A 113,932-nucleotide genomic window follows, 5' to 3' on the forward strand; every position below is an offset into this window, starting at 1 on the left:
CTTCGAGGGCGGCAAGCTCAAGGGGATGCTGCATCTGCGCGAGGCGCAGCAACAGGAAGCCGCGATCGTCTACAAACGCACCCTGCTCGAAGCCTGGCGCGAGGTTGACGACGCGCTGCTCGCCTACGATGCCGAGCAGCGGCGGCGCGACCGGCTGACCGAGGTCGTGAGCCTGAACCAGCGCGCGCTCTCGATCGCGCAGCAACGGTACAAGGCTGGCGCCATCGATTACCTCAACGTCCTGAACGTGCAGAAACAGTTGCTCGAAGGGCAGCGCAATCTTGAGCTGAGCAGGGCAACCGCCGCCGCCAACCTCATTACGCTATGCAAGGTACTCGGTGGCGGCTGGGAGTCGACCTACGCCAGACAATACGTCGATCGTTGACACGACGGCGCGGAGCTGGAAGACGCGCGCCTGATGCTTCGTCTTGTTCGGGCGCCAACGTCGGCTTCGGCTGGAAAGGCGCGGTCCGGTTCGCCAATGATCTGACTTTCGAGCGGCCTTAGGTGCCGCGTAGGACTATGTTGCACAAGAGACATGATGAGACCGCGGACTGGAGAGATTGGGAAAATTTCTGCAGGGTCGTGGAGGCCGGTAGCTTTACGGCCGCCGGCGATCGTGCCGGCATTCCAAAGCAATCGATCAGTATTTCGCTTACCCGCCTGGAAGCGCGGCTGGGCAATCGATTGCTTGACCGGACCACACGCAAGGTCCGGGTGACGGATCTGGGCGAAATGCTCTATGCCCGGATCGCGCCGCTGCTCAATGAACTGCGTGAAGCGGACAACGACGCGAAGTCAACCCAGCAACAGGTATCGGGCACCTTGCGGCTGGCGGCGCCATACGAGACTGGATGGCTTCACCTGGCGCCCGCGCTGATGAAACTGCTCAAGGCTTATCCGGACTTGAAGGTTGAGATCGACGATACCCGGGAGATTCCCGATCTCCTCGAACAACGATACGACATTGCATTCGTCAAAACCGACGCCGGATTGCCGGACAGTTCGCTGGTGAGCAAACGCCTGATGGCGATGGACCGCGCCTTTTATGCCGCACCAGCATTGATTGCCAAGCGTGGCCTCCCACGACAATTGCAGGATATCGAATCCTGGCCGATGATCGTGGACGGCGAGGACACGTTCTGGGATATCTTTGACGATGGGCGCGAGATCGGACGAATCCCGGTACGCCCGAGCGTAAGGACGCCAAACGTCGGGATTCGGGTGCGCGCCGCAACTGAAGGCCTCGGCGTTGTGAGATTGCTGTCAACGTACGTCGAAGACCATGTCAAGCGAGAGGAGCTTGTTCGCTTGTTCCCCACGTTTCTTTCGTCCCCGTTGAAGGTATACGCGCTAACGCCGTCGCGCAGGCTCGTACCGCCCAAGGTACGTGCATTGTTGAACGCGTTCGAGGCCCCGCAGATAGACATATGAACGGTGGCGAAACGCGGGTCGAGGTTGGCTGACGTCCATGCAGGCCTCCCGGGGCCGGATGCAGCAATATGATCGCCTCGCTTAGTGACTCCATTCTCGGCGACAAGATATCCGGGGCCGTCAAAAGCTCACGGCGCAGTGCTTGCTCCGATCCCGTACCGCAGTTCACCCCGGATTCAAGGCGCGAAGCGGATTGCCGATACTGCCGTGTGGCACGCCGTCGGCCCGGGATTTTCAAGAGGAAACGATAAATGAAGCTGGCGGAGCCAGGCAGGGACGACGTGCAGAGCTTTGTCGCGTGGATGGGGCGGCATCTCGACACCGATATGTTCCGGCACGAGTACACCGACCGACAATCCGGACGGCATTGGCAATGCGACAGCTTGTACGATGCGTTTGCCAAGTACAAATGGAGCCACCCGGCCATTGCGCGCCTCGGCGTGGATGCTGGTCGAACGTTTCAATCGAACCTCGCCGCGCGGGAAGCACTTCGACAAGATTTGACTGAGTCCCTCGGCACGCCCGCCGATGACGCCGGCGTTTGCCTCGCCGCGGCCGATGTCATGAAGTGGGGTGGCGTGACTGGCGGCAACGTCCAGTGGTTGAATATGAACGAAGCAGGCCTGGCACAATTGATTATCGATGTGCGTAATGCGTTGAACAGAGGCGACATGCGTCATCCGCTTCTCACGGCACGCGAACTGCGCTTCAATGCGGGCATGACGAAAGTCTATTCACTCGTCTGCGACGAGCTTGTCATCTACGACAGCCGGGTCGCTGCGGCACTAGGGTGGGCGGTGACGAAATTCTGCCAGGCCGAAGGAAAAAGCGCGGTGCCCGCCGGACTTGGTTTCCCCTGGGCGCCAGCCAAGGAGGCCGTCAAGGAAAGCAACCCGAAGCGTCGAAATCCCAGTGAAGGATCGCTTGCCTTTCCCCGGCTGAAATCCGGTCCGCTGCATGCCGAATGGAATCTGCGCGCAAGTCGCTTGCTCGCCGCCGTCCTCGACCATTCCGGTGCGAAGGTCAGCCAGTTCATGCGGCTCGGAGCCCGGCGCAACCAATTACAGGCGCTGGAAGCCGCGCTGTTCATGATTGGCTATGCATTACCCGGTGCTTCTGCCGGCGGCCTTTCATCAAGAACGCCGGCAGCGGGACAATGACCGCCGCCCCGCTCAGCCGGCAAACGCCGCGGCGTCCGGCGGCCATCGCCCTCACCCCAGCCAGCCCTTGATGGTGGTCGCCATCACGCCGGCGGAGATCCCGTAGCGGTCATGCAGTGTCGGCAGCGCGCCGGCAGCGAGGAACGCATCGGGCAGGCCGATCTGGCGGAATGGCGCATGCACGCCCGCCCGCATCATTGCCGCGGCCACGCCCTCGCCCAGGCCGCCGATCACGGTGTGATTCTCGGCCACCACCACCAGCCGTCCGGAGCGCCGGGCTTCGCGCAGGATCGTCGCCGTGTCCAGCGGCTTGATGGTGGGCACGTGCAGCACCGCCACGCCGACGCGGTCGGCCTCCAGCGCCTTGGCCACTTCGAGCGCGCGCATGGTCATGATGCCCGAGGAGATGACCAGCACGTCGGCGCCGTCGCGCAGCAGCTTGGCCTTGCCGAGTTCGAACTTGTAGTCGTACTCGTCAAGCACCGCCGGCACGTTGCCGCGCAGCAGGCGCGCGTAGACCGGGCCCTTGTGCGCGGCGATGGCCGGCACCATCTGCTCGATGTCGAGCGCATCGCACGGGTCGATGACGGTCATGTTCGGCATTGCCCGCATCAGCGCAAGGTCCTCGGCCGCCTGGTGGCTGGGCCCGTATCCCGTGGTGAGGCCGGGCAGAGCGCAGACGATCTTCACATCGAGATTGTCTTCGGCGATGGCCTGGTGGATGAAGTCGTAGGCGCGGCGCGTGGCGAATACCGCGTACGTGGTGACGAACGGCTGGGCGCCTTCGTGCGCGAAGCCGGCCGCCGCGCCCATCAGCAACTGCTCGGCCATGCCCATCTGGTAGTAGCGCTCGGGCAGGGCTTGCGCAAGGATATGCAGGTCCGTGTACTTGCCCAGGTCGGCGGTCATGCCGATCACGTTGGCTTTCCTGCGCGCCAGTTCCACCAGTGCATGCCCGAACGGGGCGGAGCGGGCGGCCTGTCCTGCGCCGGCGATGGAGGCGATCATGGCCGATGTCTTCAGCTTCGGCTTGTCGGTGGTAGTGGTGCTCATGCTTGTCTCCCGGCTTCCAGTGCTTGCAGTGCGAGTTGCCACTCGTGGGCATCCACGCGGATGAAATGGTTCTTCTCGCGCTGTTCGAGGAACGGCACGCCGCACCCCATGCGCGTATCGCAGATGATCATGCGCGGGCGGGCATCCTGATGGGCCCGCGCGGCGTCGAAGGCGGCTGCCACGGCGTCGATGTCGTTGCCGTCCACGCGCTGTGTGAACCAGCCAAAGGCCTCCATCTTCTCGACCAGCGGCTCGAAGGCCATGATCTGCGTCGACGGGCCGTCGGCTTGCTGGTTGTTGACGTCGACCATGGCGATCAGGTTATCAAGCTTCCAGTGGCTCGCCGACTGGATGCCTTCCCAGATGGCGCCTTCGTCCAGCTCGCCGTCGGAGAACAGCGTGTAGACGAACGCGTCGGAGGCCTTGCGCTTGAGGCCCAGGCAACGGCCGACCGCGATGGTCAGGCCCTGCCCCAGGGACCCGCCGGACATCTCCATCCCCGGGGTGTAACTGGCCATCCCGGACATTGGCAGGCGGCTGTCGTCGCTGCCGTAGGTTTCCAGTTCTTCGGGGGGCAGGATAGCGGCCTCGAGCAGCGCCGCGTACAGTGCGATCGCGTAGTGCCCGTTCGAGAGGAGGAAGCGGTCGCGGCCTTCCCACTCGGGGTCGTCCGCGCGGTACCGCATGGCACCGAAGTAGGCGACGGCGAGCACATCGGCGATGTCCAGGGCCTGCCCGATGTAGCCCTGGCCCTGCACTTCGCCCATCAGGAGGGCGTTGCGGCGGATCCGGTAGGCGCGTTCGGCAAGTGGCACTACGGTGTCGGATGTTGCGTGGTTCATGTTGTCTCCTGCAGTGAATCAGAGGATGAAATAAGGATGGCGGTGCGGCGCGCTCAGCGGTTGACGATCCTGGCCGGCACGAGGAGTACCAGCATCGCGCCCGCGACGACCGTCACCGAGATAAACACCAGCCCGGCAGTGGATTTGCCTGTCAGGTCGTTGAGCCAGCCGACGATGGCGGGCGAGAAGAAGCCGGCCAGGTTGGCCACGCAGTTGACCGCCGCGATGCCGGCCGCTGCCGACATGCCGCCCAGCAGCGCCGTGGGCAGCGACCAGAACTGCGAGGACGAGGCCAGGATGCCGGCCGCGGCGATGCACAGGCAGATCAGCGATGCGGCCACGCCGTTGAGCATCGGCAGCGTGGCGAAGCCGGCTGCGGCCACGATCATCGGGACGATCAGGTGGAAGCGGCGCTCGCGGTGGCGGTCGGCGCTCATGCCGACGAGCGGCAATGCCACGATGGCGCACAGGTACGGCAGCGCGGTGAAGATGCCCACCCACAGCGGGTCGGCCACGCCGGACTTGCGGATGATCGTCGGCAGCCAGAACGTCAGCCCGTACTGGCCGAGCACCACGCAGAAGTAGATGGCCGCCATCAGCCACAGCCTGCGGTCGGCCAGGAAGGAACGGATCGAGATATGGTCCACCTTGTGGGCGTTGTCGGCTTCGACGTTGCGTGCCAGCAGCGCCTTCTCGGCATCGGTGAGCCACTTCGCGGCCTGGATGCCGTTGTCGAGATAGAGCAGGATGGCAACGCCGAGGACCAGGGACGGCAGCGCTTCCATCATGAACAACCACTTCCAGCCGGCCAGCCCCGCGGTACCGTGGAACGCATGCATGATGTAGCCGGACAGCGGCCCCCCCACGATCCCCGCCAGCGGAATCGCCATGAAGAACATCGACAGGGCCTTGGCGCGCCGCGCCGACGGGAACCAGTACGTCATGTACAGGATCACGCCCGGTGCGAAGCCCGCTTCGGCCACGCCGAGCAAGAAGCGCAGCACGTAGAAGGAGGTGGGCGTGCTGACGAACGCGAAGCTCGCGGAGATCACCGCCCAGGTGAGCATGATCCGGGCAAGCCAGCGCTTGGCACCGACCCTGTGGAGGATGACGTTGCTGGGCACTTCGAAGAGGAAATAGCCAAGGAAGAAGATGCCGGCGCCCAGTCCGTAGATGGTTTCGCTGAAATGCAGGTCGCTGAGCATCTGCAGCTTGGCAAAACCCACATTGACCCGGTCCAGGTAGGCACCGAGGTAGCACAGCATCAGGAAGGGGATCAGCCGGCGGACCACCTTGGCGTAGGTCCGGGATTCGAAGGTGGCCGCATCGGTGCGCGGGGGCGCATCGCCCGCCAGGGGCGAAGCCGCATACTTGGTTTTCATGTGTGTCTCCTGCCATGTGCCCCGGTAGGTCCGGGTGCACGGGCTTGCGGTATGACCGCCTCTGCGGGCGGCTATGAGGGGAAAACTAGTGGATCAGCATGCCGCCGTTGACGTCGAGCGTGATGCCGGTCAGGTAGGTGGACAGGTCGCTCACCAGGAACAGGCACGCGTTTGCGACGTCGGCGGCATCGCCCAGGCGTCCCAGGGGGATGCCCTTGATGATGTCGGCGCGCAGGTCGGGGGTGAGCTTGTCGCCGGTGATGTCGGTCTGGATCAGTCCGGGCGTGATGGAGTTGACGCGGATGCTGTCGGGGCCGAACTCGCGCGCCATCGCGCGCGCCAGGCCCAGCACCCCGGCCTTCGCTGCGCTGTAGTGCGGGCCGCCGAAGATGCCGCCGCCGCGTTGCGCGGAAACGGAAGACATGCACACGATGCTGCCGCCCTTCTGCGTCTTCATCTGGGGCAGCACGGCCTGCGACATATAGAGCGTGCCGCGCAGGTTGACGTCCACCACCGCATCGAAATTGCCGCCCTGGATATCGAGCGTGCGCAGCGGCTGCGTGATGCCGGCATTATTGATCAGCGCATCGATCCGGCCATAGCGCGCGATGACCGCCTGTGCCGCGCGCTCGCAGGCGCCCTTGTCGGTCACGTCGCAGGCCAGCCCCAGGTGTTGGTCGCCCAGGTCCCCGGCCGCGGCCTGGGCGTCTTCAAGGCGAAGATCGAGGATCACGACCAGCGCACCCTGCGCGGCCAGCGCCTTCGCGGTGGCCTTGCCGATGCCGCGCGCGGAGGCGGCGCCTGTGACGATGACGACTTTTTTATCAACCAGCATTTCTGTCTCCTGACTGTTGAAATGATGGCTTCAGTGTGGTGCCTGGCCCGGCACCGATCAACGCGATACGCCTCAGCTATGGCTGAGAAATTTTCAGATGAATCAACGGACGGGCGGCGAGAAAGGCGGATCAATCAGCACTTGCGGCAAGCGGCTGGCCCCTGCCTGCATCTCCCGGTCCATCCATGCCAGGAACCGCGCCACGCGCGGGAGATCCGCATTCTGCGTCGGATAGACGACATGATGGCCGCCGACCTCCACGCCGTGCGACGCGTCGAAGACCGGCACGAGGCGCCCGTTGCGGATCAGCACCGATGCAAGCAGCGTGCTTTCCAGCGCGATGCCGTGCCCGAGCGCGGCGGCCTCCAGCGACATGTATGAGCGGTCGAACGAGAAGTCGAATGTCTTGTGGACGTGGGCCACGCCAAATCGGGCAAACCATTGCTGCCACTGGACCAGCGGCGTCTCGGAGCAGATCAGGCGCTCTCCCAGGAGGTCGGCCGGCGCATGGACCGGATGCGCGCGAAGATAGGCTTCGGACGCCAGCGGAGTGATGGACTCGTTGCGCAGCGTCTTGACCTGGAGGTCCCGCCAGTGAGCGTAGCCGTAGCGGATGTCCACGTCGTAGTATCCGCTGGTGAACGACACGTCCTCGTACGAACACGACAGGTTCAGCCGGATATCGCCATTGTCGGCATGAAACGATGTCAGCCGCGGCAACAGCCACATCAGCCCGAAGCTCGGGCTGGTGTGGACACGGAGGATTTCCACGTTCGCCTGGCTCGATGCGCGCTCGGTGGCACGGTTGAGGTCCGCCAGCGCGCCCGTCACCTCGCGCAGGTACTGCTCGCCAAGCGGCGTCATGACCAGGCCCCGGCCCTGGCGGAAGAACAGCGGCTGGCCAATGACTGCTTCGAGGTTGCTGATCTGGTGGCTCACCGCGGAGGCGGTGAGCCCCAGTTCCTCCGAGGCGCGGCTCACGCTCTTGGTTCTCGCGACGCTTTCGAAGGCGATGATCGCCTTCAATGGTGGGATGCGCATGGTGGTCGTTGTGGTGATGCCACGGCGTGATCGCGCGGTGCGATACCCATGGTGATCTGGATTGTAGTCCCCACCGGAGGGCGGCCTCGTGGGCGACGAGAATGACTCCAACACAATGCTTCCTGACCCAGGCTTCGGCACTCATCGCTCAAACGGCGGAAGCGCAGCCAGCGGCGGGCCCCACGCCCCCCCTTTAAAGAGCTAAACCATTTGGAGAAATTGCCGTTATGGTCGCAGGGGCCCACGCTGCGCCGGCTCGCGGGACAACGCACGGCCGCGCAGGGGCCGGGCATTGTACCTTCCATTGCATCACCTGACGCCATGCATCTCTCCCGTCCTTGCCGGATCATCTGCGCAGCTTGCGTGTTCTGGACTGCCCCTCTCGCCCTGGCGCAGACAACCATTCTGCTGTACTCCGAGGCCGGCCAACGGCCGCAATCCTACGAAGAGAACGGCATGCCCAAAGGGTCCTATGTCGAAAACCTGCAGCGCGTCCTCAAACGGATCCCGGAATACAAGGTGCAGATCCGGTTTGCGTCGTGGGCGCGCACCGTCGAGGAAGCAAAGAACGGCAACAGCGCGGGCGTGCTGGGCGTGTATTACCGCCCCCAGGAGCGGCCGTTCCTGAATCATTCCAAGCCTTTCTACACCGAAGATGTCGCGGTCCATTGCAACCGCGATTCGATTGAAGGCCGCACGTTCAATACCTTTCCGGACGATTTCGCCGGCCTGAAATTCGGCAACCAGCGTGGCTACCTGGCGCCCGGCAAGCGTTTTTTCCAGCTTGCCAGCGAAGGCAAGATCGGCATCGTCGAGGGACATGAATTCCAGGATCTGGTCAAGAAGATGCTGGTGCGGGAGATCGACTGCGTGGTCAACCCCAGTGTCGTCATCAACGAGGCCTTGGTCACACTGGAAGCCCAGGGCCTCCCGGAGCGCATGCGCTACAAGTCCAGGCGCGCCATGACCATCAAGAGCGAAACCGTCCACATCGGATTCAGCAAGAAGTACGAGGAATCGCATCCGGAACTCGCCAGGTTCCGGCAATTGTTCGACAAGGCGGCAGACGAATAGAATGTTTCCCTGATTACCCGAGATCGCGCATTTCATGCCACTGCCGCCACCGGTTCATTCGATCCGGAACAGGATGATCGTGCTGCTTATCGTTGCCACGACGACAACGCTGGGCGCCTTTGCCGTGCATCGGCAATGGCTGCTGCGGCAGGACCTCGAGCAGCGTTTCGAGCGGACACGCGCGGAAGTCCTGGAAGGACTCGGGCAGAGCCTGGCGGAGCCGACCTGGGCGCTGAACGTAGGGATCCTGCGTACCAGGCTCGAGTCAACCCTGATCCATCCGGAGGTCACCGAAGCCTGCATTTTCTCCCCCGACCGCCAGGAGGTCTATGCGGAAGTCCGCCGCGCGATGGCCGCGGGCCAGGTTCCCGCGCCAGGCGCGCTATCCTGCGCCGAGGCCAGTGGGCGCGACGCCCTGGGCGAGGTGACGCTCTACCCGCCGGACGACATCGATCCGGCGCGCAGGAACCAGGCGATCGGCAAGGCCGTCATCCATTTCACCCGCGACAATATGCACAAGGCCTTGCGCGCGGCGATGGTCCAGGGGGTAACCGAGGTGGCCGCCATCGACGTCGCGCTGGTGCTCTTGCTGACCTTCGGGCTGCGCATGGTCTTCCGGCCACTCGAGCATCTGCGGGCAGCCCTGTTCGAGCTTGCCTCCAGCCACGGCGACCATCTTGACGAGCTTGCCGGGCTGGGCCGCACCGAGTTCGACAGCGTCATCAACGGCTTCAACCAGGTACTGCGCAGGTTGAAGTTGATCATTGCGCAGCGCACGGAAGCGGAAATGGCCGCGCGCGAGGCCATTCAGATCAGCGCCGAAGCCTTCGCGCAAATCCAGGCTACCCAGGCGGAACTGCTCGAGAAGAACCGGCAGCTCGAAGCGCTTTCCAAGACCGACCAGCTCACTGGCGTATTCAACCGGCGGCACTTGAATGAAGTGCTGACCAGCGCGCTGGAACGCACCCGACGCGATGGCAGCCTGTTCTCGATCATCCTGATCGACGTAGACCGCTTCAAATCCGTCAACGACACCCACGGTCACCAGGTTGGCGACCGGGTGCTTGTCGAAATGGCGCGCTGCATCCTCGAAGTCAAGCGGGCGACGGATACCATCGGCCGCTGGGGCGGCGAAGAGTTCCTGCTGATCTGCTCCGATACCGGCCTGCGGGACGCCGTTCTGTTTGCCCAAAGGCTGCGCAATGCGGTCTCGGCGCGCGACTTCTCTGTGACGGGACGGATGACCGCAAGCCTCGGCGTGGCCTGCGTGCAGGATGGGGATACCATTCACGGCATGATCTCGCGTGCTGACGAGGCCCTGTACCGAAGCAAGGAGCTTGGCAGGAATCGCGTCGAGTACGCAGCCGACGGCGTTGCAACCACGCCCGCTCGCGAACCGCGCGCATATTGATCTGACCGGGCCCGGGCGTCTGCCAGGTCAGCCCATCGCACATCCCTGAGCGCTTCAATGCTGCGGCGGCTCGACGTCGAACGCAATCCGTCCCGCGGGCAGGAACGTAAGCGAGATGACAGCGCCGCCCTTGGCTTCCGGGTAGTGGTGGCTTCCCGGCGCCGGTGCCGTCCAGCCGCCATAACACCAGCCGTTCGGACCCGCGAGCGCGGCGCCTTCATTGAGCGGCACCACGAGATTGAACTCGCCATACGGGTGCGAGTGATAGTCGCCACGGAAGCTGCCTTCGGGGTTGTCCTGGGCATTATCGGTGCTGTCCATCAGCACCGCCGTGATGCTGAAGAAGAGCGTCTCCGCGCAGGGCAGGCCGAGTCGCGAGCGGCGGTAGCGCGGTCCCGCGATTTCGACATCGGCCGCCCACCCCTCCCGCACACCGAGGGTAATCAGTCGCGACAAGTCCTTGTACAACTCGCTTTCAACGCCATGCTTCGTATTCAGCCATTGCTCGACCTCAGTGCTCGTGGTCATGTCCTTGACCTCTTGCAAAAAGGGGATAAAGCGGGCGACAAGTTCGTCTTTGGCACTTGTGAATTGGGTCTGGGGCATTCCCGTTCGTCCTTGGATTAGGCGTGATGCGCATCCGTCATCGGGAGCGTGGCGCCCAGGTGCCGGGCGATGGCTCGATGAGGCCGGATGCGTTACTGCGTGTTGGCTTTGAATCCCTCGTTATCCTCCACGAGGGGCTCATGAAAATTGCCCGCGGTCTTGTCTGCCGGCGGCAACTGCAAAGGGGACCTTGGCGGCGCCTCTTAGTGACCAGCACTCTGGCCGCCGTCGACGTGCAGGATTTCTCCCGTGACGAACGGTGCCGAATCGAGGAACAGGATAGCGTCGACGATATCGCTCATCTCGCCCATGCGTCCCATCGGATGGAGCGCATCCAGCGCCTTGTGGGTTTCCGGCGCGTGCATCGGCGACCTGATGACCCCCGGCGCGACGGCATTCACGCGAATACCTTTCTTGGCGTACTCGATCGCCAGCGACTTCGTGGCGGCGTTCAGACCACCTTTCGTCAGGGCTGCCAGTACCGAATACAAGCCGCTGATCGCATGGTCAACGATGCTGGTGGTCACGCTGACCACATGGCCGCTCGAATGCTTCTCCATTTCGGCGATTGCGAGTTGCGTGACGTAGTAGAAGCCCGCGACATTCACATTCATCACGGCAGCGTAGTCTTCGGCGGTGTATTGGGTGAAAGGCTTCCCGATGTAGATGCCGGCGTTGTTCACCAGCGTGTCAATCCGGCCAAATCGCGCGACACCTTCCGAGATGACACGTCGGGCGGTCGCCGGATCACCGATATCACCGGCTACCGTCAGGATGTCCGGGTCGTCCGACGGCTTGATCGAACGTGCGGTCGCAACAATGCGGTAGTCGAGCTTTCGAAATGCCTTGACGACTTCGGCGCCGATACCTTGCGATGCGCCGGTAACGACGACAACCTTTTGTGATGTGCTCATGCTTTACCCCGAAAACGAGTGGTTTGGCTTCAACGCCGATCGGGCCGGTGGCTCCGGTCGACGCCGATGTACGCGGTGACTCAGGTTTCGAATACCCGCACTGGACACGCTTGGGACAGATCGTGGTAGCGCGGGTCTGATTCAGGCGCCGGCGCTGGCACGGTCCAGCGCAGCGGATCGAGACGAGGAAGGCGAATCAGTGACATCGTCTCCGACTCGCCCCTGCTGCCTTTACTCGTCAATCGCTGCGTGCAGGTACTTTTCCTGACGCGCAACGTGCATCGACCGGTAACCCGGTGCGGTCGATGCGGCTGCCTCGGGGCCGATATAGCGCAGCGCTGCAGGTGCCTTCACGATGTCCAGCAACTGTTCCATGACGAAATTCCACGAACCCTGGTTCTTTGACTCTTCCTGACACCAGACCACACTCTTCAGATTCGGATAGCGTTCCAGTTCTGCACTGATCTGCTTCGCGGGGAACGGATACAACTGTTCAACGCGAATCAGCGCGATATTGTCCTTTTCGGCCTTGCGCCGACGCTCCAGAAGTTCGAAGTAGACCTTGCCCGAACACAGGATGACCCGATCGACCTTGGACGCCGCTTCCTCCGTAGGCGATTCGGCAAGAATCTCGTTGAACCGGCCCGCGGCGAGATCATCGAGGCTGCTGACAGCCTCCGGGTGCCGCAGAAGCGATTTTGGCGTCATCACGATAAGCGGCACGCGATCGCGCTGCACGGCCTGCATGCGCAGCAGATGGAAAATCTGAGCCGGCGTCGTGGGCTGACAGACCCGCATGTTCTCCTGCGCACACAGTTGCAGGTAGCGCTCGAGGCGCGCGGACGCGTGTTCCGGGCCTTCCCCTTCCTGACCGTGCGGAAGCAGCATCGTGACACCGCTATGCTGCCCCCACTTCGCAGCGCCCGCAGACAGAAAATTGTCGATGACAACCTGCGCCCCGTTCGCGAAGTCGCCGAACTGCGCCTCCCACAATACGAGCGCGTTTTGCCGGACAATCGAGTATCCGTACTCGAAGCCTAGAACCGCCGCCTCCGACAGAACCGAGTTGGTGACCGAGAACCGCCCTTGGTCATCCGACACATGGTGCAGCGGGACATATGTGCCCACTCCCCGAATCGACCGTTTCTGATCGTGGAGTACCGCATGACGATGGCTGAACGTACCGCGCTCACTGTCCTGACCGCTCAGGCGCACGTCGATGCCAGCGGCGAGAAGCGAGGCAAAGGCCATGTGCTCGGCCATGCCCCAGTCCAGCGGACGCTTGCCTTGCGCCATCTCGCGACGAGCGGATATCACCCTGCCAACCAGCGGATGCAGCGCGTACTGCTCGGGAACGCTGGTGATCTTGAGTGCGAGCTTTTGAACGAGGTCCGGCAAGGGCGGCGCGTAATAGATGCGGTCGACGTTGCCATCGAGCAGCTGCGGCCAGCTCACCTCTTCGTCCTTCTGGCCGGCCGGCTTCCTCTCTTCCGCGGTTTGCGCAGCGTCAAGACGCTCGCGGTAGTCATGGACGTACCTCTCCACGTCTTCCTCCGTCAGAATCCGCTCGTCCACAAGCTTCGTTGCATAGAGGGTGCGGGCACCCGGGTGGCCCGCGATGGAGCGATACATCAACGGCTGCGTGATGCTCGGCGTGTCCTGTTCCTGGTGGCCATGGCGGCGGAAGCAGACCAGTTCGATCACGACGCTCTTCTTGAACGTCGCACGAAAATCGATTGCCAGGCGCGTTGCGGCAATGACCGCCTCGGGGTCGTCGCCGTTCACATGCAGGACCGGTGCCTCGATCATCTTGGCGATGTCGGTGCAATAGAACGACGAGCGGACATCTCTCGGGTCGGAAGTGGTGAAGCCAACCTGGTTATTCACAACCACATGGATCGTGCCGCCCGTGCCGTAGCCCCTGGTATTCGCCAGGTTCATCGTCTCCATGACAATGCCCTGCCCCGAGATCGCGGCGTCCCCGTGGATCTCCACCGGCAGGACAGCGCCCGCACCTTGCCCCAGTACTTCGGCGCGCGCGCGAGCGATACCTTGAACAACCGGGTTGACGATTTCAAGGTGCGACGGGTTAAACGCGAGCGTGACTTCCGCCGGCCCGGTTGCCGTCGGGAGCAAGCCGGTAAAGCCCTTGTGATATTTGACGTCGCCCGCCGGAAGAAGACTCGCGGTTTTCCCCTCGAACTCGTCGAACAACGCAGCCGGCGGCTTCCCGACGATATTGACGAGGACGTTCAGACGCCCCCGGTGTGCCATGCCGAGAATTGAGCTCTTGATTCCCTTGGTGGCACCGTATGCGACCAACTCATCCAGCAGGACGATGAGCGCTTCGCCACCTTCAAGCGAAAAGCGCTTCTGGCCGACATAGCGGGCATGCAGGTATTTTTCGAGACCCTCGGCGGCCGTCAGCCGTTCGAGGATATGCAGCTTGTCACCCCTGTCCAGGGTAGCTTTCGAGCGCGAAGACTCGAGACGCATCGACCACCAGTTACGCTGATCCGGATCGGCCAGATGCATGAACTCGGCGCCCAGCGTCCCGCAATACGTCTCTGTCAGCGCCTGCACCAGATCGCCAAGCGTTGCATCCTCGTCCGAGAAATGGGCGCCCGACATGCTGAACTTCGTGTTCATGTCCGCTTGCGACAGATCGTAGTAGCTCGGGTTCAATTCAGGCACCGGCACCGGCGCCGTCCAGCTCAGCGGATCCAGATGGGCATTGCGGGTACCGACCATGCGATAGGCCGAAATCAAGGCCTGTACGGCGACCTGCTTGCGGGCGAAACTCAGTACGTCGTTCTCCGAGCGCCCTCCGGTCCGCGGCTGCTTGACCAACGCGACGAAGCGAGACACCACCGGCGCGTGTGCGACGTCGCCTGCGTCCGAGCCATCAACCGCCGGCACCCCCTGCAACGCGTCAAAATACCCGCGCCACTCCTCCGACACCGTGTTCGGGTCGGCAAGGTACGCTTCGTATTGTTCCTCGACGTAGGGAGCATTGCCTCCAAATAGGAAGGAGGTATTCCGATTCCGCATCATCATGATGACTCTGTCCTCAGTCGGGCTCGCGCCCGGTATCTGTCACAAACCAAGGCAGCACCTGCCGCCGCCCCGGCCAAGCCTATGCTTCCACAGGTACACGAAGACAAAGATTCATCTGCGAAAAGAGGCAACACTCAGTGCCATCCAGTCCGCGTCAACTTGTGCAAAACCCCGTGACTTCTGCCACCAGGTCCCTGTGCCCGCCAGGATCAGCAATCTTCTGACCGCTGGTGAGACCAGTCTACGTTCTACGGGTTTTCACTGAGGCTCTAACTGTGACGGTTTGGGGACATATCCTGCTCATTTCTGGCCATCACCGTCGCCGGGCACCATCGCGATCGGGCCCCCTTGAGGCTTGCCCCGCGACCACATCGCCATCGGGTGAACGCCGGGATGGCAACCGATCCGAAACGGCACGGAAGTTCGGCCCCCGGGCGCCAGGCATCGGCTGCGGTACGCGGCCATTTGAGCACTTCGGGGAGAACGCACATGCCGCCGGCGAACATCCATCCAGCCGCGGCATGCACTTTCCGCCGCCTCCTTTGCGGGCAAGAACCTCCAGGGCTCTATCTCGCCAGGCGCGCCAACCGCTCCACGCCACTATTCAATTTGCCTATCGCGTCGATGGGATATGGGTCTTGGACGTGATCGCATTCCTGGACCATCCTTCATCCATCGGTCCTCAAGCATCTGGCCATCCGCATGTTTCCGGTACCGAGACCAGGCACGCACTTGCTTGCTGGTACGCCATCCCGCCAAAGGAATCATGATGACCAACGCTCGACTCCGCCAACAAACCCAGTCACTGCCACGGCTGGCCCTGCTCAAGATCGCGATGCTGGCTTCCGTCACCGCCGTGGCGTTTCTCACATCGATTTCGGCGCATGCGGGGCCAGACTGGTACGTCATCGAAAAGGCACGCGCGGCCGCCAGAGCGGACGTCCACGCCGCACAAGCCACCCAGAAGACCGTTGTTGTGGCTGCCGACGCAAAGAACGCCCAGCCGGCTGCGGCCACGCAACCGAACTAAGACGCACGTCTGGGCATTCGGCGCCAGCATTGCGTTCCGTCAGCGCCAGGCAATCAACGCGAGCGCCTGCGCAGCGGGATCGGGGACAGGCTCCGCAAACCAAGGATAAACAGCATGGGTATTCTGGAAACCAACCGCATTGCGAGCGAATTTCTCGCCAGGCTGAGCGCCGGCGCGGACCCCGAGGTGATCGCAGCACTCTTCAGCAAGGACTTGCGCTTCGAGATCGCGGGTGACGTCGGTGTCCTGCCCTGGATCGGAAGGCGCGTTGGCCGCCACGCTGCGACTGAATTCTTCCGCGATTCACGAAGGCTGCTGGAGCCGCTGCGGTTCGATATCCACGACATCCTGACAAACGATAGCCGCGCGGTCCTCATCGGCGAACTCGCTTCACGCGTGAGGCATACCGGCAAGGACATCGAAACCGCCTTCACGCTTATCCTGACCGTCTCCGAGAGAGAGATCGTCGACTTCCGGATGATCGAGGACAGCTTTGCGGTTTCCCGCGCCGCCCGTGCCTAGGCAGCCGCACTCGGCGATCCGGGTGGCACGGCAAGAAGGCGGCCCGGCCGACGTGCCCGGGTCAGATCACGGCAAGCACCGGCGATGCCTCCAGGCTGCGGGCCTCACGCGCGCGCGTCTTGCCCGAAGAAGCGCGACTCGGCCTCCGGCGGCAGCGACATGCCGGTGATCCGGGCCTTCTCCAGCACGCTCCAGAAATAGCGGTAGGTAGCGCGATCATGCAGTTCGCCCTTGTACTGGATCGGTCCCCAGTCCGCATCCTGCGCCGCGAGCAGGATCGCGCTCGCGTCGGCCACCTCGGTGAAATCCGGCCGCATGGCATTGACGATGGGCTGGATCTGGGCGGGGTAGATGCTCCACATGCGCAGGAAGCCGAATTGCGTGCGCGCCCGAGCGGCGTCGGCGGCGATCACTTCGGCATCTTTCAGGTTCAGGCACACGTTGTGCGCCGGCACCACGCCGTTGGCGAGCGCGGCGGCCACCATATCCGCCTTGGCGCGGACCAGCAAGGCGTGCTCGAACTGCCCCGGGCTGCGCATGGCCGCGGCCGGGATGGCGCCGTGATGGCCGCTGACGAAGTCCATCAGGCCGAAATCCAGCACTTCGATGTGCGGCAGCGCCGCGATATGGAAGATGTCCCGCAGCGCGCCGTGCGTCTCGATCAGGACGTGGACCGGTACCACCCGGTTCACGCCGGCCTCGCGCGTCTTGCGGCCGATGTAGTCGATGACCTCGCGCACCTGTTCGTGGCTGGTTGCCTTCGGAATGGTGATGTACGCCACCCGGCTCGCGGCCTGCCCGATCACGATGTCCACGTCCTGCCGCCAGGCCGGATGCGCAGGGTCATGGATGCGCACGCCCGCCTTGTCGTAGCGGTTGCGCTCGGAATTGATCATGCGCACGACCATGGCCGCGTGCTCCGTTTCCTGGCCGGCCGCGGCGCCGTCCTCGCAGTCGCAGGTGATGTCGAATACCGGGCCGTACTCGACCTGCAGGTCCATTGCCTTGCCGATCAGCTTCTCGCTGCCGGCGAAGTGTTCGCAGGCAGACAAGGCGGGGAATACTTTCTCGCCGGCAAACAGCGCGAGCCTGGGATGGGTTGCAGTCGTCATGAGAGTCTCCTGTAGCTGTGTTCTTTAGCGCGCCTTGCGCGGGATGGCGATGGTGTAGTCGAGGTCGAGCACCACGTTCGAGGGGTATTCGGTCTTGCCCCCGTCCGGGGCGGGGAAGCTGATGTCGGCGGCACTGCGGATGTTCTTTGCGCCGATCGTGCGCAGCCGCAGCCCGCCTACATGGGGGCTGCACAGGTCCAGCTTGTCCAGCACCACGGTGGCGCAGGCGATGGTGTCGCCGGCATGGCTGGGATTGACGTGGCTGCCGCCGTTGACGGCCAGGATGGACAAGGCGTTCTCAAGACCATCGTAAGACAACGCCTTGCAGATAGAGATGATGTGCCCGCCATAGACCAGGCGCTGCCCGCCCGGCCTGGCCGCCATGGAGAAGCCATCGAAATGGGCCTTGGCCGTATTCTGGTAGAGGCGCGTGGCAATGCTGTGGTCGCTGTCGTTGATCGTCATGGCACCGCCGTGGTCGATCCGTTCGCCGGCTTCATAGTCTTCCCACAGGTCCTGTACGCCGGTGGCCATGCAGATATCGCGGGCGCCCGCGCAGTAGCCGGGCCGCGCCAGGCGCGACGGCGCCACCACGGCATCCAGTTGCGGGATCACCGGTTCGCCGCACGGCGCGGCCGGGTCACGCTTGTGCACCATGACCCAGCGGATCCAGCTCAGGACTTCCTTGCCGGCCTGGTTCCTCGCCGAGGAACGCACATAGACCACCCCGCTCTTGCGGTTCGAGTTCTCTTTCAGGCCGATGACCTCGCTTTCCACGAACAGCGTGTCGCCCGCATAGACATGAGAGAGAAAGCGGACATCCGCGTAGCCGAGGTTCGCCACCGCATTCAGGGAGATATCCGGCACGGTCTTGCCGAATGCCGTATTGAAGACCAGCAGGTCTTCCAGCGGAAGGCGCTCCAGTCCCGCCAGCCTGGCATTGGTCTGCGCGGTGTATAGCGCGGCGCGGCTCCCGGTCAGCCCGACATAGAGGCTGCGCTCGCCGTCCGTCAGTGTGCGCGGCGTGGCGTGCCGCATCGTCATGCCCAGCCGGAAGTCCTCGAAGTAATTTCCCGCCCTGCCTTTTCCCATTGTTCTCTCCACGTCGCAATCCGTCGCTTCCGTTGCACACAAAAATCTTTGTACGTACATAGTCGCCCATAACAAACGTGTTGTCAACCTCGGGCGAGGCATGTCCGGCCGCGGGGGCGAGGCGAAATTATCGCCATACTTCCTCGAAATTAAGCCGCCGACCCACCCGGGATGGGTGGGTGGTGTTCTTTCGGCTTGCCAGCCGCCATGGTTTCTCAGCTACTATGTACGCACATAAACGCCATCGACCACGGCGAAACGAACTTACCGAAGGAGCGCAAGGTGCAACGACTGACTGAAGAGCGGCGCATGATCAAGGAAGCCGCACATCAATTCACGATGGAGCGCGTGCTGCCTGTCGCCAACAAGCTGGACCCCGACAAAGGGCAGATCCCGCGCGAACTGATCGACGAGATGGCCGAACTGGGCTACTTCGGCATCCTGATCCCGGAGGAATACGGCGGCCTGGGCCTCGGCGCCTACGAGTACTGCCTGGTGGCTGAGCAGCTCTCGCGGGGATGGATGAGCGTGGGCAGCCTGATCGCCCGCGGCAACGGCCTGATCGGTGCCCTGAAGGGCCTGCCGCCCGAGAAGAAGGCGGAGTATCTGCCGCGCATGGCGCGCGGCGAGTTCCTGGGCGCCTTCTCGCTGTCCGAGCCCAATGCCGGCTCCGACGTGGCCAACATTTCCTGCCGCGCCGTGCGTGATGGCGACGATTGGCTCATCACCGGCAGCAAGTACTGGTGCACCTTCGCCGACGAGGCCGATTTCATCCTCGTGGTCTGCCGCACCGACCCCGTGATCGACGCCAGGGCCCGCCACCGCGGACTGAGCGCCTTCATGGTGGAGAAGCCGCGCGGGCAACTGCCGGAGGGCGTCAAGGGCAGCGTGATCCCCAAGATCGGCTACCACGGCTGGACCACGTGGGAACTGGCCTTCGACGGCTGCCGCGTGCCCGCCTCGAAGATGGTGGGCGAGCAAGGCAAGGCCTTCTACCTCACCACCGCCGGGCTGGAAACCGCCCGCGCCCACACCGCCGCGCGCTCGATCGGCCTGGCCCAGGGCAGCCTGGACGATGCGCTGCAATACGCCCGCGACCGCGCGCAGTTCGGCTCGCCCATCGGGCATTTCCAGGCGATCCGCTTCAAGCTGGCCGATATGGCCACGCAGATCGAAGCCTCGCGCGCCCTGCTCTACTCGGTCTGCGAAAAGATCGATGAGGGCATGCGCTGCGACACCGAGGCCGCCATGGTGAAGCTCTTCGCCAGCGAGATGTCGGAGCGCGTCACCAGCGAAGGCCTGCAGATCCACGGAGGCGCCGGATACACCACGCATTTCGCCGCGGAACGCTACTGGCGCGATGCCCGCCTGACCAAGATCTTCGAGGGCACGTCCGAGATCCAGATGCGCATCATCTCCGATGCGCTGCTTGGAAAGATGGCGGCATAGCCCGCGCAGGCATCCCCGCACTGGTGGCCGGCGCGAGCGCCTGGCCATGCCTGCGACGCCGGCAGCCCGGCGCGCGGCCAAACAAGTTGGAAATCACCGGAACACAGCATGGAAAACCCCGCACAGCGGCCCGGCCACGGCCCGGGCGCCCTTTCGGGCCTTCGCGTGATCGACCTGACCCAGATGCTGGCAGGACCGTTCTGCACGCAGATCCTCGCCGACCATGGCGCGGAGGTGATCAAGGTCGAAGCCATGGGAGGCGACGGCACGCGCATCACCGGCCCGTTCCGGGACGACGACACGCTGCGCGATTTCGGCGGCTACTTCCAGAGCGTCAACCGCAACAAGAGCTCGATCGCGGTCGACCTGAAGACAGCCGGGGGCCGGGCGGTCGTCCACCGGCTGATCGACAGCGCGGACATCGTGGTGGAGAACTTCCGCTCCGGCGTGATGGAGCGGCTCGGCCTGTCCTACGAGATCCTGCGCGAGACCAACCCCCGCCTGGTCTACGGCACCGTGCGCGGCTTCGGCGACCCCCGCAGCGGGGCCAGCCCCTACGCCCACTGGCCCGCCTACGACGTGGTCTCGCAGGCCATGGGCGGCATGATGGGCATCACCGGGCCGGACCGCGACACGCCAACCAAGATCGGCCCCGGCGTGGGCGACACCGTGCCGGCGCTGATGCTCTGCATCGGCATCCTCGCCGCCGTGCACCGGGCGCGCGAGAGCGGCCAGGGCCAGTTCGTGGATGTGGCCATGACCGACTGCGTGCTGGCCCTGTGCGAGCGCATCGTCTACCAGACCTCCTACACCGGCGCCGTGCCCGCCCCCGAAGGCAACCGCCACCCGCTGCTTTGCCCGTTCGGCCTGTTCCGCGCCCGCGACGGCTGGGTATCGATCGCCTGCGCGCACGACGCCTTCTGGGAAAAGCTCGCGCTGGCGATCGGCCGGCCTGAACTGGTCACCGACGAAGCCTTCGCCACCAACGCGGCGCGCGTGAAGCACGCCGGGCTGGTCATCGAGGCCATCGAGGCCTTCACCTCGCTGCGCAGCAAGGAAGAACTGGCGCAGTGCCTGGGCGGGCGCGTGCCGTTCGGGCCGGTCTACACCTCGGCCGAGGTGTTCGAAGACCCGCACTACCGGGTCCGCGAAATGCTGGTCGAGGTCGAGCAGCCAGGCTCCGCCAGCCCGGTCAGCATCGCCGGCGTGCCGATCAAGCTGAGCGCCACGCCGGGCGCGGTGCGGCGCCGCGCCCCGCTGCTGGGGGAACACACGCAAGACATCCTGCTCGGGGCCGGCTATGCGCTGCCGGAGATCGAGCGGCTGCGCGATGCCGGCGCGATCGGCTAGCGCAGCCCTGCAGCAAACCCACGCAAACACGAAATCGAAAACGAAACAGAGATGGAGACAAGATGAAGTTCCGATACCTGATCGCCGGCGCGCTGCTGGCCGCCACCTCCGCCGCGTGCTGGGCCGAGCGCTACCCGTCGCGCCCGATCCGTCTGCTGGTCGGCTTTGCCGCCGGCGGCCCCACCGACGTCGCCGCCCGCGCCTACGCCAGCCGGCTCGGCCAGCTGCTGGGGCAGCCCGTGGTGGTGGACAACCGCGCCGGCGCCGCCGGCGCCATCGCGGCGAACATGACGGCGCGTGCCGAGCCCGACGGCTATACGCTCGACTTCGTCACCAGCCCGATGATGACGATGGTGCCGGTGGTGCAGAAGTCGGCCGGCTACGACCCCGTCAAGGGATTCACGCCGGTCGGGCTGGTCAGCGACTACGCCAACGTATTGCTGGTCAGCAAGGCATCTCCCGTCAGGAACCTGACGGACCTGACCCGCTACGCCGCCACGCACGCGGGCGGCGTCACCTATGGCTCCGCCGGCATCGGCGCCTCGAACCACCTGTGCGCCGAACTGCTGGCGCAGATGAGCGGCACGCCGATGCTCCACGTTCCCTACAAGGGCAACGCACAGGCGATGACCGACCTGATCGGCGGCAAGATCGACTACATGTTCGACGCCACCGGCACCGCCATCAGCCAGATCCGCGGCGGCAACGTGCGCCCGCTGGCCGTGACCTCGGCACAGCGCAGCCCGGCCCTCCCCGACGTCCCGACGATGGCTGAGGCGGGCATCAAGGACTACCGGATGAGCGGCTGGTTTGCCGTGATCGGGCCACCGAAGCTGCCCGCGGATGTCGTCGACGCGCTGGTCAAGGCGCACCTGGCGCTGGCCCGGGACGCGGCCTTCCAGACCAGCCTGCGGCAAGCCGGCTACGAGCCGCTGATCGCGGGACCTGCCGCGCTGAGCGAGCGCATCGTCAAGGACCTGGCGCTGTGGCGCGGCGTGGTGAAGACAGCCGGCATCCAGCCCCAGTAGGGCCGCAGGACGCAGGACAAGCTGCCCCGCCGCGACCGGCGCGGGTATTCGGACGATCAAATCAGAGGAGCGAAACAATGAGCGGATTGATGCAAGGCAAGGTGGCGCTGGTGACCGGCGCGGGCGGCGGGATCGGGCGCGGCGTCGCGCTGGCGATGGCCGCGGCGGGGGCCCGGGTGGTGGTGAACGACCTGGGCGTGACGATGTCCGGCGACGGCGGCGATGCCGGCCCCGCGCAGCGCGTTGCCGAAGAGATCCGCGCCGCCGGCGGCGAGGCCGTGGCCAACACCGACAGCGTATCCACCTGGCAAGGCGCCCATGCCGTGGTCCAGTGCGCGCTGGACCATTTCGGCCGCATCGATGCCGTCGTCAACAACGCCGGCAACCTGCGCGACCGCATGTTCTTCAAGATGAACGAGGAAGAATGGCGCTCGGTCATCGACGTGCACCTGCACGGCACGTTCTTTATCAGCCGTGCCGCCGCCAACCACTTCAAGGACCAGGAGAGCGGCGCCTACGTGCACATGACCTCCACCTCGGGGCTGATCGGCAACCTCGGCCAGGCCAACTACGCTGCGGCCAAGCTCGGCATCGTCGCGCTGTCCAAGTCGATCGCGCTGGACATGGCGCGCTTCAATGTGCGCTCCAACTGCATCGCGCCGTTCGCCTGGAGCCGCATGACCAACTCCATTCCGGCGGAAACGCCCGATGAGAAGGCCCGCGTGGCCAGGCTGCAGCGCATGGAGCCCGGCAAGATCGCGCCGATGGCGGTATTCCTCGCCAGCGATGCCGGGCGCGAGGTCAGCGGCCAAGTCTTTGCCGTGCGCGCCAACGAACTGATGCTGATGAGCCAGTCCCGTCCCACGCGCTCGGTGCACATGGGCGAAGGCTGGACACCCGAAGCCATCGGCGAGATCGCCATGCCGGCCATGCGCAACAGTTTCTTCAAGCTGGAGCGCTCGCCCGATGTCATCAACTGGGATCCGATCTGAGGCCGGATCTGACCCACCAATGCAACGGCACCGGCCACCCAGGCCTGACGCATCGAGACCAATAGCATGAGCATCAACGGCAAGGCATACATCGTCGGCGCGTACGAGCACCCGACCCGCAAGGCCCCGGACAAGACCGTGGCGCAACTCCACGCCGAATGCGCGCGCGGCGCGCTCGCCGACGCGGGGCTGTCGCTGCGCGACGTCGACGGCTACTTCTGCGCCGGCGACGCGCCCGGCCTAGGCATGGTCAACATGGCCGACTACCTTGGCCTCAAGGTACGGCACGTGGACTCCACCGATACCGGTGGCTCGGCCTACCTGGCTCACGTCTCCCACGCGGCCCAGGCCATCGCGGCCGGCAAGTGCAATGTCGCGCTGATCACCCTGGCCGGGCGCCCGCGCTCGGAAGGCTCGAGCGGCACGCAGGCGCGCAACTGGGGCAAGGATGCGCCCGACCTGCCCTTCGAGGCACACTTCAACCCGCTGACGGTGAACCTGTACGCGATGGTGGCCATGCGGCATATGCACCAGTACGGCACCACCAGCGAGCAACTGGCATGGATCAAGGTAGCCGCGTCACACCACGCGCAGCACAACCCGAACGCCATGCTGCGCGAACTGGTGAGCGTCGAGGACGTGCTGGCCTCGCCGCTGATCTCGGACCCGCTGCGCAAACTGGACTGCTGCGTGGTGAGTGACGGCGGCGGCGCGCTGATCGTGGCGCGCCCCGAGATCGCCGCCACCCTCAAGCGCCCGGCCGTGAAGATCCGTGGCGCCGGCGAGGCGCTCAAGGGGCAGCTCGGCGGCGAGGTGGACCTGAGCTGGTCGGCCGCAGCCGTCTCGGGACCGATCGCCTTTGCCGAAGCTGGCGTAACCCCGGCGGACATCCAGTACGCCTCGATCTACGACAGCTTCACCATCACCGTGCTGATGCAACTCGAAGACCTGGGCTTCTGCGAGAAGGGCGCAGGCGGCAGGTTCGTGGCCGACGGCAACCTGATCTCCGGCGTGGGCAAGCTGCCCTTCAATACCGACGGCGGCGGCCTGTGCAATAACCACCCGGCCAACCGCGGCGGCATCACCAAGGTAATCGAAGCGGTCAGGCAGCTGCGCGGCGAAGCGCATCCCGCCGTGCAGGTGAAGAACTGCAGCCTGGCGCTGGCCCAGGGCACCGGCGGCTACCTCGGCTCGCGCCACGGCAGCGCCACCCTGATCCTGGAACGAGAGCAATAAGATGACGACCCCCTACACCCACGCCCTGTTCAAGGCGCCGGCCGAACTGCCGGACAACGCAGAGTTTTGGCAGGCCGCGCGCGCGCACCGCCTGCTGGTGCGGCACTGCAAGTCCTGCGGCAAGCCGCACTGGTATCCGCGCACGCTGTGCCCGTTCTGCATGGGCGACACGCAATGGAAGCAGGCTTCGGGCCGCGGCACCATCTATGCGTTCAGCGTCACCCGCCGCGCCGGCCCCACGCCCTTCTGCATCGCCTACGTGACGCTGGAGGAAGGCGTCTCGATGATGACCAACATCATCGATTGCGACCTCGACACGGTGCACATCGGCCAGGCAGTCCAGGTCAGATTCGCACCGAGCGAAGACGGCGCGCCGGTGCCGGCCTTCGCGCCAGCCTGAGCAGCGGACCGGCCCGTCGGCCGGACCCCATGCTGCCTTCCCCGACAACGACGACCAGACACCACACCGATCCATGAACTCGACTGCTTCCCTGCTCCGCCTGCTCAATCCGCGCTCCGTCGCCATCATCGGCGCATCTGACGATCCCGCGCGCATCGGCGGCAGGCCGATCGCGGCCATGCGCAAGCTGGAATTCGCCGGGCGCATCCTGCCCGTCAACCCGAACCGGCGCGAAGTACAGGGCCTGCCGGCCTATGCCTCGATCGCCGAGCTGCCGGAAGTGCCGGATGTCGCCATCGTGGCGGTGCCCGCCAGCCAGGTGCTGGACACGGTCAGGGCGCTGGGCGAGCGCGGCGTCGGCGCGGCCATCCTCTTCAGCGCAGGCTTTGCCGAAACCGGCGGCCAGGGCATCGTCATGGAAGCGGAGCTGGTGGCCGCCGCGCGCCGCACCGGCATGCGTCTGCTCGGGCCCAACGCGCTGGGACTGATCAATGTCCACAGCGGCTTTGTCGGCAGCTTCGCCTCCAGCCTCACGCTGGGCACCATGCGGCGCGGCGGCGTGGGCATCGCCAGCCAGTCGGGCGCCTACGGCGGCCACCTGGTGTGCGCGGCGCAGGCCGCGGACATCGGCCTGTCCACCATCGTCATGACCGGCAACGAAGCCGACCTGACGCTGGGCGACGCGGTCCGGCTGCTGGTCGACGACCCGCACACCAGGGTGATCGCGCTCTACTCCGAGGGCATCCGGGACGGCGACGGCCTGGTCGCGGCGCTGCAGGCCGCGCGCGCTGCCCGCAAGCCGGTGGTGATGATGAAGGTCGGCCGCAGCGAGGTTGGCAGCGCGGCGGCGCGCTCGCATACCGCCTCCATCGCCGGCGACGATGCCATCGTCGACGCCGTGCTGGCGGAGCTGGGCGTGGTGCGCGCGCGCACCACCGAGGAAATGCTCGACATCGTGCGGCTGGCCACGCGCGGCATCTACCCGGAACACAACACACTGGGCGTGATCACGGTAAGCGGCGGCGCCGGCGTGATCATCTCCGATGCCGCCGAAGACCACGGGCTGCCCATGCCGGAGATGCCGCCCGAGGCGCAGGCCAGGCTGCTCAGCCTGCTGCCGATCTGCTCGCCGCGCAACCCGGTCGACACCACCGCCCAGTTCGTCAACGACCTGTCGCTGATCGAGCCGTTCACGGAGTCGATGGTGGGCGACGGCGGCTACCGGTCGGTACTGGGCTTCTTTACCTATGCCGGCAGCACGCCGGCAGTGGCGCCGCGGCTGATGGAGCAGCTCGCGCAGGTGCGCGCGCGCCATCCGGACCGGCTCTATGTGCTGGTGCTGCTGGGGCCGCACGAGGTCCTGCGCGGCTACGAGGAAGCCGGCTTCACCGTCTTCGAGGACCCGACCCGCGCGGTGGTGGCGATCGCCGCGATGGGCAGGTTCGGCCGTGCGTTCGCGGCGCCTGCACCGGCACCCGCGCCCGTCATCGCCCCGGTGGCACTGCCGGCGGCTACGCCCACCGAAGCGCAGGCCAAGGCCTTGCTTGCCACGGCCGGCATCGCCAGCGTGCCGGAGCGCGCCTGCGAGCTTGCCGAAGGCGCCGTCCTGGCTGCGCGCGAGATCGGCTTTCCCGTGGTGATGAAGATCCTGTCGCCGGACATCCTGCACAAGTCGGAGATCGGTGGCGTCCTGCTCAACGTGCGCGACGAAGACGCGGTGCGCGCCGGCCATGCCACCTTGCTGGCCCGTGCCCGCCAGGCGGCGCCGCACGCGCGCATCGAGGGCGTGCTGGTCGCCAGCCAGGTCAGTGGCGGCGTGGAGTGCATCATGGGGATCAAGCGCGACCCCGTCTTTGGCCCGATCGCCATGTTCGGCCTGGGCGGCGTGTTCGTCGAAGTCCTGAAAGACGTGGTATTCCACCGCTGCCCGTTCGGCGAAGACGTGGCGCAGGCGCTGATCCGCTCGATTCGCGGGGCGCCGCTGCTGACGGGTGCGCGCGGCACACCGCCCGCCGACATTGCCGCGCTGGCACGCACGCTGTCCAGGCTGTCCGCGTTCGCGGTGGCCGCCGGCCCGCGGCTGCAGGCGGTCGACCTCAACCCGGTGTTCGCCATGCCGCAAGGACAAGGCGCGTTCGCCGCCGACGCCGTGATCGATATTGAAACCTCCGCCTGATGTGCGCGCCAAGGCGCCAGGCGCCGCCCGCCCACCCGTCTCAGGCGGGTGTCGGTTGACGGCGAATTAATTAGCATGTCTGCATCGGTCAGTGATTGTGCCGGGCGGACACCGCATTGCACCAGGCCGCGCAGGCATTGCGCGGCAACCAAGACAACGACGCACGGAGACAACCAGATGAATTTCCACATACCCGGAGAATGGGTCGAGTTCGGCGACGCCCTGATCAAGTTCATCGACCGCGAGGTAGCGGCGCTCGAACATGAACATCGCGCGCTGCTTGCCAGCGAGCGCACCATCTACCAGCAAGACGGCCGCTATTGCCAGGAGATCCTCGCCCTGCGCCGCCAGGTGCGGATGCGTTCGGCGGAACTGGGCTTCTATACCGCGCTGAGCGCCGAATCGCTCGGCGGCGGCGGCCTGGGAGCGCAGGCGGCGGCGTATATCCAGGAGCGCCTCAACGCGCACTGCGGGCCGGGGCGCCACCTGGTGCAGACCGTGGTGCTGCCCTCGCCGTTCACCAACGGCCTGTCGCCGGTGCTCAGGCATCTCGACCCCGCCGTCCTGGACCAGTACCGCGAAGCGCTCGCCAGCGGCGACAAGACCATGTGCTTCGGCCTGAGCGAGCCGGACGCCGGCTCCGATGTGTTCGGCATGCGCACCCGCGCCGTGCGCGACGGCGACGGCTGGATCCTCAACGGCACCAAGCAGTGGATCACCAACGCGCCCTATGCCGACTACGCCATGGTCTTCGCCGTCACCGACGAGGAAAAGGCGCGCGCCCACCGCGGCGGCATCACCGGCTTCTTCCTGCCCACCGATACGCCCGGCTTCTCGGTGCCCAGCGTGATCCCGACCATGGGGCACCTCGGCGCGGACATCGGCATCGTCGCGCTGGACAACGTGCGCGTCCCGGACAGCCACCGGCTCGGCCCGGTCGACCGCGGCCTGTCCGTGGCGCTCGACGGCGTGAATGCCGGCCGCCTGAGCATGGCGGCGTCCTGCCTGGGCCTCGCCCAGTGGGCACTGGAGCAGGCGGTGGCCTATTCACAGGTGCGCAAGACCTTCGGCCAGCCGATCGCCGACTACCAGGCAGTCCAGTTCATGCTGGCCGAATGCGCCATGGACATCTACGCTTCAAAGTCAATGATCCGCCACTGCGCCTGGCTGGTGGACGAGGGCCTGCCCGCCACCAAGGAAGTCTCGATCATCAAGGCCTCGTCCACCGAGATGGTGGGCCGCGTGATGGACCGCGCGATCCAGGTCCATGGCGGCATGGGCCTGACCAACGAACTGCGCCTCGAAGAAGGCTACCGCTTCGCGCGCACCATGCGCATCCCGGACGGCACTTCCGAGATCCAGCGCCGCACCATCGCGCGCCGCCTGCTCGAAGGCGACATGGCCTTCTGAGGCCCGCCGCCACGGGCAAACGCCCGGAACACAAGGACACACAAGGAACACACAAGGAACAACGAGGGAAACCCCCTCCAGGAGACAAAGCGATGGCAACCGACCGCCCCGCAAGCCGCGACGTGACCGAACGCCCGTCCGACCCGCTCTGCATCGACAAGGCATTGGCGCGCGATGGCGTGCCCGATTGCCTGCACGTACCGCACACCAGCCTGTTCCAGAACCTGGAAATCGCGGCAAAGCGATTTCCGCACAAGGCGGCCATCCAGTTCTACGGCGCCAGCGTGAGCTACGCCGCCCTGCTGCGCGAGGCCGAGCACATGGCGGGCTACCTGCAGCACAACTGCCGCATCCAGCGCGGCGACCGCGTGCTGCTGTTCAGCCAGAACTGCCCGCAGCTCATCGCCGCCTATTTCGCCATCCTGCGCGCCGACGCGGTGGTGGTCCCGGTCAACGCCATGCTGCTGGAGGACGAACTGCGGCACATCGTCACCGACAGCGGCGCGGTGGCGGCGTTCGCCGCGCACGAACTGGCGGGGCAACTGGCGCCGCTGGCCGGCACCACCTCGCTCAGGCATGTGATTGTCCACGCCTACGGCGATGCGCTGTGCGGCGACGACGCGGGCCTGGCCATCCCCGACTGGCTACGCGCACGCAGCCCCGAGGCCCCGCCCTTCGGCGGCGCCGTGCGCTGGGCGGACGCGCTTGCCCCCGGCCACCTGCCCACGCCACACCTGAGCGGCCCGGACGACCTGTGCATGCTGCCCTACACGTCCGGCACCACCGGCGCGCCCAAGGCCTGCATGCACACCAACCGCACGGTGATGACCTCCGTGGCCGGTTCGCAGCTATGGCGCCGCACCCACGCGGAATCAAGCTTCCTGGCGGTGGCACCGATGTTCCACCTGCTCGGGCTGCAGAACGGCATCAACGGGCCGGTCTACGTCGGCGGCACCATCGTGCTGCTGGCGCGCTGGGACAGCAAGACGGCGGCCCGGCTGATCGAGCGCCATCGCGTGTCCTTCTGGGCGGCCCCGCCGCCGATGCTGGTCGAGTTCTTCGCCCAGCCCGATCTCGGCGCGTATGACCTGCGCAGCCTGGCGGTGGTGGTGGGCGGTGGCGCCGCGGTGCCGGAGGGCACGGCGCGGCTGATGAAGGAGCGCTATGGCCTGCAGTTCGTCGAGGGCTACGGCCTGACGGAGACCGCCTCGTTCCTGCTCGCCAACCCGCTGCACGCGCCGCGCTCCGGGCACCTTGGCGTGCGCACCTATGGCGTGGATGCCCGTATCGTCGACCCCGCGACGCTGGCCGAGCTGCCCATGGGGGAAACCGGCGAGATCGTGGTGCATGGCGCGCAGGTGATGCTGGGCTACTGGCACAAGCCCGAGGCCGACGCCCAGAGCTTCATCGCCATCGACGGCAAGCGATTCTTCCGCACCGGCGACCTCGGCAGCGTCGACGAAGCCGGCTATTTTGTCATGCGCGACCGGCTCAAGCGCATGGTCAACGCCTCCGGCTACAAGGTCTGGCCGGCCGAGGTGGAAGCCATGCTGCACACCCACCCGGCGATCCAGGAGGCCTGCGTGATCGCGGCGCGCGACGCGCATCGCGGCGAAACCGTGAAGGCGGTCATCGTGCTGAAGGCCGGGGTGCGGGACGTCGGCATGGAGGACATCCTCGCCTGGTGCCGGACAAACATGGCGACCTACAAGGCCCCGCGCATCGTCCAGTTCGTCGACCGCCTGCCGCGCTCCGCCACCGGCAAGATCGCCTGGCGCGAGCTGCAGGACCAGGAGATGCAGGGCGCGCCGCTGCCCAACCTGCGGGCCTAGCCGGCCAGCGCACGGCGCAAGCGCCAGGACACGAACGCAGGGACACAAGAAAACCGGAGACTTCCATGGATTCGATTCGCCGCGCGGCCTGGCTGCGCGCTGCCCTCCTCATTGCCGCCGCCTGCCTGCCGGCGGCGGGCGCCGCCCCGGCCCTTGCGCAGGCACAGGCCGGCTTCCCGGACAAGCCGCTTCGCATCGTGGTGCCCGGTCCGGCCGGTGGCGGCACCGACATGCTCGCGCGCGCGCTTGGCGCGGGCCTGGGCAGGAAGCTCGGGCAGCCTGTCGTGGTCGACAACCGGCCGGGGGCATCAGGGATCATCGCCGCCCAGTCGGTGCTGTCCGCCCCGCACGATGGCTACACCATGTATCTCGGCTTTACCTCGATGATCCAGCTGCCGGCGCTGATGCCGGCGATACAGGTCAACTTCGCCAGGGACTTCGCCCCGGTCTCGCTGCTGGCCATCGGCTCCGACCTGCTGGCGGTCTCGTCGAAGCTGCCGGTCAGCTCCGTCGGCGATCTCGTCAGGCTGGCCAAGGCGAGCCCGGGCAAGCTGACGATCGGCTCCTATGGCAACGGCACGTCCGCGCACCTGCACGCGGAGCTGCTCAACAAGCGTGCCGGCATCGACCTGATCCACGTGCCGTACAAGGGCGCGGCGCCGATGCTCTCCGACCTCCTGGCCGGCCAGATCGACGTTGCATTCGTCGACCAGTCGACCGCCAACGCGCAACTGGCCAGCCCAAAGCTGCGCTTCCTGGCGCTGACCGGCACCCAGCGGTTCAAGCCCCTGCCCAAGCTGCCCACCTTCGCCGAACTCGGCTACACGGGTTTCGAGCCGAACGGCTTCATGGCGATGTTCGTGCCGGCGAGCACGCCGGCCCCGGTCGTGCAGAAGCTGTCGCGGGAAATCGCCGCGCAGGTCCAGGGAGCGGACCTGGGCAAGCGCCTGGCGGATATCGGCATGCTGGGCGTGGGCAGCACGTCGGTCGAGCTTGCGGCCATGATGTCGCGCGACGCGCCGCAGTGGGCGCAGGTCGTCAAGGAGTGCCAGATCAAGCTCGAATGAGCCATGCGGCACCCGCCGCCGCGGCAATCGCTAGCGCCTGACCCTGGCCTTGTAGGCATAGCGGTCGCCGCGGAACAGCAATTCCGCGCAGCAAAGCGCATTGCCGCGGATGTCGTACGGCGTGCATCGCAGCCGCAGCAGCGGCGCCCCTTCGGGGACCCCGAGCCGGCGCGCCACATCGCCCGCCGCCGGGATCGCGGCGCTCTCGGTAGCCACCTCGGTGAGACGGTAACCCAGCCGGCTCTCGAAGATCGACATCACGTCGTTGGTTTCGAGATCCTCCTTCACCAACGCACGGATCAGCGTTTCGTCGCCCATGATCATGAACAGGGCGATGGCCTCGTCATCCCACATCCGCAGCGTGGTGGCGCAGAGCAGCGTGTCCGCGCTGTCCAGGCCCAGGGCCTGCGCCGCAAACGCCGGCGCCTTGATCTTGCGCACCGACACCAGCTTTCCGTAGGCAAGCCGCCCGCGCGCCCGCGCGGATTCGTAGAAGCCGGTCAGCGGCCCCAGGTCCGAGGTCTGCGCCGGACGGGTGACGAAACTGCCCTTGCCGTTGACTTTCTCGATCAGGCCGCTGGCATGCAGGCCGGCCAGCGACTGCCTGACCGTGATACGGCTGACGGCGAACTCCGCCATCAGCTCCGCCTCGGACGGTAGCTTGGCGCCCGGCCCCAGCTCGTTGTCGACGATGCGCTGGCGCAGCACGTCTTCGATTTGCCTGAATCTGGGCTGGCTCGGGCTCGGGGGTGGAGTCGAGGTCAAGGTGCGGAATCCTCCTGTTTCGTTCGCTTCGGCGCGGCCGGCGTTGCCGCCGTCTCCGGCCTTCTCCGCATTATACCTATCATGACAGGGCACCATTTTCCCTCTTGACCTGTTATAACAGGTCATGTCAGTATCGCTGCCAGCAAGTGTTCGGCCGAGCGCCCGGCGCGACTGACCCGCCTTCCGCCCGGAAGCGACTCGCCAAGGAATCCGGCTGACGCAAGATCGCGTCAGCCAGTTTGCAACTGCCGGAAAGCCTGTGCCTGTGGTGGCTGCTGGCAGCCCCAAGAAAGAGGAGACACGAGATGCACGCTGCTATTGCCGATACCGCACCCGAAGCACCCGCCATCCAGGCCGACGCCATCAGGGCGGCCGGTGCAGGGAACTGGCCCTTCACCGTCAAGCGCTCCACGCCGAGCATCGGCGCGGAGATCGGCGGGATCGACCTGCGCCAGCCGCTGGACGACGACACCTACCTCGCCCTGCGCCGCGCGCTGGTGCAGTTCAAGGTCCTGTTCTTCCGCGACCAGGACGTCACGCCGGCCCAGCATGTCGCCTTCGCCCGGCGCTTCGGCGAGCTGGAGATCCATCCGGTGTTCCGCCAGCACCCCGACCACCCCGAACTGGTGCTGTTCGACAAGTCCGGCGAGAACCGCGGGCGCGAGAACATCTATCACAGCGACGTGTCCTGGCGCGAGATCCCGGCGATGGGCTCTGTCCTGCGCTGCGTGGAGTGTCCCGAGGTCGGCGGCGACACCATCTGGGTCAATATGGCGCAGGCTTACGCCAACCTGCCCGAGGACGTGAAGGCGCGCATCGCAGAGCTGCAGGCCGTGCATGACATCCTGCCCACCTTCAGCACCGCCATCGCGCCCGAGAAGCGCGACGAAATCCGCAAGCAGTTCCCCCCGGTCACCCATCCGGTGGTGCGCACGCACCCGGAGAGCGGCGAGAAGATCCTCTACGTCAACGAAGCGTTCGTGACGCACCTGGCCAACTACAGCCAGCTGATCGGCTTTCGCATCGGCTCGGACTTCCGGCTCGGCGAGCTGGACCTGCTGCAGTACCTCTACCGCCAGGCCGCGGCGCCGGAGTACCAGGTGCGCCTGAAGTGGGAGCCGAACACCATCGCCTTCTGGGATAACCGCGCCACCCACCACTACGCCGTCCAGGACTATTTCCCGGCGGTGCGCCGGATGATGCGGGCCACCGTCGTCGGCGACCGCCCGTTCTGAACCGGTCCCCGGTCCCCGGTCCCCGGTCCCCGCGCCCCACCCGCACACCCGCACACCCGGAACACCCGGAACACCCGGAACACCCGGAACACCAGGAGAACACCTGTGAAGATGCTGAACACTTTCTATATCAATGGCCAGTGGGTCGCGCCGTCGGCCGGCAGCACGCTGGCGGACATCATCGACCCCGCCACCGAGGCGCCGCTCGGCAAGCTCGCGATGGGCACCGCGGCGGATGCCGACGCCGCTGTCGCGGCGGCGCGGGCCGCGTTCCCGGCCTGGTCGGAATCCAGCCGCGAAGACCGCATCACCCTGCTCGAACGCGTGATCGAGCGCTACCGCGCCCGCCTCGACGACATCGCCGAGGCCGTGCGCGCCGAAATCGGCGCCCCCGTCACGCTGTGCAAGAACCTGCAGGCCCCGATCGGGCTGGCGCAGCTCCAGGCCGCGGTGGAGACGCTGCGCCATTTCGAGTTCGAGACCAGCCATGCCAAGAGCTATGTGCGGCGCGAGGCCATCGGCGTCGCGGCGCTGATCACGCCCTGGAACTGGCCGCTGAACCAGATCGCCGCCAAGGTGGCGCCCGCGCTTGCCGCGGGCTGCACGGTCGTGCTCAAGCCGTCCGAGATCGCGCCGCTCGATGCGATGATCTTCGCCGAGATCATGCACGAGGCCGGCACGCCGCCCGGCGTCTTCAACATGATCTTCGGCGAAGGCCGCACCGTGGGCGCCACGCTCGCCTCCCATGCGGGCGTGGACATGGTATCGATCACCGGATCGACGCGCGCCGGCGTGGAAGTGGCGGTCAGCGCCGCGCCCACGGTCAAGCGCGTGGCCCAGGAACTGGGCGGCAAGTCCGCCCTGCTGATCCTGGACGACGCCGATCTGCAAGCGGCCGTGCGCAGCGGCGTGGCGCAGTGCATGGCCAACTCCGGCCAGACCTGCGTGGCGCCCACGCGCATGCTGGTGCCGCGCGAGCGCTATGAAGAGGCCGTCGCCATCGCCGCTGCCGCCGCCAGCGAGGTGACCGTGGGCGACCCGGCGGATCCGGCCACGAAGATGGGCCCGATCTCCAACCGCGGCCAGTACGAGAAGGTCCAGCGCATGATCGGCATCGGCATCGAGGAAGGCGCACGCCTGGTGGCCGGCGGCCCAGGCCGCCCGCCAGGACTGGAGCGCGGCTTCTTTGCCAGGCCGACCATCTTCGCCGACGTGCGCAACGATATGGCGATCGCGCGCGAGGAGATCTTCGGGCCCGTGCTGGCCATGATCCCGTACGACGGCGAGGAAGACGCCATCGCGATCGCCAACGACAGCGTGTTCGGCCTGGCTGGCTATATCGCCAGCGGCAATCCCGAGCGCGCGCGCCGCGTGGCCGCGCGCCTGCGGGTCGGCTCGGTGCGGATCAACGGCGCCATGCTGGACATCACGGTGCCCTTCGGCGGCTACAAGACCTCCGGCAACGGCCGCGAGTATGGTGCCGAAGGCCTGGCCGAGTTCCTCGAGTGCAAGTCGGTGACGGGCTGAACCGGCCCGCGCCGGATCGCCGCGCCAGCCTGCCGGACGCGCCCGGCGCCTCTGGCGGCTAGCCGCCCGCCTTGCCCCCGAGGCTTCGGTCGTGCGTCGCCGGGGCGACGCCCCCGGTCATGGTCCAGCCCGTGAACGGATCCGAGACGCTCCAGCGCCGGGTCCAGCGCGCGAGGCATGCACGGCACTGGTGCTCCCGGGTCTGGCAGACCACACCCGCGCCGAAACTGCGCCAGCGGACCTCGCCGAGCGGGCGCAGCGAAGCATGGCCATCCGCGCACATCACATCGTGCCGCAGGCTTTCGCAGCGCTGGCAGAGGTCCTGCAAGGACGGCGCCGCCGCGGTGTCTCCGGTCGTGTCCGCCGCCCTGTCCGCCGCCCTGTCCGCGACAGGACCGGCGGCGGAACTGGCAGGCGCCGGCACCGGCGCGCGCGCACCCATTTCAGGAACATAGCCGCGCCGCGCCTGGATCCGCCGCAGGGCCGCCCAGAACAGCGCGCGCAGCGCCTCGGAGCCTTCATCCTGCGCCGCGGCCCGGCACCGTTCAGCGTGATGCTGCATGGCCATGCCGAACTCCGTCGCGGAGGCAAAGCAGATCACCTTCGTGCGGGGATCGCCACGCTCGATCCAGCCATCGAACAAGTCGGCAAGGCGCCGGCCATGGTCTTCCGTACCGTCCCCTGCGCGCTTGAGCGTCAGCTTGCGCGCGAGCCGGCTGCGCTCGCGCACCTGCCGCCGGAGTTCGTCGAGCACCGGCAGCAGCCGCGCGGGGCTGCGCCGCATGTCATGGTCTTCGCGCTGGACGCTGCTCTTGGCATTCACCGGATGCTCCTCGTGGGTCGGATGGCGGCAGCAGGCGGGATCGCTGCCCTTGCGACAGCATTCTGGTTGCAGTGCGGCAAAAATGGAGCCACCCCGATGGAGTGGGGGCCGCGATGGCCCGGCGCATGGCCTGGAGCCGGATGGCGCCCGCCAGGCCGCCTACCCGACCCGGGTAGGTCCGCCCGCGCCCGTGATTTGTTCTACTTTGCTGCAGACGCCGGGCGCTTTCCTCGTCCGGCCCCGACCAATACCGGCAGGACGCCATGTAGCGCCCTGCGCACCGTTCGCAAGGATCAGCAATGGGTGTACTCAGCGGCATTCGCGTAGTGGAATTCGAGGCAATCGGGCCCGGCCCGTTCGGGGCCATGCTGCTGGCCGACATGGGCTCCGACGTGCTGCGCATCGACCGCCCGGTCGCGCCGTCCGATCTCGGTCCCAGGTCGGCCACCGGCAAGCGCGTGGACGTGACCGGGCGCGGCCGGCGCTCGGTCACGCTCGACCTCAAGCAGCCCGAGGCGCGCAATGCCGCGCTGGCGCTGATCGAGCGCGCCGACGTGGTGATCGAGGGCTTCCGCCCCGGCACCATGGAGCGCCTGGGCCTCGGGCCGGAGGTGGCGCTGGCGCGCAACCCGCGCCTGGTCTATGGCCGCATGACCGGCTGGGGCCAGACCGGGCCGCTCGCCGACCGCGCCGGGCACGACCTGAACTACATCGCCCTGTCGGGTGTGCTGTCGGGCATCGGCCGCGCGGGCGAGGCACCGGTGCCGCCGCTGAACCTGGTGGGCGACTACGGCGGCGGCGGCATGCTGCTCGCGCTGGGCGTGGTGGCGGCCCTGCTCAATGTGCAGCGCGGCGGCGCGGGCCAGGTGGTCGATGCCGCCATGATCGAAGGCGCGGCGCAGCTCGGCGCGGTGGTGTGGGGCCTGCTGGCCTCGGGCAACTGGCGCGAGCAACGCGCCAGCAACCTGCTCGACGGCGGCACCCCCTGGTACGACAGCTACCGCACCAGCGACGGCCACTACATGGCGGTGGGCGCGGTCGAGTCGCGCTTCTACGCCGAGTTGCTGGACAAGCTCGGGCTGGCCGACAAGGGCCTGCCCGGGCAACACGACCGCGGCGGCTGGCCGCTCCTGCGGCAGCATTTCGAGGCGGTCTTCCTGACCCGCACGCGCGACGCGTGGTGCGCGGTGTTCGAAGGCAGCGACGCCTGCGTGGCGCCGGTGCTGGCCTTCTCCGAAGCCCCCGACCATCCGCAACACCGCGCACGCGGCAGCTTCGTGGAAGTGGCTGGCGTGGTGCAGCCGGGGCCCGCGCCGCGATTCCTCGGCACGCCATCGGAAATCAACCGCCCCGCCCCCGCGCGTGGCGAGCACGGCGCCGCCGCGCTGCGCGACTGGGGCTTCGATGCACCGGCCGTGGCGCGCTTGCAGGAACTGGGGCTCGGCTTCCTGCCGGATGCCTGAACGCAGGCGCAAGCCGTCCTGACCGGAGAATCAAAACCATGCCTCAGACGCAATCTTCCGCCGCCATCGCGCAGTGCCCCTCAACGTTGGCGCAGCCACCCGCGCAGGACCACGACGTGCCAGCCGGCTTCGAGCCGGTCGGCGGCGCCAGGGGCTTCGCGCGGCTTTGCGGCGGCTTCTACCTGCACGCACAGCGGCCCGTGGTGGGCGTGCGCATCGCCGCAGAGCACCTCAACAACATGGACATCGCGCACGGCGGCTTCCTGGCCATGCTGGCCGACAGTGCCTTCGGCATCGTCATGGTGCGCCGGCTCGGCACGCCGCCGGCGCGCACGCTGCACCTGAGCGTGGACTATCTCGGCCCGGTCCATGCCGGCGACTGGGTCGAAGCGCACGTCGACCTGCTCAAGCAAGGCGCGCGCGTCGCCAATGTGAACTGCCGGGTCATGGTCGGGGAGCGCACCGCTCTGCACGCGGCGGGCGTGTTCTACCTAGGCAGAAGCGACAGCCGCCCCGAGCCGGCGGCAGGCATCCCGCCGCCGGTCCGCGCTCCGTCCTGACCCGGTGCGGCACAGCGGAATCGCCGTTGCGATCCGGCACCCCCTCCCTTCTGGCGGGGGCGTGCGTGCCTGATCTTCCGTAGGCTTGTGTTGCGCCCACCGGGATCGTGAAGCGCGCCGCGGCGCATCGCCCAGCGGCCTCTCAGCTTGTCTCCACTTTGCCGGTGCCTCGATGCCGGCGAGGTTTTCGATCTCCGGCCTGACGGGCGGAGATCCTTTTCCTTTCCCAAGCGCCGGCGTTTCCACGGCACCGCGCACCGTCGCGCACCATCGCGCACCGTCGCGCGCCATCGCGCACGGCCCGCCGGGTTGACCCGGATAGTGGAATCCCGCCCCGCCGACACGGGTGGGTTACAGCCCTCGCCGCATCCCCTAACGTCGCACTCGGGAAGCCCTCCTGACCGGGCCCGGCCAGCGCGCCCGCACTGGCCGGAACCCGGGCGGAATCCGGGCGGAATCCACTCAGCCCAACTCAATTGCGAGGTCATGCCAGATGCGTAAGAAAACCCTGCTTGCCGCTGCCCTTCTTGCCTGGAGCGCCGTCTGCGGCGCGCAAGCCTACCCCACGCGCACCATCACCTTCGTCGTGCCCGGGCCGCCCGGCGGCGCGACCGACGTCATTGCCCGCACGCTGGCCGAAGACATGGGCAAGCGGCTGGGACAGACCATCATCGTCGACAACAAGCCTGGCGCCGCCGGCATGCTGGCCGTGCAGACGCTGACGCGCGCGGCGCCGGACGGCTACACGCTGCTGGTCACGCACTCCACGCCGCTCATGAACACGCCGTACCTCTACTCGCACGTGCCCTACGACGTGCGCCGCGATCTCGCCTTCGTCTCCGAGATCTGCATCGGCCAGATCGTGCTGGTGGTCAACAACAAGGTCCCGGTGAAGAACATGCAGGAGTTCCTTGACTGGGCCGCGCAGAACAAGGGCAAGGTCAGCTACGGCTCGTACGGGGTCGGGAGCATGCCGCATCTGCTGGGCACCTACCTGAACCAGTCGCGCGGACTCGACATGACGCACATCGCCTACAAGGGCGAAGCGCCGATGGTGCAGGACATGCTCGGCGGCAACGTCGCCTGGGCCATCGGCTCGGTCAGCACGCTGGGCCCGCAGATCCAGAGCGGGCGGCTGCGCCCGCTGGCGATCGTCGGCAAGCACCGGGTCAAGGAACTGCCGAACGTGCCGACCCTGCTCGAGGCCGGCCTGAAGGACCAGGAGCTGACCACGCCGGGCTGGGTCGGCCTGGTGGCGCGCGCCGGCACCCCCGCGCCGGTGCTCGCCCGCCTGGAAGCCGAGGCACGCGCCTCGGTCAATTCCGCGCCGATGAAGGAACGCTTCGAGTCGCTCGCGCTGGAGCCGGTGGGCAGCACCGCGCAGGAATTCAAGCGCGACTTCGAGACCTTCGAACCGGTGATGGGGCGCCTCATCAGGTCGACCGGCGTCAAGGCCGACTGATCCGCCGCCCGTCTGCGGCCGCGCGTCAATAGGGACTGACCGCCTGGCCGATTTCCAGCGGGAATAAAACCACGATCACCGCGATTCACTCCTTTTTGGGTGGGTTCGGAAAAAGAGCCCCACGCTCTAATGCCATCACGGGCACGGCAGTGGAGGAAGGTGCCCGGTGCCCTGCATACAACGATAAGGAGAGGACTCAGCATGAAAAGAACACTCGTCGCCATGGCGGCATTGAGCGCAGTGAGCGGCGCGGCATCTGCACAGTCGGGCGTCACCCTCTACGGCGTGATCGACGCATCCGTGGAGTACGTCAACCGGGTGGCCGCCTCGCCCGCGACCCCGACGGTCGGCGGCAGCCGCTTCGCGCAGCCGAGCGTGGGCGGCCTGTCCGCATCGCGCTGGGGCCTGCGCGGCGTGGAAGACCTCGGCGGCGGCAACCAGGCGCTGTTCGTGCTCGAAAGCGGCTTCCAGCCCGATACCGGCGCGCTGCAATCGAACACGCTGTTCTCGCGCCAGTCCTTCGTCGGGCTGCAGAACAACACCTACGGCAAGATCACGCTGGGCCGCCAGTACACCAGCTTCTTCGACGGCCTCGCCAACTTCTCGCCGCTGCGCTTCGCGGCCACCTATGAGCCCGGTATCTGGTGGCTGGGCCTGAACTACCGCGAAAGCAATATGGTCAAGTACACGGGCCAGTTCGGCGGGCTCCAGGCCGTGGCGCATTACTCGTTCGGCACCGGCGTCTCGGTGCTCAATGCCAGCACGGCCCTGGCCAACGGCGGCGCCGGCGAGACGCCGGGACACTTCAGCGACAACACGGCCTTCGGCGGCTCGCTGATGTACCTGAGCAATGGCTTCGGCGCGTCGCTTGCCTACGACGAATGGCGGCCCGCGGTCAACGTCGGGCAGCCAGGCACGGTCCGCAAGGCCGCCGGCGCCCTCAGCTACACCACCGGCCCGCTCAAGTTCACGGGCGGCTACCGCTGGAACAAGGCCGACTTCGCCAGTGGCGGCACGCTCCTGCGTGACGACTACTACTGGGCCGGCGTCAACTACCAGGCCACGCCGGCGCTTGGCTTGTCGCTCGCCTACTTCTATGCGGACGTCAAGTCGCAGCGCGCCACGGCGACCTCGGCGTCGACCAATCCGCCCAATATGCAGCAGTACAGCTTTATCGCCGACTACAACTTCAGCAAGCGCACGGACGTCTACCTGTCGGCGGGCTATGCGCGCAATGGCGGCCTGAGCTTCGACAGCGCGACCACGGCCTACGCGTTCAACTATCCGCAGATGACGGGGCAGAAAGGCATGGTCGGCGTCACGATGGGCGTGCGCCATATCTTCTGAGCGCCTGACCTGAACGCCTGACCGGAGCGCTCGCCGTGAGCGCTTATCGTGAGCGCCTGACCTGAACCGGTACTCAAGCGCCGCGTCCGCGCCGGCTGGCCACAAGACAGCCGGCGCGGGCCTCTGCGGCCCGACATACCCGACACGCCGGGCACACGCCGGTGCCGTCAGCCGGCCCCCGTATGCTGGCCCTGCCGGCGCGCGGCAACGATGGCATCGTAGCGCCGCGACACGCCGAGCTTGGCGAAGATCTGCCTGAGATTCCACTTCACCGTCAGCTCGCTGATATTGAGCGCCAGCGCGATGCGCTTGTTCGACATCGACTGCTCCAGCAGCCCGAGGATCTCCTGCTCGCGGCGGGTCAGGCCCGGCAGCCCTGTCTTGCCCGGCGCGTGCGTCGCGGTGCCGACGCGCTCGCCGCCTGTTGCGGAGGTCGCGGATGTCCCTGATGTGGCGGACGTAGCGGACATGGCGGGCGGCAAGCCCTGCAATCTGGCGAGATAGGCTTGCTGCGTGGCATCGCCCCGCCGACCCAGGCGCCCCAGCAAGCCGCCCACACGCTCGCCTTCATCGAGCAGCGTGCGCACCAGGCCCAGGCGATACGCCGTGGCCACCGCCGACTCCAGGCAAGCGGTAGCCTCGACGTGGCACCCCAGCGCATCCAGCGCCAGGGCCTGCAGGACATCGGAGGTGACCATCATCGCCTCCCTGCCCAGCCCCGTGATCGCAGCGCGCGCCGGTTCGAGCGCCAGCAGCGCGCCCTGCGCCTCGCCCATGGCCAGCGCGAGCCGCGCGCGCGCCAGCGCGGCCATGATCATGGTCTCGCCCGCATGGCCCTGGGCCAGCAGGTCGAGCGCGGCCTGCAGCGACTGCGCGTGCCGCCAGTCGCCTCCCGCGAGCACGATGCGCTGCCGCTCGGACACCATGTGCGCGACCCCGCGCGCAATGCCGCGCCCGCGGAAATGCGCTTCCATGTCGATCAGGTAGGCCACGGCGTCGTGCGGCAGCCCGGCCAGCGCTTCCAGGCGGGCATGGCACCGCGCGGCCCGCAGCACGACATCGGGCGACGACAGCTTGAGCATGTCGAGCCGGTCGGCCAGGGCCAGCCGCGCCGCCTCGGTGTCGTCCCGCTCATACAGGACCACCGCCGCCGTCGCCGCGCAGAAGCAGGCCCCGACCGAACGGCGGCCATGACGGCGCTCCGCATCGGCCAGGGCCTCCGTACTCAGGCGTTCGGCCTGCACGGCATAGCCTTCGAGCAGCAGCGCGCCGGCCGTGGTCGCCCGGGCCATCAGCGCCAGTTCGCCGGTGCCGTTGCGCGCCGCGCTTGCCGCGGCCGAGGCAAGCAGATCGCGCACGTCCGCGTGGCGCCCGCGCGCGGCCAGGCAGCGCAGGGTCAGGCCGAGCCGGATGTGCTCCAGCGCCGCCAGGCCCAGCGGGACGTGATCCAGCGTGGCCAGGATCGCTTCCAGTTGCGCCATGTCATCGCGCTGCAGGGCGATCACGCCACGCAGCAGCCGGCCATGCCGCGAGACGCCAGCGCCGGGGCGGGCCGCCTCGAGTAACGTCATCCATGCCTCGGCCTCGGCGGGCCGCGCCGTCACGGCGCTGGCCCAGCCGGCAAGCAGCAGCAGGCGCGGATGCGGCGCCAGCCGTTCGCACGGCACGGCTTCGATCCATTGGCGGAAGGCCCGCAGCTGGCTCAGGCTGGGCAGGGCCGGCAGCGCGCGCTCCACCAGGCCGGCGACAGCATCGAAATCCTTGCCCAGCAGCGCGTGCGGCACCGCCTCGGCGAAGTCCCCTTGCCGCACGAACCATGCGGCGGCACGGCGATGCAGCGCGGCCACGTCCTCCTGGCCGGCTGCCAGGCGCTGCGCCAGGAATGCGGTAAACATCGGATGGAAGCGGTACCAGTCGCCCGCCTCATCCGTGGGCGAGCACGTGTGCGCGTGCGCGGGCAGCAGGAACGAGCCGTGCGCGTCGATCGCCTCGATCAGCGCCGCGGCGTGGCCGGCGCCCGTGACAAAGGCGGCCAGCGCCGCATTGAAGCGCGGCAGCACCGAGACCGACTGCATGAAGGCGAGCAACTCGCCCGGCAGGCCGGCAAGCACATCCTCCAGCAAGTAGGCATGCAGGCGATCGGCATGGGGCGCCAGTGCGCGCAGGCGAGCGGGATGGCGCTGCCCCTGCTTGAGCGAGGCCGACAGCAGTTGCAGCCCGGCAGGCCAGCCGTCGCTGAGCGAGTGCAGGCGCGTGGCGGCATCCAGGTCCACGCGTGCGTCGCGATGCAATTTCAGGAAGGCGAGTGTTTCCGGATACGAGAATGCCAGGTCGGCGCCGCCCAACTCGCCCAGTTCGCCCAGCGCGCGCAGCCGGCCCAGCAACAGCGCCGGCGCCTTGCGCGATGCGATGACGAGGTGCAGGTTGGGCAGCCGCGCTTCGAGGATGGCCTGCAGCAAGGCCCGGCTGGCGGGGTCGCCGACGCGGTCGAACTCGTCGATCATTACGTACAGTTCTTCGCGCGCGGTGGCCAGCGCCCGGACCAGGCCAGCAGCCAGGCGTTGCGGCGCGGCCTGCGCATCGTCCGGACATGCCGCCTGGGCGCCGGGGCCTGCCGCATGAAGCAAGGCGGCGCGCAGGCCTGCCCACAATGCCTGCGGCGCATCCTCGCCGGCGCATGGCGACAGCCACGCCACGCTGGCGCCTTCGCGGATCAGCTTCTGGCGCCACTGCGCCATCAGGGTTGTCTTGCCGAAGCCGGCACCGGCGGTGATCAGCACGAGCTTGCGCTGGCGCGCGTCGTGCAGGCTGGCGAGCAAGGCTTCGCGCACGATCAGGCGCTTGCCAAGGCGTGGCGGCGCCACTTCGGCAGGGGGAACAGGATGATACCGTTGCATCGGATTTCGGCTCTCGGCAAGACCGTCGGGCGGCACGCGAAGGTACGGCCGGCTTGCCCCGGTGAAGGTCGGGCGTCCCGAAGGTGCGCGTAACCGGGGAGAACGCGCACCTTCGCCGATTGCGCGAAATATATACTAGGGTGGCATTGCGCGAGCCCCTGTCCCGGCTCCCCCACCTGATCCGGGTGGCCCCCGTGGCCGCGCGCGCAGGCCACGCGCAAGCGCGGCGAATCCCGCGCAAAAAAGCGGTGCGCGCCGGCCCCGGCAAGGCCCGGGCCGCGGCAGGTGCGCTGTACAATGCACCATTTCATCTGCGCCTGGCGCTTGCCGGCATGGCCTGCGCCAGGCCAGCAAGAAGGCACCGGTTACCTATGCCGCAAAGTCCCTCCACCCCCGGCGCAAGCCCACTTCCCGGCGCGGCACCGGACGCCACCGGCCAGGCCAAGCTGCAGCCGCCGCGCGACACGGTCAGGGTGCTGGCGCGCGAACGCCTGCTGGCCCAGCTGACCGAGGCGCGGCGCCGGCGCGCGATCGTGCTGCAAGGCCCGGCCGGCTGCGGCAAGACCGCGACGCTGCTGGCGTGGCGCCAGGCCTTGCTGACGCTTGGCTTCGACGTGGCATGGCTGACCCTGTCCGCCGACGACAACGACCTGGCGCGCTTGCTCGATGCCCTGCTGGGCAGCCTGGCCCGGGTCGATCCCGCGATCGTGCGCGAAGCGGCGCTGCTGGGCGGGCGCGGCGTGGACCCCGAAGCGGTCGAGCGCACCGTGCTAGCGCTCGTGCAGGGCATCGCCGCGCATCCGCGCGAACTGGTCCTGGTACTCGACGAACTGCAGCATCTTGCCGACGCGCGGGTCCATGAGGCACTGCAGTGGCTGTTCGACTACGCGCCCGCCAACCTGCATATCGCGCTGGCATCGCGCGGCACCGTGCCGCTCTCGCTCGGCCGCCTGCGTGACCAGGGCCTGGTGCTGGAGCTGGACCAGCGCGACCTGCGCTTCACGCTGGCGGAGTCCGAGCGCTTCCTGAAGGCGCAGCTGAGCGACATCACCACGCGCGACGCGCGCCTGATGCACGAGCTGACCGATGGCTGGGTGGCCGGGCTGCAGTTGTTTGCCACGCGCTGGAAGCGGCGCAAGCAGCTCATCGATGGCGTATCGTCGGCCGACGCCTTCGTGCGCGCCAATGTGCAGGACGCCGGTGCCTTCGCCGACTATTTCGAGCGCGAAGTGCTGGCCCGCCTGGCGCCGGCCGAAGCCGAGCTGCTGGTGCGCGCGGCCGCGTGCCAGCGCTTCAGCGCCTCGCTGTGCGTGGCGCTGGGCGACCAGTCGCAAACCTCGGCCGATGCGGTCGCGCTACTGGCGCGGCTCGACAGCGACAACCTCTTTATCGCCCCGGTCGACGGGCCGGATCGCGAGACCTGGTACCGCCTGCACCCGCTGCTGCGCGAGACCTTGCTGGAGCGCTTCCGCGCGCGCAGCGAAGGCCAGCAGCGTGCCGTGCACGCGGCTGCCTGGCACTGGTTCCGCGCCCATCGCCTGCTGGAGGAGGCGGTGCGCCACGCCGTGCTGGCGGGCGAGACCGCCGCGGCCGCCGACCTGGTGCAGGAACATGCCGGCACGCTCGGCGCGAGGGGCGAACAGCGCAAGCTGATCAGGCTGATGCGCCTGTTGCCGCCCGAGGAAATCCAGGCCCGCATCAAGCTGCGCCTGCTGACCCTGCAGATGCAGACCTTCGCACGCGAGCTGGACGCAGCCGCGGCCAGCATCGAACGCCTGCTTGCCGACATTGCGCCAGACGACCTGCTCGCCCGCTACCGCCTCACCATGCTGCGCTTCGGGCTGGCGGTGCAGCGCGACGACACCGACAGCGCGATGTCCCTGCTGCCGGAGATGCTGCAGACGCCCGCCGGTGTCGAGCCGGCCACCGTGGGCGGGCGCAACAACCTGCTGTCGTGGCTGTACATGCACCTGGGCGAGTACGAGCGCGCGCGCCGCATCCAGGCCGAAGCGCCGCCGCTGCTGGTCGAAGGCACGCCGCTGCTGGGCACCGCCTCCGGCAGCCTGAACGGGCGCTGCGTGGTGGGCTTCAGCTTCGCCCTGGAAGGCAAGATGATCCAGGTCGAGCGCATCTGCCGTGACGTCCTGTACGAAGCGGACAGGGCCGGCAGCGCGGCGGCCGAGCCCGGCTGCTTCGCCGCCGCGCTGCTCGGCGAAGTGCTCTACGAACAAAACGACATCGCTGGCGCGCGCCGGCTGCTGGAAGACCGCGTGGATGTGCTCGAGCGGGTTTCGATTCCGGACTCGGTGCTGCGCGTGCTGATGGTGTTGTCGGCATGCCACTGGGCCGCCGGCCACCGGCTCGATGCATCGGCCTACCTGGAGCGGCTGGAGGAGTACGCCGCACAACTGGGCCTGGACCGCCTGCTGGCCCATAGCCTCGGCGAACAAGTCCGGCGACACCTGTCGAATGGCGACCCGGATGCCGCGCATGCCGCGCTGGCGCGGCTCGATGTCATCGACGCACGCCACCCCCACACGCAGCCAAGCGCACTCGATGAGATCCGCGTGGTGGCCGAGCGCGCGCGCATCCAGCTATGCCTGGCGCACGACGACCTGGCGGGCGCGGCGCAGCGCCTGGCGCCGCTGATCGCCTTGTGCGACGCGCGTGGCTGGCAGCGCCACGTGGCCCAGCTGCAATGGCAGGGCGCGGTGGTGGACTTCCGCCTGGGCATGCCCGAGCCCGCGCGCGACAAGCTGCTGGCGGCCTTGCGCCGGGGCCATCGTCTCGGCCTGGTACGCAGCCTGCTCGATGCGGAGCCGGCGGCACTCGACCTGCTCGGCGCGATCATGCAGGACCAGGCGCTCGATCCCTTGCTGGCCTTCTACGTCGAGCGCCTGTCCTCCGCGCAGGCAGCACAGGCGGCCGGCATGCCCGCCGCGCCTGCCGCACCCGCCGCACCTGCGGTAGCCGGCGCCGGCGGGCTGGCCGCTACCGGCGCGGAAGCGCTTAGCGAGCGCGAGGCCGATGTGGTGCGGCTGCTCGGGCAAGCGCTGCCCAACAAGAAGATCGCGCGCACGCTGGGCCTGTCGCCGGAAACCGTGAAATGGCACCTGCGGAACATTTTCCGCAAGCTCGGTGTCAGCAGCCGCGACGAGGCCGTGGCGCGCGTGCGCGACATGGCACTGGATGCGGACCCGGACGCCGACCTGCCTGGCCAGGGCGGCTGAGCCTGCCGCGCGCGGCGCCCCGGCCCCGCGCCGTTCCCTTCCCCTTTCCCCGCTCCTTTCCTTCTCTTTCCTTCTCCTCCTGGCCGCCGGGCGCCGCCGTCGGCCAGCCGGCGGCGCGTGCCCGCGCATGGCCCGCGCTGGCATGCCCTGACGCCCCGCGCGGCGGCCCGGCCCGTCGGCGATCGTCCCGTTGCCGTGCCCAGGGCCACCCGGGCCGCAGGCGGAACCACCTGACGCGGGTGGTTATGGCGCGCCCCCCCTTGGCGGTAACTTAGCGACATGCCAATACCCGCTGCAATCGCGCGAATCCGCATCGCGAATCCGCATCGATAGCTGGCCCCGGGAACACACAGAGCAAGAACAAACGGCTGGCGCGCACCCGCGCATCCAGCCCAGGAGACAGGTGCAATGAACACTCCAATGGCCGCGCACGCGCCGGCTGCCGCCGACCGTCCCGTCGTTCCCGTCTACCGGCCCGCCGGGCTTCCCGAGCGCCCCACGCTGGTCGAGCGCCGCGACGACGGCACGCTGCTGCTGCGCTGCGCGACCCCGCCCGCCGTCATCCCGCAGCAAGGCCTGGCCGACTTCCTGCCCCAATGGGCGGACCAGCGCGGCGCCAATGCCGCCTTCCGCGAGCGCGATGCGCAGGGGGCCTGGCGCTCGATCAGCTGGACCGAACTGTGGCACCAGGTCCAGGCCGTGGCAGCCGCCCTGCTCGAGCTCGGCCTCGGGCAAGACCGGCCGCTGATGCTGCTGTCAGGCAACTCCATCGAGCAGGCGGTCCTGCTGCTGGCCGCCGAATACGTGGGCGTGCCCGCCGCCGCGGTGTCGCCCGCCTATGCCACCATCAGCCGCGATTTCGCGCGCCTCAAAGGCATTGCCGGGCTGGTGCCGCCGGCGGCGTTCTTCGTCCAGGCAGCCGCGCCCTTCGAGCGCGCCATCGCAGCCCTCGAACGCCCCGAGGCGCAGGTCATCGCGGTGGAGGGCGCGGCGGCCGGCCAGCTTGCCTGGAGCACGTTGACCGCCACCGAGCTGACGCCCGCGCGGCTGGCCGCGCTGGCCAGCGCCCGCGCCGCCATTCGCCCCGCCGACACCGTGCGCGTGCTGTTCACCTCGGGCTCCACCGGCGTACCCAAGGGGGTTGCCATCGCCTACAGCAATCTCGCGGCCGTGACCGCCTACTACGCGAACAACCTCGCCGCCCTCGTCGAGCGGCAGCCGGTGTTCCTCGACTGGCTGCCCTGGCACCATGGCCTGGGCGGCGTGCTCAATTTCACGCGCGCCGTTGCCTTGGGCGCCACCCACCATATCGACGACGGGCGCCCCGTGCCCGGCTTGTTCCAGCGCACCGTGCGCAACCTGCGCGAGGTCTCGCCCACCGTGTTCACCAGCGTGCCGTCCGCCTGGGCCGTGCTGGTCGCCGAGATCGAACGCGACCCGGCGCTCGCGCGCAGCCTGTTCGCCAACGCGGTGATGTTCAGCTATGGCGGCGCCAGCCTGCCGCGCGACGTGTGGCAACGCATCCAGCGCGCGGCCGAACAGACCGTGGGCGAGCGCATTGTCTTTTGCTCCGGCCTGGGCTCCACCGAGACCACCGGCATGGGCGTGTATTGCAGCTGGGCCACCGACGGCGTCGGCAATGTCGGCGTGCCGATGCCGGGCGCCGAAGTCAAGCTGGTGCCGCTCGACGGCGGCGACGGACGTTACGAGATCCGCATGCGCGGCCCCTTCGTCTTTGCCGGCTATGTCAATCGTCCCGACCTCACTGCCGCGGCCTTCGACGAGGAAGGCTACTTCTGCCTGGGCGACGCCGTGCGCCTGGCCGATCCCGCCGATCCGGCCCGCGGCCTGACGTTCGCCGGCCGCGTGGTCGAGGATTTCAAGCTGACCAACGGCACCTGGGTGCGGACCGGCGCGGTGCGCCTGGCACTGGTCGACAAATGCGCGCCGCTGCTGAGCGATGCCGTCGTCTGCGGCCACGATCACGACTACCTGGCCGCGCTGGCCTGGCCCAACCTCGCGGCCTGCCGCGAGCTTGACCCGGCACTGGCCGACCTGGACGCCGAAGCGCTGGTGCGCCACCCGCTGGTGGTGAACACGCTCAGCGAGCGGCTGCGCGCCCAGGGCGGCGGCGCCAGCAGCCTGAGCGTGCAGCGCCTGATGCTGATGGCCGAGCCGCCTTCGATGGATGCCAACGAGATCGCCGACAAAGGCTATGTCAACCAGGCCGCCACCCGCGCGCGCCGCGCCCATCTCGTCGAACAACTGTTCCACCCCGAACCCGCGGCGCACATCGCCTGCGTGCGCTGACACCGTATCGAGCCCCTTACCCCATCTTCCCGGAGCTTTCCATGCAAGTCACCCGTACCGTCTTCCGCGACGACCACGAAATGTTCCGCACCACGGTGCGCCGCTTCCTCGAACGCGAGTGCGTTCCCCACCAGGCCAAATGGGACAAGGCCGGCGTGGTCGACCGCGAAACCTGGCTCAAGGCCGGCCGCGAAGGCCTGCTGTGCATCACGCTGCCGACCGAGTACGGCGGCGGCGGCGGCGACTTCGGCCATTGCGCGATCTACAACGAAGAACTGGCGCGCGCCGGCGTCAGCGGCCTGGGCTTCGGCGTGCATTCCGACATCATTGCCCCGTACATCAACCGCCTGGGCAGCGACGAGCAAAAGCAGCGCTGGCTGCCCAAGGTGTGCTCGGGCGAAGCCATCCTGGCCATCGGCATGACCGAGCCGGGTACCGGCAGCGACCTCAAGGCCGTGCGCACCACCGCCGTGCGCGAAGGCGACGAGTACGTGATCAACGGCAGCAAGACCTTTATCAGCAACGGCCTGAACGCCGACCTGATCATCATGGTGTGCAAGACCGATCCCGGCGCCGGCTCGCGCGGCGTCAGCCTGATCGTGGTGGAAGCGGAGCGCGACGGCTTCCGCCGCGGCCGCAAGCTCGACAAGGTGGGCCAGTACGCGCAGGACACCGCCGAGCTGTTCTTCGACAACGTACGCGTGCCGGTGGCCAACCGCCTCGGCGAAGAAGGCAAGGGCTTTGCCTACCTGATGGGCGAGCTGCCGCAGGAGCGCCTGAGCATCGCCGTGGGCGCCGCCGCCAAGCTGGAAGTGTGCCTCGAGCACACCATCAACTACGTGAAGGACCGCAAGGCCTTCAACCAGACCGTGTGGGACTTCCAGAACACCAAGTTCAAGCTGGCCGACATCAAGGCGCAGGCCGTGGCGGTACGCCTGCTGGTGGACCACTACCTGGCCGAGCACGTGCGCCGCCGCCTGACGCTGGAAGAAGCCGCGATCGCCAAGCTGTATGCCACCGAAGCCCTGGGCCGCGCGCTCGACGAGATGGTGCAGCTGCACGGCGGCTACGGCTACATGCTCGAGTACCCGGTGGCCCGCGCCTTCGTCGATGCGCGCGTGACGCGGATCTATGGCGGCACCAGCGAGGTCATGCGCGACCTGATCTCGCGCAAGCTCTGAACATGCCAGCGCAATCCCAAGCAAGCGAAGGAAGAATGACATGACTCGTAAAGTATTCGTCGCCGGCGTCGGCATGGTCCCGTTCAAGAAGCCCGGCACCAGCGAAACCTATGACACGATGGGCGCGATTGCCATCCGCCAGGCACTGGAGGATGCCGGCATCGACTACGCCGACGTGCAGCAGGCCTATGCCGGCTACGTCTATGGCGATTCCACCTGCGGCCAGAAGGCGCTCTACCAGGTCGGCATGACCGGCATCCCGGTCATCAACGTCAACAACAATTGCGCCACCGGCTCGTCCGCGCTGTTCCTGGCGCGGCAGGCCGTGCAAAGCGGCGTGGTCGACTGCGCACTGGCGGTGGGCTTCGAGTTCATGGTGCCGGGCGCGCTGAAATCCGCCTGGACCGACCGCGCCAGCGCGCTGGAGCGCGCCAACAACCTGGTCGACGAACTGGTCGGGCGCCCCGACGGCCTGAGCAACGCCATCCGCCAGTTCGCCGGCGCCGGCATGGCGCACATGAAGAAGTACGGCACCAGGCTGGAAACCTTCGCCAGGATCCGCGCCAAGGCCAGCCAGCACGCCGCGCGCAATCCGCTGGCGGTATTCCGCAACATCGTGAGCACCGAAGACGTGATGGCCGCGCCGATGCTGTGGGACGGCGTGCTGACGCGCCTGATGGCCTGCCCGCCGACCTGCGGCGGCGCCGCCGCGATCGTGGTCTCGGAAGAATTCGCCCGCAAGCATGGCCTGCGCACCGACGTGCTGATCGCCGCCCAGGCGCTCACCACCGATGTGCCCGCCACCTTCGACACCAGGGACATGATCCGCGTGGTGGGCGCGGAGATGACGCGCTCGGCCGCCAGGAGCGTCTATGAACAGGCCGGCATCGGCCCCGACGATATCGATGTGATCGAGCTGCACGACTGCTTCGCGCAGAACGAGCTGCTGACCTACGAAGGCCTTGGCCTGTGCAAGGAAGGCGAAGGCGAGAAGCTGGTCAACGACGGCGACAACACCTATGGCGGACGCTGGGTCGTCAACCCGTCGGGCGGCCTGCTGTCCAAGGGCCACCCGCTCGGCGCCACCGGCCTCGCCCAGTGCTACGAGATGACCCACCAGATCCGCGGCACCGCCGACCAGCGCCAGGTGGAAGGCGCCAAGGTGGCGCTGTCGCACAACCTGGGCCTGGGCGGCGCGTGCGTCGTCACGGTCTACAAGAAGCACGGATGACGATGCCCGGCGTCCGGCCGCAACTCCCGGACGCCGGACCCCGGACCCCGACCCTTCCCCTGCCCCGACGGAATCCCTGACATGATCGACAAGAAATTCATCGGCAAGGTGATTGCGGATTTCCGCACCACCGCCGCCCCCAGCCAGCTGCGCTTCTTCGCCAAGGCCACCGGCGAGACCAACCCGGTCTATACGGACGAGTCCGCCGCGCGCGACGCCGGCCACCCGGCCCTGCCGCTGCCTCCTACCTTCCTGTTCTCGCTGGAGCTGGCGCAGCCGCCGAGCGGCTGGCGCGACGAGCTTGGCATCAAGGTCGAACGCATCCTGCACGGCGAGCAGTCCTTCATCTACCACCGCATGGCCTATGCCGGCGATACGCTGCACCTGCAGACCCGCATCTCCGACATCTACGAGAAGAAAGGCGGCGCGCTGGACTTCGTGGTGCGCGAGACGCGCGTGACCAACCAGGCCGGCGAGCACGTGGCCGACCTGCGCAGCGTGCTGGTCCAACGCAACGGCTGAAACGGAGAATCCGAATGAACAATCTGAGCTTCGACCAGATCCAGGTCGGCGATACCCTGCCCCCGCTGACGCTGGGAGCGGTCAACCGCACCACGCTGGCGCTGTTTGCCGGCGCCTCGAACGACCACAACGCGATCCATATCGACACCGACTTCGCGCGCAAGGCCGGCATGCCAGACGTGTTCGCGCACGGCATGCTGTCGATGGCCTACCTGGGCCGCCTGCTGACCCTGTGGGTGGACCAGCGCCAGTTGCGCGAGTTCGGCGTGCGCTTCGTCGGCATCACGCACCTCGGCCACCGCATCACCTGCAGCGGCCGTGTGGTGGAAAAAATGGAAAAGAACGGCGAGCGCCGCATCAAGCTGGAAATCCAGACCGCCAACCAGTATGGCGAAACCAAGATCCTCGGCGACGCTGTCGTCGCGCTGTAACTACTTGATACTCAGGAGACAAGACATGGGAACACTTGACGGCAAGGTGGCACTGGTCACCGGTTCGGGCCGCGGCATCGGCAACGCCATCGCCAGGCGCCTGGCCAGCGAAGGCGCACGCCTGGTGATCAACGACCTGGACGCCGAGCCGGCGCACCAGACCGTGGAAGAACTCAAGGCCATGGGCGTCGAGGCCGTGGCCTGCGTGGGCAACGTGAGCGCGCCGGATTTCGCCGAGCGCTTCGTCAACACCGCGATGACGAACTTCAAGAGCATCGACATCCTCGTCAACAACGCCGGCTTCACCTGGGACGACGTGGTGCAGAAGATGAGCGACGAGCAGTGGTACGCCATCCTCGACTGCCACATGACCGCGCCCTTTCGCATCCTGCGCGCCGCCTATCCGCACATCAAGGCCTTGCACGCCGCCGACCAGGAAGCCGGGCGCGAGGTCTACCGCAAGATCGTGAATATCTCGTCGACCTCGGCCCTCAACGGCAACGCCGGCCAGATCAACTACTCCGGCGCCAAGGCCGGCGTGATCGGCATGACGCGCGCCATCGCCCGCGAATGGGGCCGCTTCAACGTCAACGTCAACGCCGTGGCGTTCGGCCTGATCCACACGCGCATGACCTCGGCCGATGCCAAGGCCGGCGCCACGGTGAACATCGACGGCCGCGACATCCGCGTCGGCCTGAATCCGGAAATGCTCAAGACCCACGCCCAGCGCAACCCGCTCGGCCGCGGGGGCACCCCGGAAGAAGCCGCCGGTGGCGTGTACCTGTTCTGCTCGCCGGACTCGAACTACATCACGGGCCAGACCATCGCCGTGGCCGGCAACCTGCAGTAAGCCGCCCTGCCGCCGGTGGCCGCGCCCCAGAGGCGCGACCACCGGCGCGTTCAGGGGACATCCGTCCCGCGCGTCGATTCTTGCGCCACCACCCTGTTTCTGCCGTCGTCCTTGGCCGCATATAGCCTCCGGTCTGCGACCGCGACCAGTTCGCCAAGATCGCGGCATGCGTCGGCAATCAGCTCCGCCACGCCAATCGACACCGTGAATCGAATCTCCCGGCCGGGTGCGGTCTCCGGCAAGGTCGCCTCCGGGAGCGTACACACAGCCTGGGCAATGGCAAGCCGCATCCGCTCCGCAATCCGCGCAGCTTCATCCAGCGAGGTATCCGGCAGCAGGACGCAGAATTCCTCCCCGCCGTAGCGAGCCACCAGATCCTGCGGCCGCGCCACTGCCCGCGTCACGGTTGCCAGTGTCTTGAGGGCCTCGTCGCCGGCCGCATGGCCCCAGCTATCGTTGACATGCTTGAAGTGGTCGATATCGATCATCAACAGCGAGATGGGCCGCTCGATGCGGCGCCCCCGCGTGAGGACATCGAAGTCCGCTTCCAGCCGCCGCCGGTTTGCCAGTCTGGTCAGCGCGTCCACGCGCGTGAGCTCCCGCAACTGGTCGCCCAGTATCATCTGCCGCTTCAGCAACTGGTCGACCACGGCAAGCGTCGCCCACAGCAGGAGGCCCAGCAGTAGCCAGATACCGGCGAACGGCACGCTGAACTGGCCGACCACGGCCAGGAACAACGTTCCCGCCGGCACATGGTCGAGCAGCACGAGGTCGGCGTTTTCCAGCTTTCTGTACAGGAGAAAGTCCTGGCGGACACTCAACATACCGCCGCCAGCCCGGAACAGCGTCGGGACCGCCAGGCCGCTCCAGTATGCCGGCAGCGTCTTCAGCCAGCTTTCGTCCGTGACGGTAAACGTGCTCTCGCTCGATGCGATGAGCGTTCCGCGCCGGTCCACGAGCGCGCGGGTATCGTCGTGGCTGGTCGCGGCATGCAGGTAGTCCTGGATGCGTCTCTGCGGGATCTCGAATACGATGGCACCGCGAATCGCGCCGTCGAGGATCACCGGGGTGGCAAACAGCAAAAGCGGTCCCGCAAGGCTTCTTCGCCCAAGGACCGGGTCGAAGATCACGTCGTGGTCCGGCAGGCGTTCTCGCGCGGGGCTGAACAGCCCCGATGAAGCGAACAGCTCGACAAAGGCGGCGACCTGCTCGTCCGCCACCGGCGGGCAGGCAACGACAACGCCAGTTGCCGAAACGAAGAAGGCATGCGCCAGATCCGCGCTCATCCGATACTGGACGGCCAGCAACTGGCTCATCACGCGGGACAGCTTCAGATCCTCGAGCAGGGTCGAGTCCCGGCGGCCCAGCCCGGGAATCCGCCTCAGTTGCTGCGAGCCGATGCCGCGGACCGGCGCATCGGCATCCGGCACCTGGAGGCTCCACAGCGGATTGTCCTGCGCGGCGAGCGCCTTGCGCAGCGGCTCGTCCGCTGCCGGATCGACCTGCGCCGATTGCTCGGCGAGATAATGCTGGGCGCTGTTGCGCAGAAAGCGCATCTGTCGCTTGGCGCCGCGAATATCGGCGTCCAGCGCCAGGCCCTGCAGTTCCAGCCGATGCGCGCGCAGATCCAGTTCTCGTGCACGGACAAGGAAATACTGGCGCCCGGCAAGAACCAGCGTAACGATGAACACCGCCGCGAAGCACAGGACGACCGCCTGGCGAGGACGCGACCTTGCGCGGCGCCAGACTGTGCGTGGAGTCGTACGCGGTGGCGCGCCAAGGTGCATGCCTGTTCTCCGATGCCGTAGTGCCCGACGCGGTGCCCGATCCTGCGACCGGACCGCATAGCTGCGAAGACAGTGTAACGCCGCAATCGCCGCAGAAGGCTGCGGCATGCCTTCACGCCCGACCGCGGGCTCAGGCTCGAGGGCGGATGAAGGCGATGAAGGCGATGAAAGCGGATGAAGGCACTCGCGAGTGCGGTGCCTTCGAAGCCCGTTGCGGGACTACGCTCAGGCGCGCGGGCCGAAGCCGCGGTAAGGCAGCAATGGAATGACATGCAGGATCTGCAGCATGCCGGCCTTCACCAGCGGCAGTGAATCCACCATCGCCTGTGCCTCGCCAAGGCTGCCAGCTTCGAGGATGGAGACGGCGCCGCGTTCGTCGCCGCGATACCAGATCTGGCGCAGGTGGCCTTCGGCATACAGCGTGCGGGCGCGCTGCGCCTCGTCTTCGAGATACGGTGCGAAATCGGCGTCGGCGTACAGGTCCGTGCGCATGCGGGAAAGAGCCAGGAATTGCATGTCGGGTCTCACTGGTTGGCAAATCGATCAGGGGAACCGCCGCCCGCTCATTCGGCGGCTGCGCCGGAGCTGCGGATCACGGCCGCCCATTTCGGGATTTCGCGCGACAGGTGCGTGCGCATGGCCTCGGACGAGCCGCCTTCCGGCACGGCGCCAAGCGTGGCGAGGCTTGCCCGCACCGACGGGTCGCGCAGCGCGGCATTCACCTGCCTGTTCAGCGCATCGACGATCGCCGGCGCGGTGCTCGCGGGGGCAAAGAGCCCATACCAGGACTTCACCTCGAAGCCCGGCAGGCCCGATGCAGCCACGGTCGGCACGCCGGGCGCGAACGCCTGCGGCTGGCTGCTGGTGACTGCCAGCGCGCGCAGCTTGCCGCTCTTGATGAAGGGCAGCACGGACGGTGCGTTGTCGAACATCACCTGGACCTGCCCGGCCATGAGGTCGGTCAGGGCCGGCGCGCTGCCCTTGTATTGCACGTGCTCCATGCGGATGCCGGCCATCGACTTGAACATCTCGCCGGACAGATGCGTCGACGAGCCGACCCCGGACGAGCCGAAGTTGACCGCGTCGGGGTGGGCCTTGGCATAGGCGATGAAATCGGCGACCGATTTCACGGGCAGTGCCGGATTGACCACCATCACATTGGGAAAGCTGGTCACCAGGGCCACGGGGATGAAGTCCTTCTGGATATCGAAGGACAGCTTCCTGTACAGCGTGGCGTTGATGGCGTTGGCATTGGAGCCAAGGAACAGGGTGTAGCCGTCGCTGGTGGAGCGGGCCACCGAGTTGGCCGCGATGCTGCTGGCCGCGCCGGGACGATTCTCCACGACGAAGGGCTGGCCCATCTGCACGGAGAGGCGGCTTGCCAGCAGCCGCGCCACCGAGTCAGCGGAGCCGCCAGGGGCATAACCCACCACGATCCTGACCGGTTTGGAAGGATAGGCCGGCTGCGAGGCTGCCAGCAGCGGTGTCATCAGGCCAAGCATGGCGAACAGGACTCGGGAAATGCGTTTCATGGGTGTAGACCGGAAGAATGGCGAAATCAAGGAAAGTCGGGCGGCGGGGGCTCACGCGACGGGCAGGTAGCGCTCTACCAGCCGCGCCCAGAAGGCCGCGCCGACCGGCAGGTTGTCGTCGTTGAAGTCGTAGCCAGGGTTATGGACCATGCACCCGCCCTCTCCCGCGCCGAGGCCGACGCCGTTGCCCAGGCGCAGGAAGCAGCCCGGCCGCTCCTGCAGCATGAACGCGAAGTCCTCGCTGGCCATCACCTGCTCGAAGCTGGCGTCGACGCCTTGCGCGCCGACCAGCTCTCGCGCCACCTCGATGGCGAAGGCGGTCTCGGGCTCGCTGTTGACGACGACCGGGTAGCCATAGATATAGTCCACCTCGGCGCTGGCGCCGTAGCTCAGCGCCTGCGCCTGGACCAGCGCCTCGATGCGCGTGCGCAGCAGCTCGCGCACGGCAGGGTCGAAGGAGCGCACGCTGAGTTCCAGCGTCGCCGAGGCAGGTATCACGTTGTTCGCCGAGCCGGCGCGCAACACACCGACGGTGACCACTGCCGTGGAGGCGGGATTCACGTTGCGGGCCACGATGGTCTGCAACGCCATCACGATGCTCGACGCGACCACCACGGGATCGATGCTCAGGTGCGGGCGCGCGGCGTGGCTGCCCTTGCCGTGCACGGTGATGGTGACCTTGTCGCCGGCAGCCATGAAGGCGCCGCTGCGGAACAGGAACCTGCCCGCCGGCTCGCCCGGATGATTGTGCATGCCGAAGACGGCGTCGCAGGGGAAACGCTTGAACAGGCCTTCTGCGATCATGCGCTGCGCGCCGCTGTCGACGCCCGCTTCCTCCGCGGGCTGGAAGTAGAGCCTCAGGGTGCCATCGAACCTCCGCTGCGCCGCCAGATACTGCGCGGCGCCCAGCAGCATCGTGGTGTGGCCGTCGTGGCCGCAGGCATGCATGATGCCGGGCATCCGGCTGGCGTGCGGCAAACCCGTCGCTTCCTGGATGGGCAAGGCGTCCATGTCGGCGCGGATGCCGATGCTGCGGCCGCCGTTGCCGGCCTGCAGGCTCGCCACCACGCCGGTGCCGCCGACACCCTCGACCACGTCGTAGCCCCACTCACGGAGCATGCGGCTGACCAGCGCGGCCGTTTCCAGCTCGTTGTAGGCCAGCTCGGGGTGCTGGTGTATGCGGCGGCGGATCGCGCGAAGACCTTGGGCGCTGGCCTCGAGGTCACTCACATTGCAGAAGTGGGGGGCGGACGACATGGCGTTGGGCGTTGCTCTTTGGTGGAATCGATGGCGGATTATTGGCCCGCCCAATTGGTACGATCAATGTATGATTTCGGTGATTACCGTTGCTTTCAAGTCAACAGACAGGGCAGCAGACAAGGCAGCAGACAAGTCAACTGACGACGCAGAAGACTGACGCAGAGACAACCCCGGACACTGCAGATTTATGGCGAATACGACCTTGAACGAGAAGCGCCTGGCCTACTTCTATGAAGCCGCCAGTTGCGGATCGCTGCGCGGCGCGGCAGACCGCATGAACGTCGAGCCATCCGTGGTCAGCAGGCAGATCCAGCAGCTGGAGAACGAACTCGGCGTGGCGCTGTTCGAGCGCAAGGGCCGCGGCGTGGTGCCCACCGAAGCGGCAGCGCTGGTGATGGATCACTGCCGCAATCGGCTGGCCAGCGAAGAGGCGCTGCGCGAGCGGCTGGACGACCTGGGCGGATTGCGCCGCGGCTCGCTGCGCATCGTGGCCGGCGAAGGGTATGGCGATCTCCTTATGGACGGCATCCTCGACGTATTCTGCCGGCAATACCCGGGCGTGCAGGTGTCGGTGGAGTTCGCCAGCGCCGCCGAGGCCGTGCGCATGGTGACGGCTGACGAAGCGCATATCGGCGTGGTCCTGAGCCCGCCGGCCGATGCGGGCATCCGCGTCGTCAGCGAGCGTACGCAGCCGATCTGCGCGGTGGCCTGGGCCGGCCATCCGCTGGCGCAGGCGCGGCGGCCCCCCACGCTGCAGGATATCAGCGCCTATCCCGTCGCCACCATGGGCCCGGGATTCGGCCTGCACCAGCTCGTGCGCCTGGCCGAGTTCACCGAAGGTGTGCAGCTCATCCCGGCTTTCACGACCAGCTCCATCGCGATGCTCAAGCGCTTTGTGGTCGCCCGGCTCGGCGTGACCTTCCTGTCCGGCAGCGCGGTGGCGAGCGAGGCCGCGCGCGGTGAAGTGGTCGCGGTGCGGACGGCGAACCAGGCGCTGGAATCCGCCCGCACCAAGGTCATGGTGCGGGCCGACCGGCCGCTGACGGCGGCCGGCAAGCGGATGCTGGCGCTCATCGAAGCCGCGATGAATCGCCCCGTTGGGCCGGCTGCCGGCCGCCGCAAGGGCTAGCCCGGCGCCAGGCCGGCTTGCGGCGAGCGACTTGCGGAACGACCCGGGCTTGCCGAAATACCGCGGCAACCTGTACAGCCCGCCATTGATCCGCGCCCTGCGCGGACGGAATCATCGCCGCGCAAACCCGCATTGATAGCAGGACCAGCTCGCGCAGGCCGCGCAGATGAGCGAACAAGGGATCGGCGCGGGTGATCGCATCATGGCTAGCGCACGACACTGACGCGGCAATCTGCGTTCGGCGTCACCGGGCCCCGCGACGCGGCCCTTGATGCACGCAGGGATAGCCGGCCGGCCCACCCATCAGGGTAAATACCCCCTCGCCAGCCCTTGGCCACTTCCGATGCCTGCCCTACAATTTATCACACGATCACTAATCGATCGATCAATAGCAAGGGTACCCATGGCAATCACCAAACTCGCGCACTTCTCTATCCGCAGCACCGATCTCGAGAAGTCCTGCGCCTTCTATCAGCGCATCCTCGGCTTCAGGCGGGGCTACCGCCCGCCTTTCGATTTCCCCGGCGCGTGGCTCTACATGGGCGGCGACGAAGGCGACTTCGGCACCGTGCACATTATCGGCATCGACCCCGACAACCCTGCAGGCCTGGCTGCCTATCTTGGCGAACGCGCATTGCCGGAAGCCGGCACCGGCACGCTCGACCACATCGCCTTCCTGGCCACCGGCGTCGCCGACATGTGGGCCACGCTAAAGGCCGAGGGCATTGCGTGGCGGGACCGCACCGTGCCCAGCCTCGGCCTGCACCAGCTCTTCATCGAAGACCCGTCCGGCGTCACCATCGAACTGAACTATCCCGCAGCCGAGGTTGCGGGCCTTGAAATGCCGGGCGCCGCGGACAGCGCGCGCAGCCTCGAAACTGCAGGAGAGTGATCATGACAACCATGTCGAAGCGGCCGAAGGCCATCGTCGTCGGCGGTTCGCTGGGCGGGCTGTTCGCCGCCAACCTGCTTGCCCGCGACGGGTGGGAAGTCGAGGTCTTCGAGCGGGTTACGGAAGCGCTCGCAGGGCGCGGCGCCGGCATTGTCACGCACCCGGAATTGTTCGAGGCGCTTGGCGCGGCCGGCGTCGAGGTGGACGACTCGATCGGCGTGCAGGTCAAGTCGCGGCTCACGCTGGCCCGGGACGGCAGCGTGCAGTCGCAACGCGAGATGCCCCAGACGCTGACGGCGTGGGGCAAGATGTACCACGTGCTGCGCTCCGCCTTCTCGGGCGGCAGCTATCGCCCGGGCGCAACCGTGGTCGCGGTCGACAGCCAGCCGGACCGCGCCACGGTTACGCTCAGCGACGGTTCCATGCATTTCGCCGACCTGGTCATCGCCGCCGACGGCTTCCGCTCCGCGCTGCGGGAACGCTTCCTGCCCGAGGTCAAGCTCCAGTACGCGGGTTATATCGCGTGGCGCGGGCTGGTGGATGAAACGCTGCTCAGCCAGCCCACGCGCGACATGCTGTTCGAGAAGTTCGCCTTCTGCCTGCCTGCGCACGAGCAGATCCTCGGCTACCCGGTTGCCGGCCAGGGCAACAGCACGCAGCCCGGCGAGCGCCGCTACAACTTTGTCTGGTACCGCGCCACCAGCGAGGATATCGACCTGCCTGACTTGCTCACCGACGCCAGCGGCAAGCGCTGGCCGGGCGGCATTCCGCCCGCGCTGATCCGCCCCGACGTGCTGGCCGACATGGAGCAAGCCGCACTGACGCTTCTCGCCCCGCAGTTCGGCGAGGTCGTGACCAAGACCGCACAGCCGTTGTTCCAGCCCATCTTCGATCTCGAGGTGCCGCGCATGGCGTTCGACCGCGTGGCGCTGCTCGGCGACGCCGCCTTCGTGGCGCGGCCACACTGCGGCATGGGCGTGACCAAGGCCGCGGGCGACGCCATGGCGCTGATAAAAGCCCTGAAGAGCCACGATTCGGTGCCGTCGGCGCTGGAGACCTATAGCGCCGAGCGCGTGCAGGTAGGCATGGCGATCGTCCAGCACGCCCGCCACCTGGGCGCATATATGCAGGCACAACTCAAGGACGAGACCGATCGCCAGATGGCGGAGCGCTATCGCACGCCGGAAGCCGTCATGCGCGAGACGGCGGTGTCGACGCGGTTCTGACCGCCATGCCGCCTCGACATGCATCGACATCCCGGGTGGCAGCGCCTTGCAGCGCTCCCCGCAGCCTGCCGAAACGCCGCCCGGCATCACATACGCCCCCAATGGAGACAACCGTGGAACATACCGCCACAAGCTACCCGCCCGCCGCCCGCAAGGCGGAACCGCCGCCCCCGCCCGCGCGGAACCCGCTGCTCAACGATCCCCGGTTCCAGTCCCTGGTGCGCACGCGGCGTACCTTCGCATGGACGCTCACCGCCCTCATGCTGGCCGTGTACTTCGGCTACATCCTTACGCTGGCCTTCAACCCGGCGCTGCTGGGCCGGCCCCTCACGCCCGGCCTGCCGACCAGCGTGGGCATCCCGGTCGGCTTCGGCATGTTCGCGGTGACCTTCCTCCTGGTGGCGGTGTACGTGCATCGCACCAATACGGTCTACGACAAGCTGATCAGCGACATCAAGCAAGGGGCAGCAAAATGAAGCGCATCTTCCTCTCTCCGGCCTTGCTGCTGGCCGCGCTGCCGGCGTTGCCGGCCCATGCCGCGACATCCGCGGTGGGCCAGGGCCTGAACCTCATCGCCATCGCCATGTTCCTGGTGTTCGTCGCGTCGACGCTGGTGGTGACGCGCTGGGCCGCGAAGAAGAACAACAGCGTGGCCGACCACTATGCCGCGGGCGGCAAGATCACCGCCATGCAGAACGGCTGGGCCATCGCCGGCGACTACATGTCCGCGGCTTCCCTGCTCGGCATCTCGGCGCTGGTGTTCACGAGCGGCTACGACGGCCTGATCTACTCGATCGGCTTCCTCGCGAGCTGGCCGATCATCCTGTTCCTGATCGCCGAGCCGCTGCGCAACCTCGGCCGCTTCACGCTGGCGGACGTGGTCTCGTACCGGCTGCAGCAGCGGCCGATCCGCGCGTTCTCGGCATCGAGCTCCATCGTCATCGTGCTGCTGTACCTGGTCTCGCAGATGGTCGGTGCCGGCAAGCTGGTCGAGCTGCTGTTCGGCTTCAACTACACGGCCGCGGTGGTGCTGGTCGGCGTGCTGATGGTCGTCTATGTCTTCTTCGGCGGCATGCTGGCCACCACGTGGATCCAGATCATCAAGGCCGTGCTGCTGCTCGCCGGCGCTGCCTTCATGGCCTTCATGGTCCTGAGCCGCTTCGGCTTCAGCCTGAACGCGCTGTTCTCGCAAGCGATCGTGGCCCACGGCAAGCATGCGGCGATCATGAGCCCGGGCGGCCTGGTGTCCGATCCGGTCTCGGCGGTGTCCCTGGGCCTGGCGCTGATCTTCGGCACCGCGGGCCTGCCGCACATCCTGATGCGCTTCTTCACCGTCGGCGACGTCAAGGCCGCGCGCAAGAGCATCCTGTACGCGACCGGCATCGTCGGCACCGGCTATGCGCTGATCATCATCATCGGCTTCGGCACGATCGCGCTCGTCGCCACCGATCCGCTCTATCACAACGCGTCGGGCGCGGTGATCGGCGGCGTCAACATGGTCGCGGTGCACCTGGCGCACGCGGTGGGCGGCAACGTCTTCCTCGGCTTTATCTGCGCGGTGGCGTTCTCGACCATCCTGGCCGTCGTGGCCGGCCTTGCGCTGGCAGGCTCCTCGGCCATTTCGCATGACCTCTATGCCAAGGTCCTGCGCCAGGGTGCCGCGACGGACAAGGAGGAAATGCGGGTTTCCCGGATGACGACGCTCGTGCTTGGCGTGCTCTCCATCCTGCTTGGCATCCTGTTCGAGAAGCAGACCATCGCCTTCATCGTCAGCCTGACCTTCTCCATCGCCGCCAGCTCCAACTTCCCGGTGCTGCTGCTGTCGATCTACTGGCGGGGACTGACGACCCGCGGCGCCGTGATCGGCGGATCGCTGGGCCTGCTGACCGCGGTGGTGCTGACGGTGCTCAGCCCCACCGTCTGGGTGCAGGTCCTTGGCCATGCGACCGCGCTCTACCCTTACGAGTATCCCGCGCTGTTCTCCATGCTGGTTGCCTTCGGCGGCATCTACGTGTTCTCCGTGACCGACAGGTCCGCGCGCGGCGCGCGCGAACGCGGCGCCTTCGACAACCAGCTGGTGGACTGCGAGCTCGGCCTGATCAAGCAGGGCTGAACAGTGCATCCGTCTACGGGTAAATACCAATAAGGCCGGACAATTGGCCAATTGTCCGCTCACCTAGACTGATAGATCGCATGGAGGGCGGGATGCCGGCGGGCCGGCATCCCGGCGATGGATCCCACCGTCCTCCCGGAACAGTCAACCAGAAAAAGGGGAATCGAAACATGGCCGCGATCGAAGTCAAGGTGCCTCAACTATCCGAATCGGTCTCCGAAGGCACCTTGCTGCAATGGAAGAAAAAAGCAGGCGATGCCGTTGTGCTCGACGAGATACTTGTCGAGGTCGAGACCGACAAGGTTGTGCTCGAAGTGCCCTCCCCCGCCAACGGCGTGCTGGCCCAGATCGTTCGCGGCGACGGCGCGACGGTCAAGGCCGAGGAGGTGATCGCGACCATCGACCCTAGCGGCAAGGCCGCCGCGCCTGCACCGGCCGCGGCCGCGCCGGCTCCCGCGGCTGCCCCGGCACCCGCGGCTGCAGCAGCCACGGCCACCGTGGCCACGGATTTCGACGTGATCGTGATCGGCTCCGGCCCCGGCGGCTACATCGCGGCGATCCGCGCGGCGCAGCTCGGCATGTCGGTGGCCTGCATCGAGGAATGGAAGAACCCCGCGGGCAAGCCGAAACTCGGCGGCACCTGCCTGAACGTCGGGTGCATCCCGTCCAAGGCCTTGCTGGCGTCGTCGGAGCAATACGAGAACGCCCTCCAGCATCTTGCCGATCACGGGGTGAAGGCGAAAGGGGTGACGCTTGACCTCGACACGATGATCGGCAGGAAGGCCGCCATCGTCGAGAAGATCACCGGCGGCGTCGAGTTCCTGTTCCGCAAGAACAAGATCACCTGGATCAAGGGCCACGGCAAGTTCCTGGGGCGCGCCGACGGCGCCATCAGCGTCGAGGCCGGCGAAGCCGGCAGCGCCAGGCCCTACACGGCCAGGCATGTGATCATCGCGACCGGCTCGAAGGCGCGGCATCTTCCCGGCATTCCGGTCGACAACAAGATCGTCTCCGACAACGAAGGCGCCCTCGCCTTCGACTCCGTACCCAAGAAGCTCGCCGTGATCGGGGCCGGGGTGATCGGCCTGGAGCTGGGCTCCGTCTGGCGCCGGCTTGGCGCGGAGGTCACCCTGCTCGAAGCGCTGCCGACCTTCCTCGGCGCGCTCGACGAAGCGGTGGCGAAGGAAGCGGAAAAGCTGTTCAAGAAGCAGGGCCTGACCATCCATCTCGGGGTCAGCATCGGGGACGTGAAGATCACCAAGAAGGGCCTCACGATCCAGTACAAGGACAAGGACGGCGCCGGCCAGACGCTGGAGGCCGATCGCCTCATCGTCTCCGTCGGCCGCGTCCCCAACACGGACGATCTCGGCCTCGACACGGTAGGGTTGTCGACGGATGAGCGCGGCTTTATCCCGGTGGACGATCACTGCGCCACCGCCATCCCCGGCATCCACGCGATCGGCGATGTCGTGCGCGGGCCGATGCTGGCGCACAAGGCAGAAGACGAAGGCGTGATGGTGGCCGAGCGCATCGATGGCCAGAAGCCGCACCTGGACTACAACTGCATTCCCTGGGTCATCTACACCGAACCGGAGATCGCCTGGGTCGGCAAATCGGAGCAGCAATTGAAGGCGGAGGGCCGCGAGGTCAGGTCGGGACAGTTCCCCATGATGGCGAACGGGCGCGCGCTGGGCATCGGCAAGACGGAGGGCTTCGTGAAGATGATCGCGGATGCCAAGACCGATGAGCTGCTCGGCATCCACGTGATCTCGGCCAATGCCTCCGACCTGATCGCGGAGGCGGTCGTGGCCCTCGAGTTCAAGGCATCTTCGGAGGATATCGGCATGCTCAGCCATCCGCACCCCTCGTTGTCCGAGGTGATGCGCGAGGCCGCGCTCGCCGTGCGCAAGCGCGCCTTGAATATCTAGGGGCCCTGGCCTTGCCATGCCTGGACCAGTACCGCCGCGTCTCGCAATTTATCATCTGATTGGTACAATGCAGCCAGCACTCCGCACGGGAATGCCCTGCACAGGTGGATGAATGAATCGAGACGCGGCTTCACCCAAGAACGATGCCCCGGCAAAGACCGGCAAACGATTGCTTCCGGAGGAACGGGAGCAGCAGATCGTCCAGAAGGCCATCGAACACTTCACCCGCAACGGCTTCTCCGGCAGCACCCGGGAACTCGCGAAGCAGATCGGCGTCACGCAGCCTCTGCTGTACCGCTACTTCGAGAGCAAGGAGGCACTGATCGACCGGGTGTACAACGAGGTATTCCAGTGGCGCCCCGACTGGGAGCGACAGATCGCCGACCGCTCGACGCCGCTGACCGAACGCTTGTATGCGTTCTATCTCGACTACGCGTCCGTCATCCTGCGGGAAGAATGGATCCGCGTGTTCATCTTTGCCGGCCTGACGCGCGAGGGCATCAACAACAAGTATCTCAACAAGCTGCGCAGCAAGGTGTTCCTGCCCGTGCTGGCCGAAGTGCGGGCGGAGTTCGACATCCCCGAGCCGCGCAACACCGCCGAACTCGACGCCGAGGTCGAGATGATCTGGAGCCTGCACGCCTCCATTTTCTATCTCGGCGTGCGCAAGTGGGTCTATGGCCTGAAGGTTCCCGCCGACGTCGCCACCGATGTGCGCCTGAAGGTCGATATGTTCCTCCACGGCGCACCCGCCGTGATGCGCACCTTGCGCAAGCCGCGCGCCTGACGACCGGCCAGCCGGACCCTCCCCCGACGCTGGAGCCATGATCATGGACAAGCTGCTGGCATTGAAGATGTTCGTCGAGACCGTCGACGCCAAGGGGTTTTCCTCCGCCGCCCGCAGGCTGAACCTCGCCACGTCGTCCGTGACCCGGCTGATGGACAACCTGGAGGAGGAACTCGGCGCCGTCCTGCTGAACCGCTCGACCCGCCAGGTCACCGTCTCCGAAGCCGGCGCCGCCTACTACCAGCGCGCGCGAAAGATCCTGGACGCGGTGGCGGAGGCGGATGCGCTTATCGCCGACCGCGGCGATACGCCGGTCGGCCAGCTCCGCGTTTCCCTGCCGGTTGCGTTCGGGCGGCGCTGCATCGCGCCGTTCCTGGGCGGACTGCTTGCACGCCACCCCAAGCTCGAACTTGAGGTCACGCTCACCGACGACATCGTCGACCTGCTCGGCGAGCGCATCGACCTGTCCATCCGGCTCGGCAGCGCGGCCGCGTTCGACGACGTGGTTGCACGGCAGATCGGCGTATTCCGCCGCAAGGTGGTGGGCAGTCCCGGTTATCTGCAGCGGCGTGGCCTGCCGGCCGCGCCGTCTGACCTGCTCGGGCACGAATGCCTGCGTTTCAGCTATGGCGCCGGCCAGCAGGTCTGGACGTTCCTGCGCGACGCGGAGGAAGTCCAGGTGCCCATCCCGGGCAACTTCAGGAGCAACAATGCGGAAGTGCTGCGCGAACTGGCCCTGGCCGACGGCGGCATCGCCCTCGTGCCTGACTGGCTCGTCGGCGAGGACATCCAGGGTGGCCGGCTGACGTCGCTGTTCGAGGACTGGACCGTCAATCCCAACCGGGCCAGCTCGGCCATTTCCGCCCTCTACCTGCCGAACCAGCGTGGCTCCAGGCGCATCGGTGCCTTCCTCGATTTTCTCGCGCGGATTCCGGGGCCGACGAACCGGGACGCCACGACCGCATAGGCTTGCCGCCTGGCGTCCCGCATCCGCGCGCGCCGTCTCCGCGCGGCTGGCCATGGCGCGATCCCATCTGTTCTGGCTCGCCCTGTCAACAACAGGACCCGGGTGGCAGCGGCAGCACCGTAGCCATCACAGATCCAGGCATAAGCTGCTGCTGCCTACCGGCGGCGCCGGCGGTCTGGGCCGTGCGGCCGAATTCGGGCGCGTACTCCACATCCGACCAGGCAAACGGCATGGCGCCAGGCGTGCGGCGCGCTTCCCGGACGCGGAACCGCAACAGGCGCTGCGCCCCCTGGAATGCCGACAGTTCGGGCCCTTCCCATATCACCTCGGCGGTCACCACGAGGTAGAGGATATCGCCCGACGCGAGGTCGACGAACAGAAGCCCGGCGCGCGGATCGTGCAGCAGGTTGCCGATCGTATTGAAGAACCGGTTGCCGCTGTAGTCCGGCACGGTGATGGCGCCGTCGTCCCCGACCTGGACGAAACCGGGCAGGCCGCCCCGATGGGATACATCGGCGCCGCCGGACATGCCGGCGGATGCATCCGCATTGGCGCTGGCGACAAAGAACGTGTCGGCGCGCGCCAGCAGGCTCCGGTCCGCATCGGATAGCGCGCCGGCACGCAACACACGGGCCCGCGAGGCGGATGGCGTCCGGGCCACGGGCACGGGCGTACGGCGCTGGATGTACTGCGCGCAGTTGCCGAAGCTCTGGCTGACCCTGAGCGTGAACGCATCGCCATCCGCTGCGCTGACCACGCCGTTGACGCGGTTCCTGCGCCGGGTCTGCGGCTGGATGCCCAGCCCGCCCACCATCGCGCCTGGCAACCAGGTGCCCGCCAGGGGATCGCCGGGCAGCGCCGCGCCGCCAATGCGAAGCGTGCACGGATCCGGCGACGACACGAATCCGGGCTCGCCGGCCCTGATCGTTGCCCAGGGCTGGCCCTGCGCATCCAGCCCGCCCAGCACCAGGAACGGCAGCGTCGCATAGAACTCCCGGTGCTGCTCCGGCATGTAGGTGCGAATGCCGCGCCGCCCGCTCCGGTCGGCCATCTCGCGCACGCCCGCATGCTGCTGGGCCAGCAGCTCGGTGGCGTGGAACGGGGATTGCGGGCCGGGCCATCCCGGCGGCGGTGCGGCATTCTGCGACATGGTCGTTCTCCCTCAGGCAGCCAGCGCGGCAGCCTTATCCGGCCAGCAAGCCGGCCTTGGTCACGGGCATGCCGGCGAAGCGGGGCAATGCCTCGATGCGGCGCAGCCATGCGCGCAGGTTCGGATAAGGCTCGAGCGACACGCCGCCTTCCGGGGCATGGGCGATATAGGTGTAGGCGGCGATGTCCGCGACGGTGGGCACCGAGCCAATGGCGAACGGGCTGGTGGCGAACCCGGCTTCGATCACTTCGAACAGGTTGACCGCGATCTTCCTGGCCGCTTCATGGTCCAGCGGCGCCCCGAACACGGTCACCAGGCGGGCGGCGCAGGGGCCATAGGCGATCTGCCCCGCGGCAAGCGAAAACCAGCGCTGCACCGCGGCGGCGCCAAGCTCGTCTTCGGGCAGCCACGCCGCATCGCCATAGCGCCTTGCCAGGTACACCAGGATCGCATTCGAGTCATACAGGACCGTATCGCCATCCTGGATCGCCGGTACCTGGCCGAAAGGGCTGATGGCGAGGAATTCCGGGCGGCGGTTGTCCTTTGCTTTCATGTCGATCTCGGTGACCTCGAACGGCAGGTCGAGCAAGGTCAGGAAAAGGCGAACCCGGTGTCCATGGCCCGAGAGGCGGGTGGTGTACAGCCGGATCGGCGCAACAGGCTTGGTCTTGGTTGGCATCTGTGTCTTTGCTTGGGTTGGAGCGCCCTGGACGGCGGGCGCGGACGGGACGGGTTAGCGCGAAAGCAGAGCCTACCCCTTGGGATTGGCCGCCGGAAGATAGATAATCGCGGAAACATAGTCCTTCTGGACAGGACAATTCAACCCCAGCGGACAGCGCACCCCGGATCCCGCCGCGGTGCCGGCAGAGTGGAACATGACCGATCTCCAGCACGTCAACCTGAATCGCCTCGCCATCTTCGTCGCCGTGGTCGAGACCGGCTCGATGACTTCGGCGGCCGAGCGCCTCGGGCTGGCCAAGACAGTGGTCAGCAGCCATATGCAGCGCCTGGAGGCCGAGATCGGGGCGAGCCTGCTGCACCGGACCACGCGGCGCCTGAGCGTGACGGACTCCGGCAAGGCCTTCTACCAGGCGTGCCGGCAGATCATCGCCACCGCCGAGAGCGCCATCGCGGACGCGGCGGGACGCACCGGCCCCCTGCGCGGCGCCCTGCGCGTGAGCGCGCCGATCGACTACGGCTCGCTGGTCGTCGCGCCGGCGCTGGTTGCCCTGCGCGCGGCCCAGCCCGCGCTGGAGATCGAACTGGCCTGCAACGACCGCTATGTGGACCTGATCGCGGAACGTGTCGACGTTGCCATCCGGCTTGGCCGCCTGCAGGATTCGAACCACCGGGCCGTCAGGCTCGGCAGCTTCGTCAAATGGCTGGTGGCCAGTCCCGGCTTCGTGAAGGCGTGGGGACAGCCACGCTCCCCGCTCGACCTGGCCGGCCTGCCCTGCGTGGCGTTGTCGATCTTGCCAAGACCCCATTCGCTGACCCTGCGCAATGGCCAGCAGCAACAGCAGACCCTGCGCTGCACCAACCTGCTGATGGCCAACACGGCCCACGCGTGCCGCGCGGCCGTGCTCGCCGGCGGCGGCTTCGGCCTGCTCACGGACTTCTCGGTGCGGGAGGATGTGCAGGCCGGGCGCCTTGTGCGTCTTCTGCCGGACTGGGAGACCGAGGCCGCGGGTATCCAGGCCATCTTCCCGCCGACCAGCCACCCGCCCCCGAAGGTCATGGCGTTTATCGACGCGCTGCGCGGATACCTCGAACACCGCTGAGGCAGGTCCCGAATTCGACGGCAAGCGCCACGCTTGCCACCGGGACACGCCTTCACCCCCCGCACCGTCCAAGACGGATATCGAGGCCTTGCCGAAGGGCCCCGGTGCATAAGGCAACGGCACGACGGCGCTGACTTGCCGCCGTGGCCAGCGCGTGCCGGCCTCCCGCGCAAGGAGGCCGCTTTTCGTTTGCCGCGCCGCGGCAGCGCCGGTCTGCGGCACCCGCATCGCTTCGAGCGCCAGTCGCGGCCTTGCTCCCGGCGCAACGCTGAGTTGCGCGGCGCTCCCATTCCGCGCAGCCGCCCAAGGGCCTACCTTAGTGACACCGCAATACGCAATACGCAGTGCGCAGTGCGCAGTGCGCAATGCGCAATACCCAAAAAACAAAAAACAAAACGCAATGCGATTCTCTCCAAATCCTTGATCGAAGGAGCCTTATCTTGAACAAGCATCTCTTTACGCCGATTTCCGTGGGCAATATCTCGCTGGCACACCGCGTCGCGATGGCGCCGCTTACCCGCTCGCGCGCCGGGCAACCCGGCAATGTGCCCACTGCGATGAATGCCGAGTACTACCGGCAGCGCGCCTCGGCCGCCCTCATCATTTCCGAGGCGGCCCAGATCTCGCAGCAAGGGCAAGGCTATGCCTGGACACCCGGCATCTACAGCCAGGAACAGGTCGAAGGCTGGCGCAAGGTGAGCGAGGCCGTGCATGCCGAAGGCGGCAAGATGTTCCTCCAGCTCTGGCACGTCGGACGGGTCTCGCACCCGGTGTTCCAGCCCGGTGGCGCGTTGCCGGTCGCCCCGAGCGCGCTGCCGGTCCCCGGCAAGACATTCATCGTCGACGAGCACGGCAATGGCGTCTGGGGCGACGTGCCCGTGCCGCAGGAACTGACCACCGAAGGGATCAGGCAGATCGTGGCTGACTATCGCCAGGCAGCCCGCAACGCCATCGCCGCCGGCATGGACGGCGTGGAGATCCACGCAGGGAATGGCTACCTGCTCGACCAGTTCATCAACTCGAACAGCAACCAGCGCAACGACGGCTATGGCGGCAGCATCGAGAACCGCGCGCGCCTGTTGCTGGAAGTCGTGGACGCCATCAGCGAAGAAGTCGGCGCCGGCCGGGTTGCCGTGCGCCTGACGCCCATGGGCCGCTTCATGGGCATGGGCGACGAAACGCCGGAAGCAACCTACGGCCATATCGTGCGCCGGCTCAGCGAGCGCAGCCTGGCGTACCTGCATCTGGTGGAGCCGGCCATGGTCGGGGTGGTGAAGGATGAGAACTTCGACCCGCGCTGGGATGCCATCATCCAGGCCCTGCGCAACGATTACGACGGCGTACTGATGCTCGCCGGCGGCTACGACGGCGCCAGCGCGGAGCAGGCCATTGCCGACGGGCGTGCCGACCTCATCGCTTTCGGGCGGCCCTTTCTCGCCAACCCGGATCTCCCGGCGCGCCTGAAGGGAAACCATCCCCTCAATGCGCCTGATGCGGCATCGTTCTTCGGCGGGACGTCGGCGGGTTACCTTGACTATCCGGCGCTCGGCTGAGCGGGGCTGGAGGCCGAAACGCGCCCGCACCGGGTCTGCCGCGCGCGGCCCGACGGGCGGCGCGGGCCCGGGAGCGGGCGCCTTTTAACACAAAGACATGACACTTTAGTTGCGCTGCCGCCGCAAAGCCTCCTCAAGCGCCGCGCGACGGGGTACTATGATCCATCTGGTCGCCCCCCGGCGGCGATCCTCACCAGAACAGGATTGAAGTCGAATATGGCAGAAGGCTCGGGTGTCCCACTCCAGAACGCCCCGTCCCTCCCCTTGCCGCAGAGTGATTCTAATGGCACTCCGGCGGATTTCCTTGCCAGCGCCGACGCCCGGCAATCCTTCCTCAATCGTGTCGCCAGCCAGCTGGAATTCAACCGGCGCGTGCTGTTCCAGGCAGCTGGTGGCCGAACAATACCGGCTGTTCAACGAGGTCCTGATCCCGGAACTGGCCACCGAGGGCATCCGCTTCCTGCGGCGCCCGGAGTGGACCGGGCCGCAAGCCGAGTACATCCGGGACTTCTTCTTCCGCGAGCTGATGCCGATGCTGACGCCGATCGGCCTCGATCCGGCGCACCCGTTCCCGCGCGTGCTCAACAAGAGCCTGAATTTCGCCGTGGAACTGGATGGCAAGGATGCCTTCGGCCGCGAGGCCGGATCGGCGATCGTGCAGGCGCCGCGGGCGCTGCCCCGCGTCATCCTGCTGCCGAGCGAGATCTCCGGCTGCGAGCATGGCTTCGTGTTCCTGTCGTCGATCCTGCATGCCCATGTGTGCGAGCTGTTTCCGGGCATGCGCGTGCGCGGCTGCTACCAGTTCCGCGTCACCCGCAACAGCGACCTGTTCGTCGACGAGGACGAAATCAAGAACCTGCGCGATGCGCTGCAGGGCGAGTTGCCGCAGCGGCACTATGGCGATGCCGTGCGACTCGAAGTGGCGGACAACTGCTCCGACGAGATGACGCGGTTCCTGCAGAAGCAATTCGGGCTCGAGGACACCGAAGTCTTCTCCGTCAACGGCCCGGTCAACCTGGTGCGGCTGATGCCGGTGCCGGACAGCGTCGCCCGCGATGACCTGAAGTACCCGCAGTGCCGGGCCGGACTGCCGAAGGCCCTGCAAGACCAGACCGACATATTCCGCGCCATCCGCGATGGCGATATCCTGCTGCACCACCCCTTCCAGTCGTTCATGCCCGTGGTGGATTTCATCCGCCAGGCGGCGGAAGACCCGGATGTCATGGCGATCAAGCAGACGGTGTACCGGGCCGGCAACGACTCGGCGCTGCTCGACGCGCTGATCGGCGCCGCACGCCGCGGCAAGGAAGTCAGCGTGGTGGTGGAGCTGCTGGCGCGCTTCGACGAAGAGGCCAACATGAACTGGGCCGCCCAGCTCGAGGAAGCCGGCGCGCACGTAGTGTATGGGGTGGTGGGCTACAAGGCCCATGCCAAGATGGCGATGGTGGTGCGGCGCGAAGGCGAAAAGCTGCGCCGCTATGTGCATCTGTCCACCGGCAACTATCACTCGCAGACTGCGCGCAACTTCACTGACATCGGCCTGTTTACCTGCAAGGAAAGCATCGCCTGCGACGTGGCCAACGTGTTCTCGCAACTGACCGGACTGGGCCATCCCGGCACGCTGGCCCATCTCTGGCAGGCGCCGTTCACCATGCACACGTCGCTGCTCGAGGCGATCCGCCGCGAAGCCAAGCACGCCAAGGCGGGCCGCAAGGGCTTCATCATCGCCAAGATGAACGCACTGCTGGAGCCGAAGATCATCCAGGCGCTGTACCAGGCGTCCTGCGACGGCGTGCGCATCGAGCTGATCGTGCGCGGCGCCTGCGCGCTGCGGCCCGGCGTGCCGGGGATGTCGGAGAATATCCGCGTGCGCTCGGTGCTCGGGCGCTTCCTCGAGCACGAGCGGATCTTCTACTTCTACAACGACAAGGCCGAAGACGTGCGCCTGTCCAGCGCCGACTGGATGGAGCGCGATTTCTTCCGCCGCATCGAGATCTGCTTCCCGATCCTGGACAAGGCCCTGAAAAAGCGCGTGATCGAAGAAGGGCTCAAGCGCTACCTCAAGGACAACCGCGACACCTGGGAACTGGAAGCGGATGGCAACTACCGGCGCCGCCGCGGCCGCCGGCAAGTCTCGGCCCAGTGCGCGCTGCTTGCCGAGCTGGCATAGCATCGGCCGTGCCCGCCTTACCCGCATCGCCTGCCGCACCCGCCACGCCCGCCACAACTTCAATGCCCGCCTCTGCCGCCGCCCGGCAGGCCGCCCGCACCGCGGCCAGCCTGCGCTTCGACCTGACCACCATGCGGCTGTTCATTGCCACTGCGGAAAGCGGCGGCATCACGCGCGCCGCCGAGCAGTTGTGCCTGGTCCCGGCCGCGGCATCGCGCCGTATCCGCGAACTGGAGGCGCAACTCGGCCTGCCCCTGTTCGAGCGCCGCCCGCACGGCATGGCGCTGACCGATGCGGGCCGCGCCATGCTGGCGCACGCGCGCAGCCTGATCCACGCCGTCGACCGCATGCAGGACGATGCCGCCGCCTTCCTGCACGGCGACCGCGGCGTGATCCGTATCGCCGCCTGCACCTCGGCCGTGGTGCAGTTCCTGCCCGCCGATCTCGGCCGCTGCCACGCGGCGTGGCCCGACATCAAGGTCGACCTGCAGGAGCTCAACAGCGTGGGCGTGATCCAGGCGGTCAAGCGCGGCCTGGCGGACGTGGGGGTCTATGAAAGCACGGTCGGGCCGGTCGCCCTGCCATCGCTGCCTTACCGCGAAGACCGCCTGGTGCTGGTGGCGCATCACGCGCACCCGCTGGCCGGATCGCGCAAGGTTGCCATCGACGACCTGCTGGCGCATGAAGTGATCGGCCTCACCGAGGGCGCCTCGATCTCCATCACGCTCGGCCGCCTGGCCGTGGCCGCCAGCCGGCCGCTGCGCATGCGCATCCGCGTGGGCAGCTTCGACAGCATGATCGCCATGATCGCGGGCGAGATCGGCATCGGCATCATGCCCGCCCACGTGGCAACCATGTTCGCGCGCGGCAAGACCTTCCGGCATATCGCCATCGACGAGGCCTGGGCCTGCCGCCGCTTCGTGCTGTGCCACCAGCCGCACGCCGAGCTGTCTTCGGCGGCACGCGCGCTGATCCCGGTCCTGACGGCGGGGTCGGCGGCAGCTTCGTCCGCGGATTCACCAAATGTGAACGCAGCAACGGCGAAAGACTGATGGCCGCTGCCGCCCCGGCGCGGCATAGTGCGGGACAGCACACACCATCGCAGTCAAAAAATACGCGTGCCCACGCCGGTGCGCGACCAGGAGACACCCCATGCAAGCACTTCGCGCACGCTGGCGCGCCGCGGCCGCCGGCACGTTGCTCGGGCTCTGCGCGCACGCGCACGCTGCCTTTCCCGACAAGCCCATCCGCATCAACGTCGGCGCCCCGCCGGGCGGCGGCACCGATATCGTGGCCCGGCTGTTTGCCGAGAAAATGGGCGGCCCGCTCGGGCAGCCCATGCTGGTGGACAACCGCCCCGGCGCGGCCAACACCATCGCCGCGGACCTGACCGCGAAGGCGCCCGCCGACGGCTACACCCTGCTGGCAGCGACCAACTCGCCACAGGTGATCGCGCCGCAGCTCATGCGCCTGTCCTTCGACCCGCTCAAGGACCTGACCCCGATCGGCCTGGCGCTGGTGGTCCCGCATGTGCTGCTGGTGGCGCCGCAGGTGCAGGCCGACAGCGTGGCGTCGCTGGTCGCCCAGATCAAAGCGCAGCCCGGCAAGTTCAGCTACGCCAGTTCTGGCATCGGCAGCGTGCAGCACATGGCGGCCGAACTGTTCATGAAGGCCACCGGCACGCAGATGGTCCATGTGCCGTACAAGGGCAGCTCGCAGGCCCACGTGGACCTGATGGCCGGGCAGGTGCAGATCATGCTGGATACGTCGTCGTCGGCCATGCCGCATATCCGCTCCGGCAAGCTGCGCGCGCTGGCGGTGACCACGCCCAGGCGCTCGGCCGCGCTGCCCGACGTGCCCACCTTGCAGGAGATCGGCATCAAGGGCGCGGACATGAGCACCTGGTATGCCTTCTACGCGCCGCGCCAGACGCCGGCGCCCGCGCTCGATCGCCTCACGCGCGAGTTCAATACCGCGCTGAAGCTGCCCGAGGTGCAAAGCAAGCTGCGCGGCCTCGGCGGCGATCCCGGCACGCTCACGCGCGAGCAGTTCATCCAGCTGCAGAAGGCGGACTACGACCGCTTCGGCAAGCTGATCCGCGAACAGAACATCAGGATGGATTGAACATGGCAGCCCTGCCCCGCATTGCACTCTTTATCGGCGACCCCGCCGGCATCGGCCCCGAGATCACCGCGCGGCTGCTCGCCGATCCCGCGCTGCCCGGGCGCGCGCAGGTGGCGCTGATCGCCAGCCGCGCCGCGCTGGAAGCCGGCGCCCGCGCGGCCGGCGTGCCCGTGCCGCAGGCGGCTCCCTGGCTGGAGATCGTCGACTGGCCCGGCATGAACGCCACTTTCGCCGCCGGCGTGGCCGCCCGCGACAATGGCGCCTTCATGCTGGAGGCGCTGACGCTGGGCGCGCGCATGGTCACCGCCGGCCAGGCGGACGCGCTGTGCTTCGGCCCGCTCAACAAGGGCGCGCTGCGCCTGGGCGGCATGCAAGAGGAAGACGAGATGCGCTGGTTCGCCAGGCTGCTGGACTACCAGGGCCGCTGCGGTGAATTCAATGTGCTCGACAAGCTCTGGACCGCGCGGGTGACCTCACATGTACCGCTCAAGGCGGTCTCGTCGCTGCTCACGCCCGGCGGCATCGACGGCGCCATCCGCATGCTCACCGACGCCCTCAAGGCTTCCGGCAACGCCGCGCCGCGCATCGGCGTGTGCGGCCTCAACCCGCACAACGGCGACAACGGCAACTACGGCAGCGAGGAAGGCGACATCATTGCGCCCGGCATCGAACAGGCCCGCGCCGCCGGCTATCACGCCGAAGGCCCCTATCCCGCCGACACCATCTTCGTGCGCGCGCGCAACGGCCATCTGGACGGCATCGTCACCATGTATCACGACCAGGGCCAGATCGCGACCAAGCTGCTGGGTTTCGAGGTGGGCGTCACGGTGGAGGGCGGCCTGCCGATCCCGGTCACCACGCCGGCCCACGGCACCGCCTACGATATCGTCGGCCGGGGCGCGGCCACGGCCGACGCCATGACCAATGCCTTCGACCTGGCCTGCCGCATGGGTCTCAGCCACCGCGCCGGGCGGGCCGCCTAGCGCTTCGCGCCGCGCAGGATCCGGCCGCTTGCCCGGCCACCGCCTGCCGCGCTCCCTGCCCGGGAGGACCCGGGATGACCCTGCGGCCACTGCCACGATGAGCCGGCGCCACCCGCGCCGGGGTCCGGCGCCTCACGCCGGGCCGATCGCAACGCCCGCCGCTCCCGCAATGCACAAAACCGGCCCCAGTAAGCACCGGTTTTGTGCATTCGCGCACCGCGCCGCGCCAAAAGCACCGCCCAACACCTGGCGCGCTACTTGCGTAGACCTCTTCAGCACGGGATCAATGCCGGTCCCTCGATGAATTCACTGCATTCGTAGCATCAGCACGAGCTTGGGCAACGGCGCCCTGCCTGTTCAGTCTTTCGACTGCACCGGCAGGGCGCTTTTTTTTGGAAACCTGCGCATGAGCACCGCCAGCGGCAACGCCCGCACCGTCAACACTGTCTGCCCGTATTGCGGCGTCGGCTGTGGCATGACCCTGCACGTGGAAAACGAGCAGGTGGTGAAGATCTCCGGCGACAAGGAGCATCCCACCAACTTCGGCCGCCTGTGCACCAAGGGCTCGTCCGCCCACGTGGCGCTGCGCAAGTCCGGCCGGCTGGAGCATGCCTTCGTGCGCCGCCAGCGCAAGCAGGACCCGGTGCCGCTGCCGATGGCGCAGGCCATTTCCGACACCGCCCGCAGGCTGCGGGCCATCCTCGATACGCACGGCCCGGATGCGCTGTCGTTCTATGTGTCCGGGCAGATGTCGATCGAGGCGCAGTACCTCATCAACAAGCTTGCCAAAGGCTTCGTCGGCACCAACAACATCGAGTCGAATTCGCGCCTGTGCATGGCCAGCGCCGGCAGCGGCTACAAGCTGTCACTGGGCGCCGACGGTCCGCCCGGTTCCTACCAGGATTTCGACCGCGCCGACCTGTTCTTCGTGAGCGGCGCCAACATGGCCGACTGCCACCCGATCCTGTTCCTGCGCATGATGGACCGCGTCAAGGCCGGTGCGCGGCTGATCGTGGTGGACCCGCGCCGCAATGCCACCGCCGACAAGGCCGGCCTGTATCTCCAGATCAAGCCGGGCACCGACCTGGCCCTGCTCAACGGCCTGCTCCACCTGCTGCACAGGAACGGCAAGACCGATCCCGCCTTCATCGCCGAATTCACCGAAGGCTGGGAGGCCATGCCGGCCTTCCTGGACGACTACACGCCCGAGCGCGTGGAGGAGATCACCGGCATCCCCGCCGCCCAGGTGCGCCAGGCCGCCGAGTGGATCGGCGATGCGCCCGAGTGGATGAGCTGCTGGACCATGGGCCTGAACCAGAGCACCCACGGCACCTGGAACACCAACGCCATCTGCAACCTGCACCTGGCCACCGGCAAGATCTGCCGCCCCGGCAGCGGGCCGTTCTCGCTGACCGGCCAGCCCAACGCCATGGGTGGCCGGGAGATGGGCTACATGGGTCCTGGCCTGCCGGGCCAGCGCTCGGTGCTGGTGGAGGAGGACCGCGCATTCACGGAACAGCGCTGGGGCGTGCCCGGGGGCACCCTGCACACGCGACTGGGCGGCGGCACCGTCGACATGTTCGCGCGCATGGCCGCCGGCGACATCAAGGCCTGCTGGATCATCTGCACCAATCCGGTCGCCACCGTGGCCAACCGCGCCAACGTGATCGCGGGGCTGCAGGCAGCCGAGCTGGTGATTGCCCAGGACGCCTTCCTCGACACGGAGACCAACCGCTACGCCGACGTGCTGCTGCCGGGCGCGCTGTGGGCCGAGGCCGAAGGCGTGATGATCAACTCCGAACGCAATATGACGCTGATGCAGCAGGCCATCGCCCCGCCCGGCGAGGCGCTGCCCGACTGGCAGATCATCGCGCGGGTGGCCTGCGAGATGGGCTATGCCGACGCCTTCGGCTATCGCAGCGCGGCGGAGGTCTTCGACGAGATCACTGGCTTCGACAATCCCAAGACCGGCTACGACCTGCGCGGCGCCAGCCATCTGCGCCTGCGCGAGACGCCTTTGCAGTGGCCCTGCTCCAGCGCGCACGGACCGGATCGCAATCCGCTGCGCTACCTCAACGACGGCACGCATCAGGCGCCGATGACGCCCGCCGGCGGCGAACCTCCGCGCCTGTGGTTCGCCACGCCTCAAGGCAAAGGCGTGTTCTTCGCGCGTCCGCATGCCGATCCCGCCGAGATGCCCGACCGCGAATACCCGATCGTGCTCAATACCGGCCGCCTGCAGCATCAGTGGCACACCATGACCAAGACCGGCAAGGTGGCGATGCTCAACAAGCTCAATCCCGGGCCGTTCGTCGAAATCCATCCGGAAGACGCGCAGGCGCTCGGCGTGCGCGACAAAGACCGCGTCGAGATCCGCTCGCGCCGCGGCCGCGCCGTGCTCCCGGCGGTGGTGACCGAACGCGTGCGCGCCGGCAACTGCTTTGCACCGATGCACTGGAACGACGCCTATGGCGACGAGCTGTGCATCAACGCCGTGACCAGCGATGCGGTCGACCCGATCTCCCGGCAGCCCGAGCTCAAGTTCTGCGCGGTGGCACTCAGCCGCGTCGCCGACGTGCCCGCGCAAGCCGGGCAGGATGCGCCGCAAGAGCACGCCACGCCCCAATCAGCTCAAGCAGCCCAAGCAGTCCAAGCAGCCCGGCACGCGCCAGCCCAGCCTGACAGCATGACCACGGAATCCGAAATGACCCGCATCGACGCATTCGCCGCCCTGCTCGACCTCCCCGCCGCCAGCGCACCCGTGCTCGGCGACGCGGAGCGCCTCTACCTGGCCGGCTTCGTTGGCGGCCTGCGCCTGGCCGGCGGCGCGTCGGGCCAGGCCGCGCCGATGCTGCCCGCCAGCGCACCGGTGGCCCCTGAAAAACGGCTTTGGCTCAACGGCCTGCTGGCCGGCATGTTCTGCCGCGCCGATGCCGGCAACGCCGTGCCCGCGGCCGTGCCTGGCGCACCGGCCGCGCCGGCCACCGGGACCTCCCCGACCGGGGTGGCCGAGCCCGCCATCAAGATCGTCGGCGCGCGCCCCGTGGTCACGCTGCTGTGGGCCTCGCAGACCGGCAATGTCGAGTCGCTGACCGAGCGCTACGCCACCGCGCTGATGGAATCCGGCTTCGAGATCCGTAGCGCCTGCATGGCCGACTACAAGCTCGCCTCCCTGGCCAAGACGCAGTACCTGCTACTGATGAGCAGCACCTTCGGCGACGGCGATGCGCCCGACAACGGCCAGGGTTTCTGGCAAGCGCTGGCGGCGGACCTCGCGCCGCGCCTGGAGCACCTGCGCTACGCCGTGCTGGCCTTCGGCGACAGCAGCTACGACCAGTTCTGTGGCCACGGCCGCAAGCTCGATGCGCGCTTCGCGCAACTGGGAGCGCGTGCGCTGCTGGAACGGGTCGACTGCGACAGCGACTTCCAGGCCACCGCCGACGCATGGCTGGATAACGTGACGGCGCGCATCAAGGCGGAGCACGCCGCGCTGCACGCCACCCCGCCCGAAGGCATGATTCCCGCCGTGATTCCCGGCACCGTCCCCACCAAGGCCAGCCCGGCGCCCTCGCGGCTGCTGCAGAACCTGCGCCTGAACCGGCAGGGCGGCAACAAGGACACGCGCTACTTCGCGCTCGACGTGGGCGATTCGGGGCTGGAGTACGAAGCCGGCGACGCACTTGGCGTATGGCCGAGCAACTGCCCCGGGCTGGTGGACGAACTGCTCGCCGTGAGCCAGTTGCGCGCCGACACCGCGGTGACGGTGCCGGGACTGGGCGAGATGCGCCTGGCCGATGCGCTCGGCAAGCATTTCGAGATCGCCCGTCCGGGCCCCGACGCACTCGCCATGATCGCCGCGCGCAGCACCAACCCGGGCCTGAAGTCGCTGCTGGCCGCATCGCGCAAGGACGACCTCAAACAGTGGCTATGGGGCCAGCAGCTGGCCGACGTGCTGCACGAATACCCGGCGCAACTCAGCGCGGCCGAGCTGCTGGGCACGCTCAAGCGCTTGCAGCCGCGCCTGTACTCCATCGCCTCCAGCCCCAGGGCCCATGCCGGCGAAGTGCACCTGACCGTGGCCGCCGTGCGCTACCACAACGGACGGCGCCAGCGCAAAGGCGTGTCGTCCACCTTCCTGGCCGACCGCGCTGACGGTGTCAGCGTGCCGGTGTTCGTGCAGAAATCCGCGCACTTCCGCCCGCCGCGCAGCGGCGACACGCCCATGATCATGGTCGGGCCGGGCACCGGCGTCGCGCCATTCCGCGGCTTCCTGCACGAACGGCTCGCGCGTGGCGACCGCGGCCGCAACTGGCTGTTCTTCGGCGAGCAGCACGCCGCCAGCGACTTCTACTACCGCGACGAGCTGGAGACCATGCGCGACAAGGGCCTGCTGACGCGCCTCGATCTCGCCTTCTCGCGCGACCAGGCCGACAAGATCTACGTGCAGGACCGCATGCGCGAACAGGGCGCGCAGCTATGGGCATGGCTCGAGGCGGGTGCGCATTTCTACGTATGCGGCGACGCCAGCCGCATGGCCAAGGACGTGGACGCGGCCCTGAGGGACGTCGTGCAGGTGCATGGCGGCCTGAGCCAGGAAGCCGCCGGCGACTACGTGACGGCAATGTCCGCCGGCAAGCGCTATGTCAGGGACGTCTACTGACGCGCCGGCAGCAAACGCGCCCACGGACAAGAGGAGACCAAAGACATGAGCGGCCCATTCTTCGCATTCGAAGCCGACTTCGTCGCCACGCTGCGATGCGTCCCGATGATCGTTCGCTTCAACCTCGACCTGTGCGGGATCAAGCTGTCGCTGCGCGCCTGGAACCGCTTCGATCACGCCACGCGCGCGGACCTTGCCGCCATGCCGGCAAGGACCCAGGCGGAGATCGCGACCTATCGGGACTACGTCTGCGACGCGCTGCTCGCCATCGGTGAGCAGCCCTCGCCGGTGGCGGTCGACGACTATCCGCTGTGGAAGGTAACCAGCGACATCCCCGCGCCGATCCGTGCCAGGGCCGATGCGCTGGCAATCATGCTGGGCGGGCGCGTCTGCTGGCAGGGCCTGACCTCGCTGCAGCGATTCGCCCTGCTCAAGCTCACGCGGGGCGGCCATGAGAATGCGAACTTCGTGCCCGCGCTGCGCGAGTTCGGCCTGCTTGCCTGACCATCCGGGCCGTTGCAACCGGGGAGCCGAGGCCGCGCGCGGGCCAGTCGGACTCCGTCCAGGGCCCGCTCGGTGCAGCCAGGCAGGCCGATGCGCGCCGTGGCTTCCCGGGCCAGCATTTCGTGCCGGATAGACCACCGGCGGCTCGGCGCGGTGGTTCGGCGCGGTGGTTCGGCGCGGGTCCGCCCTGTACCCTCGTGTATCCACCACCGCCGCGCGGACACTGGGTTACAACAATCCCCTCCGGCCGATACATCGCCGATACGTGCCGCTGCTGAAATGGCGTCTCCTCTGGCCTCAACGACGAAGGGACACCAAATGAAATCGACTCGAATCATGGCGGCAGCGTTACTTGTTCTCGGCAGCGGATTGACGATGCAGGCGGCGCAGGCGCAGCAAGCGGGAATCCACCGCACCGATCTCCTGCAGCAGGATCTGAGCGTGCCCGGGCGCGAGGCCGTCCAGGTGCGGGTCGACTTCGACCGTGACGCGTTCGCACCCAAGCACGCGCATCCGGGCGAAGAGATTGCCTATGTCCTCGAAGGCACGCTGGAGTATCAGCTCGGCGACAAGGCGCCGGTCACGCTCAAGGCCGGCGAGGCCTTGTTCATTCCGGCCGGAACGGCGCACTCGGCGAAAAATGTCGGCGGCGGCAAGGCGTCGGAGCTGGCAACGTATATCGTTAAAAAAGGGGCTCCGCTGGTCGTGCCGGTCAAGTGAGTCGCTCCTTGTCGCGCTTTGTCGCTCCTTGATACGACCTTGATCCAGGAAACCACGGCACATGAGGTGCAAGATGAGCACACAGGAATCAACCAGGGCTCCCGTCCTGTCGCGCCGAGCCCTGCTCCTGAGCGGAGCGGCAACGGCAGCCCTTGCGATGTTCCGCCCCGTCATGGCTGCCGTCCAGCCCGACGCGGGGCAGCGCTATGCGGCAGATGCCATCCGCCCCTTTCGCGTTCATGTTCCGCAAGCAGCGCTCACCGACCTTCACCGCAGGCTCGCCGCGACGCGTTGGCCTGACCCTGAAACGGTGAGTGACCGCTCCCAGGGAGTGCAGCTCGTAAAGCTCCAGGCACTCGTGCAGTACTGGGGGACGAGCTACGACTGGCGAAAGGCAGAGGCGAAACTCAACGCCTTGCCGCAGTTCCTGACGAATATCGACGGCCTGGACATTCATTTCATCCACGTGCGCTCCCGTCATCCGCAAGCATTGCCACTCATCATGACCCACGGCTGGCCCGGTTCGGTCTTCGAGCTGCTGAAAGTCATCGGCCCGCTGACCGATCCCACGGCGCACGGCGGGGCCGCCGAGGATGCCTTCCATCTTGTGATTCCGTCCATTCCAGGCTTCGGCTTTTCAGGCAAGCCCACGGGCACCGGCTGGAACCCGGACCGCGTCGCCCGCGCGTGGGACGTCCTCATGAAGCGCCTTGGATATACGCGCTACGTCGCGCAAGGCGGCGACTGGGGTGCCATCATTTGCGATGCCATGGGCCGTCAAGCTCCCGAGGGTCTGCTCGGCATCCACGTCAACAGGGTCGAGCGCGCGACGACTCTCCCGCCGGACGTCGCGAAGGCGCTGAAGAATGGCGATCCGGCACCGGCGATCCTCACCGCCGAAGAAAAGGCGGTGTTTGACCAAGCCAGGGAGTTCCTTGGCAAGGGCTTTGGATACGCCGCGATCATGGGGACGCGCCCCCAAACCATGGCATACGCCCTGGCCGATTCGCCGGTGGGACTGGCGGCGTGGATCTACGACAAGATCGCTGATTGGGTGTTCACCCGCGGCGAACCGGAGCGCTCGCTCACCCGCGACGAGATGCTCGACGACATCACACTCTACTGGCTGACCAACACAGGCCCCGCAAGCGCGCGGATCTACTGGGAAACCAACGCCAGTAGCCCCAATGTAGCCAGCATCTCGATCCCGGCGGCGGTGACGATCTTCCCCGGGGAGGTCTACAGGCCGCCGAAGAACTGGGCCGCACGCGCCTACCGCAACCTCATCTACTACAACCAGGTGGACAAGGGCGGCCACTTCGCGGCCTGGGAAGAGCCGGTCCTGTTCAGCACCGAGGTGCGTGCCGCGTTCCGGCCGCTGCGCTGAGCGCGGCGTGCGGCTAGTGTAGGAATGCGCGGTATGCGCGAGAGCCCGTCATGGAACATCTGGTATAGATTGAATCCATCGCACATGGACGGAATATCGCATGCCAGAAAAGCAAGGACCAAGGATCCGGAATGCCGCGTTTTCGGGCGCGCTCGTATGCGCGGCACTCGTGGCGGGATGTGCCGCCCAGACAGCGACCCCGGTGCCGAACCCGGGCCCGCAAGGCGGCCGCGGCACGCCGGAAGGCTGCCAGGCAGACAAGGTTGGCGATGATGCCCTGATCGGCAAGGCCGAGGCAGACGCCGTCACCCTGCTCCAGGGCTGCGCCTGGCGGTTTGGTGACCGGGAAGGCCAGCATATGCCCGCAACCATGGACTACAACCCGCAGCGCCGCACGCTGGACGTCAAGGGGGGAAAGGTGACCGCGGTACGCCGCGGGTGAGCAGCTACGCCTGGGCTGCATCGGCCGCGCAGGCTGCTTGCGATTCGGCTGGCCAGCCTCGCCTGCCACGACGCCTGCCCCCCCGGAAGTGACATCTGGCGGTCCTGTTTCGAACGTGCCGCACGGCACGTTCACCTCGAATTCCACGGCTTGCAGGGGGGCGACAGCAGTTCGCCGGTAGCGGCTGGTCAATCACAACCGGACCAGCCAGCCGGCTTTCCATCGAACCGTTCCTTGAAAATCCCCGAATACTGTATATATTTACAGTTACTGTATGGATGAACAGTATTCGCGGGGAGCCCAGCATGGAACATCTGGTCCGGGTACAGAATGAATATGATCGCCAGGTCCTGGCATGGCTGCGGGAACGGATTGGCGACGCGGCCCTGCAGGCAGCCGCCCAACGCCTGGCCGGTGACCGCAAGCCCTATCTTTCGACAATCTGCCGCAGCCTGAAGGTCACGCCACCGAGCCGACGCGCACTGCGCAACCAGGCTGGCCGCGCCACCCGTGAGGTCGGGGACCGCTACCTTGCCTCGATCCGCCAGCTTCTCGCGCGGCCGGCGCCGGCACAGCGCCATGCGCAAGTTCCGGGGAATCCGGGAAATCCACAGCACGAGGGCCGTCGGCTCTAGGCTGCCTGGCATCAACGCCCGCAACGCCAGCAACGGTGGGCAGCAGCGCCCACCGCCCTGCGCCCTCCGCACAAGAGCATCAACTCGCCATGCGGTCCGTGGCACGCACATCGCGTGTGCCATCGGTGAACACGTCGCGGTTCATCATGGCGATTGCGCCGGCGTCGGTACCCTGGTGCGCACCGTCCTGGTACGCGTCGCGCTGGCGCGCGCCGTCGGAGAAGGCGTCAGGCTTGCGGGCGCCCTGGCTGAAGCTATCGAACGCCGGCTGTTGCGCGGCGAGCGCCGGCAGCGTGAGCGCGGCAAGCAGCACGGCGGATGCCATGGCGAGCATTTTCTTGCGTGGGGTTTTCATCTTGTACCTCGGCGTATTGGTTTCGATGGATCCGTCAGTGCCACGGACCGGCCTGTGCGCGAACACCTGGCCAGCGGGCGACTGGTGCCGGTGCTGCCCGAGTGGAACGCCGGCACGCTGCCGCTGTTCGTCATGTACCCGCGCAACCGGCACCTGACGGCCAAGGTGCGCGTCTTTATCGACTGGGTGGCGCGGCTGTTCGACGCCGAACCCCGCCTGCCGCAGGCCTGAGCAGCCAGCCCGCGCGCGCGGTCAGTGCCGTGCCAGCGCGCGTTCGGCCAGGACGTCCTTCGCCGCCAGCGCCGCGTTGATGGCGCGCGGAAACCCTGCATAGGCCGCGACCTGGATGATGGCCTCCACCATCTGCGCCTGCGTGCCGCCCACGTTCAGCAGGCCGTGCATATGGACCTTGAGCTGCGGCGTGGCCGAGCCCATCGCCGCCAGCGCGGCCACCGTGATCATCTCGCGGCAAACCAAGTCCAGCCCGGAGCGTGCGTAGATGTCGCCGAAGCCGAACTCGATGATGAAGCGGCCCAGGTCGGGGGCGATTTCCTGCAGCGAGGCGATCACGCGCTCGCCGGCCTCGCCGTCGATCTCGCGCAGGCGTTCAAGCCCGGCCTGGTAGCGCGAGGCGCTCACCGGCTGCGGCGATGCAGATGCCGCCACGCCGATACCCGCGGCGGCAAAGACCGTCCTCAGCACGGCCATGCCGTTGAGCGCCACCGGGAAGCCTGCGTAGACCACCAGGTGGATCATGGACTCGACCAGCTCGGCCGGCGTGCAGCCCGCGTTCAGTGCGCCCGCCAGGTGGAACTTCAGTTGCGGTTCGAGCCCGCCCATGGCGGCCAGCGCGGCCACGGTGACCAGTTGCCGCTGCGGCAGCGTCAACCCGTCGCGCGGATAGATCTCGCCGTAGACAAAGCCGATGGCAAGGCTGGCGAGATCGGGGGCGATGTCGCCGAGCGCAGCGAGGATTGAAGCGTCGGTGGTGTTTTCGATGGCGGCAAGCTGCGCGCGGCCGAGTGCCATGGTCTGCGGGGTCATTGGCTGTTTCCTTGGTCCGGTAAGTCGGTGAGTCGGTGAGTCGGTGAGTCGGTGAGGCAAGCTTAGCGAGCGCCCTCGCATGCCGCCAATGCCTTCGGCGTGATACCTTGCGCGTATCAGCAAGCAAGGATCGCGAAGCCCATGCAGCCCCGCCTGGAACTCTGGCAACTCAACTACTTCGTGGCCGTGGCCGACGAACTGAGCTTTCGCCGCGCGGCCGAGCGCCTGTCGATCACGCAGCCGCCGCTGACCCGGCAGATCCAGGCGCTCGAGGAAACCATCGGCGCGCGCCTGTTCGAGCGCGACCGCAATGGCGTGTCGCTCACCCCGGCCGGCAGCCAGCTGTTGCCCGAGGCGCGCGAGCTGCTGGCCAGCGCCGACGCCCTGCTCGCCCGTGCCCGCAAGCGCGCCAGGCGCGTCGGCGGCCTGCGCCTTGGCATCACCACCGTGGTGGACGCCGCCCTGTTCACGTGGCTGGCGCCGGCACTGCAGGCGCGGGCACCCGACGTGCGGCTGGTGCAGAAGCGGCAGATCTCGCAGCAATCCATCGCCGACCTGCGGCGCGGCGCGCTCGACGCCGCGCTGATCGGCCTGCCCTCGGCCACCGGCGAACTGGAGGTCGAGCATCTGTTCGACGACCCGCTGGTGGCCGCGCTGCCGGCCACGCACCGCCTGGCCCGACGCAAGCGCATTTCCATCCTGGAACTGCAGTCCGATCCGCTGTTCTGGTTCCAGCGGCGCTTCAACCCGGCCTACTTCGACCACTACGAAGCCTTGTTCCGCACGCTCGGCTACGCGCCACCCCGCCTGCCCGAGCCGTCCGACCATCATGTGCTGCTCGGGCTGATCGCCGACGGCCAGGGCGTGGCGCTGGTGCCAGCCTCGCTGCAGGCCATGGCGCGGGTGGGCGTGATCTACAAACCGCTCAAGGAAGCCGCCGTGCTGCGCATCGGCGTGGCGCTGGCCCTGGCCCCCGGAAACCCGGCGCCGGCCCTGCCGCTGCTGCTGCAAACCCTGCGCGCACGCTATCGCCCCGGCCCGGGCCCGAAATCCCGGCGGCGCTGAGCGCCCGGTCCCGCGCGTCCTGCACGGCCTTGCAGGCGGCCACCCGTGCGCATTCCCGTGCGCATTCCCCGCGCATGGCAGGGTTTTCTTGACTTATTTATCCCCATAGATGATAGTTAACAACGATACATTCTCTTTTTAAGAACGAACTCCGGTCCGTTCTGCATCGAAGGATTTGCCCGTGGACCTCGCCGAACTGGAAATCTTCAGGGCGGTGGCGCTCGAAGAAAGCGTCACCCGTGCCGCCAAGGCCCTGGACCGCGTGCAGTCCAACGTCACCACGCGCGTGAAGCAACTCGAGGAGGAACTCGGCGTGGCCCTGTTCCTGCGCGACAGCAAACGCATGACGCTGACCCCCGAGGGCCAGCGCTTTCTCGGCTACACCGAGCGCCTGCTGGCGCTGGCAGAGGAAGCCCGCCAGTCGATGCGCGCCGACCTGCCGTCCGGGACGCTGCGGGTGGGTGCCATGGAAAGCTCGGCGGCCGCCCGGTTGCCGCGTCCGCTGGCGCGCTACCACGGCAAGTGGCCGGACGTGCGCATCGAGATCCAGACCGGCACCACGCAGGCGCTGATCGACGCCCTGCTTGCGCATCGTATCGACTGCGCCGTGGTGGCGCATCCCGGCGACGGCGCCCCCGAAGCGCTGGACATGGACGCGCTGGGTCCGGGCCTGGAGGGGAGCTTTCTCTTCTCCGAAGAGCTTGTGCTGGTGCTGCCGCCGAGCCATCCGCCGGTACGCTCGCCGCAGGACCTCACGCTGCGCAGCCTGGCCACTTTCTCGCGCGGCTGTACCTACCGCATGTGCATCGAGGACTGGCTGGCCAGCTCGGACGGCCCGCGCCCGGTGCTCAACATGCTGGAACTGTCCTCCTACCATGCCATCCTGGCGTGCGTGACGGCGGGCTCGGCCGTCGCCATCGTGCCCCGCTCCCTGCTCGCGCTGCATCCGGACACCGCCGCGCTGCAGGCCGTGCCGGTGCGCACGGCGCATACCTTCCTGGTACGCCGCTCGGGCTTCATGACCTCGGCATATGCCGCCTTCCTGCGCGAGCTCCAGCATGGCTAAGGCACAACCGGAGCGCCTCGCGCAGCCCGGCGGCGCTGCCTCGCACATGGCCATCGCGCACTGGCTGCCGGCGCTGGCCGCCTCGCTGGTGCTGTCAGTCGGCATGGGCTTTGGCCGCTTCGCCTTCACGGGCATGTACCCGATCATGGTGCGCGACGGCCTGCTCACCGTCAGCGCCGGCTCACTGGCCGCTTCCGCCAACTATGCGGGCTACCTGGCAGGCGCGCTTGCGGTGACCCGCATCTCGCCGCGCGCCACGCCGATGCTGTGCCGCATCGCCCTGGCCGGCACCGCCTTGTGCCTGCTCGCGCTGGCATTCCCCGCCGCGCCGTGGTTCATCATCGGCGTGCGCTTCATTGCCGGATTCCTCAGCGCCATCTCCCTGGTCGCCGCCTCGGTGTGGCTGTTCCAGGTGGTGGGCGACCCGCGTGGCGCGCCGCTGCTGTTCGCCGGCGTGGGCGCCGGCATCCTGCTGTCGGCCGAGGCCATCGCCGCCGGCAACCTGGCCGGCTGGCACAGCCCGTTGCTGTGGGCCGTGCTCGCGGCCGGCTCGGCGGTGCTGTCGCTGCCGGCATGGCGCCAGCTCGGCAAAGCCGTGACGCCACAACCGGCGCAAGCGGCCGACGCGGCCGAAGCCACCGCCGGCAATGGCGCGGGTCCGGGCCCGTGGCCGCTGCTCGCCAGCTATGGCCTGGCCGGCTTCGGCTATATCGTCACCGCGACCTATCTGCCGCTGTTCGTGCGCGACGCGCTTGGCCATGTCGATCCGATCCATGTCTGGGCCGTCTTCGGCCTCGGCGCGGCACCCTCGTGCTTCCTGTGGCACGCCTTGCATGAACGCCTCGGCACGCGGCGCGCGCTCGCCCTCAACATGCTGGTGCAGGCGGTTGGCGTGATCCTGCCGGCGCTGCGGCATTCCGCGCCGGCCTACCTGGCCAGCGCGCTCCTGGTCGGCGGCACCTTTGTCGGCACCGTCACCATTGCCATGCCGGCGGCCAAGCGCGTGGCCCACGCCGTGAAATTCAACCTGCTGGCCGCCATGACTGCCACCTATGGCGTGGGGCAGGTAGCCGGGCCGCTGGTGGCCGACGCGCTGATGGCGCACAGCCACAGCTTCGCCGGCCCGCTTGCCGCCGCGGCGGCCGCCTTGCTGGCCGCCACCGTCGTCCTTTTCCTGTAGATGCCCAGATGCCGCACGCGGGCATGACCACCGCTTCCGAAGGAGTCCTTCCATGAACCATCCCACCGCCGCTGCGCAACCACACTCCCTGCTATCCCGGCTCGGCATCGTCGCGCCGATCATCCAGGCGCCCATGGCCGGTACCAACACGCCAGCGCTGGCCGCCGCCGTCACCAACGCGGGCGGCCTGGGCTCGCTCGGCGTTGGCGCCACGGATGCCAGCGGTGCCCGCAAGCTGATCCAGGAAACCCGTGCGCTGACCACCGGGCCGTTCAATATCAATGTGTTCTGCCACGCGCCCGCGGTGGCAGACGCCGCGCGCGAGGCGCAGTGGCTGGCGTATCTCGCGCCGAGCTTCGCCGAATTCGGCGCCACGCCACCGGCAACCCTGCGCGAGATCTACAAGAGTTTCGTGGCCGACGAGGCCATGTTCGCCATGCTGCTCGAAGAGCGGCCGGCCGTGGTGAGCTTCCATTTCGGCCTGCCGCCGCAGCCCTGGATCGCCGCGCTGCGCGATGCGGGCATCTACCTGATGGCGACCGCCACCAGCGTAGAGGAAGCCCGCCAGGTGGCCGATGCCGGCGTGCACGCCATCGTGGCGCAGGGCTGGGAAGCCGGCGGCCATCGCGGCGCGTTCCAGCCCGAAGCCCGTGACGAGCAGCTCGGCACGCTGGCGCTGGTGCGACTGCTGGTGCGCAACACCTCGCTGCCGGTGGTGGCCGCCGGCGGCATCATGGACGGCGCCGGCATTGCTGCCGCGCTGGCGCTGGGCGCGCAGGCGGCGCAGCTCGGCACCGCCTTCGCGTCCTGCCCGGAGAGCGCGGCGGACGCGCCCTACCGCGCCGCCCTGCTGGCAGGCGAGCCGACCCGCACCACGCTGACCCGCTCCATTTCCGGCCGCGCCGCGCGCGGCTTCGTCAACCGCCTGACCGAACTGGGCGAAGCGAAGGATTGCCCGCCGCTGCCGGCCTACCCGATCGTCTACGACGCCGGCAAGGCGCTCCATGCCGCGGCCAAGGCGCGCGGCAATGCCGCCTTCGCCGCGCAGTGGGCCGGCCAGGCCGCGCAGCTGTCGCGCGGCCTGCCAGCGGCGGAGCTGGTCGCGGTGCTGCGCGCGGAGCTGGCCGAGGCGGTGGCAGGCCTGAGCCGCTTCGGCGCGGGCGCTGGCTGAAACAGCGTACGGCCTGGCCGCTACGCGGCCAGGCCGCCCAGGCAGACATACTTCACCACCAGGTACTCTTCGATGCCATACCTGGAGCCCTCCCTGCCCAGCCCGGACTGCTTGACGCTGCCGAACGGCGCGACCGCGGTGGCCACACGCCTGCGCCGGCTGCTGGTGGCCATGCTCAAGCACTGGCGCGCGCATTTCGAGCAGTACGAAATCCTGTTCTCCGGCTCGCGGCGCCGGCCCGTGCCGCGCACCAGCGACGGCACGCCGTTTGGCCGCTCGGATGTGGCGATGCGCGCGTACCAGCTCTATCAAAGCGCGGTACGCGATGTGTTCGACACGCTGCCGCGCCATCCCATGTCGCTGAAACTGGCCACGGACAGCATCGTGGTGGCGATCCACGGCGCCGTGGCCGTGCCCCTGCATCTCGAAACCATGAAGTGGTCCGCCGGCGAAAAGCTGGCCACCACCATCGCGGATGCCTTTATCTGCGCCTGGACCGCCGCGGCCAACACCCCGGCCGAGTCCTGAGCGCCCCCCGGGCCAGCCGTGACGAAGTGCCCAGGTTTCCCGCTGCCGTCCGCGTGGCGCAACATGCGCGGCGCATGGCCTCGCGCTACACTGCTGCCCGGCTCGTGCAGTAAGCTGGAAGCACGCCGCATCCGCACTAGCATTCGCACGACCGCATTCGACAAGACCAGCCCATGAGCGCACTCCCTTCCACCACGACCATTGCGGCGCGCCCGGGCCCGGCTACGGCAATCGGCGGCCTGGCTGACGACGTCATGGCCCGCACACTGCACGCAAGATGAAACGGCAATTCGACGATCTGCAACTGGGCAGCATAGAACTGTTCTGCCTGGCGGCGGAACTGAGCAGCTTCACGGCGGCGGCGGTGGCGGCCAGCGTCACGCCAGCGGCGGTCAGCCGCTCGGTGTCGCGGCTGGAAGGAAGGCTTGGCGTGCGGCTGTTCGTGCGGACCACGCGGCAGATCCGGCTCACCGACGAAGGCCGCGCTTATTTCGAGCAGGCGCGCCGAGCGCTGGCGCAACTGGTGGATGCCGAGCGGCAGGTCTCCGGCCGGCACACCAGCCCGGCCGGCCTGCTGCGCATCAGCCTGCCGACCCCCTACGCGCACTATCGCGTACTGCCCGTGCTGCCCGAGTTCCGGGCGCGCTACCCGCAAGTGGAGATCGAGACCCACATCAGCAACAGCAATGTGGATTTCGCCGACGACGGCTTCGACCTGTCGGTGCGCGGCCGCGCGCCCGACGATTCCAACCTGATCGCGCGCAAGCTCGAAGACGCCGAACTGGTGCTGGTGGCGGCGCCGGCCTACCTGGCGCGGGCCGGCGTGCCGGATTCGCTGGATGCGCTGCAGGCGCACGACTGCATCCAGTTCGAGCTGCCCAGCAGCGGCCGGCACATTCCGTGGGTGTTCCGCGAAGGCGGCGAGATGGTCGATGTAGCCACCACCGGCGGCTACAGCTGCTCGGACGATGTGCTGGGCGGCGTCACGCTGGCGCGCAGCGGCGCGGGGCTGTTCCAGACCTACCGCTTCGTGGTGGAGCAGGACCTGCGCGACGGCAGGCTGATGGAGGTACTGCCGCAGTTCGGCAGCGCCACCCGGCCCTTCATGCTGCTCTACCCGCACGCGCGGCATATGTCGTCGCGCGTGCGGGCGTTCGTGGACTTCCTGGTCGACAAGTTCGCCGCGTAGCGCCCGCGGCAGGCTTTGCGCGAGTTCCGCTTACGCAGGCGCAATCTGCGCGATCACCACAGCACCACCGCTGCATTGGCCGGCAATTGCGTCGCGGGTACGCCGCGCGCGCATGGCCGGCATTGCGCGAGCGAGGCGGGGCAAGACAGTGGGCAGGAGGAAGGCGCCGCCACCGTCGGATCACGGCAGCGGCAGCGGCACGGCGGGCATCAAGCCGCGTGCCGCACGCCGCATGGCCGGTCAGAAGCCGAGATCGCTCAGGCTGGGGTGATCGTCCGGGCGGCGGCCCAGCGGCCAGAAGAACTTGCGGTCCGCTTCCTTGATCGGGGCATCGTTTATGCAGGCGAAGCGGCGCTGCATCAGGCCGGCCTCGTTGAACTCCCAGTTCTCGTTGCCATAGGAGCGATACCAGTTGTTCGAGTCGTCATGCCATTCGTAGGCGAAGCGCACGGCGATGCGGTTGCCCTCGAAGGCCCACAATTCCTTGATCAGCCGGTAGTCCAGTTCCTTCTGCCACTTGCGTGCCAGGAAGCCGACGATGGCCTCGCGCCCGTTGACGAACTCGGCGCGGTTGCGCCAGGCGCTGTCGACGGTGTAGGCCAGCGCCACGCGCTGGGGGTCGCGGCTGTTCCAGCCGTCTTCGGCGCCACGCACCTTCTGGATGGCGGACTCAAGGGTGAACGGGGGAAACGGCGGACGGGACTCGGCTGGGGTCGACATGGGTTCTCTCCTCAAAGGAACAATGCAGCGGGATGCAGCGGGATCTGGCGGCGGTTGGCACTGGGTCGGCACTGGATCGATACAGACCTGTCTACATTATTCGAGTAGACAGATCTGTATGTCAAGGAGAGATTGGGATGCATCGCAGCAAGGCCTGCCCGCGGTTGCCGACCGCCCTCAGCGCGGGCGGCGCATGCGGAACAGCGCCTCGGGCCCGATCTCGAAGTAGTCTGCCGGCCCGCCGCCGCGCAGGATCGGCCGGGCCGCGGCCGTGTCGTAGATGCCGTCCTTCAGGAGCGTCCTGTCGACGTGCACGCCCACCACTTCGCCCAATACCAGCCAGGTCGGCACCTTCTGGCCATCGACGCCTTGGAGCTGGATCAGCTGCGTGAGCCTGCACTCGAAAGAGACCGGGCTTTCCGCCACGCGGGGCACCGCGACCGCGCGCGAGGCGGCAGGCGTCAGCCCGGCCAGCGTGAACTCGTCCACCTCGGGCGGCACCGCTGCGCAGCTGGCGTTCATGGGATCGGCCAGCGCGCGCGTGGCGAGGTTCCAGCAGAACTCGCCGGTCTGCTCGATATTGCGCACGCTGTCCTTGTAGCCGACGCTGGAGAAACCCACGATGGGCGGCGTGTAGTTGAAGGCGTTGAAGAAGCTGTACGGCGCGAGGTTGACGACGCCATCGGCGGCGCGCGACGAGATCCAGCCGATCGGGCGCGGCCCGACGATGGCGTTGAAGGGATCGTGCGGCAGGCCATGCCCGCGCGCGGGTTCGTAGAAGTAGAAGTCGTCGGACACGGAGCGGGACATCCGGGAAAACTGCGTTGAAGACGGCACCGGGCGGCACGGGTGCAGCCCGGCAAGCTCCCTGCGATGCTACCAGTTGTCAGCGCAGCGCGTGCTGCGGCGCGGTAGCCTCGTCGTATGCGTCCTGCGCCAGCAGCACCAGGTCTGCAATCGCCTTGCCGCCTGCGGAGATATGCGCGCGCATGGCGGCCGCGGCCGCGTCCGCATCGCCCGCCAGCACGGCGGCCACGATCACGCCGTGCTCCTGGAAGGAGCTCGGTACGCGCGCCGCGTTGATCAGCCCGCGCTGGCGCCAGTAGATCGCCAGGCGCCGGCGCAGCATGCGGATCTGCTCGGCCAGGTAAGGGTTGGCGCAGGCGTGGTAGAGCACGTCGTGGAACTCGCGGTTGGCCTCCACATAGCCCGGCGTGTCGGCCGCCTCGACATACCCGCGCCCTTGCTCGAAGGCGGCCGACAGCGCCGCCCTGCCCGCCTCGGTGATGCGCTGCGTGGCCAGCCGCGCCACCACGCCCTCCATCTCGGCCAGCGTCTCGAACATGGCCACCAGTTCGGCCACCGTGGGCTTGTGCACGAAGATGCCGGCGCGCGGGGCGATCGTCACCAGGCCCTGCGCCGCCAGCATCAGCAAAGCCTCCCTCACCGGGGTGCGCGAACTGTCGAACTGCTCGGCCAGGGCGCGCTCGTCGAGCTGGGAACCGGGCTTGAGCGTGCCGGCGTGGATCTGCGCTTCGATGGCCTCGCGGACGCGGTCCTGGAGCGACTGCACGGGTAAACCTCGATTTGACGGTTCTTTGGGCATATCTAGAATCAGTTTCAATATATCTAAACAACGATCTTATATGCAAATCCACGGCGAACCGCGGCTCCGCATCGAAAAAAGCGTAGCGACAATCACTCTTGACCGTCCGGAAGTGGCCAATCGACTGAATCCGCACGATCTGCAGGTATTGCGCGAGCATATCAACTCCGTCAACGCGATGGAGAATGTCCTGGTGCTGCGCTTCACGGGCACCGGCAAGTACTTCTGCAGTGGCTACGACATCGGTTCGCTCGGCAGGGCCGACACCGCCGGCGCGCCGGCCTTCGGCGAGCTGATCGACCTGATCGAAGCCGCGCGCCCCATCACCATCGCCGCGGTCAACGGCGGCGTGTACGGCGGCGCCACCGATCTCTGCCTGGCCTGCGACTTCCGCATCGGCGTGCCCCATTGCGACATGTTCATGCCCGCCGCCAGGCTTGGCCTGCACTTCTACCGCGGCGGCCTGGAGCGCTATGTGAGCCGGCTCGGCGTGGATACCGCCAAGCGCCTGTTCCTGACTGCCGCGCGCCTCGATGCCGACGAGATGCTCGCAACCGGCTTCCTGACCGAAATCGTCGCCGCCGACGCGCTGGCGCCGCGCGTGGACGAACTCAGCGCCACGCTCGCCGGCATGGCACCCCTCGCGCTGCTGGGCATGAAACAGGCGCTGAACCAGATCGCGCGCGGCGCGCTCGACGTGGCGGCGCTCGCACACGCGATCGCACACGCCGAGGCATCGGCGGACCTGCGCGAAGGCGCAGCCGCGTGGCGCGAGAAGCGGCCGCCCGTGTTCACGGGCAGGTAGTCGCCCGCGCATGCGTCAACGCGCGCGGCGCACGGAACATACAACAACACCGGAGACAAGCATGACCAAGCGGCACCCGACCTTGCTGTTCCTGATGGCCTTCTCGCTGGCCGGCCCCGCGCTGGCGTCGGACGCATTCCCGTCCAGGCCCGTGCGCATCGTGATCGGCTTTCCCGCCGGCGGCGGCGCCGACAATGTGGCGCGACTGTACGGCGATGCCCTGTCGAAGGAGCTGGGCCAGCCGGTCATCATCGACAACAAGCCCGGTGCCGGCACCACGATCGCCGCGGAGGCGGTCGCCAAGGCGCCGCCCGACGGCTACACGCTGTATATCGCCACCGCCAGCGTGATGGGCGGCGACAAGGTGCTGTACAAGAACATCCGCTACGAGCCCGCGGACTTCGCGCCGGTCACGCGGCTGACCGTATCGCCGCTGCTGCTCGCGGCCAACAAGGCGTCCGGCATCGGCAGCGTGCGAGACCTGCTGGCAAGGGCCCGGCAGCATCCCGGCTCGCTCAACTATTCGTCGTCGGGCAATGGCGTGATCACGCACCTGGCCGGCGTGCAGTTCGCCAGGCTGGCCGACGTGCAACTCACCCACGTGCCCTACAAGGGCGGCGCGCCGTCGGCACAGGCGGTAGCCGCCGGCGATGCGCAGTTCACCTTCGCCACGCCGGCATCGGTGCAGGCCGTCATCGATACCGGCAAGGTCGTCGGCATCGCGGTGACGTCGGCCAGGCGCTCACCCGTGCTGCCCAACTATCCCACCATCGCGGAAGCCGGCATCAAGGGCTACGACGTGACCAACTGGTACGGCCTGTTCGCGCCGGCGCAGACCCCGCCCGCCGTGATCGAGAAGCTGTTCGCGGCCTCGGCAAAGGCGCTCTCCAGGCCCGAGTTGCGCGCGCGGCTCGCAAGCCGCGGCGAAGAGGTCTCGCCATCCGCGTCGCCGGCGGAATTCAAGCAGTTCGCGCTGCGCGAAGGCAAGACCGTGACCGAACTGACGCTGAGCAGCGGCGCCCGCATCGACTGAGTTTCTTCAAAAGGATCGCCATGAATCGCAATGCCGCAGACCTCCCGCTCGCGGGCTTTACCGTAGTGGACCTGACCCGCGTGCTGGCCGGGCCCTACTGCACCATGATGCTGGCCGACCTCGGCGCGCGCGTGATCAAGATCGAGAACCCCGAGGGCGGCGACGACTCCCGGCATGTGGGGCCCTTCGTCGACGGCGAGTCGGCTTACTTCGCCTCGGTCAACCGCAACAAGGAATCGATCGCGCTCGACCTCAAGTCGCCGCGCGACCGCGCCGTGCTGAGCGCCATGATCGCCGGCGCCGATGTACTGGTGGAAAACTTCCGCGCAGGCGTGATGGAGAAGCTTGGCTTCACCTGGGAAGCGCTGCACGCGGCCAACCCGCGCCTGGTCTACGCGTCGATCTCGGGCTTCGGCCAGACCGGCCCCTACCGCGACCGCCCTGCCTACGACATGGTGGTGCAGGCCATGGGCGGCCTGATGAGCGTGACCGGGGAAACCGCCGGCAACCCGGTGCGCGTGGGCGTGTCCATCGGCGACCTCGGCGCGGGACTGTATGCGGCCATCGGCATCCAGTCGGCGCTGCTCAAGCGCAGCCGCACCGGGCTGGGCGAGCGCGTGGATATCGGCATGCTCGACTGCCAGGTGGCGCTGCTGGAGAATGCCATCGCGCGCCACGCGGCCACGGGCGCCGTGCCCGCGCCGCTGGGCACGCGCCACCCGTCCATCACCCCCTTCGACATGTTCAAGAGCGGCGATGGCTTCATCGTCATCGCCGCCGGCAACGACAACCTGTTCCAGAAACTCTGCGCCGCGCTCGGCGACGCGGCGCTGGCCGCCGATCCGCGCTTCGCCACGGTGGCGGCACGCAACCAGCATCACGCCGAGCTGAAGGCGGGCCTCGAGGCATGCCTGGCGCATGCCGACACCGCAACCTGGTCTGAGCGGCTGGAAGCCGCCGGTGTGCCGCACGGGCCGCTGCAAAGCGTGGCCGACATCGTGCGCGACCCGCACGTGCAGGCCCGCGGCATGCTGCTGGAGGCGAGCATCGGCGCGGGGCGCCCGATCACGCTGGCGGGCAACCCGGTCAAGGTCGGCACCGGCCTGCCACGGGGCGGCTTCGCCCCCGCGCCCAGGCTAGACCAGCATCGCGAGGCCCTGCTCGCCGAGTTCGCAGGTACCTGAGCAAACCGGCGCGCCAGATTGCCGGCCGCGCCCATATCGCAAGCGGCCCGCCCCCCTCTCCCGTGAAGCCGGAGAGGGGGAGGCAACACGCGCCAACGACGCCGCCACCGCACACCGCCGCTTCCCCGCACGGCACACACCTCCCTCATACAAGAATCGCAATGCCCGCCATGCGCGGCCGATTATGGGAAAGCGCCGCGCCTCCCTTAGTCTTCGCCATGCCGGACCACTTCGGCCAGCACGGAGTGGCGAACAAGTGGCCGGCATCGGCGTACCGCAGGCAACGCAGTGCAGCACGCGACACAGGCAGCCCCGGCTTGTGCACGTCTTCCTGCCTGCCCGGCAACGACAAAGATAAAGCGAGACAGCCTGGGTGCGAGTGGCAGAGCCACCGCCCCAGCGCACCACAAAGGAGACACTCCGCCATGCTTGAGCAGCCGTTCCCCGGCCGTGCCGCCGCCCCCGGCACCGACGCCCTCGAAGCCAAGGCCATCGACGCGATCGATGCGATCGAAGCCATCGAGGTCAAAGGATTTCTCGACAGATACTTCCAGATCAGCGCGCGCGGCAGCACCGGCCGCCGCGAAGCCGTGGCTGGCGTGACCACCTTCATGGCCATGGTGTATTCCGTCTTCATGGTGCCGGGCATGCTCGGCAAGGCGGGATTCGACACCAGCGCCGTGTTCGTCGCGGTATGCCTGACCGCGGCCTTCGGCTCGCTGCTGATGGGTATGTGGGCGCGACTGCCGATCGCCATCGGCTGCGCCATCTCGCTGACCGCGTTCACCGCCTTCGGGCTGGTGCTGGGCCAGGGCCTTTCGCCCGCCGTGGCGCTCGGCGCGATCTTCCTGATGGGCTTGGTGTTCACCGCCATCTCCGTCACCGGCGTGCGCTCCTGGATCCTGCGCAACCTGCCGGCCGGCGTGGCGCACGGCACGGGCATCGGCATCGGCCTGTTCCTGCTGCTGATCGCCTCGAGCGAAGTCGGGCTGGTGGTCAAGAATGCCGGCGCCGGCCTGCCGGTTTCACTGGGCAAGATCACGGCGTTCCCGGTGGTGATGTCGATCCTCGGGCTGGCCGCCATCTTCGGGCTGGAGCGCCGCCGCGTGCCGGGCGGCATCCTGCTGGTGATCGTCGCCATCTCCGCGCTGGGCCTGGCCTTCGACCCCGCAGTGAAGTTCGCAGGCGTGTTCGCGCTTCCCGCGCTGAGCGCGCCCGGCCATGCCTCGCTGATCGGCGCGATGGACATCAAGGGTGCCTTGTCGCTGGCCGTGCTGCCCAGCGTACTGGCCCTGGTGATGACGGCCGTGTTCGATGCCACGGGCACCATCCGTGCCGTGGCCGGACAGGCCGGCCAGCTCGACGAGAAAGGCCAGATCCCCAACGGCGGGCGCGCGCTCACCACCGACTCGCTCAGCTCGATCTTCTCGGCGGTCTTCGGCGGTGCGCCCGCCGCGGCCTACATCGAATCGAGCGTGGGCGTGGCAGCCGGCGCCAAGACGGGCCTCGCCGCCGTGGTGGTCGGCCTGTTGTTCCTGGCGGTGATCTTCTTCTCGCCGCTGGCGGCGCTGGTGCCGTCCTACGCCACCGCGCCCGCGCTGATGTACGTTGGCCTGCTGATGCTCAGCAGCGTCAGCAAGCTGCATATGGACGATTTGGTCGACGCCATGGCCGGCCTGGTATGCGCGGTCTTCATCGTGCTGACGTGCAATATCGTCACCGGCATCATGCTGGGCTTCTGCACCCTGGTGATCGGCCGCATCGTGGCCGGCGAGTTCCGCAAGCTGAACGTCGGCACGGTGGGCATTGCGCTGGCGCTGGCGGTGTTCTACGCAGGGGGCTGGGCCATCTGAGCGCAACCTGGGCGCCATCCGGGCGCCACTTGGTGCGACTGCGCGGGCCGGATGCGCCCGCGCCGCTCCCCTGCCACAGGAAAGCACAGGAAAGCACGCGAAAGCACGCGAAAGCACACGAAAGCGTACTGGAGGCCAGTGCACGATGACACTGGCTTCTTTGGAAGCGGGCGACACCCGTGCCCGCTTCTCTTTTTGACCGTATCGACCACGGCGCTGCGCAATGCATCGCCAGGGCGCTCAGGCCGGTCAGGCCACCTTGAGCGGCCGCGCCGGCAGGCCTTGCGCCGCCGCCAGTCCCTGCGCCAGATCCGCGATGAGATCCTCCACCGCCTCCAGCCCCACATGCAGCCGGATCACCGGTTCCGTGCCGCGCCAGTATGAATGCTCGGCCAGGCGCTCCGGCGCCGCCACCTGCACCAGGCTTTCGTAGCCCCCCCATGACGCGCCCAGCCCGAACAGGCCGAGCGCATCCACCAGCGCGTTCGCCGACGCCGCATCGGCTCCCGGCAGCGTGAACGACACCAGCCCGTTAGCGCCCGAGAAATCGCGCCGCCACAGCGCATGGCCCGGGTCGGACGGCAGCGCGGGATAGAACACGCGGCCCACGGCCCCGTGGGTTTCCAGGTACTGCGCCACCGCCAGCGCGTTGCGCTCGTGCTGGGCCAGGCGCACCGCCAGGGTGCGGATGCCGCGCAGCGCCAGGTAGGCATCGTCGGCGCTGATGGCCAGGCCGAAGCCGTCGTAGGTCTCGGCGATACGGCGTGCCAGCGCCGCGTCCTTCACCACCACCGCGCCCTGCATCAGGTCCGAATGGCCGCTGACGTACTTGGTCGACGCCAGGATCGAGATATCCACGCCCAGCACCAGCGGCTGCAGCAGATGCCCCGAGGCCCAGGTATTGTCGGTGGCCACCAGCACGCCGCGGCGCTGCGCGATCTGCGCCAGGCGCGGCAGGTCGAGCACCTCGTAGAGCAGCGAGCTGGGCGACTCCACGTATAGCAGCCGCGTATTGGGGCGGATCAGTGCCTCGACATCGTCGTGCGACGGCGAGAAATAGGTCAGCTCGATGCCCAGGCGGCGCAGCAGCGATTGATCCAGCCGACGCACCGGCGCATAGACGCTGTCCGCCACCAGCGCGTGATCGCCCGGCGACAGCAGCGCCACGAACACCAGCGAGATCGCCGCCAGCCCGGACGGCGCCAGGAAGGTGTGGCTGCCGCCTTCGAGCGCCGCCAGCGCATCCTCCAGCGCGCGGTGCGTGTCCATGCCCTGGCGCCCGTAGGAGCTGACGCGCTCGCCGCGCGCATGGCGCGCGCGGATTTCGTCATAGGCGGCGCTGTTCTCGAAGCGCACGGTGCTGGCGCGCACCACCGGCACGTTGACCGGCCCGTGGCCGTCGGTGAACGGCGGCGTGCCGGCGTGGATCAGCTGGGTATCGCGATGGTGGCTCATGATGATCAGTTAGGGAGGCGGGTGAGAGTGTTCAGATGGCAAAGCGCAGCTTGTCGAAGCTGGCGACAAAAGGATCGGCGGGCGGGCGCGCCTGGGCGCCGAGCGCGCGGTTGAGGAAGGCGCGCGTGCGGTCGCTGGCCGGCTGGCTGAAGATGCGGCGCGCCGGGCCGTGCTCGACGATCAGGCCGCCCTCGGTGAAATACACCTCGTCGCTGATCTCCTCGGCAAAGCGCATCTCGTGCGTCACCAGCAGGCAGGTCAGGCCCTCGTCCACCAGGTCGCCGATGACAGTCAGGACCTCGCCCACGGTCTCCGGGTCGAGCGCCGAGGTGACTTCGTCGAACAGGATCAGCTCCGGCTCCATCGCCAGCGCGCGGGCAATCGCCACGCGCTGCTGCTGGCCGCCGGACAGCTCGCCGGGATAGGCCGATGCCTTGTCGGCCAGGCGCACCTTGCGCAGCAGCTCGATGGCGGTGGCCTCGGCCTGCGCGCGGCCGCGCCCCAGCACGCGCAGCGGCGCAATGGTGAGGTTCTGCAGCACGGTCAGGTGCGGGAACAGGTTGTATTGCTGGAAGACGAAGCCCACGCGCTTGCGCAGCGCGATGCGCCCGGCCTCACTGCGCAATTCGCGCACCGCCACGTCACCCACGGTGACGCTGCCCTGCTGCGGCTCGAGCAAGCCGGTGATGCAGCGCAGGATGGTGGACTTGCCAGAGCCGGACGGCCCGATGATGGACACCGCCTGCCCGCGCTGCACGTCGAGGTCGATGCCCTTGAGCACCGCATTGCCGCCGAAGGACAGATGCACGTCGCGCAGGGAAACCAGCGGCGCGGCCGGCACGGGCGACGCGGCCAGCGATGGGCCGTCGGCATGTTCAGGCAACAGCATGTTTTTGTTCCAGGAAACGGGTGAAGCGCGAAATCGGGTAGCACCAGGCAAAGAACATCGCCATCACGACGAAGTAGATCAGCACGGTGAAGGCGGTCTGGTTGACGGTATTGCTGGCGATCTGCGCGGTGTCGAGCAGGTCGTGCACGCCCACCAGCGACGCCAGGGCGGTACCCATGGTCAGGGTGGCATACAGGTTCATCCAGGGCGGCAACATCCGCCGCACGCACTGCGGCACGATCACCAGCCGCAGGATCTGGCGGCGCGAGAACGCCATCGAGCTGGCGGCCTCCCACTGCGTGAGCGGGATCGACTGCACCGCGCCGCGCAGCACCTCGGCCACATTGGCGCTGGCCGGCAGCGCCAGCCCCACCACCACCTTGAGCCAGTCCGGGAACGGCACGATATGCCGGCCGAGGTTCAGCTCGAACGGGAAGACGTAGGTGGCGAAATAGATCAGCACCAGCCACGGCGCGTTGCGGAACACCTGCACATAGAGCTGTGCGGGCCGCGACAGCAGCCTCGCCGGCGACAGCCGCAGCGCGCCCACCAGCAGCCCTGCGGCCGTGCCCAGCGCGATCGCCAGTACGCTGACGCCGATATTGACCAGGAAGCCGCGCACCAGCGCCGGCGACCACTGCCACGCGCTGGCCAGCGCGCGCGCCAGGTCGGGATGGCGGCTGGCCGCCAGCGCCAGCGCCGCCAGCGGCAGCAGCCACAGCAGGCCGGCGAAGCGGCGCGCGCCCGGCCAGGCAATGCCGGCGCGCGGCAGGCCGGAATCAACGGTTGCCATAGCCGGGCATCCTCAGTCGGAGTTCGAGCCAGTTGCCGGCCTGGCTGACCACCCAGGTCAGCACGCCAAAGAACAGCAGCAACAGCACCATCAGTTCCAGCACGTTGTCGCGCTGGGTCCAGATCATGATCGAGGCGTAGGTGATGTCGCCCACCGCGATGGCCGATGCCACCGCCGTGGCCTTGACCAGCTCCACCGAGTTGTTGACCAGCGCCGGCAGCGCAAAACGCGCCGCCAGCGGCAGCTGCACGCGCCACAGCAAGGTGCGTCGGTCGAAACCCAGCGATGCCGCCGCCTCCAGCGTGACCTTGGGCACCGCTTCGATACCGGCGCGCAGGGCCTCGGCATGGAACACACCCTTGTGCAGCGAAAGCACCACCACCACCCACAGGAACGGCGTGAGCGGGTTGCTGCGCTGCGCATCCTGCAAGGCATGGGTGATCAGCATATTGAGCACCAGGAAGGCGCAGTAAAGCTGCACCAGCGTCGGCGTATTGCGCGTGACCTCGACGAAGGCGCGCGTGGCGCCGGCCACCAGCGGCCTGCGCGAGGTCAGCAAGGCCGCCATGGCCACGCCCGCCAGCAGGCTGCCGGCGAGCGTGCACAGCACCAGCTGCACCGTGACCCAGGCGCCGTGCACGAAGGCGCTGCGGTCATAGGCATCGGCCAGGAACGCGTAGTTCAGTCCGATATGGCGACCGCCGTCGATCAGCGCGGCGATGACGGCATCCATCAGGAGCGGCCGCCCTTGAACTTGTCGTGCAGTTCGCTGAGCGCCGGCGAGGCCGGCTGGATGCCAGCCTTCTTCTCCGTATTGATCAGCCAGCCGGTACGGTGCCAGGTCTGCACCACGCGGTCGATGGCCTGGATGGTGTCCTGCTCGCCCTTGCGCGTCCAGATCACCGTGGGCGCGGGATTCAGCTCGGGCAGCACGATGCGGTAGTTCTGCCATTCGGGATTGCCGCGCACCAGCGGCTGCAGCAGCGTGTTGTCGTGCACGGCGCCGGCGCAGTTGTCGCCGCGCAGTGCCAGCAGGGACTCCGAAGACCCCTTGAAGCCTTTCGGGATGGCGCCGTATTCCACCTGCACCGGGCGCGTATAGCTGCTGCCCTGCGAGATGCACACGGTCTTGCCCCTGAGGTCTTCCCAGCGGCGGATATCGCTTTGCTTGGGCACGATCACGGCGCCGCCGACGCGGTAGTACGGCGTGGGCACGTGGCCAAGCTGCTCGCCGCGCTCGGCGTTGTACTCCATTGCTGCGATCAGCACGTCGACCTTGCCCTGCTGGAGGAACTGCACACGGTTCGACGGCTGGACCTGCACGGTTTCCAGCTCCACGTTGAGCTGCTTTGCAAGGTCCTGCGCCAGATCCGCGTTGAAGCCGACCGGCTTCTGCGTGGCGGGATCGATCGAGCCGAAGGCACTGCCGGACAGCATGATGCCGACCACGATCTTGCCGCGCTGGCGGATCTTGTCGAGCGTGGCGTCGGCATGCGCCGCGCCGGCAACGAAGGTGCCGGCCAGGAAGGCGGCGGCAAAGGCAAGGCGGCGAAGCGGGCGCGGAGGGCGCGGCGAAGCGGTGCGTGTCATGGTGTGTTCGCGTTTTCCGGGATGTTCGGGATGTTCGGGTTGATGTCGTGCGTCGCGCTGGCGGGTACTTGCCGGCCAGCGCGGTCGACAGACTGTACGCAAGCGCGGGCCGCCACGGAACGAATAAAAGAAGCCATCGTTATGCAGCGCGCGTTGCATCTGCGATGGCGCGCGCGCAGCGCGGGGGCGGCGCAGCGCCGCATAACCATGCGCGGAAAGATTCGTTGGCCGCGCCCGGGTGCATTCATAAGCTGTCCCTCCTCTCTTCGCAGCACCTTCCCCGGTAAATCGCCGGGCAACATCCGGGCAACATCACCATGCAACGCCGCACTCTCCTGCGCACCCTATCGAGCCTTGGCGCCGCCGCCGTCGTCGGCACCCCATTCCTGCTCCACGCCCACGCGGCTCCGGCGGACGCTGCCGAATCCTTCCCGGCGCGCCCCGTGCGCATCGTGGTGCCAGTCTCCGCCGGCGGTAGTGCCGACAAGCTGGCGCGCACGCTGGCGCTCAAGCTGAGCGAAAAATGGGGCCAGCCGGTGGTGGTGGAAAACGTGGTGGGCGCCAGCGGCACCCTGGGCGCCGCGCAGGTCGCAAGGGCAAAGGCGGATGGCTATACGCTGCTGCTTGGCGGCGAGGGCGTGACGCTCAACGCGTCGCTGTTCAAGACGCTGCCTTACGACACCGGCCACGCCTTTCGCGGCGTGAGCAAGGCGGTGGTCAATCCGCAGATCCTGGTGACGCGCCCCGACCTGGGCGTGCGCACCTTCCAGGACTACCTGGCGCTGGCGCGCAAGAAGCCCGGCGAAGTGACACTCGGCCTGCCCGGCAACGGCGGCATCGCCCATGTCGCGCACGCGATGCTGTCGCGCCAGGCCGGCATCAAGGTCAACTACATCCCGTATGCGGGCGGCGCGCCTGCCACGGTGGACCTGCTCGGCGGCCATATCGACGCCACCCTCATCACGCTCGCCGCCGTCACTGACTATGTGCGCGCAGGCCGCCTCACCGCACTCGCGGTGACCACGCCCTATCGCTCGAAGGCCTTGCCGCAGGTGCCCACCATGGCCGAGGCAGGGGCCACCGGTTTCGCCGTGGAAAGCTGGCAAGGCCTGATCGCGCCGGCCGCCACGCCCACGCCGGTGGTGGACCGCATCAGCCGCGACGTGGCGGCGGTGCTCAATGTGCCCGCGACCCGCAGCCAGCTCGAAGAGGCGGGCTACGTCGTGGTGGGATCGACCGCGCAGGAACTGGATGCGACGCTGTCGAAGGACCTGCCGAGGTATGCGGCGGCGATCGCGAGTTCGGGGATTTCGTTGCGGTGAGCTTGGTCAGCCGGCCTGGCCGGTGCGCCCGGCTGCCGATGAAGCAGGCTTGCCGCGTGTAGCGCCCCCTCTCCCGCTGCATGGCGCTGCATGGCGCCACATGGCTCTACATGGCTCTACATGGGAAAAGGGGACAGGCATTCGACGCGGCCCACGTCGCGAGCTCTCACACCCCGCGATAGTCGACCAGGTTCACCGGCAGGTCGCCATCGCGCTCGAGCTGGTCCACCAGCCCGATCTCCCAGTTCAGGTAGGCATGCATCTCGGCCTTGCGGCGGACTTCGTCCTCGTACGCGTAAGCGCTATACCAGGCATCTTCATCCCCGCTCAGCACGCGCGCCGCGGCGGCCGAGCCGGCCTGCGCAGGCTCGACGGGCAAACCCAGTGCCTGCCAGCGTGCATTGCCGCCAAGCAGTGCGCGCACATCGCGCGTGCTGGTGCGCCGCAGTTCTGCCGCAACCGCCTGCGCCAGGACGCCGTCGGAGGAGGTGATGACGACCACGTCGGCGCTGCCGGCCCGCTCCAGCACCAGTGCCACCTTTTCCGGCGTGGTGAACCACGCGCCGGGCACGTGGCCGCGGCGGAAGGCCAGGCTGCTGTCCACGTCCGCCACCGTCACGCCGCCATGCGCCTGCAGCGCGGACAGCGAAACCGCTTCGATCCACGGTGCATCCGCCGCCGATGTGCGCAGCACCCGCAGCGGTTCCGGCCCGGCTTCGCGCGGGGCCAGCGGCGCCGGACGGAACAGGAAGACTTCGTGCCCGCTGAACTGGGCCAGCCATGCCGCCGTGGTCTGCGCGCGCACGCCGTCCCAGTCGGCCAGCACGATGCGGGCGCGCCGCGTGCCGGCGTAGGCGTCGGTAGCCTGCACCAGCTGCCCGCCGGGCGCGCTGCGCCAGCCTGGCAGGTGGCCGGCCGCGTATTCCTCCGGCGAACGCACATCGAAGCGGTACAGCGTGCGCTCCCCTGCCTGTTGCTCGAAGGCGGCCAACTGCGCCGCGTCGATGTGGCCCACCCCGGCGCGTTCAGCCACGCGGGCGGCGCGCTCGCGCGCAGCGGCCTGCGCGGCCTCGCCTGGCTGCGGCGCGAAGCGGGTCTGGCCCTGATCGAGCTGGTAGCCGGCCAGCAGCCATGCCATGGTGCCGTCCTTGAGCGACACCACGCGGTTGGGAATGCCGGCATTGATCAGCGTCTGCGCGCCGACGATGCTGCGCGTGCGGCCGGCGCAGTTGACCACCACCAGCGTCTCGGGATCGGGCGCGATCTCGCCGATGCGGTAGACCAGTTCGGCGCCGGGGCAATCCACCGCGCCGGGAATGCTCATGTTCTGGAATTCCGCGAGCGGGCGGCTGTCCACCACCACCACGTTGTCGCCGCGCTGCTGGTGCAGGTGCAGCGCTTCGGCGGTGATCCACGGCGTGTGCAGCTCGTGCTCGATAACTTCGCCGAACGCCTTGCTCGGCACGTTGGTGCCGCTGAACACTTCGTAGCCCGCGGCCTGCCAGCCACGCGTGCCGCCCGCGAGCACCGACACGTCGGTGTAGCCGAAACGCAGCAGCCTGGCCGCCGCCGCGTGGGCGATGTCTTCGGCAAGGTCGGTGACGACGATGCGCGTGCTACGGCGCGGCACCAGGCGGTCGATCAGGACCGCGAGCCGGCCCAGCGGCGCGGGCACGGCGAACAGCAAATGCTCGCGCGCGAAGGCGCCCTCTTCGCGCGCATCCAGCACGGCCAGTTCGCCGCCACCGGCAATGGCGGCCTTGAGCGCCGCCGGGCTGATGAGCGGCTGGCGGATGGATGCGGGCGCGGCGGCGCTGCCGCCGTCGAGGTCGTCGGCAAGGGTCGGGGTCAGGTCGGTGATGGTCATGGCAAGTAGGAATGGCACGGTGCCGCACGGGCGAGCGGACCACTGTAAGGGCCACGCCGATGCGTTGCCAACGAAGGTTTCCGCCATTGGTCATGCGGAGAATCGCGCAAGCCAGGCGGCCCGGCAGAATGCATATGCTTCGGCGATATTGTTCCTTCTGCGCCGGCCGCACTCTCTTTAGAGTGGTGCCCTCGCCACGACCAAGGATCCCCCATGACCACACAGAGCCAGCGCGACGCCGCCATCGCCACCACCCTTGCCGAAGTCCGTGCACTGACAGCGCACCATGATGTGGACCGCGCCACGCTGGAGCGCGTGACCCACGCCCTGCAGAAACTGGCCGGGAGACAAGACCTGTTCAGCTTCGCCGATTTTCCGCCGCCTGGCGACGGCGTTGCTACCTCCACACGCTATCGCCTCAGCGGCGAAGGCCAGTTGCCCGCGCTTTACCTCAACTCCATCGTGCCCGGCAAGAAAACCATCCCGCATAACCACGACACCTGGGCGGTGATCGTGGCCGTGCAGGGCGACGAACTCAACCGCGTCTATCGCCGCACCGACGATGGCAGCGATCCCGGGCACGCCACCCTGGTGCTCGAGCGCGAGCAGGTCGTGCGTTCCGGCGCGCCGATCAGCTTCCTGGCGCAGGACATCCACAGCATCCACGTCGTGGGCGATGCGCCCACGCTGCACTTCCACCTATACGGCCGTCCGCTCGAAACGCTCACCGGCCGCATTGGCGTGGAGCCGGAAAGCGGCCGCATCGTCAACTACAACGCCACCCAGATGAACCGCAGCGAACAGGCGGCGGAACAGGCGGCGGAACAGGCGACGGAAAACGCGGCAGCCAAGGCCGCAGCCTGAGCGGGAGGCAGGAAAGGTAACGTGCTCTGTCGCGCACAATAAGGCACTTGCATCAATATGCCATGACATAGTTTTTACAAAAATATTATGAGATATCATAGCTATACCAAGCGATCTGTTATGCTATTTCATATATTTTTGCCTATAACTATGTCATGGCATCATTCTATGAACAACTTCAGGCGCGCCGCGCCGCGCGCAAGGCGTCGCTGGTCGACGTCGCCCGGCTGATCGGCATGGCGCCATCGAACCTGACCACGGCGCTCAGTGGCAGGAACGATGTGCGCGCCTCCACGCTGGCGGCGGTGGGCGCGGCGCTCGATGCGGAATGGGTGCTGGTGCCGCGCGAGCATCTGCTGGCCGTGCGGCGCCTGCTCGAGGGCAAGGACAGTGGCCCCGACCGCGAGGCCAGGACTTCCGTGGAAATGTTCCTGGAGCAGGATTCGTGAGTGCCGGACTGCGGCCGCGCTATCTGGAAGTGCATCTGCACGGTGTGCTGTGCGGACACTTGTGCGAGGTCGGGCGTACCTGCCGCTTCGTGCCGGCCGAGGCGTTCCGCGGCGATGCGCTGCGGCCCACGCTGAGCCTGTCGCTGACCTTCCCGGGCAACGAAGCGCTGACCGCCACGGTACTGTCCAATCCTTTTCATCCGGCGCTTTACAACACCAACGGCGCACTGCCGCCCTACTTCGCGGGCCTGCTGCCCGAGAGCGAGTTGCGCAAGCGCCTGGAAGCCACCCGCCAGCACGCGGAGGACCGCGACGACTTCGGCATCCTGGCCGCCGCCGGCGACGACCTGCCCGGCGCGGTGGTGGTGCGCCCGGCGCCCATCGACGCGCTGCCGGAGCATGTGCGCACCGTGGGCGTGACCGGCGGCGCAGACAATCTCGAGATTGCCGTGATCGAAGGCGCCACCGAAGGCGCGGCCTCGGTTTCGGGCGTGCAGAACAAGCTTGCGCTGTCCACCGCGCACACCGGCAAGCGCTACACGCTGCCCACCCACGGCCACCTCTCCGACCTGATCGCCAAGCTGCCCGCGCGCAACGACGACAGCCAGATTTTCAACGAATATGTATCGATGCAGCTGGCGCAGGCCGCCGGCGTGGCGGTGGCGCCCTGCCGGCCCGTGCCACTGGCCGCCATCGAAGTCGACGGCCTGGCAGAGGCGCTCGGCGCGCACCTGCATTTCCTCGCCGTGGACCGCTTCGACCGCGAGCCGGGCGGCCGCGTGCACGCCGAGGACGGCTGCCAGCTGCTGACGCGCATGCCCAGCCGCAAATACGCCGGCCACGATGCCTACGCCGCGCTGGTGCAACTGCTGGAACGGCTTAGCGTGCGGGGCATCGAGGACGTACGCCAGTTCTTCATCCGCCAGGCCGTCAACACGCTGCTTGGCAACAGCGACGCCCACCTGAAGAATTTCTCCTTCCTCTACCGCAACGGCGTCGCCCCCGAGTTGTCTCCCGCCTACGATATCGTCAGCGTGGCCGCCCTGCCCGGCTTTGCCGGCTTCGGCCAGAACGTCGCCATCGACCGCCTGCAGCGCGAACAGACCCTGCAGACCTACCGCGACTTCGCGCGCGAAGCCAGGATCGCCGAGCGCATCGCCACCGCCGCGGTGAAAGACGCGGTCGCCATGGCGCATGAGCGCTGGCCGGCCTTGCTGGACTCGCTGCCGGCACCGGAAGGCATGCGCGCCGTGGTGCTGGCGCGGCTGGCGACGCTGCCACTGGCGCGGCGCGGGCGCGCGTAGCCGTGCGCAGGCGCGGCGGTAGACGCCGGCGGGAGGCCCGCTGCGGGTATCGCGGCGACCGGGCGCAAATGAGGCTTTGCGTGCGCCACCGTGCCAGGGCGCAGACGGGGATGCCGCCGCTTCAGCTCAACCCATCCAGCACCAGATGCTGGCCATGGATGGCCTGCGCGCCGTCAGACGCCAGGTAAGCTACCGCGCGAGCCGCCGCTGCGGTCGATACCCAGGCCGCCGTATCGGCATGTGGCATGGCGCGCCGGTTGGCGGGCGTGTCGAGCATGCTCGGCGCGATGCTGTTGACGTTGATGCCGGCCTGCCGGACTTCGTGCGACAGGCTTTCCACCAGGCGCTGCAGCGCGCTCTTGGAGGCAGCGTAGGCGCCCATCGCGGCGGTGCCGTGCACCGCGCCCCGGGCCGAGACGGCGACGACCTTGCCGGCGTGCTGCGCGAGCATGGCGGGAATGAAGTGCTGCGTCACCGCGACCAGCGACCATGCGTTGAGGTCCATCATGCGCAGCCACGACTCGCGGCTCAGCGCGTGCGTGGGCTCGCCCATCTCGAAGCCGCCGGCCACGTGGACCAGGACATCGATGCCGCCGAAGGCATCGAGAATGCCGCGCGCGGCTTCGGCCATGCTGTCCGGCGAGGTGACGTCGGCTGCCAGCAGCAAGTGCCAGTCGGCGGCCTGCGCCACCGGCGCATGGGCTCGCAAGGCTTCGGCGTCGCGGTCGATCAGGGCCAGGCGCGCCCCTTCGTCGGCGAACGCCTCGGTGACGGCGCGGCCGAGCGCGCCGGCCGCGCCGGTGATCACGACGCGTCGGGGGGAAGCGGACGATGCCATGCTGGTTCTCCTGGAGACGGAACGGTTGCGAGCGAATGCGAGCGGATGCGAACGGATGCGAACCTGGCGCATGCCGGCGCGCCGGCGAGCCGGGCCGGCGCCCTCCACCACCATAGACAGCGCTTGGGCCCGCTGCAAACCTCGCGCCGCGCCAAAGCATCCTGTTGCACGCCTGCCGGCTCCCGGATCAGCGTTTGGGCAAGCTGCCAAGGATCATCGTTGGCATCCACGATGCGGCGCCCGGGCCCTTTTTCTGCGCCGCGCCACGCCCCGTGCCGCCAGCGCATCGTCGAGCGGGCAGTGGATATCGCCGCGGCCCGACACCAGCACATGCGGATGCGCCAGATCGAAGCCGCGCGCGGCCGGATAGCTGCGCCGCATGACCACCACGCGGGATGCCCGCGCACCGGCGGCCTAGCCATTCGCCGCCAGATCGTTCAAGATGCTGGGCTCGCCGGCGCCGCAAGCTGCCGGCACCTCCCCCGCCTGAGAGCCCCAATTGCCGCTGAACCGCCTGAAACAGAGTGCAACCCTGATCGCCGTGCTGGCGCTGATCGGGTCCATGGCATCGCTTTGCATCGGTACCTCGTTTGCCAAGAGCCTGTTCGCCGCGCTCGGCGCCCAGGGCACCACCGCGCTGCGCGTGAGTTTCTCGGCCTTGATCCTGCTGTGCGTGTGGCGTCCGTGGCGGATGCCGCTGAGCCTGGCCAATGCGCGCGTGATCGCACTGTATGGCGCGGCGCTGGGCGCGACCAACCTGCTGTTCTATATGTCGCTGCGCACGGTGCCGCTCGGGCTGGCGATCGCCGTCGAGTTCACCGGGCCGCTGGCGGTGGCGGTGTCCTCGTCGCGGCGGGCCATCGACTTTCTCTGGATTGCCTTTGCGGTGGCAGGCTTGCTGCTGCTGTTGCCGCTCGGGCAGAACGTGGCCGTGCTGGACCCGGTGGGCATCGGCTATGCGCTGGCAGCGGGCGTGGGCTGGGCGCTGTACATCATCTTCGGCCAGATGGCCGGCAATGCGCACGGTGGCCAGGCTACCTCGCTGGGGCTGACCATGGCGGCGCTGGTGGTGCTGCCCTTCGGGCTGGCGCATGCGGGCACGGCCATGTTCAGCCCCGCGCTGCTGCTGGCGGGGCTGGCGGTGGGGCTGCTATCCAGCGCGATTCCCTATTCGCTGGAAATGGTGGCGCTCAAGCGCCTGCCTCGCCGGACCTTCGGCATCCTGCTGAGCATGGAGCCGGCGATGGGCGCGCTGGCCGGGCTGGTGTTCCTGCACGAGACACTGAACACGCAGCAATGGCTGGCCATCGCCAGCATCATCATCGCATCGGTGGGCTGCACCGCCACGGCTGGCACGCGCAAGCGCGGCACCGCCGAAGCCTAGGCCGGGAATTCAGTCCGCCGCGCGGGCGGTGGCGGGCACCGCGTCCGTGAAGACAGAGGCGCGCAGCACCAGGCTCACCTCGTGCAGCAGATTGTCTTCAGGGTTGCGCCGGCTGGAGAAGCCGAATTCGCGCATCAGCGCCAGCATGCGGCGGTTCTCGCTGAGCACGTCGCCACGCAGCAGGCGCAGGCCCGCGGCAGCGGCGGCATCACGCAGGCGCGAGATCAGCCGGCGGCCCAGGCCCTTGCCCTGCCAGTCGTCGGCCACCGCCACGGCGAACTCAGCCACCCCGCCGTGCGTCACCACGTAATTGCCGTTGGCCACGATCACGGGCGCGCCATCGATTTGCGCCGTCACCACCAGCGCCAGGCCGGCATCGTTCTCGACAAAACGGCTGATCACCTCGTCCGAAATGCGCCCGCCGGTCAGGAAGCGGTAGTAACGGCTTTCACGCGACAGGGCCTGGACGAAGGCGCGCTCGCGCTCCGCGTCGGCCGCGCGCACGGCGCGCACCACGACCCGTTCGCCCCCGGCCAGCATCCAGGCTTGCGCGCATTCCGGGCAGCCGGCGTGGGCATTCGAATCTTGTGACGACGGCATCACCGGCTCCTGACTACAGTTTTCGTAGTTAGGAGTATAGGCTATACCCTGACTTTTGCAAATGAAGTCAGGCTGCTATGCTGGTCCCATGCGCCTCAATGCCGAAGAACTCCAGAACTGTTCGATCGCTGCCACGCTCGGCCTTGTCGGCGAGAAGTGGACGATCCTGATCTTGCGTGACGTGTTTCACGGCATCCGCCGCTTCGACGACTTCCTCGAACGCCTGCAGTGCTCGCCCGCCGTGCTCTCCGCGCGGCTCAAGACGCTGAGCGAGGCCGGCATCCTGCGCAAGGTCAGCTACCGCGAGCCAGGCGAGCGGGAGCGCTTCGAATATCGCCCTACCCGCGCCGCGGTGGAGCTGATTCCCGTGATCGTGGGCCTGATGCAATGGGGCGACCGCCACCTGGCGCCCTGCGGCCAGGGCCCGGTGGAACTGCTCACGCCCGCAGGCCGCCGGGTGCGCGCCGCGCTCGTGGACGACGCGGACGAGCTGGTGCGACCCAACGATATCGCCATCACCCGCGTGCAACGCGAGGACAATCCCGCCGCCGACGGCAAAAACGCCGCCCTGGCGGCCGGCCCGACCCGCGCCTAGCGCGCCCCGGCGACGCCGGCCCATGCACCAGCTTGGGTTCGCCGGCGCGCACCGCCCTCGCCCACCGCACTGCACCATGAACGTGCTGCGCCGAAGCAATTGCCCCAACGCGGC

The 113,932-nt window shown here is 67.8% G+C and carries 98 protein-coding genes and 2 pseudogenes; 67 read left to right on the top strand and 33 right to left on the bottom strand.

The window, feature by feature from the left end; all coding sequences use genetic code 11:
- The 3 genes from AC1DKV_RS08930 to AC1DKV_RS08940 form a co-directional block, all read left to right on the top strand.
- Positions 1 to 385, top strand: a 385-nt coding sequence (locus tag AC1DKV_RS08930; protein ID WP_477137594.1) for a TolC family protein, incomplete at its 5' end; no start/stop codon positions are given.
- A 137-nt stretch (positions 386 to 522) separates the two neighbouring features.
- Entirely contained in the window at positions 523 to 1,434 is a 912-nt protein-coding gene (locus AC1DKV_RS08935) for a LysR family transcriptional regulator (protein WP_441614768.1), read from the top strand.
- A 251-nt stretch (positions 1,435 to 1,685) separates the two neighbouring features.
- Entirely contained in the window at positions 1,686 to 2,594 is a 909-nt protein-coding gene (locus tag AC1DKV_RS08940) for a hypothetical protein (RefSeq protein ID WP_441614770.1), read from the top strand.
- Between the two features lie 51 nt (positions 2,595 to 2,645).
- On the opposite strand, the gene AC1DKV_RS08945 is transcribed toward AC1DKV_RS08940, so the two are convergent.
- The 5 genes from AC1DKV_RS08945 to AC1DKV_RS08965 form a co-directional block, all read right to left on the bottom strand.
- Positions 2,646 to 3,647 (bottom strand): transketolase family protein, encoded by a 1,002-nt coding sequence (locus AC1DKV_RS08945; protein WP_441643273.1) that lies wholly within the window; start codon positions 3,645 to 3,647, stop codon positions 2,646 to 2,648.
- Positions 3,644 to 4,489, bottom strand: a complete 846-nt coding sequence (locus AC1DKV_RS08950) for a transketolase (RefSeq protein ID WP_441614774.1) — start codon at positions 4,487 to 4,489, stop codon at positions 3,644 to 3,646. The genes AC1DKV_RS08945 and AC1DKV_RS08950 overlap by 4 nt, the downstream gene beginning before the upstream one ends.
- A 53-nt stretch (positions 4,490 to 4,542) precedes the next feature.
- Positions 4,543 to 5,871, bottom strand: a complete 1,329-nt coding sequence (locus AC1DKV_RS08955) for an MFS transporter (RefSeq protein WP_441614776.1) — start codon at positions 5,869 to 5,871, stop codon at positions 4,543 to 4,545.
- Between the two features lie 85 nt (positions 5,872 to 5,956).
- Positions 5,957 to 6,706 carry an SDR family NAD(P)-dependent oxidoreductase gene (locus tag AC1DKV_RS08960; protein ID WP_441614778.1) on the bottom strand — a complete coding sequence of 250 codons (750 nt, stop codon included), beginning with the start codon at positions 6,704 to 6,706 and terminating at the stop codon, positions 5,957 to 5,959.
- A 102-nt stretch (positions 6,707 to 6,808) separates the two neighbouring features.
- Positions 6,809 to 7,747 (bottom strand): LysR substrate-binding domain-containing protein, encoded by a 939-nt coding sequence (locus tag AC1DKV_RS08965; protein WP_441614780.1) that lies wholly within the window; start codon positions 7,745 to 7,747, stop codon positions 6,809 to 6,811.
- Between the two features lie 210 nt (positions 7,748 to 7,957).
- Here AC1DKV_RS08965 and AC1DKV_RS08970 point away from each other — a divergent pair, with 210 nt between their 5' ends.
- Both AC1DKV_RS08970 and AC1DKV_RS08975 read left to right on the top strand, forming a co-directional pair.
- Positions 7,958 to 8,821, top strand: a complete 864-nt coding sequence (locus AC1DKV_RS08970; protein ID WP_441614782.1) for a substrate-binding periplasmic protein — start codon at positions 7,958 to 7,960, stop codon at positions 8,819 to 8,821.
- 73 nt (positions 8,822 to 8,894) lie between these two features.
- Positions 8,895 to 10,232: a GGDEF domain-containing protein gene (locus AC1DKV_RS08975; protein ID WP_441614784.1), complete on the top strand. Its 1,338-nt coding sequence runs from the start codon at positions 8,895 to 8,897 to the stop codon at positions 10,230 to 10,232.
- A gap of 54 nt (positions 10,233 to 10,286) precedes the next feature.
- On the opposite strand, the gene AC1DKV_RS08980 is transcribed toward AC1DKV_RS08975, so the two are convergent.
- The 3 genes from AC1DKV_RS08980 to AC1DKV_RS08990 all read right to left on the bottom strand — a co-directional run bounded on the left by AC1DKV_RS08980 (position 10,287) and on the right by AC1DKV_RS08990 (position 14,809).
- Positions 10,287 to 10,838, bottom strand: a complete 552-nt coding sequence (locus AC1DKV_RS08980) for a 4-hydroxylaminobenzoate lyase (RefSeq protein ID WP_441614786.1) — start codon at positions 10,836 to 10,838, stop codon at positions 10,287 to 10,289.
- 203 nt (positions 10,839 to 11,041) lie between these two features.
- Positions 11,042 to 11,752 (bottom strand): SDR family NAD(P)-dependent oxidoreductase, encoded by a 711-nt coding sequence (locus AC1DKV_RS08985; protein ID WP_441614788.1) that lies wholly within the window; start codon positions 11,750 to 11,752, stop codon positions 11,042 to 11,044.
- Positions 11,753 to 11,983: 231 nt separating this feature from the next.
- Positions 11,984 to 14,809, bottom strand: a complete 2,826-nt coding sequence (locus AC1DKV_RS08990; RefSeq protein WP_441614790.1) for a 2-oxoglutarate dehydrogenase E1 component — start codon at positions 14,807 to 14,809, stop codon at positions 11,984 to 11,986.
- Positions 14,810 to 15,575: 766 nt separating this feature from the next.
- Here AC1DKV_RS08990 and AC1DKV_RS08995 point away from each other — a divergent pair.
- Both AC1DKV_RS08995 and AC1DKV_RS09000 read left to right on the top strand, forming a co-directional pair.
- The gene (locus AC1DKV_RS08995) at positions 15,576 to 15,839 is read left to right on the top strand and encodes a hypothetical protein (protein ID WP_441614792.1); all 264 of its coding nucleotides are present in this window, start codon (positions 15,576 to 15,578) and stop codon (positions 15,837 to 15,839) included.
- Positions 15,840 to 15,953: 114 nt separating this feature from the next.
- Positions 15,954 to 16,361: a nuclear transport factor 2 family protein gene (locus AC1DKV_RS09000; RefSeq protein ID WP_441614794.1), complete on the top strand. Its 408-nt coding sequence runs from the start codon at positions 15,954 to 15,956 to the stop codon at positions 16,359 to 16,361.
- Between the two features lie 104 nt (positions 16,362 to 16,465).
- Here AC1DKV_RS09000 and AC1DKV_RS09005 read toward each other — a convergent pair whose 3' ends face one another.
- Both AC1DKV_RS09005 and AC1DKV_RS09010 read right to left on the bottom strand, forming a co-directional pair.
- Positions 16,466 to 17,473, bottom strand: a complete 1,008-nt coding sequence (locus AC1DKV_RS09005) for an HpcH/HpaI aldolase/citrate lyase family protein (RefSeq protein ID WP_441614796.1) — start codon at positions 17,471 to 17,473, stop codon at positions 16,466 to 16,468.
- A 24-nt stretch (positions 17,474 to 17,497) separates the two neighbouring features.
- Complete coding sequence (locus AC1DKV_RS09010; protein ID WP_441614797.1) at positions 17,498 to 18,565, bottom strand: MaoC family dehydratase; 1,068 nt, start codon at positions 18,563 to 18,565, stop codon at positions 17,498 to 17,500.
- Between the two features lie 282 nt (positions 18,566 to 18,847).
- Here AC1DKV_RS09010 and AC1DKV_RS09015 point away from each other — a divergent pair, with 282 nt between their 5' ends.
- From AC1DKV_RS09015 to AC1DKV_RS09060, 10 genes are all read left to right on the top strand, one after another.
- Positions 18,848 to 20,014 carry an acyl-CoA dehydrogenase family protein gene (locus AC1DKV_RS09015; RefSeq protein WP_441614799.1) on the top strand — a complete coding sequence of 389 codons (1,167 nt, stop codon included), beginning with the start codon at positions 18,848 to 18,850 and terminating at the stop codon, positions 20,012 to 20,014.
- Positions 20,015 to 20,122: 108 nt separating this feature from the next.
- On the top strand, positions 20,123 to 21,364 hold the full coding sequence (locus AC1DKV_RS09020) for a CaiB/BaiF CoA transferase family protein (RefSeq protein ID WP_441614801.1): 1,242 nt from the start codon (positions 20,123 to 20,125) through the stop codon (positions 21,362 to 21,364).
- 62 nt (positions 21,365 to 21,426) lie between these two features.
- The gene (locus AC1DKV_RS09025) at positions 21,427 to 22,392 is read left to right on the top strand and encodes a Bug family tripartite tricarboxylate transporter substrate binding protein (protein WP_441614803.1); all 966 of its coding nucleotides are present in this window, start codon (positions 21,427 to 21,429) and stop codon (positions 22,390 to 22,392) included.
- Between the two features lie 77 nt (positions 22,393 to 22,469).
- Positions 22,470 to 23,384 carry an SDR family NAD(P)-dependent oxidoreductase gene (locus AC1DKV_RS09030; protein ID WP_441614805.1) on the top strand — a complete coding sequence of 305 codons (915 nt, stop codon included), beginning with the start codon at positions 22,470 to 22,472 and terminating at the stop codon, positions 23,382 to 23,384.
- Between the two features lie 66 nt (positions 23,385 to 23,450).
- Entirely contained in the window at positions 23,451 to 24,620 is a 1,170-nt protein-coding gene (locus AC1DKV_RS09035; protein WP_441614807.1) for a thiolase domain-containing protein, read from the top strand.
- Between the two features lies 1 nt (position 24,621).
- The gene (locus AC1DKV_RS09040) at positions 24,622 to 25,020 is read left to right on the top strand and encodes a Zn-ribbon domain-containing OB-fold protein (protein ID WP_441614809.1); all 399 of its coding nucleotides are present in this window, start codon (positions 24,622 to 24,624) and stop codon (positions 25,018 to 25,020) included.
- Positions 25,021 to 25,093: 73 nt separating this feature from the next.
- Complete coding sequence (locus tag AC1DKV_RS09045; RefSeq protein WP_441649670.1) at positions 25,094 to 27,196, top strand: acetate--CoA ligase family protein; 2,103 nt, start codon at positions 25,094 to 25,096, stop codon at positions 27,194 to 27,196.
- A gap of 177 nt (positions 27,197 to 27,373) precedes the next feature.
- Positions 27,374 to 28,606 carry an acyl-CoA dehydrogenase family protein gene (locus AC1DKV_RS09050; RefSeq protein ID WP_441614812.1) on the top strand — a complete coding sequence of 411 codons (1,233 nt, stop codon included), beginning with the start codon at positions 27,374 to 27,376 and terminating at the stop codon, positions 28,604 to 28,606.
- 92 nt (positions 28,607 to 28,698) lie between these two features.
- Entirely contained in the window at positions 28,699 to 30,438 is a 1,740-nt protein-coding gene (locus tag AC1DKV_RS09055) for a long-chain fatty acid--CoA ligase (protein WP_441614814.1), read from the top strand.
- Positions 30,439 to 30,503: 65 nt separating this feature from the next.
- The gene (locus AC1DKV_RS09060; protein ID WP_441614815.1) at positions 30,504 to 31,505 is read left to right on the top strand and encodes a Bug family tripartite tricarboxylate transporter substrate binding protein; all 1,002 of its coding nucleotides are present in this window, start codon (positions 30,504 to 30,506) and stop codon (positions 31,503 to 31,505) included.
- A gap of 30 nt (positions 31,506 to 31,535) precedes the next feature.
- On the opposite strand, the gene AC1DKV_RS09065 is transcribed toward AC1DKV_RS09060, so the two are convergent.
- Complete coding sequence (locus tag AC1DKV_RS09065; RefSeq protein ID WP_441614817.1) at positions 31,536 to 32,270, bottom strand: GntR family transcriptional regulator; 735 nt, start codon at positions 32,268 to 32,270, stop codon at positions 31,536 to 31,538.
- 305 nt (positions 32,271 to 32,575) lie between these two features.
- Here AC1DKV_RS09065 and AC1DKV_RS09070 point away from each other — a divergent pair, with 305 nt between their 5' ends.
- Together AC1DKV_RS09070 and AC1DKV_RS09075 are read left to right on the top strand one after the other, a co-directional pair.
- Positions 32,576 to 33,505: a TauD/TfdA dioxygenase family protein gene (locus AC1DKV_RS09070; RefSeq protein ID WP_441614819.1), complete on the top strand. Its 930-nt coding sequence runs from the start codon at positions 32,576 to 32,578 to the stop codon at positions 33,503 to 33,505.
- Positions 33,506 to 33,610: 105 nt separating this feature from the next.
- The gene (locus AC1DKV_RS09075) at positions 33,611 to 35,032 is read left to right on the top strand and encodes an aldehyde dehydrogenase family protein (RefSeq protein WP_441614821.1); all 1,422 of its coding nucleotides are present in this window, start codon (positions 33,611 to 33,613) and stop codon (positions 35,030 to 35,032) included.
- Between the two features lie 58 nt (positions 35,033 to 35,090).
- On the opposite strand, the gene AC1DKV_RS09080 is transcribed toward AC1DKV_RS09075, so the two are convergent.
- Positions 35,091 to 35,855: a hypothetical protein gene (locus AC1DKV_RS09080; RefSeq protein WP_441614823.1), complete on the bottom strand. Its 765-nt coding sequence runs from the start codon at positions 35,853 to 35,855 to the stop codon at positions 35,091 to 35,093.
- A gap of 299 nt (positions 35,856 to 36,154) precedes the next feature.
- Here AC1DKV_RS09080 and AC1DKV_RS09085 point away from each other — a divergent pair, with 299 nt between their 5' ends.
- From AC1DKV_RS09085 to AC1DKV_RS09100, 4 genes are all read left to right on the top strand, one after another.
- Complete coding sequence (locus AC1DKV_RS09085; RefSeq protein ID WP_441614824.1) at positions 36,155 to 37,318, top strand: CaiB/BaiF CoA transferase family protein; 1,164 nt, start codon at positions 36,155 to 36,157, stop codon at positions 37,316 to 37,318.
- A gap of 38 nt (positions 37,319 to 37,356) precedes the next feature.
- Positions 37,357 to 37,878, top strand: a complete 522-nt coding sequence (locus AC1DKV_RS09090; protein WP_441614825.1) for a PaaI family thioesterase — start codon at positions 37,357 to 37,359, stop codon at positions 37,876 to 37,878.
- A gap of 493 nt (positions 37,879 to 38,371) precedes the next feature.
- Positions 38,372 to 39,340, top strand: coding sequence for a Bug family tripartite tricarboxylate transporter substrate binding protein (locus tag AC1DKV_RS09095; RefSeq protein ID WP_441614827.1), 969 nt, complete (start codon positions 38,372 to 38,374; stop codon positions 39,338 to 39,340).
- A 201-nt stretch (positions 39,341 to 39,541) separates the two neighbouring features.
- On the top strand, positions 39,542 to 40,687 hold the full coding sequence (locus AC1DKV_RS09100; RefSeq protein WP_441643276.1) for a porin: 1,146 nt from the start codon (positions 39,542 to 39,544) through the stop codon (positions 40,685 to 40,687).
- Positions 40,688 to 40,854: 167 nt separating this feature from the next.
- On the opposite strand, the gene AC1DKV_RS09105 is transcribed toward AC1DKV_RS09100, so the two are convergent.
- Positions 40,855 to 43,584, bottom strand: coding sequence for a winged helix-turn-helix domain-containing protein (locus AC1DKV_RS09105; protein WP_441614831.1), 2,730 nt, complete (start codon positions 43,582 to 43,584; stop codon positions 40,855 to 40,857).
- Positions 43,585 to 43,955: 371 nt separating this feature from the next.
- On the opposite strand from AC1DKV_RS09105, the gene AC1DKV_RS09110 reads away from it, so the two are divergent.
- The 7 genes from AC1DKV_RS09110 to AC1DKV_RS09140 all read left to right on the top strand — a co-directional run bounded on the left by AC1DKV_RS09110 (position 43,956) and on the right by AC1DKV_RS09140 (position 53,339).
- A complete protein-coding gene (locus tag AC1DKV_RS09110) occupies positions 43,956 to 46,814 on the top strand; it encodes a winged helix-turn-helix domain-containing protein (protein ID WP_441614833.1) in 2,859 nt (952 codons plus the stop codon).
- A 408-nt stretch (positions 46,815 to 47,222) separates the two neighbouring features.
- Entirely contained in the window at positions 47,223 to 49,124 is a 1,902-nt protein-coding gene (locus AC1DKV_RS09115; RefSeq protein WP_441614835.1) for a feruloyl-CoA synthase, read from the top strand.
- A 41-nt stretch (positions 49,125 to 49,165) separates the two neighbouring features.
- Positions 49,166 to 50,305, top strand: coding sequence for an acyl-CoA dehydrogenase family protein (locus AC1DKV_RS09120; RefSeq protein WP_441614837.1), 1,140 nt, complete (start codon positions 49,166 to 49,168; stop codon positions 50,303 to 50,305).
- 40 nt (positions 50,306 to 50,345) lie between these two features.
- Entirely contained in the window at positions 50,346 to 51,536 is a 1,191-nt protein-coding gene (locus tag AC1DKV_RS09125) for a lipid-transfer protein (RefSeq protein WP_441614839.1), read from the top strand.
- An 81-nt stretch (positions 51,537 to 51,617) separates the two neighbouring features.
- On the top strand, positions 51,618 to 52,058 hold the full coding sequence (locus AC1DKV_RS09130) for a MaoC family dehydratase N-terminal domain-containing protein (protein WP_441614841.1): 441 nt from the start codon (positions 51,618 to 51,620) through the stop codon (positions 52,056 to 52,058).
- A 14-nt stretch (positions 52,059 to 52,072) separates the two neighbouring features.
- Positions 52,073 to 52,489, top strand: a complete 417-nt coding sequence (locus AC1DKV_RS09135) for a MaoC family dehydratase (protein ID WP_441614843.1) — start codon at positions 52,073 to 52,075, stop codon at positions 52,487 to 52,489.
- Positions 52,490 to 52,514: 25 nt separating this feature from the next.
- Positions 52,515 to 53,339, top strand: a complete 825-nt coding sequence (locus AC1DKV_RS09140; protein WP_441614845.1) for an SDR family NAD(P)-dependent oxidoreductase — start codon at positions 52,515 to 52,517, stop codon at positions 53,337 to 53,339.
- 50 nt (positions 53,340 to 53,389) lie between these two features.
- On the opposite strand, the gene AC1DKV_RS09145 is transcribed toward AC1DKV_RS09140, so the two are convergent.
- From AC1DKV_RS09145 to AC1DKV_RS09160, 4 genes are all read right to left on the bottom strand, one after another.
- Positions 53,390 to 55,126 carry a diguanylate cyclase gene (locus AC1DKV_RS09145; protein WP_441614847.1) on the bottom strand — a complete coding sequence of 579 codons (1,737 nt, stop codon included), beginning with the start codon at positions 55,124 to 55,126 and terminating at the stop codon, positions 53,390 to 53,392.
- 225 nt (positions 55,127 to 55,351) lie between these two features.
- The gene (locus AC1DKV_RS09150) at positions 55,352 to 55,642 is read right to left on the bottom strand and encodes a muconolactone Delta-isomerase family protein (RefSeq protein WP_441614849.1); all 291 of its coding nucleotides are present in this window, start codon (positions 55,640 to 55,642) and stop codon (positions 55,352 to 55,354) included.
- 47 nt (positions 55,643 to 55,689) lie between these two features.
- Positions 55,690 to 56,658, bottom strand: coding sequence for a tripartite tricarboxylate transporter substrate binding protein (locus tag AC1DKV_RS09155; RefSeq protein WP_441614851.1), 969 nt, complete (start codon positions 56,656 to 56,658; stop codon positions 55,690 to 55,692).
- 51 nt (positions 56,659 to 56,709) lie between these two features.
- Positions 56,710 to 57,915: a M20 aminoacylase family protein gene (locus tag AC1DKV_RS09160; protein ID WP_441614853.1), complete on the bottom strand. Its 1,206-nt coding sequence runs from the start codon at positions 57,913 to 57,915 to the stop codon at positions 56,710 to 56,712.
- A 190-nt stretch (positions 57,916 to 58,105) separates the two neighbouring features.
- Here AC1DKV_RS09160 and AC1DKV_RS09165 point away from each other — a divergent pair, with 190 nt between their 5' ends.
- The 8 genes from AC1DKV_RS09165 (at position 58,106) to AC1DKV_RS09200 (ending at position 66,960) form a co-directional block, all read left to right on the top strand.
- On the top strand, positions 58,106 to 59,047 hold the full coding sequence (locus AC1DKV_RS09165) for a LysR family transcriptional regulator (RefSeq protein ID WP_441614855.1): 942 nt from the start codon (positions 58,106 to 58,108) through the stop codon (positions 59,045 to 59,047).
- A gap of 403 nt (positions 59,048 to 59,450) precedes the next feature.
- On the top strand, positions 59,451 to 59,939 hold the full coding sequence (locus AC1DKV_RS09170) for a VOC family protein (protein ID WP_441614857.1): 489 nt from the start codon (positions 59,451 to 59,453) through the stop codon (positions 59,937 to 59,939).
- Between the two features lie 2 nt (positions 59,940 to 59,941).
- Complete coding sequence (locus AC1DKV_RS09175) at positions 59,942 to 61,165, top strand: FAD binding domain-containing protein (protein WP_441614859.1); 1,224 nt, start codon at positions 59,942 to 59,944, stop codon at positions 61,163 to 61,165.
- Positions 61,166 to 61,278: 113 nt separating this feature from the next.
- Positions 61,279 to 61,641, top strand: a complete 363-nt coding sequence (locus tag AC1DKV_RS09180; RefSeq protein ID WP_441614861.1) for a DUF485 domain-containing protein — start codon at positions 61,279 to 61,281, stop codon at positions 61,639 to 61,641.
- Positions 61,638 to 63,278, top strand: coding sequence for a cation/acetate symporter ActP (actP, locus tag AC1DKV_RS09185; protein ID WP_441614863.1), 1,641 nt, complete (start codon positions 61,638 to 61,640; stop codon positions 63,276 to 63,278). Before AC1DKV_RS09180 ends, actP begins: the two co-directional genes overlap by 4 nt.
- Positions 63,279 to 63,448: 170 nt before the next feature.
- Positions 63,449 to 65,206 carry a dihydrolipoyl dehydrogenase gene (gene lpdA, locus AC1DKV_RS09190; protein ID WP_441614865.1) on the top strand — a complete coding sequence of 586 codons (1,758 nt, stop codon included), beginning with the start codon at positions 63,449 to 63,451 and terminating at the stop codon, positions 65,204 to 65,206.
- A 112-nt stretch (positions 65,207 to 65,318) separates the two neighbouring features.
- A complete protein-coding gene (locus tag AC1DKV_RS09195) occupies positions 65,319 to 65,993 on the top strand; it encodes a TetR/AcrR family transcriptional regulator (protein WP_441614867.1) in 675 nt (224 codons plus the stop codon).
- Between the two features lie 43 nt (positions 65,994 to 66,036).
- Positions 66,037 to 66,960 (top strand): LysR family transcriptional regulator, encoded by a 924-nt coding sequence (locus AC1DKV_RS09200; protein ID WP_441614869.1) that lies wholly within the window; start codon positions 66,037 to 66,039, stop codon positions 66,958 to 66,960.
- A gap of 109 nt (positions 66,961 to 67,069) precedes the next feature.
- Here the strand turns inward: AC1DKV_RS09200 and AC1DKV_RS09205 are convergent.
- Both AC1DKV_RS09205 and AC1DKV_RS09210 read right to left on the bottom strand, forming a co-directional pair.
- Positions 67,070 to 68,110: pseudogene (locus AC1DKV_RS09205) on the bottom strand (pyridoxamine 5'-phosphate oxidase family protein); the annotation flags it as partial.
- 34 nt (positions 68,111 to 68,144) lie between these two features.
- Positions 68,145 to 68,789, bottom strand: coding sequence for a glutathione S-transferase family protein (locus tag AC1DKV_RS09210; protein WP_441614871.1), 645 nt, complete (start codon positions 68,787 to 68,789; stop codon positions 68,145 to 68,147).
- A gap of 196 nt (positions 68,790 to 68,985) precedes the next feature.
- Here AC1DKV_RS09210 and AC1DKV_RS09215 point away from each other — a divergent pair, with 196 nt between their 5' ends.
- From AC1DKV_RS09215 to AC1DKV_RS09270, 12 genes are all read left to right on the top strand, one after another.
- Positions 68,986 to 69,891 carry a LysR family transcriptional regulator gene (locus tag AC1DKV_RS09215; RefSeq protein WP_441614873.1) on the top strand — a complete coding sequence of 302 codons (906 nt, stop codon included), beginning with the start codon at positions 68,986 to 68,988 and terminating at the stop codon, positions 69,889 to 69,891.
- A gap of 440 nt (positions 69,892 to 70,331) precedes the next feature.
- Positions 70,332 to 71,444, top strand: coding sequence for an alkene reductase (locus tag AC1DKV_RS09220; protein WP_441614875.1), 1,113 nt, complete (start codon positions 70,332 to 70,334; stop codon positions 71,442 to 71,444).
- Between the two features lie 391 nt (positions 71,445 to 71,835).
- Entirely contained in the window at positions 71,836 to 73,614 is a 1,779-nt protein-coding gene (ppk1, locus tag AC1DKV_RS09225) for a polyphosphate kinase 1 (RefSeq protein ID WP_477137595.1), read from the top strand.
- A gap of 62 nt (positions 73,615 to 73,676) precedes the next feature.
- On the top strand, positions 73,677 to 74,666 hold the full coding sequence (locus AC1DKV_RS09230; protein WP_441649672.1) for a LysR family transcriptional regulator: 990 nt from the start codon (positions 73,677 to 73,679) through the stop codon (positions 74,664 to 74,666).
- Positions 74,667 to 74,766: 100 nt separating this feature from the next.
- Entirely contained in the window at positions 74,767 to 75,738 is a 972-nt protein-coding gene (locus AC1DKV_RS09235) for a Bug family tripartite tricarboxylate transporter substrate binding protein (RefSeq protein ID WP_441614881.1), read from the top strand.
- A gap of 2 nt (positions 75,739 to 75,740) precedes the next feature.
- Entirely contained in the window at positions 75,741 to 76,721 is a 981-nt protein-coding gene (locus tag AC1DKV_RS09240) for a 4-hydroxythreonine-4-phosphate dehydrogenase PdxA (protein ID WP_441614883.1), read from the top strand.
- Between the two features lie 406 nt (positions 76,722 to 77,127).
- Positions 77,128 to 81,381, top strand: a complete 4,254-nt coding sequence (locus tag AC1DKV_RS09245) for a bifunctional nitrate reductase/sulfite reductase flavoprotein subunit alpha (RefSeq protein ID WP_441614885.1) — start codon at positions 77,128 to 77,130, stop codon at positions 81,379 to 81,381.
- Positions 81,382 to 81,426: 45 nt separating this feature from the next.
- Positions 81,427 to 81,885 carry a nitrate reductase associated protein gene (locus AC1DKV_RS09250; RefSeq protein WP_441614887.1) on the top strand — a complete coding sequence of 153 codons (459 nt, stop codon included), beginning with the start codon at positions 81,427 to 81,429 and terminating at the stop codon, positions 81,883 to 81,885.
- Positions 81,886 to 82,221: 336 nt separating this feature from the next.
- Complete coding sequence (locus AC1DKV_RS09255) at positions 82,222 to 82,605, top strand: cupin domain-containing protein (protein ID WP_441614889.1); 384 nt, start codon at positions 82,222 to 82,224, stop codon at positions 82,603 to 82,605.
- Positions 82,606 to 82,678: 73 nt separating this feature from the next.
- Positions 82,679 to 83,992 carry an epoxide hydrolase family protein gene (locus AC1DKV_RS09260; RefSeq protein ID WP_441614891.1) on the top strand — a complete coding sequence of 438 codons (1,314 nt, stop codon included), beginning with the start codon at positions 82,679 to 82,681 and terminating at the stop codon, positions 83,990 to 83,992.
- A gap of 100 nt (positions 83,993 to 84,092) precedes the next feature.
- A complete protein-coding gene (locus tag AC1DKV_RS09265; protein WP_441614893.1) occupies positions 84,093 to 84,434 on the top strand; it encodes a hypothetical protein in 342 nt (113 codons plus the stop codon).
- Positions 84,435 to 84,739: 305 nt separating this feature from the next.
- Positions 84,740 to 85,069 (top strand): CppA family protein, encoded by a 330-nt coding sequence (locus tag AC1DKV_RS09270; protein ID WP_441614894.1) that lies wholly within the window; start codon positions 84,740 to 84,742, stop codon positions 85,067 to 85,069.
- A gap of 79 nt (positions 85,070 to 85,148) precedes the next feature.
- On the opposite strand, the gene AC1DKV_RS09275 is transcribed toward AC1DKV_RS09270, so the two are convergent.
- Positions 85,149 to 85,424, bottom strand: a complete 276-nt coding sequence (locus AC1DKV_RS09275; protein WP_441614896.1) for a hypothetical protein — start codon at positions 85,422 to 85,424, stop codon at positions 85,149 to 85,151.
- A gap of 54 nt (positions 85,425 to 85,478) precedes the next feature.
- Between AC1DKV_RS09275 and AC1DKV_RS09280 the strand changes: the two genes are divergently transcribed.
- Entirely contained in the window at positions 85,479 to 85,655 is a 177-nt protein-coding gene (locus tag AC1DKV_RS09280) for a LysR substrate-binding domain-containing protein (RefSeq protein WP_441614898.1), read from the top strand.
- A gap of 21 nt (positions 85,656 to 85,676) precedes the next feature.
- Here the strand turns inward: AC1DKV_RS09280 and AC1DKV_RS09285 are convergent, their stop codons facing one another.
- Entirely contained in the window at positions 85,677 to 86,468 is a 792-nt protein-coding gene (locus AC1DKV_RS09285; protein WP_441614900.1) for a carboxymuconolactone decarboxylase family protein, read from the bottom strand.
- 141 nt (positions 86,469 to 86,609) lie between these two features.
- On the opposite strand from AC1DKV_RS09285, the gene AC1DKV_RS09290 reads away from it, so the two are divergent.
- From AC1DKV_RS09290 to AC1DKV_RS09305, 4 genes are all read left to right on the top strand, one after another.
- On the top strand, positions 86,610 to 87,533 hold the full coding sequence (locus AC1DKV_RS09290) for a LysR family transcriptional regulator (RefSeq protein WP_441614902.1): 924 nt from the start codon (positions 86,610 to 86,612) through the stop codon (positions 87,531 to 87,533).
- A gap of 181 nt (positions 87,534 to 87,714) precedes the next feature.
- Positions 87,715 to 88,599, top strand: coding sequence for a LysR family transcriptional regulator (locus tag AC1DKV_RS09295; protein WP_441614904.1), 885 nt, complete (start codon positions 87,715 to 87,717; stop codon positions 88,597 to 88,599).
- Positions 88,592 to 89,779 (top strand): YbfB/YjiJ family MFS transporter, encoded by a 1,188-nt coding sequence (locus AC1DKV_RS09300; RefSeq protein WP_441614906.1) that lies wholly within the window; start codon positions 88,592 to 88,594, stop codon positions 89,777 to 89,779. The genes AC1DKV_RS09295 and AC1DKV_RS09300 overlap by 8 nt, the downstream gene beginning before the upstream one ends.
- Before the next feature lie 52 nt (positions 89,780 to 89,831).
- Positions 89,832 to 90,950 carry an NAD(P)H-dependent flavin oxidoreductase gene (locus AC1DKV_RS09305; RefSeq protein WP_441614908.1) on the top strand — a complete coding sequence of 373 codons (1,119 nt, stop codon included), beginning with the start codon at positions 89,832 to 89,834 and terminating at the stop codon, positions 90,948 to 90,950.
- Positions 90,951 to 90,970: 20 nt separating this feature from the next.
- Here AC1DKV_RS09305 and AC1DKV_RS09310 read toward each other — a convergent pair.
- Positions 90,971 to 91,096 (bottom strand): annotated as a pseudogene (locus AC1DKV_RS09310) (aldehyde dehydrogenase family protein); the annotation flags it as partial.
- Here AC1DKV_RS09310 and AC1DKV_RS09315 point away from each other — a divergent pair.
- Both AC1DKV_RS09315 and AC1DKV_RS09320 read left to right on the top strand, forming a co-directional pair.
- Positions 91,089 to 91,478, top strand: a complete 390-nt coding sequence (locus AC1DKV_RS09315) for a hypothetical protein (protein ID WP_441614910.1) — start codon at positions 91,089 to 91,091, stop codon at positions 91,476 to 91,478. The pseudogene AC1DKV_RS09310 and the gene AC1DKV_RS09315 overlap by 8 nt on opposite strands.
- A 277-nt stretch (positions 91,479 to 91,755) precedes the next feature.
- The gene (locus tag AC1DKV_RS09320; protein ID WP_441614912.1) at positions 91,756 to 92,667 is read left to right on the top strand and encodes a substrate binding domain-containing protein; all 912 of its coding nucleotides are present in this window, start codon (positions 91,756 to 91,758) and stop codon (positions 92,665 to 92,667) included.
- A gap of 240 nt (positions 92,668 to 92,907) precedes the next feature.
- On the opposite strand, the gene AC1DKV_RS09325 is transcribed toward AC1DKV_RS09320, so the two are convergent.
- The 3 genes from AC1DKV_RS09325 to AC1DKV_RS09335 all read right to left on the bottom strand — a co-directional run bounded on the left by AC1DKV_RS09325 (position 92,908) and on the right by AC1DKV_RS09335 (position 94,960).
- Entirely contained in the window at positions 92,908 to 93,387 is a 480-nt protein-coding gene (locus AC1DKV_RS09325) for a nuclear transport factor 2 family protein (RefSeq protein ID WP_441614914.1), read from the bottom strand.
- Positions 93,388 to 93,564: 177 nt separating this feature from the next.
- Positions 93,565 to 94,197 (bottom strand): flavin reductase family protein, encoded by a 633-nt coding sequence (locus tag AC1DKV_RS09330; RefSeq protein WP_441614915.1) that lies wholly within the window; start codon positions 94,195 to 94,197, stop codon positions 93,565 to 93,567.
- Between the two features lie 76 nt (positions 94,198 to 94,273).
- Complete coding sequence (locus AC1DKV_RS09335; RefSeq protein ID WP_441614917.1) at positions 94,274 to 94,960, bottom strand: GntR family transcriptional regulator; 687 nt, start codon at positions 94,958 to 94,960, stop codon at positions 94,274 to 94,276.
- Between the two features lie 73 nt (positions 94,961 to 95,033).
- Here AC1DKV_RS09335 and AC1DKV_RS09340 point away from each other — a divergent pair, with 73 nt between their 5' ends.
- The 4 genes from AC1DKV_RS09340 to AC1DKV_RS09355 all read left to right on the top strand — a co-directional run bounded on the left by AC1DKV_RS09340 (position 95,034) and on the right by AC1DKV_RS09355 (position 99,868).
- A complete protein-coding gene (locus AC1DKV_RS09340) occupies positions 95,034 to 95,798 on the top strand; it encodes an enoyl-CoA hydratase/isomerase family protein (RefSeq protein ID WP_441614919.1) in 765 nt (254 codons plus the stop codon).
- 61 nt (positions 95,799 to 95,859) lie between these two features.
- Entirely contained in the window at positions 95,860 to 96,831 is a 972-nt protein-coding gene (locus AC1DKV_RS09345) for a Bug family tripartite tricarboxylate transporter substrate binding protein (RefSeq protein ID WP_441614921.1), read from the top strand.
- 20 nt (positions 96,832 to 96,851) lie between these two features.
- Positions 96,852 to 98,015 (top strand): CaiB/BaiF CoA transferase family protein, encoded by a 1,164-nt coding sequence (locus tag AC1DKV_RS09350; protein WP_441614923.1) that lies wholly within the window; start codon positions 96,852 to 96,854, stop codon positions 98,013 to 98,015.
- 425 nt (positions 98,016 to 98,440) lie between these two features.
- On the top strand, positions 98,441 to 99,868 hold the full coding sequence (locus AC1DKV_RS09355) for an NCS2 family permease (RefSeq protein WP_477137596.1): 1,428 nt from the start codon (positions 98,441 to 98,443) through the stop codon (positions 99,866 to 99,868).
- A gap of 249 nt (positions 99,869 to 100,117) precedes the next feature.
- Here the strand turns inward: AC1DKV_RS09355 and metC are convergent, their stop codons facing one another.
- Genes metC through AC1DKV_RS09380 form a run of 5 tightly spaced genes read right to left on the bottom strand, consistent with a single transcriptional unit; the run spans position 100,118 to position 104,595 of the window.
- Positions 100,118 to 101,323 (bottom strand): cystathionine beta-lyase, encoded by a 1,206-nt coding sequence (metC, locus tag AC1DKV_RS09360; protein WP_441614927.1) that lies wholly within the window; start codon positions 101,321 to 101,323, stop codon positions 100,118 to 100,120.
- Between the two features lie 31 nt (positions 101,324 to 101,354).
- Complete coding sequence (locus AC1DKV_RS09365; protein ID WP_441643280.1) at positions 101,355 to 102,212, bottom strand: amino acid ABC transporter ATP-binding protein; 858 nt, start codon at positions 102,210 to 102,212, stop codon at positions 101,355 to 101,357.
- Complete coding sequence (locus AC1DKV_RS09370) at positions 102,199 to 103,005, bottom strand: amino acid ABC transporter permease (protein WP_441614931.1); 807 nt, start codon at positions 103,003 to 103,005, stop codon at positions 102,199 to 102,201. The genes AC1DKV_RS09365 and AC1DKV_RS09370 overlap by 14 nt, the downstream gene beginning before the upstream one ends.
- Positions 102,992 to 103,738, bottom strand: coding sequence for an amino acid ABC transporter permease (locus AC1DKV_RS09375; RefSeq protein WP_441614933.1), 747 nt, complete (start codon positions 103,736 to 103,738; stop codon positions 102,992 to 102,994). Before AC1DKV_RS09375 ends, AC1DKV_RS09370 begins: the two co-directional genes overlap by 14 nt.
- Positions 103,738 to 104,595 (bottom strand): transporter substrate-binding domain-containing protein, encoded by an 858-nt coding sequence (locus tag AC1DKV_RS09380; RefSeq protein ID WP_441614935.1) that lies wholly within the window; start codon positions 104,593 to 104,595, stop codon positions 103,738 to 103,740. The genes AC1DKV_RS09375 and AC1DKV_RS09380 overlap by 1 nt, the downstream gene beginning before the upstream one ends.
- Before the next feature lie 317 nt (positions 104,596 to 104,912).
- On the opposite strand from AC1DKV_RS09380, the gene AC1DKV_RS09385 reads away from it, so the two are divergent.
- A complete protein-coding gene (locus AC1DKV_RS09385) occupies positions 104,913 to 105,917 on the top strand; it encodes a tripartite tricarboxylate transporter substrate binding protein (RefSeq protein WP_441614936.1) in 1,005 nt (334 codons plus the stop codon).
- A gap of 166 nt (positions 105,918 to 106,083) precedes the next feature.
- Here the strand turns inward: AC1DKV_RS09385 and AC1DKV_RS09390 are convergent, their stop codons facing one another.
- Positions 106,084 to 107,802 carry a rhodanese-like domain-containing protein gene (locus tag AC1DKV_RS09390; RefSeq protein ID WP_441643281.1) on the bottom strand — a complete coding sequence of 573 codons (1,719 nt, stop codon included), beginning with the start codon at positions 107,800 to 107,802 and terminating at the stop codon, positions 106,084 to 106,086.
- 195 nt (positions 107,803 to 107,997) lie between these two features.
- Here AC1DKV_RS09390 and AC1DKV_RS09395 point away from each other — a divergent pair, with 195 nt between their 5' ends.
- The 3 genes from AC1DKV_RS09395 (at position 107,998) to AC1DKV_RS09405 (ending at position 110,401) form a co-directional block, all read left to right on the top strand.
- Positions 107,998 to 108,648, top strand: a complete 651-nt coding sequence (locus AC1DKV_RS09395) for a cysteine dioxygenase family protein (protein ID WP_441614938.1) — start codon at positions 107,998 to 108,000, stop codon at positions 108,646 to 108,648.
- A 155-nt stretch (positions 108,649 to 108,803) separates the two neighbouring features.
- Positions 108,804 to 109,097, top strand: coding sequence for a helix-turn-helix domain-containing protein (locus AC1DKV_RS09400; RefSeq protein ID WP_441614940.1), 294 nt, complete (start codon positions 108,804 to 108,806; stop codon positions 109,095 to 109,097).
- Positions 109,094 to 110,401, top strand: coding sequence for a type II toxin-antitoxin system HipA family toxin (locus tag AC1DKV_RS09405; RefSeq protein WP_441614942.1), 1,308 nt, complete (start codon positions 109,094 to 109,096; stop codon positions 110,399 to 110,401). Before AC1DKV_RS09400 ends, AC1DKV_RS09405 begins: the two co-directional genes overlap by 4 nt.
- Positions 110,402 to 110,522: 121 nt before the next feature.
- Here AC1DKV_RS09405 and AC1DKV_RS09410 read toward each other — a convergent pair whose 3' ends face one another.
- The gene (locus tag AC1DKV_RS09410) at positions 110,523 to 111,239 is read right to left on the bottom strand and encodes an SDR family NAD(P)-dependent oxidoreductase (RefSeq protein ID WP_441614943.1); all 717 of its coding nucleotides are present in this window, start codon (positions 111,237 to 111,239) and stop codon (positions 110,523 to 110,525) included.
- Between the two features lie 499 nt (positions 111,240 to 111,738).
- Here AC1DKV_RS09410 and AC1DKV_RS09415 point away from each other — a divergent pair, with 499 nt between their 5' ends.
- Positions 111,739 to 112,623, top strand: coding sequence for an EamA family transporter (locus AC1DKV_RS09415; protein ID WP_441614945.1), 885 nt, complete (start codon positions 111,739 to 111,741; stop codon positions 112,621 to 112,623).
- A gap of 9 nt (positions 112,624 to 112,632) precedes the next feature.
- Here AC1DKV_RS09415 and AC1DKV_RS09420 read toward each other — a convergent pair whose 3' ends face one another.
- Positions 112,633 to 113,223, bottom strand: coding sequence for a GNAT family N-acetyltransferase (locus tag AC1DKV_RS09420; protein ID WP_441614947.1), 591 nt, complete (start codon positions 113,221 to 113,223; stop codon positions 112,633 to 112,635).
- Between the two features lie 88 nt (positions 113,224 to 113,311).
- Here AC1DKV_RS09420 and AC1DKV_RS09425 point away from each other — a divergent pair, with 88 nt between their 5' ends.
- A complete protein-coding gene (locus AC1DKV_RS09425; protein WP_441614948.1) occupies positions 113,312 to 113,818 on the top strand; it encodes a winged helix-turn-helix transcriptional regulator in 507 nt (168 codons plus the stop codon).
- The last annotated feature ends 114 nt before the right edge of the window (positions 113,819 to 113,932 follow it).

The organism is Cupriavidus sp. 05T41, from assembly GCF_056396525.1.

What these genes read in the sequence shown, in the direction of transcription:
- AC1DKV_RS09120 (WP_441614837.1), top strand. Translation starts at nt 49,166, where the DNA reads ATGCAAGTCACCCGTACCGTCTTCCGCGACGACCACGAAATGTTCCGC.
- AC1DKV_RS09340 (WP_441614919.1), top strand. Translation starts at nt 95,034, where the DNA reads ATGCAAATCCACGGCGAACCGCGGCTCCGCATCGAAAAAAGCGTAGCG.
- AC1DKV_RS09380 (WP_441614935.1), bottom strand. Translation starts at nt 104,595, where the DNA reads ATGACACGCACCGCTTCGCCGCGCCCTCCGCGCCCGCTTCGCCGCCTT.
- AC1DKV_RS08980 (WP_441614786.1), bottom strand. Translation starts at nt 10,838, where the DNA reads ATGCCCCAGACCCAATTCACAAGTGCCAAAGACGAACTTGTCGCCCGC.
- AC1DKV_RS09245 (WP_441614885.1), top strand. Translation starts at nt 77,128, where the DNA reads ATGAGCACCGCCAGCGGCAACGCCCGCACCGTCAACACTGTCTGCCCG.
- AC1DKV_RS09300 (WP_441614906.1), top strand. Translation starts at nt 88,592, where the DNA reads ATGGCTAAGGCACAACCGGAGCGCCTCGCGCAGCCCGGCGGCGCTGCC.
- AC1DKV_RS09255 (WP_441614889.1), top strand. Translation starts at nt 82,222, where the DNA reads ATGGCGGCAGCGTTACTTGTTCTCGGCAGCGGATTGACGATGCAGGCG.
- AC1DKV_RS09150 (WP_441614849.1), bottom strand. Translation starts at nt 55,642, where the DNA reads ATGCAATTCCTGGCTCTTTCCCGCATGCGCACGGACCTGTACGCCGAC.
- AC1DKV_RS09325 (WP_441614914.1), bottom strand. Translation starts at nt 93,387, where the DNA reads ATGTCGACCCCAGCCGAGTCCCGTCCGCCGTTTCCCCCGTTCACCCTT.
- AC1DKV_RS09050 (WP_441614812.1), top strand. Translation starts at nt 27,374, where the DNA reads ATGAATTTCCACATACCCGGAGAATGGGTCGAGTTCGGCGACGCCCTG.
- AC1DKV_RS09195 (WP_441614867.1), top strand. Translation starts at nt 65,319, where the DNA reads ATGAATCGAGACGCGGCTTCACCCAAGAACGATGCCCCGGCAAAGACC.
- AC1DKV_RS09410 (WP_441614943.1), bottom strand. Translation starts at nt 111,239, where the DNA reads ATGGCATCGTCCGCTTCCCCCCGACGCGTCGTGATCACCGGCGCGGCC.
- AC1DKV_RS09035 (WP_441614807.1), top strand. Translation starts at nt 23,451, where the DNA reads ATGAGCATCAACGGCAAGGCATACATCGTCGGCGCGTACGAGCACCCG.
- AC1DKV_RS09375 (WP_441614933.1), bottom strand. Translation starts at nt 103,738, where the DNA reads ATGGATGCCGTCATCGCCGCGCTGATCGACGGCGGTCGCCATATCGGA.
- AC1DKV_RS09260 (WP_441614891.1), top strand. Translation starts at nt 82,679, where the DNA reads ATGAGCACACAGGAATCAACCAGGGCTCCCGTCCTGTCGCGCCGAGCC.
- AC1DKV_RS08975 (WP_441614784.1), top strand. Translation starts at nt 8,895, where the DNA reads ATGATCGTGCTGCTTATCGTTGCCACGACGACAACGCTGGGCGCCTTT.
- AC1DKV_RS09155 (WP_441614851.1), bottom strand. Translation starts at nt 56,658, where the DNA reads ATGAAACGCATTTCCCGAGTCCTGTTCGCCATGCTTGGCCTGATGACA.
- AC1DKV_RS09130 (WP_441614841.1), top strand. Translation starts at nt 51,618, where the DNA reads ATGATCGACAAGAAATTCATCGGCAAGGTGATTGCGGATTTCCGCACC.
- AC1DKV_RS09085 (WP_441614824.1), top strand. Translation starts at nt 36,155, where the DNA reads ATGGGTGTACTCAGCGGCATTCGCGTAGTGGAATTCGAGGCAATCGGG.
- AC1DKV_RS08935 (WP_441614768.1), top strand. Translation starts at nt 523, where the DNA reads ATGTTGCACAAGAGACATGATGAGACCGCGGACTGGAGAGATTGGGAA.
- AC1DKV_RS09025 (WP_441614803.1), top strand. Translation starts at nt 21,427, where the DNA reads ATGAAGTTCCGATACCTGATCGCCGGCGCGCTGCTGGCCGCCACCTCC.
- AC1DKV_RS09210 (WP_441614871.1), bottom strand. Translation starts at nt 68,789, where the DNA reads ATGCCAACCAAGACCAAGCCTGTTGCGCCGATCCGGCTGTACACCACC.
- actP (WP_441614863.1), top strand. Translation starts at nt 61,638, where the DNA reads ATGAAGCGCATCTTCCTCTCTCCGGCCTTGCTGCTGGCCGCGCTGCCG.
- AC1DKV_RS09275 (WP_441614896.1), bottom strand. Translation starts at nt 85,424, where the DNA reads ATGAAAACCCCACGCAAGAAAATGCTCGCCATGGCATCCGCCGTGCTG.
- AC1DKV_RS09240 (WP_441614883.1), top strand. Translation starts at nt 75,741, where the DNA reads ATGGCAGCCCTGCCCCGCATTGCACTCTTTATCGGCGACCCCGCCGGC.
- AC1DKV_RS09290 (WP_441614902.1), top strand. Translation starts at nt 86,610, where the DNA reads ATGCAGCCCCGCCTGGAACTCTGGCAACTCAACTACTTCGTGGCCGTG.
- AC1DKV_RS08960 (WP_441614778.1), bottom strand. Translation starts at nt 6,706, where the DNA reads ATGCTGGTTGATAAAAAAGTCGTCATCGTCACAGGCGCCGCCTCCGCG.
- AC1DKV_RS09385 (WP_441614936.1), top strand. Translation starts at nt 104,913, where the DNA reads ATGCAACGCCGCACTCTCCTGCGCACCCTATCGAGCCTTGGCGCCGCC.
- AC1DKV_RS09105 (WP_441614831.1), bottom strand. Translation starts at nt 43,584, where the DNA reads ATGCAACGGTATCATCCTGTTCCCCCTGCCGAAGTGGCGCCGCCACGC.
- AC1DKV_RS09000 (WP_441614794.1), top strand. Translation starts at nt 15,954, where the DNA reads ATGGGTATTCTGGAAACCAACCGCATTGCGAGCGAATTTCTCGCCAGG.
- AC1DKV_RS09070 (WP_441614819.1), top strand. Translation starts at nt 32,576, where the DNA reads ATGCACGCTGCTATTGCCGATACCGCACCCGAAGCACCCGCCATCCAG.
- AC1DKV_RS09285 (WP_441614900.1), bottom strand. Translation starts at nt 86,468, where the DNA reads ATGACCCCGCAGACCATGGCACTCGGCCGCGCGCAGCTTGCCGCCATC.
- AC1DKV_RS09145 (WP_441614847.1), bottom strand. Translation starts at nt 55,126, where the DNA reads ATGCACCTTGGCGCGCCACCGCGTACGACTCCACGCACAGTCTGGCGC.
- AC1DKV_RS08950 (WP_441614774.1), bottom strand. Translation starts at nt 4,489, where the DNA reads ATGAACCACGCAACATCCGACACCGTAGTGCCACTTGCCGAACGCGCC.
- AC1DKV_RS09400 (WP_441614940.1), top strand. Translation starts at nt 108,804, where the DNA reads ATGGCATCATTCTATGAACAACTTCAGGCGCGCCGCGCCGCGCGCAAG.
- AC1DKV_RS09125 (WP_441614839.1), top strand. Translation starts at nt 50,346, where the DNA reads ATGACTCGTAAAGTATTCGTCGCCGGCGTCGGCATGGTCCCGTTCAAG.
- AC1DKV_RS09365 (WP_441643280.1), bottom strand. Translation starts at nt 102,212, where the DNA reads ATGCTGTTGCCTGAACATGCCGACGGCCCATCGCTGGCCGCGTCGCCC.
- metC (WP_441614927.1), bottom strand. Translation starts at nt 101,323, where the DNA reads ATGAGCCACCATCGCGATACCCAGCTGATCCACGCCGGCACGCCGCCG.
- AC1DKV_RS08990 (WP_441614790.1), bottom strand. Translation starts at nt 14,809, where the DNA reads ATGATGATGCGGAATCGGAATACCTCCTTCCTATTTGGAGGCAATGCT.
- AC1DKV_RS09230 (WP_441649672.1), top strand. Translation starts at nt 73,677, where the DNA reads ATGCCCGCCTCTGCCGCCGCCCGGCAGGCCGCCCGCACCGCGGCCAGC.
- AC1DKV_RS09425 (WP_441614948.1), top strand. Translation starts at nt 113,312, where the DNA reads ATGCGCCTCAATGCCGAAGAACTCCAGAACTGTTCGATCGCTGCCACG.
- AC1DKV_RS09355 (WP_477137596.1), top strand. Translation starts at nt 98,441, where the DNA reads ATGCTTGAGCAGCCGTTCCCCGGCCGTGCCGCCGCCCCCGGCACCGAC.
- AC1DKV_RS09265 (WP_441614893.1), top strand. Translation starts at nt 84,093, where the DNA reads ATGCCAGAAAAGCAAGGACCAAGGATCCGGAATGCCGCGTTTTCGGGC.
- AC1DKV_RS09320 (WP_441614912.1), top strand. Translation starts at nt 91,756, where the DNA reads ATGAAACGGCAATTCGACGATCTGCAACTGGGCAGCATAGAACTGTTC.
- AC1DKV_RS09045 (WP_441649670.1), top strand. Translation starts at nt 25,094, where the DNA reads ATGAACTCGACTGCTTCCCTGCTCCGCCTGCTCAATCCGCGCTCCGTC.
- AC1DKV_RS09165 (WP_441614855.1), top strand. Translation starts at nt 58,106, where the DNA reads ATGGCGAATACGACCTTGAACGAGAAGCGCCTGGCCTACTTCTATGAA.
- AC1DKV_RS09090 (WP_441614825.1), top strand. Translation starts at nt 37,357, where the DNA reads ATGCCTCAGACGCAATCTTCCGCCGCCATCGCGCAGTGCCCCTCAACG.
- AC1DKV_RS09060 (WP_441614815.1), top strand. Translation starts at nt 30,504, where the DNA reads ATGGATTCGATTCGCCGCGCGGCCTGGCTGCGCGCTGCCCTCCTCATT.
- AC1DKV_RS09175 (WP_441614859.1), top strand. Translation starts at nt 59,942, where the DNA reads ATGACAACCATGTCGAAGCGGCCGAAGGCCATCGTCGTCGGCGGTTCG.
- AC1DKV_RS09030 (WP_441614805.1), top strand. Translation starts at nt 22,470, where the DNA reads ATGAGCGGATTGATGCAAGGCAAGGTGGCGCTGGTGACCGGCGCGGGC.
- AC1DKV_RS09140 (WP_441614845.1), top strand. Translation starts at nt 52,515, where the DNA reads ATGGGAACACTTGACGGCAAGGTGGCACTGGTCACCGGTTCGGGCCGC.
- AC1DKV_RS09350 (WP_441614923.1), top strand. Translation starts at nt 96,852, where the DNA reads ATGAATCGCAATGCCGCAGACCTCCCGCTCGCGGGCTTTACCGTAGTG.
- AC1DKV_RS08985 (WP_441614788.1), bottom strand. Translation starts at nt 11,752, where the DNA reads ATGAGCACATCACAAAAGGTTGTCGTCGTTACCGGCGCATCGCAAGGT.
- AC1DKV_RS09345 (WP_441614921.1), top strand. Translation starts at nt 95,860, where the DNA reads ATGACCAAGCGGCACCCGACCTTGCTGTTCCTGATGGCCTTCTCGCTG.
- AC1DKV_RS09010 (WP_441614797.1), bottom strand. Translation starts at nt 18,565, where the DNA reads ATGGGAAAAGGCAGGGCGGGAAATTACTTCGAGGACTTCCGGCTGGGC.
- AC1DKV_RS08945 (WP_441643273.1), bottom strand. Translation starts at nt 3,647, where the DNA reads ATGAGCACCACTACCACCGACAAGCCGAAGCTGAAGACATCGGCCATG.
- AC1DKV_RS09115 (WP_441614835.1), top strand. Translation starts at nt 47,223, where the DNA reads ATGAACACTCCAATGGCCGCGCACGCGCCGGCTGCCGCCGACCGTCCC.
- AC1DKV_RS09305 (WP_441614908.1), top strand. Translation starts at nt 89,832, where the DNA reads ATGAACCATCCCACCGCCGCTGCGCAACCACACTCCCTGCTATCCCGG.
- AC1DKV_RS09370 (WP_441614931.1), bottom strand. Translation starts at nt 103,005, where the DNA reads ATGGCAACCGTTGATTCCGGCCTGCCGCGCGCCGGCATTGCCTGGCCG.
- AC1DKV_RS08995 (WP_441614792.1), top strand. Translation starts at nt 15,576, where the DNA reads ATGATGACCAACGCTCGACTCCGCCAACAAACCCAGTCACTGCCACGG.
- AC1DKV_RS09215 (WP_441614873.1), top strand. Translation starts at nt 68,986, where the DNA reads ATGACCGATCTCCAGCACGTCAACCTGAATCGCCTCGCCATCTTCGTC.
- AC1DKV_RS09270 (WP_441614894.1), top strand. Translation starts at nt 84,740, where the DNA reads ATGGAACATCTGGTCCGGGTACAGAATGAATATGATCGCCAGGTCCTG.
- AC1DKV_RS09040 (WP_441614809.1), top strand. Translation starts at nt 24,622, where the DNA reads ATGACGACCCCCTACACCCACGCCCTGTTCAAGGCGCCGGCCGAACTG.
- AC1DKV_RS08965 (WP_441614780.1), bottom strand. Translation starts at nt 7,747, where the DNA reads ATGCGCATCCCACCATTGAAGGCGATCATCGCCTTCGAAAGCGTCGCG.
- AC1DKV_RS09330 (WP_441614915.1), bottom strand. Translation starts at nt 94,197, where the DNA reads ATGTCCCGCTCCGTGTCCGACGACTTCTACTTCTACGAACCCGCGCGC.
- AC1DKV_RS09200 (WP_441614869.1), top strand. Translation starts at nt 66,037, where the DNA reads ATGGACAAGCTGCTGGCATTGAAGATGTTCGTCGAGACCGTCGACGCC.
- AC1DKV_RS09420 (WP_441614947.1), bottom strand. Translation starts at nt 113,223, where the DNA reads ATGCCGTCGTCACAAGATTCGAATGCCCACGCCGGCTGCCCGGAATGC.
- AC1DKV_RS09055 (WP_441614814.1), top strand. Translation starts at nt 28,699, where the DNA reads ATGGCAACCGACCGCCCCGCAAGCCGCGACGTGACCGAACGCCCGTCC.
- AC1DKV_RS09005 (WP_441614796.1), bottom strand. Translation starts at nt 17,473, where the DNA reads ATGACGACTGCAACCCATCCCAGGCTCGCGCTGTTTGCCGGCGAGAAA.
- AC1DKV_RS09235 (WP_441614881.1), top strand. Translation starts at nt 74,767, where the DNA reads ATGCAAGCACTTCGCGCACGCTGGCGCGCCGCGGCCGCCGGCACGTTG.
- AC1DKV_RS09170 (WP_441614857.1), top strand. Translation starts at nt 59,451, where the DNA reads ATGGCAATCACCAAACTCGCGCACTTCTCTATCCGCAGCACCGATCTC.
- AC1DKV_RS08940 (WP_441614770.1), top strand. Translation starts at nt 1,686, where the DNA reads ATGAAGCTGGCGGAGCCAGGCAGGGACGACGTGCAGAGCTTTGTCGCG.
- AC1DKV_RS08955 (WP_441614776.1), bottom strand. Translation starts at nt 5,871, where the DNA reads ATGAAAACCAAGTATGCGGCTTCGCCCCTGGCGGGCGATGCGCCCCCG.
- AC1DKV_RS09160 (WP_441614853.1), bottom strand. Translation starts at nt 57,915, where the DNA reads ATGTCGTCCGCCCCCCACTTCTGCAATGTGAGTGACCTCGAGGCCAGC.
- lpdA (WP_441614865.1), top strand. Translation starts at nt 63,449, where the DNA reads ATGGCCGCGATCGAAGTCAAGGTGCCTCAACTATCCGAATCGGTCTCC.
- AC1DKV_RS09135 (WP_441614843.1), top strand. Translation starts at nt 52,073, where the DNA reads ATGAACAATCTGAGCTTCGACCAGATCCAGGTCGGCGATACCCTGCCC.
- AC1DKV_RS09110 (WP_441614833.1), top strand. Translation starts at nt 43,956, where the DNA reads ATGCCGCAAAGTCCCTCCACCCCCGGCGCAAGCCCACTTCCCGGCGCG.
- AC1DKV_RS09250 (WP_441614887.1), top strand. Translation starts at nt 81,427, where the DNA reads ATGAGCGGCCCATTCTTCGCATTCGAAGCCGACTTCGTCGCCACGCTG.
- AC1DKV_RS09395 (WP_441614938.1), top strand. Translation starts at nt 107,998, where the DNA reads ATGACCACACAGAGCCAGCGCGACGCCGCCATCGCCACCACCCTTGCC.
- AC1DKV_RS09020 (WP_441614801.1), top strand. Translation starts at nt 20,123, where the DNA reads ATGGAAAACCCCGCACAGCGGCCCGGCCACGGCCCGGGCGCCCTTTCG.
- AC1DKV_RS09095 (WP_441614827.1), top strand. Translation starts at nt 38,372, where the DNA reads ATGCGTAAGAAAACCCTGCTTGCCGCTGCCCTTCTTGCCTGGAGCGCC.
- AC1DKV_RS09100 (WP_441643276.1), top strand. Translation starts at nt 39,542, where the DNA reads ATGAAAAGAACACTCGTCGCCATGGCGGCATTGAGCGCAGTGAGCGGC.